The sequence below is a fragment of the Pseudomonas sp. P39-UII1 genome, from assembly GCF_039672635.1.
Taxonomy (GTDB): domain Bacteria; phylum Pseudomonadota; class Gammaproteobacteria; order Pseudomonadales; family Pseudomonadaceae; genus Aquipseudomonas.
In genome coordinates this window covers 1-83,472 of the sequence record NZ_JBDFPP010000020.1, presented here as the reverse complement: position 1 = coordinate 83,472, position 83,472 = coordinate 1, and the positions used below count along the sequence as shown (strand labels likewise).

The following is an 83,472-nucleotide window of genomic DNA, read 5'->3' as shown; positions in this document are numbered from 1 at the left end:
GTACGGGCTCGATGCCCTAGGAGCGGCTCCGCTTCAAGACCTTCCCTCGATGATCAGTCGAGAACTTTCGCCTCTTGGGAGGCGAAAGTCGAGATACAAGGAGCGGCTTTAGCCGCGATGCGCCGCGCGGGCGGCGCTCGATCTCATGAACGATGGAGAATCAGCGGCGGGCCCCAGCCACTCAGTTACTGGAAAGCCGATCCCCGCGGGCAAACCGCCAGGTGCGGATAATCTCCAGCCGGTCGTATTCGGCAAGGTCCCCGGTAAACGGCGCAAACGGCGCGGCCAGGCGCACGATGCGCTGCGCGGCCTGGTCCAGCAGCGGCTGGCCGGACGACTCCAGCACCAGTACCTCATACAACGAGCCATCGCGGTTGATCGACACCATCATCCGCAAGTTGCCGTAAATCTGCTGCCGGCGCGCTTCATCGGGGTAGTTGAGGTTGCCCACCCGCTCGACCTTCTTGCGCCACTCTTCCTTGTACCAGGCGCCCTTGTCGCGCATGGTCGACGCCGCGTTCAGCCGGTGGATGCGCGGGCGTTTGGCGTACATCTGCTGTTCGTTGGACAGCTCGGCCTCAAGGCTCGCGATCTGGCTCGACAGCTGCGAGCTGTCGAAATCAGGCGTGGCCGCTGCCGGTTTTGGCTGCGGTTTGCTTGCCTTGGGCTTGGGCTCGACCTTCTGCGCCTTGGGCGCCTGGGTGGCCACGGCAGACTTCTGCGGCGCAGGCGGCGGCACGACTTCGGGCTTGGCCGCGGGCGGTGGTGTGACCTTGTTGATCTTGCTGTCCTGGAACGGCGCGACCTCGGTGGTGGTGGGCACCGCCTTTTTTTCCAGGGTGCCGCTGCCTTGCTGGTTGGCCTGTGCCTGGTAATCGGCCTTCTCGGGTGCCTTCTCGCTTTTGAAGGTGGCCAGCGTGATATCCATGGTCTGGCGGATTTCAGCCGGTTTGACCACGGTGAAACCGACCCCGAGGATCAGCGCCAGGTGCACCAGGGCAGCCAGGAACAGGGTAAAGCCAAGCCGGTCCACCGGGCGAACGCGGGGTGGCAGCAGGTCGGCAGGGATGTCGGCGGGCAGCGTCATCAGGTATCCAGCAACCGCAGGGCGGGGCAGCAGCTCAGTCGAAAAGGACTGGCATCATACCCCACTCCGGGCTTTTGCTTCGCGTCGGCGGTCAGCGCGCCTTCAGCTGGCGATCAATGGCATCCATCAGCTTGCCGCCGATATCGGTGTTGTAGGCGGCATCGATCTCGCGAATGCAGGTCGGGCTGGTGACGTTGATTTCGGTGAGGTAGTCGCCGATCACGTCCAGACCGACGAACAGCAGGCCCTTTTCACGCAGGGTCGGGCCGACCTGGGCGGCGATCCAGCGGTCACGCTCGCTCAGCGGGCGTGCTTCGCCACGGCCACCGGCGGCCAGGTTGCCGCGGGTCTCGCCGCTGGCCGGGATGCGCGCCAGGCAGTAGTCGACCGGCTCGCCGTCGATCATCAGGATGCGCTTGTCGCCGTCCTTGATCGCCGGCAGGTAGGCCTGGGCCATGATCTGCTGGGCGCCGAGTGCGGTGAGGGTTTCGAGGATCACCGACAGGTTGGGGTCGCCAACCCGGTGGCGGAAGATCGACGTGCCGCCCATGCCGTCCAGCGGCTTGAGGATCACGTCGCCGTGCTTGGCCGCAAATTCCCGAATGATGTCCGGGCGGCGGCTGACCAGGGTCGGCGGCGTGCACTGCGGGAACAGCGTGGCGAACAGTTTTTCGTTGCAATCGCGCAGGCTCTGCGGGCGGTTGACCACCAGCACGCCTTCGGCCTCGGCCTGTTCCAGCAGGTAAGTGCTGTAGACGAACTCCATGTCGAACGGCGGGTCCTTGCGCATCAGGATCACGTCCAACTCGGCCAGGGTGCTGTCCTGTTCGTCGCCCAGCTCGAACCAGCGCGCCGGGTCGGCGAACACTTTCAATGGGCGCATCCGCGCGCGGGCCTTGCCTTCGCCCTGGTACAGGTCGCGCTGCTCCATGTAGAACAGGCTCCAGCCGCGGGCCTGGGCGGCCAGCAGCATGGCCAGCGAGCTGTCCTTCTTGTAGGAGATGGACGCGATCGGGTCCATGACAATGCCGAGGCGAACGCTCATGGGGTGGTTCCTCTTGGCGGCCCGTGGCCGCGGTGAATCGAAAGAAAAGTGGCTCAGGGTGGCGCTGTGAGCGCCGCGGGTCAAGGGGGCGGCAGATGGAACGGGCCCCCGGAGTGTGCTAAAAATGCCCTCAGCTTCAAGCTGCAAGCCATCAGTGCCTTGCAGCCCACACTGTGCAGCGATGGTAGCGCGACTTATGGAACAGCCCCTGAAGGTGATGGTGATCGACGATTCCCGCACGATCCGCCGCACCGCGCAGATGTTGCTCGGCGAAGCGGGCTGCGAGGTGATCACCGCCAGCGACGGTTTCGATGCCCTGGCCAAGATCGTCGACCACCAGCCGCAGATCATTTTCGTCGACGTGCTGATGCCCCGCCTGGATGGCTATCAAACCTGTGCGGTGATCAAGCACAACAGTGCCTTCAAGGACATCCCGGTGATTCTCCTGTCGTCACGCGATGGCCTGTTCGACAAAGCCCGCGGGCGGGTGGTCGGCTCTGACCAGTTCCTGACCAAACCATTCAGCAAGGAAGAACTGCTCGACGCGATCAAGGCCCATGTGCCCGGTTTCGTTGCGCACGAACAACACGCACCCTGACCGCGCCCGAGGTGGCACGGCCTTTTTTTCCTGATGGGGAAACAGCATGGCCCGAGTTCTGATTGTCGACGACTCGCCGACAGAGATGTACAGATTGACCGAATGGCTCGAGAAGCATGGCCACCAAGTGCTCAAGGCCAACAACGGCGCCGACGGTGTGGCCCTGGCCCGCCAGGAAAAACCGGATGCGGTGCTGATGGACATCGTCATGCCTGGCATGAACGGCTTCCAGGCCACCCGCCAGCTGAGCAAGGACCCGGAAACCAGCGCCATCCCCGTGGTGGTGGTCACCACCAAGGACCAGGAAACCGACCGGATCTGGGCCACGCGGCAGGGCGCCCGCGACTTCTTGACCAAACCCGTGGAAGAAGACGCGTTGATCGCCAAGCTCAAAGAAGTACTGGGCGCTTGACCACCCGCCCCCAAGGCGCGTCGCTGACCGCCTTCGAGCTGTTGCTGGACATCGACCGGCGCTGCCGCCTGCTGGTGGCCGACCAGCCGCTGCAGGACACCCGCCTGCAACAATGGAGCGGTATCGGTTTTCGCATTGCCGGGCAGTGGTTCGTCGCGCCAATGGGCGAGGTGGCCGAGGTGTCGCGCGAGCCGCGCAGCAGCCGTGTGCCGGGGGTGCAACCGTGGGTCTGCGGGGTGGCCAACCTGCGCGGCCGGTTGCTGCCGGTGATGGACCTGAGCAGTTTTCTCGGCCTCGGCCCGGCGGCCCCGGGCAAGCAGCGGCGGGTGCTGGTGCTGGACCACGAGGACCTGTTCGTCGGCCTGCTGGTCGACGAGGTGCTGGGCCTGCAGCACTTTGCCCTGGATACCCTGGAGCTGGCGCCGCCACAGCCGTTGATTCGCGCCGCCGCAAGGTTCGTCCAGGGGCATTTCCCGCGTGAACGCAACTGGGCGATTTTCAGCCCCTTCGCCCTGTGCCAGGCGCCGGGCTTTCTAGACGTGGCGCTATAGGACTTTCGAACGTGAACAAGCCGGCCACCAATGTCGCCCCCTCCAGCATGACCCCGCGCACGCGCAGCATCGCGCAGATCACCGTGCTGTTCGTGGTGCTGATCCTGTCGATCATCCTGCTGTTCGCCAATTTCGCTTACCTCAATACCCAGTCCAACCACGACAAGCAGTACATCGGCCACGCCGGCGAACTGCGCGTGCTGTCCCAGCGCATTGCCAAGAACGCCACCGAGGCGGCGGCTGGCAAGGCCCTGGCCTTCAAGTTGCTGTCGGATGCACGCAACGATTTCGAGCGGCGTTGGAGCTACCTGCGCGAAGGTGACAAGTCCACCGGCCTGCCGGCGGCGCCGGCCGCCGTGAAGGATGAAATGGAGGCGGTACGCCAAGACTGGGAAAACCTGCGCAAGAACACCGATACCATTCTTGCCAGTGAACAGACTGTATTGTCGCTGCACCAGGTGGCGGCGACCCTGGCCGAAACCGTGCCGCAGCTGCAGGTGGAGTACGAGAAGGTGGTCGAGATCCTGCTGCAGAGCGGTGCTCCGGCCAGCCAGGTGGTTGTGGCACAACGGCAGTTGCTGCTTGCCGAGCGCATTCTGGGGTCGGTCAACACCGTGCTGGCCGGCGACGACACAGCAGCGCAGGCCGCCGACACCTTCGGCCGTGATGCCAGCCGGTTTGGCCAGGTGCTCGAAGGCATGCTGGCGGGCAACCCAGCCATTCAGGTCACCCGCGTCGAGGATGCCGACGCCCGTGCCCGGCTGGCCGAAATCGCCGAGCTGTTCCAGTTCGTCGCAGGCTCGGTCGATGAAATCCTCGAAACCTCGCCGGAGCTGTTCCGTGTGCGCGAAGCGGCCGGCAACATCTTCAGCCTGTCGCAAACCCTGCTCGATGAAGCCTCGCACCTGGCCAATGGCTTCGAGAACCTGGCCGCCGGACGCACGCTGGATACCGTCGGTGGTTATGTGCTGGGCCTGCTGGCGCTGGCCTCGATCATCCTGATCGGCCTGGTGATGGTGCGCGCCACCCACCGGCAGTTGCACGAAACCGCCGAGAAGAACGAGCGCAACCAGCAGGCGATCATGCGCCTGCTCGACGAAATCGAAGAGCTGGCCGACGGCGACCTGACCGTGACGGTGTCGGTGACCGAAGACTTCACCGGGGCCATTGCCGACTCGATCAACTATTCCGTGGACCAGTTGCGCGACCTGGTAGCCACCATCAACCACAGCGCCGAGCAAGTGGCTGCAGCGGTGCAGGACACGCAGAACACCGCCCGTCAGCTGGCCAAGGCCTCGGAGCACCAGGCCGATCAGATCAGCGAGGCGTCGGAGGCGGTGGGCGACATGGTCGAGTCGATCGACCGGGTTTCGGCGCATGCCTACGAGTCGGCCAAAGTGGCCGAGCGTTCGGTGGCGATTGCCAACAAGGGCAATGAGGTGGTGCACAACACCATCAACGGCATGGACAACATCCGCGAGCAGATCCAGGACACCGCCAAGCGGATCAAGCGCCTGGGTGAGTCTTCCCAAGAGATCGGCGACATCGTCAGCTTGATCGACGACATTGCCGACCAGACCAACATTCTTGCCCTCAACGCGGCTATCCAGGCCTCGTTGGCGGGGGAGGCCGGCCGCGGCTTTGCCGTGGTTGCCGATGAAGTCCAGCGCCTGGCGGAGCGCTCATCCTCGGCGACGCGGCAGATCGAAGCGCTGGTGCGGACCATTCAGGCCGACACCAACGAGGCGGTGATTTCCATGGAGCAGACCACTGCCGAAGTGGTGCGTGGCGCACGGCTGGCGCAGGACGCCGGGGTGGCGCTGGCCGAAATCGAAGGGGTTTCGCAAAACCTCGCCGAACTTATCCACAGCATCTCGGATGCCGCCCAGTTGCAGACATCCTCTGCAGGGCAGATTTCCCACACCATGGCGGTCATCCAGCAGATCACCGCGCAAACCTCCGCCGGCTCCGGGGCCACCGCCGACAGCATCCGCCACCTGGCACGGATGGCCAGCGAGATGCGCCGCTCGGTGTCCGGGTTTACTTTGCCAGCACCGGCCGAGCGGCGCTAAGGAATGGTCATGGCTGCAGCCGTAAGCCCCGAACGCCACGATACCGTGGCCCTGGCCTGGACGCGGGCGGCCATCCTCGACTGCCTGGGCCAGGCGCGCCAAGCCCTGGAGCGCTTTGCCGGGGCGACGGACGACTTGTCCTTGCTAGGGTTCGTGGTGGACAACCTGCACCAGGTGCATGGCTGCCTGCGCATGCTGGAACTGCGCGGTGCCACGCGCCTGGCCGAAGAGCTGGAGCTGTTGGCCAGGGCCATTGCCGAAGGCCAGGTCAGCCCGCGCGGTGACTGCCTGGGGCCGCTGTTCCGTGGCCTGGAGCAACTGCCGTCGTACCTGGAGCGGCTGCGCGGGGCGCGGCATGACCTGCCGCTGGTGATGCTGCCGTTGCTCAACCAGTTGCGCGCCTGCCGCGGTGTCGAGCCGTTGGCCCAGGGTAGCTTGATCAGCGGCGCAGCCCAGCGCTTTGCAGGCTCCGACGACCTGGCCAACCTCGACCTGTCGTTGAGCAACTGGCGTGATCAGATTCAGGCAGGGCCCGGGCGTGATGCGTTGCGCTCGGTGATCAGCGCCTTGTGCGATGACCTGATGCGCATCAAGGAGCGCCTGGACCAGTTCGTGCGGGGTGATCGCCAGCACAGCGAGCAGCTGGACAGCCTGCTGTCACCCTTGCGCCATGTTGCCGATACCCTCGCGGTCCTGGGTTTTCAGCAGCCACGGCGGGTGATCGTCGACCAGGTGCTGGCCCTGCAAGCCGTGGCCCAGGGCGAACGCGCGGCAAATGACGCGGTGCTCATGGATGTGGCAGGCGCCTTGCTGTACGTGGAGGCAAGCCTCAATGGCATGGTCGGCCCGCTGGAGGAAGGCGGGCAGGGCGGCCTGCCCGGTTCGGACTTGGCCGAAATTCGCCAGCTGGTGCTGAACGAATCGCTGAATGTGCTGCAGCAGGCCAAGGACCTGATCGGCGATTGCCTTGAGTCCGACTGGCCGCGCCAGCGCCTGCAGCCCTTGCCGGGCCTGCTGCAGCAGGTGCGAGGTGCGCTGGCGATGCTGATGCTGCCAGCGGCTGCCGAAGTGTTCGCCGGCTGTGCGGGCTATGTGCAGCGCTGGCTGCAGCATCTTGACGTGGAGCCGCCAGCGGACGAGCTGAACCACCTGGCTGACGCCCTCAGCGCCAGCGAGTGCTACCTGCAATGGCGGGTTGCCGACCCGCTGGCCGATGGCCAGCCCTTCCTCGACATGGCCCGCGCAAGCTTGTCGGCGCTGGGCGTGCAGTGCTCGCACGGTGATGCCGGCGTTGAGCAGGACGGCAGCACCGACGGCATCGATGATGAACTGCGCGAGGTGTTCCTCGAGGAAGCCGGCGAGTTGCTGCCAGAGATCGAGCGGCACTGGTTGCGCTGGCGTGCCGACAATACCCTGCGCGATGCCTTGCTGGAGGTACGCCGCGACCTGCATACGCTCAAAGGCAGTGGCCGCATGGTCCATGCCCAGGCGGTCGCCGAACTGGCCTGGGGCGGCGAGCATCTGCTCAACCGGGTGCTGGAGGGGCGCATGACGCTGGCCCCGGAAGGCGTGGTGGCCTTGCAGCAGGTAGTCGTGCACCTGCCCGACCTGCTGGCCGACTTTGCTGCCGGCCAGATGCCCCAGGTGACCGAGATCGAGCAATTGGCGAGCCACCTGCATGCACTGGCGGAAAACGATGCACCGGCCAGTGCCGAGATCGATGGCCTCGACCCGCTGTTGCTGGACATCTTTCGCAATGAGGCCCAGGGCCACCTGGCCAGCCTGGACGCATTCCTGCAGGCCGCCGATGGCCAGGGCACCGTTGTCAGCGATGGCCTGCAGCGCGCCCTGCACACGCTCAAAGGCAGCGCGGCGATGGCTGGCGTGTTACCGATCGCCGAGCTGGCGACTGCCTTCGACCGCCTGGTGCGCGAGTACCGGGGCCACCAGTTCCCATTGCAGGTGGCCGAAATCGAATGGCTGGAAGCGGCGCGGGCTTTGTTTGAAGCGGGGTTGGCGCAATTGAGCAGCACGCCGTTGGCCGCCATACCCGGTGCGGCCGAGCTGATCGAGCAGGTCGGCGAGGCGGTGGACGCGCGGCTTGCCAGCGTGCATGACGAGCCGCTGCAGGCGCGCCGGGGCAGGCGCGACCCGCAATTGATCGCAAACTTCCTGGCCCAAGCCATGGACATCCTGTTGGACGCCGAGTCGTTGCTGTCGCGCTGGCAGGAGCAACCCGGGCAGCGCCAGTCGCTGGACACCTTGCTCGATGAACTGACCACCCTCTGCCACGGTGCGCACCTGGCCGACCTGTGGCAAATGGACGATGTCTGCGAAGCGCTGCTGGACCTCTACGGCGCAGTGGAAGAGGGCAGCCTGGCTGCTGATGCGCGTTTCTTCGCCCAGGCCCGGCAGGCCCACGAGGTGCTGCTCGACATGCTTGACGAGGTAGCGGCTGGCCAGGAGCTGACCGCCCGGCCGGACTGCACCGATGGCCTGCGCAATTTGCTCGACGGCGCCTTGGCGCCCGATGCCACAGGCCTGGTGGCACCTGGGTCGGTGACTGTGCTCGATGCCCCCCTGGAGCCGGCCGAAGAGGCCGATAACCCGGGTGACAAGGAACTGCTGGAAGTCTTCCTCGAAGAAAGCTCGGACATCGTCGAAAGCGCCGGCGCGGCCCTGGCGCGCTGGCAGGCCGACCCGCGCAGCAGCGTTGAAGTGGACAACCTGCTGCGTGACCTGCACACGCTCAAGGGCGGCGCACGAATGGTCGAAATCGCCGCCATCGGCGACCTGGCCCACGAGCTGGAATTTCTTTACGAACTGCTGGCCGCTGGGCGTTTGCCGCCGACTGCGCCGTTGTTCGCCCTGTTGCAAAACTGCCATGACCGCCTGGCGCACATGCTCGATGCCGTGCGCCTGGGCCAGCCGCTGCATGCCGCCACCGCGCTGATCGACTACATCCGTAACTTCAGCAGCGCCGCCCTGACCGACAGTGCCGCCGGGCAGGCGCAGGCCGAGGCCGCGCCCGCCGAGGTGGCTGCTGCTGCCCCGGAGCGGGCGCCTGGCGACATGGTCAAGGTGGATGCCGAACTGCTCGACGACCTCGGCAACCTGGCTGGCGAGCACTCCGTCATCCGCGGGCGTATCGAGCAACAAGTCAACGATGCCCAGTTTGCCCTGAACGAGATGGAAACCACGCTGGAGCGCATGCGCGACCAGCTGCTGCGCCTGGACATGGAAACCCAAGGGCGGATCAGCAGCCGCCAGCCGTTCGAGGGTGACGCCTACGAAGACTTCGACCCGCTGGAAATGGACCGCCATTCGCAGCTGCAGCAGTTGTCTCGGGCGCTGTTCGAATCGGCATCCGACCTGCTCGACCTGAAAGAGACATTGGCCCAGCGTGCGCAGGAGGCCCAGAGCCTGCTGCAACAGCAGGCGAGGGTGAACAGCCAGTTGCAGGAAGGCCTGACCGCGACCTTGATGGTGCCGTTCGAGCGCCTGGTGCCGCGCTTGCAGCGGGTGGTGCGCCAGGTGGCCAGCGAGCTGGGCAAGCAGGTCGAGCTGGTGGTCGGCAATGCCGAGGGCGAGCTCGACCGCAGTGTGCTCGAGCGCATGGTGGCGCCGCTCGAGCACATGCTGCGCAATGCCGTCGACCATGGCCTGGAAACACGTGAGGCGCGCCTGGCGGCCGGCAAGCCGGAGTTGGGCACCATTCACCTGAATCTGCTGCATGAGGGCGCCGATATCGTCATCGAGATGACCGACGATGGCGCCGGCGTGCCGCTGGAGGCCGTGCGGCGCAAGGCGATCAAACGTGGCTTGCTGGACCCGCAGGCACACCTGAGCGACCACGAGATCCTGCAATTCATCTTGCGCCCGGGCTTTTCCACGGCCGAGAAGATCACTCAGATTTCCGGGCGTGGCCTTGGCATGGACGTGGTCCACGAAGAGGTCAAGCAACTAGGTGGCTCGATGAGTATCGAGTCGGCCCCAGGCAAGGGCGCACGCTTCCTGATCCGACTGCCTTTCACCGTGTCGATCAACCGCGCGGTGATGGTGCACCTGGGCGAAGAGCAGTACGCCATCCCGCTCAACACCATCGAGGGCATCGTCCGCGTGCCGCCAGCCGAGCTGGCCGCCTGCTATCAGCAAGACGTGCCCCATTACGTTTATGCCGGCCACACGTACGAATTGCGCTACCTGGGTGAGCTGCTGCAAGGCTTGCCACGCCCCAGCCTGCTGGGCCAGAGCGTGCCGTTGCCGGTGCTGCTGGTGCACTCCCAGGAGCAGTCGTTCGCCATTCAGGTCGACAGCCTGTCGCCCAGCCGCGAGATCGTGGTGAAAAGCCTTGGCCCCCAGTTCGCGGCTGTCGCGGGGCTGTCGGGCGCCACCTTGCTCGGTGATGGCCGGGTGGTGCTGATTCTTGATCTGCTCGGCCAGCTGCGCGGCCAGCAACGGCGCCTGGCACGCTTGCCGGCCGGTAGCGGGGTACAGCGCACGCTGTTCGGGCCGGCACCGCGTAGGGCGTTGCTGGTGATGGTGGTGGACGACTCGGTGACCGTGCGCAAAGTCACCAGCCGCCTGCTGGAGCGCCATGGCATGAGCGTGCTGACGGCCAAGGACGGTGTCGACGCCATGGCCTTGCTGGAAGAGCACCGCCCGGACGTGTTGCTGCTGGACATCGAAATGCCGCGTATGGACGGCTTTGAAGTGGCCGCCCGTATTCGCCGTGACCAGCGTCTTAAAGACCTCCCCATCATCATGATCACTTCGCGCACCGGGCAGAAGCACCGTGACCGGGCCATGGCCATCGGTGTCAACGACTACCTGGGCAAACCCTATCAGGAGTCGGTGCTGCTGCAGAGCATCGCCCACTGGAGCCAGACCCATGCTTGAACTGATCTCAGGCCAGCGCAGCAGCCTGACCGGTTTGCTGCTGCCGTTGGGCGACCGCACGCTGGTGCTGCCCAATGTCGCCGTGGCGGAACTGATTGGCCAGCGCAACCTGGTGTGCCAGCGCGGCGAGCCGGCTTGGCACCTGGGGTGGATCGATTGGCGCCAGCAGCACCTGCCGCTGATCGGTTTCGAGGCGGCTTGTGGCACAGAGACACCGTGCGGCGAGCGGGCGCGTATCGTCGTGTTGAACGCGCTCGGCGATACCGGGCTGCGTTACCTGGCGGTGCTGCTGCAGGACATTCCGCGCTCGTGCAAGCTCGACAGCCAGCTCAACTATGTGGATGTGGCGCTGGGTAGCCTGGAGCTGGCGGCGGTGCAGGTGGGCGAGCAGGTGGCACGGGTGCCGGACCTGATCGGGCTGGAGAGGCTGGTGCGTGACGCGCGACTGCAACCTGTGCTTGGGTAGGATGGTGCTGCGGCTGGCCTTTTCGCGGGGCAAGCCCGCTCCCACAGGTACACCACTGTCAGGATGAGGAACCCAGCCCATCCAAGGAGGTCTGTGTTTGCATGTATTACGGTGAACGTTTCAACGCTTGGACCCACCTCGTCGGTGCCATTCTGGCCGGCCTCGGTGCCATCTGGCTGATCGTCGTCGCAGGCCTGCAGGGCGACCCCTGGAAGATCGTCAGTTTCTCCATCTACGGCGGCACACTGCTGCTGCTTTACAGCATTTCGACCCTCTACCACAGCACTCGCGGCCGGGCGAAGGTGATCATGCGCAAGCTCGATCACCTGTCGATCTACCTGCTGATTGCCGGCAGCTACACGCCGTTCTGCCTGGTCAGCCTGCGCGGGCCCTGGGGCTGGAGCCTGTTCGGTGTGGTCTGGGGGCTGGCGGTGCTTGGCATGCTCCAGGAAATCAAGCCGCGCTCCGAGGCACGGGTCCTGTCGATCATCATCTACGCGGTAATGGGCTGGATTGTCCTGGTGGCGGTCAAGCCGCTGCTGCACAGCCTCGGCACCGCTGGCTTCGCCTGGCTGGCGGCCGGTGGGGTGTTCTACACGGTGGGGATCATCTTCTTCGCGTTCGACAGCCGCTTCCGCCATTGGCATGGCATCTGGCACCTGTTCGTGATTGCCGGCAGCCTGATGCACTTCGTGGCGGTGTCACTGTACGTGCGTTAGGGGGTTGAGCGCCGCGCGGGCGGCGCTCGATCTGATAGGCGAAAACAATCCCCTGGCATCCCCTACGAAAAATCACCCCACAATTGCTGCGCCACCGACAGCGCCACCACCGGCGCTGTTTCGGTCCGCAGTACGCGCGGGCCAAGGCGGGCGGCGTGGAAGCCGGCGCCCTTGGCCTGCTCGACCTCGGCATCGCTCAGGCCGCCTTCGGGGCCGATGAGGAAGGCCAGGCGTGCCGGCTTGGCATGGCTGGTCAGTGGCTCGGCAACTGGGTGCAGCACCAGCTTGAGGTCCGCGTCGCTGCTTTTGATCCAATCCGCCAGGCTTACGGGCGGGTGGATCACTGGCAAGGTCGAACGGCCGCACTGCTCACAGGCGCTGATCGCTACCTGGCGCCAGTGGGCCAGGCGTTTGTCGGCACGCTCATCCTTCAGGCGCACTTCGCAGCGCTCGCTGACGATCGGCGTGATTTCGTTGGCGCCCAATTCGGTGGCCTTCTGAATCGCCCAATCCATGCGCTCGCCACGGGACAGGCCCTGACCGAGGTGGATGTGCAGCGACGACTCGGCCTGGCCGGGGAGGGCCTGATCGAGGCTCACGCGCACGGTTTTCTTGCCCACTTCCAGCAGCTGGCCGAGGTATTCCTGGCCACTGCCATCGAACAGCTGCACGGCATCGCCGGCGGCCATGCGCAATACGCGGCCAATGTAGTGGGCCTGGGCCTCGGGCAGGTCGTGCTCGCCAAGGCTCAGGGGGGCGTCGATAAAGAAGCGGGACAGTCTCATGGTTCTGCTCGGAAAGAAGGTTGGACATCGTGCCCCTGTGGGAGCGGCCTTGTGTCGCGAAAGGGCCGCAGAGCGGCCCCGTTAATGTCGCAGCGACGCTGAACCCGCGGCGACACAAGGCCGCTTCTACAAGGCAGTGCGATGGCTGTTTGGTCAGCCCGGATCGCGGAAATCCGGGTGGAAGTTGGCTGGCACGGCGATACTGACGCTGTCCCGGGTCGCGATATCGATGCCCTCAGTGGCGACTTCGGCGAGGAAGTCGATCTGTTCCGGGGTAATCACGTAAGGCGGCAGGAAGTACACCACGCTGCCCAGCGGGCGCAGTAACGCACCGCGGGTCAGGGCATGCTCGAACACCTTCAGGCCACGGCGCTCCTGCCACGGGTAGGCGACCTTGCCGGCCTTGTCCTGGACCATCTCGATCGCCAGGGCCATGCCGGTCTGGCGGATTTCCGCGACATGGGCATGATCGGCCAGGTGCGCCGTGGCGCTGGCCATGCGCGCAGACAACGCCTTGTTGGCCTCGATCACGTTGTCCTGCTCGAAGATATCGAGGGTCGCCAACGCAGCGGCGCACGCCAGCGGGTTACCGGTGTAGCTATGCGAATGGAGGAACGCGCGCAGGGTCGGGTAGTCGTCGTAGAACGCCTGGTACACCGTGTCGGTGGTCACGCAGGCGGCCAGCGGCAGGTAACCGCCGGTCAGCGCCTTGGACAGGCACAGGAAGTCGGGGCGGATGCCGGCCTGCTCACAGGCGAACATCGTGCCGGTGCGGCCGAAACCAACGGCGATTTCATCGTGAATCAGGTGTACGCCATAACGGTCGCAGGCCTCGCGCAGCAGCTTGAGGTAGACCGGGTGGTACATGCGCATGCCGCCGGCGCCCTGGATCAAAGGCTCGATGATCACTGCAGCGATGGTTTCGTGATGCTCGGCCAGGGTCTGTTCCATGGCCTGGAACATGTTGCGCGAATGTTCTTCCCAACCCATGCCCTCGGGGCGCAGGTAGCAGTCCGGGCTAGGCACCTTGATGGTGTCGAGCAGCAACGCCTTGTAGGTTTCGGTGAACAGCGGCACGTCGCCCACCGACATCGCGGCAATGGTCTCGCCGTGGTAGCTGTTGGTCAGGGTGACGAAGCGTTTTTTTGACGGTTTGCCGATGTTCAGCCAGTAGTGGAAGCTCATCTTCAGCGCCACTTCGATGCACGAAGAGCCATTGTCGGCGTAGAACACCCTATCCAGCCCGGCCGGCGTCATGGCCACCAGGCGTTCGGACAGTTCGATCACCGGCTGGTGGCTGAAGCCTGCCAGGATCACATGCTCGAGCTGGTCGACCTGGTCTTTGATGCGCTGGTTGATGCGTGGGTTGGCGTGGCCGAACACATTGACCCACCAGCTGCTGACGGCATCCAGGTAGCGCTTGCCTTCGAAGTCCTCGAGCCACACCCCTTCGCCGCGCTTGATCGGGATCAGCGGCAGCTGCTCGTGGTCTTTCATCTGGGTGCAGGGGTGCCACAGGACCTTGAGGTCACGCTGCATCCACTGATCATTGAGGCCCATCGGCGCTTCTCCTGGCGTTACGGCTTGGTTTGACCGCGTAAGCCTAAGCAATGCCGGGAGGTAGAACAACCGCTGCGGCTCAATGGCGGCAGGTGCGGGTCCATTCGAGCTTGCGAATGTGGACGGTGCCGGCTTGAGAAGTGGAAATGGTCAGGCGCCGAAACGGCCCGGCCAGTAGCTGATGGTACGGTTGGGTGGAGATCGGGCCGGGCATGAACTCGGTAAACCCGCTGCCCGAAAGCGTGAGCCAGTAGAAGTTGCGCGGGGCCGGGGCGAAGGGGCCGGTGTCGTAACCATCGGTGTCCAGCAGCAATTGCACATCTTCGAAGTGCTGATCGCTGACCACGTAGTACTCGAGGCGAAGGCTCTCGACTTCCTGGCTGAAGGTGATCTCCACGTCACTCTGCTCGCCGATCACAAGCTCGGTACCCTCATCGCCCTTGAAGGCTTCATGAAAGCCCGTCCAGGAAGTGCCGTTCGAGCGGATGCTCAAGCCTGATGGCGTGAGCAGCGTCTGTTTGTGCGTAAGGAACTGCCGTTTGACGTGTGCGAAATGCTCCTCATAGATCATTCGCGGCTCCTTTTGTCGGATTTTTGGCCACCTTGCACCAGCATTGCGCAGGCCCGGGAGCCTTGGCTACTGGCAAAAATGCCAGTTGCCAAAGGCACTTGATGTCGCTGTGGTGGCAGGGTGCCCAGACCTGACGTATTCTTAACGCATAGTCTCTCGGGGCATTCCTGCCTCTTCCCATTTCTGTAACGTCAACTCGGAGTTCGCCATCATGGCTGCTGCTTGGGTGCGCCTGTGCGCGTTGGTATTGATCGGTGTGTCCAGCGGCGCCGCGCTGGCGAAGGACAAGACACCTTCGGCAATCGTGGTGGGTGGTGGCCTGGCAGGCCTGACTGCTGCCTACGAACTGCAGGACAAGGGCTGGCAGGTGACTTTGCTGGAAGCCAAGTCGGGCATGGGCGGCCGTTCGGGCCTGGCCACCAGCGAGTGGATCGGCAACAGCAAGGCCCAGCCGGTGCTCAACCAGTACCTCGACCGCTTCAAGCTGGAAACCCTGCCGGCGCCGGAGTTCGTCCGTACGCCGGGCTACCTGATCGACGGTGAGTACTTCAGCGCCAGCGATCTGGCCAGCAAACAGCCGGCCACCGCCGAGGCGCTCAAGCGTTACGAAAAAACCCTCGACGACCTGGCCCGGTCGATCGATGACCCGCTCAAGCCGCAGGCGACCAGCACGCTGTTTGCCCTTGACCAGATGAACGTGTCCACCTGGCTCGACAAGCTGCAGCTGCCGAGCACCGCGCGACAGCTGGTCAACCAGCAGATTCGTAGCCGCTACGATGAACCGTCGCGCCTGTCGCTGCTGTACTTCGCCCAGCAGAACCGCGTCTACCGCGGCGTCAGCGACCGTGACCTGCGTGCATCGCGCCTGCCGGGCGGCAGCCCGGTGCTGGCCCAGGCCTTCGTCAAACAGCTGAAAACGATCAAGACCAGCTCGCCGGTCACCGCCATCGTGCAGGACAAGGACGGTGTCACGGTCAAGGTCGGCAGCACCAGCTACCAGGCCGACTACCTGGTCATGGCCGTGCCTTTGCGGGCGCTGGCCAAGATCCAGATGACCCCGGGCCTGGACACCCAGCACGTTGCGGCACTGAAAGGCACCAACTATGGCTGGCGCGACCAGCTGATGCTCAAGTTCAAGCAGCCAGTGTGGGAAAGCCGCTCGCGCATGTCTGGAGAAATTTTCAGCAACGCAGGCCTGGGCATGCTGTGGATCGAGCCGGCGCTCAAGGGTGGCGCCAACGTGGTGATCAACCTGTCGGGTGACAATGCCCGCCTGTTGCAGGCATTTGGCGACAAGCAGATGGTCGACCAGGTACTGATCCGCCTGCATGCGTTCTATCCACAGGCCCGCGGTGCGTTCACCGGCTATGAGGTCAAGCGCTACAGCACCGACGCCGGCACTGGCGGTGCCTACCTGGCGTACGGCCCGGGGCAGATCAGCAAGTACTGGCGCCTGTGGGAGCGCCCGGTACAACGCATAACCTTTGCCGGCGAACACACCGATGCGCTCTACCCAGGCACCCTGGAAGGCGCCCTGCGCAGCGGCCAACGTGCCGCCAGCCAGGTGCAGGACCTGCTGGCCGGCAAGTCGTTCGACCCCGCCAAGGCTGTGCCGGTCGCGGCGGCAGCGGCAGCGGGTGCGGCGGCGAGCAAAGACAAGGGCGGGTTCTTCTCGATCATGTTTGGCGGCTCGTCCGACAAAGGTGATAAAGCCGACAAGGCCCCTGCCAAGGCTGAACCGATGAAGGCTGAAGACGCCAAGCAGGACAAGCCAGGGTTCTTCTCGCGCATGTTCGGCGGTGCGGACAAGCCAGAGGTGCAGACTGCGCCAATTGCCAAGGCCGAAGAAGTGGCGCCGGCGCCCGCTCCTGTAGCCGCTCCGGCGCCTGTGGTACCGGCACCGGTCGCCAAGCAAGAGCCTGTCAAGCCAGCGCCCAACAAGGCAGCACCGGCCAAGCATGCGCCAGCGCACAAGCCGGCGGCGAAGCAAGCGCACAAGCCTGTGGAGGCCAAGAAGGCTACCGCCAAATCGGAGCCTGCGAAGAAAGCCGTGGCCAACACCCAGGCCAACGCCAACTGATGTGATGCCTGTACTGGCCCTATCGCCGGCTTGCCAACGATAGGGCCGCAGCTGACAACCTAGAATTACCCGCTATCGTTAATGTTTCCTTAATAGCAAACTCGCACACTAACTATCGGATTTGTCGATAATCCAAAGCAATTTTTTCAGCTTTTATTCGATACGTTACGCGTTAGTCTGTGTACAGCTTTCACGGGGAAACACGTCATCATGCAACTGCGCAACTCATCTTCTCGCTACGGCGCGGTCAGCATTGTCCTGCACTGGGGCGTGGCGCTGGCGGTCTTCGGCCTGTTCGGCCTGGGCCTGTGGATGGTCGGGCTCGACTACTACAGCCCTTGGCGCAAATCCGGCCCAGACCTGCACAAGAGCATCGGCTTGGTATTGCTGGCAGTGATGCTGTTGCGTGTGTTGTGGCGCTTCATCAGCCCACCACCACCGGCACCGGCCAACCACGGGGCAGTTACCCGCGTGGCGGCCAAGCTGGGGCACCTGGCGCTGTACCTGGGCCTGTTTGCGGTGATGATTGCCGGTTACCTGATTTCCACCGCCGACGGTGTCGGTATACCGGTGTTCGGCCTGTTCGAGGTGCCGGCGCTGATCAGCGACCTGCCCGACCAGGCGGACCTGGCTGGCGTGGTTCATTTGTGGCTGGCCTGGGGCGTGGTGATTTTCGCCGTGCTGCACGGCCTTGCCGCCCTCAAGCATCATTTCATCGACCGTGACGCGACCCTGAGCCGTATGCTGGGCCGCAAAGCTTGACTCTCAACCTCAATTGCAAGGAATAGAAAGGATGTTGAAAAAGACTTTTGCCGCTCTGGCGCTCGGTACCGCCCTGTTCTCCGCTGGCCAGGCCATGGCAGCCGATTACAAGATCGACAAGGAAGGCCAGCACGCGTTCGTCGACTGGAAGATCAGCCACCTGGGCTACAGCTTCATCCACGGTACCTTCAAGGACTTCGATGGCGCCTTCACCTGGGACAGCGCCAAGCCTGAAGCCAGTAAAATCAATGTCGACCTGAAAACCGCCAGCCTGTGGTCCAACCACGCCGAGCGTGACAAGCACATCGCCAGCGCCGACTTCCTGGACGTGAAGAAGTATCCAAACGCCAAGTTCGTGTCCACCGCTGTGAAATCGACCGGTGACAAGACCGCCGACGTGACCGGTGACCTGACCCTGCACGGCGTGACCAAGCCCGTCACCTTCAAGGCCACCTTCAACGGTGAAGGCAAGGACCCGTGGGGCGGTGAGCGTGCTGGCTTCAACGCCACCACCACCCTCAACCTGAACGACTTCGGCATCAAGGGCCCGGGCGCCACTTCGCAGACCCTGGACCTGGATATCAGTCTCGAAGGTGTGAAGCAGAAGTAAGTGTTGCTTGCGCAATAAAAAACGCCGCCCATTGGGCGGCGTTTTTTTGTGCAGCTCGGTTATGAGCCTTTGCGGGTCAGCAGCGCTGGGCGCTCACCGCGTGGGCGGCTTGGCAGGTCATCCAGCTGCTCAGGCGTCGGGTAACGATCGAGCTTGGACTCCTTGCGGATGATCACCGGCTGGTTTTGCGGCTCGCGCGAGCTGCGCACTGCCGGTTCCTGGCGCGATGCATCATCGCGACCGGCCGAGCGGTTGCGGCCGCCACCGTTGTTGTCGCGGCGTGCACCACCACCATTGTTGTTGCGGGGTGGGCGTTTTTCACCAGAGGCGCTGCGCGGCTGGCTGCCATTACGGCCTTGGCCACCACCGCTGTTGCTGCGTGGCGCGTTGGCCTGGCCGCCGGCACCGGCAGTAGCACCCGGACGACGGTTGCGGCCCTGGTTCTTGGCGTTCTGGTACGGGCTGACGTAGTCGGCACGGTTACCGAAGTTATCCACTTCGTCGTCCAGAAACTCATCCGGGGCACGGTCGGCTGGAGCTTTCGGCGCGCTGTTCTGACCGGCTTGCTGCTGACGCGGTTTCTTGTCACGTGGCTTGCGCGGCTGTTGCTGCCTGTCGGCGGACTTTTCCTTGTCGGCAGGCTTGTCAGCAGCTTGCTGCTTGGCCTTGCCTTTATCCTTGCCTTTGTCCTTGCGGCCACCGTTGGCGTCTTTGCTGCCGTCGCCACGCGCCTGCTGGTTGCGACCACCGCGGCCGTTGCCCTGCGGGCGTTCGCGCACTTCTGGTTTTTCGGCTTCCACCTGGCTTGCGTCGAAGCCCATCAGGTCGCCATCAGCGATCTTCTGGCGAGTAACCCGCTCGATGCTCTTGAGCAGTTTTTCTTCGTCCGGCGCAACCAGCGAAATAGCCTCGCCCGAGCGCCCGGCACGGCCGGTACGGCCGATACGGTGAACGTAATCTTCCTCGACATTCGGCAGCTCGAAATTGACCACATGCGGCAGCTGGTCGATGTCCAGGCCACGGGCGGCAATGTCGGTGGCGACCAGCACGCGCACGCTGTTGGCCTTGAAATCGGCCAGGGCCTTGGTGCGGGCGTTCTGGCTCTTGTTGCCGTGGATCGCAGCGGCGCTCAGGCCGTGTTTTTCCAGATACTCGGCCAGGCGGTTGGCGCCGTGCTTGGTACGGGTGAATACCAGCACCTGTTCCCACGCACCCAGCGTGATCAGGTGCGCCAGCAGCGCGCGCTTGTGGCTGGCTGGCAGGCGGTAGACGCGCTGCTCGATCCGTTCGACCGTGGTGTTGGGGGGGGTGACCTCGATGCGCTCCGGGTTGTGCAGGAGCTTGTCGGCCAGGTCGGTGATGTCTTTGGAGAAGGTCGCGGAGAACAGCAGGTTCTGGCGCTTGGCCGGCAGGCGCGAAAGGACCTTCTTGACGTCATGGATGAAGCCCATGTCGAGCATGCGGTCGGCTTCGTCCAGGACCAGGATTTCAACGTGGGCCAGGTCGACCTTGCCTTGTCCGGCCAAGTCGAGCAGGCGCCCCGGGCAGGCCACCAGGACGTCGACGCCCTTGGCAATGGCCTGGATCTGCGGGTTCATGCCAACCCCGCCGAAGATGCAGGCGCTGACCAGCGGCAGGTCGCGGGCATACACCTTGAAGCTGTCATGCACCTGAGCCGCCAGTTCGCGGGTCGGGGTCAGCACCAGCACGCGCGGTTGGCGTGGGCCATGGCGCTGGGATTTGTCGGGGTGGCCTGCCGGGAACAGACGCTCAAGGATCGGCAAGGCGAAGCCGCCGGTTTTACCAGTACCTGTCTGTGCGGCAACCATCAGGTCGCGGCCTTGCAACACGGCGGGAATCGCCCGCTGTTGCACCGGAGTCGGCTGGGTGTAGCCCGCAGCCTCGATAGCGCGGACAAGAGCCTCGGAGAGACCGAGGGAAGCAAAGGACATGGGCAATCCTGTTCTCGTGTGGGCTGGGCCCGTAGGGATGTTCTGCCTGGCGCGACGGGCATCGGAGGGATGCGATCGCGTCCGGTCCAGCTGGGCTTTCACTGCACATCCGGAAAACGGAGGGTGGACGCCAAGGGGGCGTCGGTGCCGATCGGGATGCCTGTTGCGAGGCCGAGCGTCCGGGCGTGAGCCGGGCGGGAAGGCCCGAGTATAACAGAGCTATCGCGGCGTGCTGCTTTCCTGCTGCTCAACGGCGTCAGGAAGATGGCCGGGGTCGCCGATGTAGCGTTCGATTATCGCCAGGAATGCGGGCTCCTGCTTGAAGCGCCGCAGCTCTTCGGTAAAGGCCTGGGCCAACGCCTCGCGGCCAGGTTTGCGCGCCAGGCCCAGGTATTGCGCCTGCTGGCTGATCAGCAAAGGGAGTTCCTCGACCTGCTGCTCGAGGCCGAGCTGTCGGCGCAAATAGCGCCCGACCAGGCGATCAGTGACAAGCAAATCAATGCGCCCGAGCGCCAGTTTGCCGAAATTGGCTTCGTGGCTGGGTGCTGACTCTCTACGAAAACCGGAGGCTTCGTTGAATTCGGCGCCGTAGGCATAGCCTGGCGAGGTGCCCACGGTCAGGTTGCTGAGGTCGCTGAGCTGGCTGATGACGTGGCGGCGGCGGCTGGATTGGTACAGCACGAACTCGACGTCCGACATGGGTTCCAGCGGGTAGATCAGGTAGGCCTTGCGCGAGTCGACCATGAAGATGTCCATCACGCCGTCGGCCTGGCCCTGCTCGACCATGGCCAGGCATCGCTTCCAGGGCATGAACAGCCATTCCACCTCGACACCCAGGCGTTTGAACACTTCGGTGGTGACTTCGTAGTCGATGCCTTTTGCCTGCCCCGCATCCTGATACACATAAGGCGCCCAGTCGTCGCTGACCAGGCGCAGCCGTTCGCCCTGCGCCAACGGGCTCAGGCAGGCGAGCAGCAGGATGCAGAACAGGTAGGCGATGTGTGGCATGGCGCGAGATTACGCGCTCGGCCAGGGCAAGGCCAGTGAAGCCGCAGGGCTGTGCAGAGCCGAATCAGCGTTGAGATGCTTCAAGCAGATGCGCTTCGATATCCTTGCGCCGGGCACCCAGCGAAAGACGCAGGCCCGGGTGGCGCAGGCATTGGCGCAATTGCTCCGGCTCCATGCGGCCATATCGCGCATTGAGGTTCTCCAGCGCCTTGTCCCACCAGGCCGACGCGCAGGCGCGGTCGAACTCGTTGGGGTAGGGGTAGCTGCCATACAGCAATTCACGGGCGAATTGCCGCTCGCGGCTAGGCATGGTCAAGCTCAAGGCTTTGTAACCCAAGCGTTGCAGGGTAGGGGGGCGGGGCAGTTGATCGTTCACCAGCAGCACATCGGCCAGGGCAGCGGCGCTTAGCGGTTGTTCACCGTGTTTGCGCAGCCAGGCCTGGATCTTGGCGCGGAATTGAGCTTTGCGGCTCCAGTAGTGGTGGATCACGTCGGTGCATTCGGCCAATGCCAGCTTGCGATACGCCGCCACGGCCAGGCAGAACTCTTCCAGTGTGTAGGCCGAGCGGGCCAGCGGATGAAATTCGTCCATCAGGGCGACGGAGTGGTCCAGTACGCCTGCATCTTCGCGGGTGAGGCCAATCACGCCGGAGTTGACCAGCGGCATCTGGCAGTCAGCCAGGCCCCGAGCCTGCAGGATATTCAGCAGGTTCTTGTAAAGCAGGCACTTCTGATTTTCGCCGTAGCGCCCGCCGATCGCATTGCACAGCAGGTTGCCAGGCTTGACGCGCTGGAACAGCTGCAGCGGCGACTTGCGAAAGAAGGTGTCGGTGTCGATCAGCACGGCCAGCGGGTGTTGCTGCAGTACTTGGCGCAACAGCACATGCTTGCTGCGGAAATGGTACCCGTGGGGCTGGTTCCAGGCTGTGCGCGTTGCCTCATCGAGATGATGAACGGTAACTGGCAGCTGGCTGTAGGGTTGCGGGTTGTCGGTATAGACCTGGATATCCAGGGCCTCGCCAGCTGAGGTGCCCAGGTGGGCCAGGGCGCTGACGATACTGAAGCAGGCTTCCTGATGGTAGGTGGCCGGGCCGAAGGCCAGGTAGACCAGCTGGGGGCGCGAGAGCGTGAGAGGCTGCATGGCTGGCTAAACCCATTTGAACCAGAAAAAAATAAGGCCTTAGTCTATGACTAAAGCCTTAAGCATTTCTGAATGGGACTTTGCCAAAAAGTTTCAGCGAGGCAGCTTCAGGTTGTTCCAGATCGCCAGGCTCGCCTCGGCCTGGTTCAAGGTGTAGAAGTGCAGGCCTGGCGCGCCACCTTGCAGCAGTTGTTCGCACATGCGGGTGATCACTTCTTCACCGAAGGCCTGGATGCTGGCGGTGTCGTCGCCATAGGCTTCCAGCTGCTTGCGGATCCAGCGTGGGATCTCGGCGCCGCAGGCGTCGGAGAAACGCGCCAGCTTGCTGTAGTTGGTGATCGGCATGATGCCGGGCACTACAGGAATGTCCACGCCCAGCTTCTGCGCACGCTCGACGAAGTAGAAGTAGCTCTCGGCGTTGAAGAAGTACTGGGTGATGGCGCTGTCGGCACCGGCCTTGACCTTGTGCACGAAATTGCTCAGGTCGGCTTCGAAGTTGCGCGCCTGCGGGTGCATTTCCGGGTAAGCGGCAACCTCCAGGTGGAAGTGGTCACCGCTGTCCTGGCGGATGAACTCGACCAGGTCGCTGGCATAGCGCAGTTCGCCACTGGCCATGCCCATGCCCGACGGCAGGTCGCCACGCAGGGCGACGATGCGCTTGATGCCGGCCGCTTTGTACTGGGCCAGCAGGGCGCGCAACTCATCCTTGGTGTCGCCGACACACGACAGGTGCGGGGCGGCCGGCACCTTCACTTCGCTTTCCAGCTGCAGCACGGTGTTCAGCGTGCGGTCGCGGGTCGAGCCACCGGCACCGTAGGTGCAGGAGAAGAAGTCCGGGTTGCAGGCAGCCAACTGGCGGGCAACGCCCATCAGCTTTTCGTGACCGGCATCGGTCTTGGTTGGGAAGAATTCGAAACTGTAGCGGCGTTCTTGTGACATCTCTGTTTCCTCAGCTGCAAGCCAGGGCCGCAAGCTGCAAGTAAAAGCCAGGGCGGTGTGGGCCGGCCTGGCTTGGGCATCGATCAAGATTCAACGACTACAAGCGCCAGGCGGCATCCCCCTGGCGCTTGCCGCTTAGCTTAGTAGCGGTAAGCGTGCGGCTTGAACGGGCCTTCGACAGTCACGCCGATGTAGTCGGCCTGCTGCTTGGTCAGTTGAGTGACCACGCCGCCGAAGCCGCGGACCATTTCCAGGGCCACTTCTTCGTCGAGCTTCTTCGGCAGCACTTCAACGGTCAGGCGTTCGGCTTTCTTCTCGGCCGACAGGTCAGCGAACTTCTGCTCGAACAGGAAGATCTGCGCCAGTACTTGGTTGGCGAACGAACCGTCCATGATGCGGCTTGGGTGGCCAGTGGCGTTACCCAGGTTCACCAGGCGGCCTTCGGCCAGCAGGATCAGGTAGTCGTCGTTCTGCGGGTCGAAGTCGCCAGCGCCGGTGCGGTGGATCTTGTGCACCTGCGGCTTGACCTCTTCCCACGCCCAGTTCTTGCGCATGAAGGCGGTGTCGATCTCGTTGTCGAAGTGGCCGATGTTGCAGACCACGGCGCGCTTCTTCAGGGCCTTGAGCATGTTGGCGTCGCAGACGTTGACGTTACCGGTGGTGGTGACGATCAGGTCGATCTTGCCCAGCAGGGCCTTGTCGATGCTGGCTTCGGTGCCGTCGTTGATACCGTCGATGAACGGCGAGACCAGCTCGAAGCCGTCCATGCAGGCCTGCATGGCGCAGATCGGGTCAACTTCGGTGACCTTGACGATCATGCCTTCCTGGCGCAGGGACTGGGCCGAACCCTTGCCCACGTCACCGTAGCCGATCACCAGGGCTTGCTTGCCCGACAGCAGGTGGTCGGTGCCGCGCTTGATGGCGTCGTTCAGGCTGTGACGGCAGCCGTACTTGTTGTCGTTCTTGCTCTTGGTGACCGAGTCGTTGACGTTGATCGCCGGGACTTTCAGCTCGCCTTTGGCCAGCATGTCCAGCAGGCGGTGCACGCCAGTGGTGGTTTCTTCGGTGACACCGTGGACGCGGTCCAGCACGGCCGGGTATTTCTTGTGCAGCAGCTCGGTCAGGTCGCCGCCGTCGTCGAGGATCATGTTGGCGTCCCAAGGCTGGCCATCCTTGAGGATGGTCTGCTCCAGGCACCACTCGTACTCTTCCTCGGTTTCACCTTTCCAGGCGAAAACAGGAATGCCGGCGGCAGCGATGGAGGCAGCAGCCTGATCCTGGGTGGAGAAGATGTTGCAGGACGACCAGCGCACTTCGGCACCCAGGGCAACCAGGGTTTCGATCAGCACGGCAGTCTGAATGGTCATGTGGATGCAGCCCAGGATCTTCGCACCCTTGAGCGGCTGCTCAGCGAGGTACTTGCGACGCAGGCCCATCAGGGCAGGCATTTCCGATTCGGCGATGATGGTTTCGCGACGGCCCCAGGCGGCCAGGGAGATGTCGGCGACTTTGAAATCGGTAAAACCTGCAGGCGTGTTTACAGCGCTCATGAGAGCCTCCATTCGTAGTGTGCGAATGGGCGCCGTTGTGCGTTTGAGCGTCCGCGGGAGCGGACAACGCCCCATCCGAGCCTGACAGGGTGACCCTGCTGCAGCGCCCCTCGGGTGGGTGGCGGGCATGGCGCCGCTGTGGGCAGCCATGTGAAACGGCAGCGATTATAGCCTTGGCCGTGTGACACACCCAAGGCTTTCTGTCGATTAATCGCGACGATAGTCGATGTTCAATGGAGCGCCGGCGGCCGCTCTGCCATCATTACTCCACGTTAGCCAAGCAGGTCAGGAGTACAGATGAACTTTCACACCCGCAAATGGGTAAAACCCGAAGACCTCAACCCCAACGGCACCCTGTTCGGTGGCAGCCTGTTGCGCTGGATCGACGAAGAGGCGGCAATCTACGCCATCGTCCAGCTCGGCAACCAGCGCGTGGTCACCAAGTACATGTCGGAGATCAATTTCGTCAGTGCTTCGCGCCAGGGCGACATCATCGAGCTGGGCATCACCGCTACCGAATTCGGCCGCACCTCGATCACCCTCAAGTGCGAAGTGCGTAACAAGATCACCCGCAAGAGCATCCTGACGGTCGACAAGATGGTCTTCGTCAATCTGGGCGAGGATGGCCTGCCGGCGGCCCACGGGCGGACCGAGATCAAGTACGTCCAGGATCAGTTCCCGGACAGCGCGGTGGAGTAGGAAATACCGGGGCCGCCAGGCGGCCCCGGGTTTTCATCAGGGTTGTGCACTGACCTTGCGCACCACCCGGCCGACACTCAGGCCCTGCACCAGGATTGACGACAGCACCACGATGTAGGTGATCGACAGCAGCAGGTCACGCTCCTCGCCCAGCGGCAGCGACAGCGCCAGTGCTACCGACACGCCGCCGCGCAACCCACCCCAGGTCAATACCCGGATGGTGCCCTTGGGCACGCTGCGCCAGCGGCGCAGCAGCAGAATCGCCGGGGCCACGGTCAGCAGCCGCGACAGCAGCACCGCCAGCGCCAGCACACCGCCTGCGGCAAGGTGCAGCCAGTTGAATGGCAGCAGCAACAGTTCCAGGCCAATCAGGGCGAACAGCAGGGCATTGAGCATGTCGTCGATCAGCTCCCAGAAACCGTCCATGTAGCGACGGGTCATGTCGTTCATCGCCAGGTTGCGCCCCAGGTTGCCGATGATCAGGCCGGCCACGACCATCGCGATCGGCGCCGAAACATGCAGCTCATAGCACATCGCCGAACCGCCGATGACCAGCGCCAGGGTCAACATGACCTCGACCTGGTACTGCTCGACGCTTTTGATCATGCGGTAGGTGGCGTAGCCGATCAGGCCACCGAACACCACCCCGCCTATGGCCTCCCGGGCGAACAGAATCGCCGTGTCGGTAATGCTCGGGGTTTCGCCCAGCTGGATGATGCCGAGCAACACGGTGAACACCACAACCGCCGTGCCGTCGTTGAACAGCGACTCACCAACGATAGTGGTTTTCAGTGGTTTGGACGCGTTGGCGGTACGCAGTGCGCCCAGCACGGCGATCGGGTCGGTGGGCGAAATCAGTGCGCCGAACAGCAGGCAGTAGATCAGTGGCACCTGCCAGCCGAACATTGCGAACACCCAGTGCGACAGGTAGCCGATCACCACGGTGGCGATCAGCACCCCGATCGTTGCCAGCAAACCGATCGGCCAGCGGTAACTGCGCAGATCGCTGAGGTTGACGTGCAGCGCGCCGGCGAACAGCAGGAACGCCAGCATCCAGTGCATCAGCAGGTCATTGAAGTCGATCTGATTCATCAGCCCTTCAACGCGTTCTTCCAGGCCAGGGAAGCCGATCAGGCTCAAACCCTGCAGCATCAGCGAGAACAGCAACGCCGTGACCATCACGCCGATGGCGGGGGGCAGGCCGATAAAGCGGTAATTGACGTAAGTGAGGAGGGTGGTCAGGCAGATAAACGCGGCAACTAATTCAAGCATCCCAGGTCCTGTAAAAATGGCTTCCAAGTCGTAACCCGAATGGCTCGGGCAGTTCTTTGATGACCTGGCGCGGGGTTCGGGACACAAGCTTTGACCGGATTCGTTCCAATCGTTCCCATGTAAGGGGGCTGCTGCGCAGCCCAATCGCCGGCAAGCCAGCTCCCACATGTACGGCATCAGCCTTGAAAGCGGCGCGGTCAATGTGGGAGCTGGCTTGCCGGCGATTGGGCCGCACAGCGGCCCCCGAACGCTATATATTCACAGCCATGAAAAGCCATAAGGACAAGAAGGCGTGTTGGCAACATCCCTGGTGCTGGTCGCCGCCCTGCTGCATGCGACCTGGAATACCCTGATCAAATTCAGCGGCGAGCGCTTGCTGGTGATCGCCAGTATGGACACGGTGGCGCTGGTGTTCGCATTGCTGGCTGTGGCCTTCGTCGATGTGCCGCCGGCTGAGATATGGCCTTGGCTGATAGCCTCGGCGCTGGCCGAGCAGCTGTACCGCTACCTGCTGATCAAGGCCTACCGAGTGGGCGACCTGGGGCTGGTCTATCCTCTGATGCGCGGGCTGTCGCCGCTGGTGGTGCTGGGGCTGACGCTGGCGTTTGCCGGTGAGTCGCTCAGCCAGCAGCAGATCATCGGCATCCTGCTGATCCCGTGTGGCATGGCTTGCCTATTGTGGCAGGGCGGCGGCGGTGACCGGCTGCCCTGGTCGATGCTGCCGGTGGTGGCGCTGATCGGCCTGTGCATCGGCTGCTACACCTGGTTCGACGGCCAGGCCGTGCGCTTGTGGGGTAAGCCGTGGGACTACCTGGTATGGCTGACCCTGCTCAGTGCCTGGCAATTCCCGCTGCTGGCCAGCGTGGCGCGGCGGGCACCGTTCGTGCTGTTTTGGCGAACGCAGTGGCGTCTGGGGCTGGCGGTAGGGTTTTGCGTGCTGTTCAGCTATGCGCTGGTGCTGTGGGCCATGCACCTGGGCTCGGTGGCCGAGGCGGCGGCCTTGCGTGAGTTGAGCGTGATCCTGGTGGTGCTGCTGGGTATGCGCTACCTCAAAGAACCTTTTGGCGGGCCAAGACTCCTAGCTTGCGGGCTGGTGCTGGCAGGCATGCTGGTGATGAAGCTCTAACCTGACGATTGATAGGAGTCCTGTCCAATGACCGTTGCCCTGTGGTGCATCCTGTTTGCCCTGCTCCTGCCGCCGCTTTGTGCATTGATCGCCAAGGTGAGCAGTGGCCGTTTCGGCATGAAGGACAATCACGATCCGCGTGCCTTCCTCGACACGCTGTCGGGCTTGCCACGCCGCGCGCATGCCGCGCAGCAGAACAGCTACGAGGCGTTCCCAGCGTTCGCGGCGGCGGTGCTGGTGGCGGATATCGTCGGCAATGCCGAGCAGGTGACGCAGGACGTGCTGGGGGTGATGTACATCACCAGCCGCTTGCTTTACATCATCTGCTACCTGGCCGATTGGGCGGCCTTGCGCTCGCTGGTGTGGTTTGCCGGGTTGGCAATTATCGTGTCGTTCTTCGTGGTTTCCATCTGAAACCGCGCTGCCCGCTTCGCGGGCTCCCACAGGGACAACACAGCCCTTCAGTACTGTGGTGTACCTGTGGGTACGGGCAAGCCCGCGAACAATCCCCCGCTGATCAAGGTACCTTAGGGACCTCAGGTAGTGGCTGGCCTTTAGGCCAGAGCATCCAGATCTGCCCCTGCTGCTTCATGTTCCCCGCCAGCTCGCCGGCTTCCGGCCCGGTGCCCCAGAACAGGTCGGCACGCACTTCACCCGCAATCGCCCCACCAGTGTCCTGCGCACCCACCGGGCGCACCACTGGCGAGCCGTCCGGGCGAGTGGTGGAAAGCCACAACAGGCTGCCCAGCGGAATCACCTTGCGGTCGATCGCCACGCTGTAACCGGCGGTGAGCGGTACGTTCAACGAACCGCGCGGGCCTTCGTTGCTGTCCGGGCGGGTGCTGAAAAACACGTAGCTGGGGTTGCTGGCCAGCAGTTCCGGTACGCGCTGTGGGTTGGCCTGGGCCCAGGCATGAATGGCACCCATGCTCACTTCTTCTTTTTTCAGCTGGCCCTGCTCCACCAGCCAGCGGCCAATCGGCCGGTAGGGGTGGCCGTTCTGATCGGCGTAGCCCAGGCGCAGCTGACGGCCGTCTTCCAGTTGTACCCGGCCCGAACCCTGGATCTGCAGGAATTGCAGGTCCATCGGGTCGGTCAGCCAGGCCAGCACCGGTGCCTTGACGCCGTTACGGTTGATCACTTCGGCAGTGTCGTATGGTTTGAGTACCCGGCCATCGAGGCGACCACGCAGGCGCTTGCCCTTCAGCTCGGGGTACACGCTGGCCAGGTCGACCACGATCATGTCTTCCGGGGGGCCGTAAACCGCCACAGGGTTGGTCGCCGATTGGCTCAGGCTGCCGGGGTAGACCGGCTCGTAGTAACCGGTAATCAGGCCGTTGGCATTGTTCTCGGCGGAGCGCAGACCATAAACCTGCAGATTCTGCTCAAGGAAGGTACGCACCTGGGCAGCGCTCGCCGTATCGCTGCCGGCGGCATTGCAGGTAGCGGCCCACACTGGGTCGCGCTTGAGCTTCTCACAGCCGCTGCGCCAGGCGTAGAAACCGGCCAGCAGGTCTTCGTCGCTGACTGCGGGCAGGTCTTTCCAGGTGGCCGGGGCGTAGGTGGCGATGGCGTGGGGTTCGGGCTTGGCGCTTTCGCCGCCATTGCAGCCGGCCAGCAAGGCCAGGGCTGGCAGCGCCCAGGCGAGATGGCGCAGAGCAGATTTCATGGTTGAATCCTTGGCGGGCAGCAGATGAAACTTGCCCGTAGTGTTCGTATGGGTATTGGTCTTTGTCGGCCAGGCGAGGATACTGTTGGCCCTTCGAGCTGCCAATGTGACCGTGATGTTCAAATGTTTCACCGCCGTGCTGTTGATCAGCCTGTCCCTTGCGGCCTGCGACCGTGTCGATCCTAACTCACCCTTGGGGCAGCGCAAGGCGATCTTCAAGCAGATGCTCAAGACCAGCGAGGACATGGGCGGCATGCTGCGTGGGCGGTTGCCGTTCGATGGCGCCAGGTTCGCGGACGGCGCTGTGAAGCTCGATGGCCTGGCCCATGCGCCTTGGCAGCATTTCCCGCAGGTAAAAGACGATGGCGAGAGCAGTGCGCGGCCCGAAGTCTGGGAGCGTCAGGCGCGTTTCCACGACCTGGCGCAGGCGCTGGAAGGTGTAACGGGCGAATTGCTGGCAGTGACGCGCAAGCAGCCATTGGATGCGGCAATGCTCAAGGCACCGATGGACAAGGTCGAGGCAGCCTGCAAGGCCTGCCATACAGAGTTTCGTAACCACTGATGCTGCCCGCCAGCGGTTTGTGGGCCGCTGGCGGGCGCACGTGCCTGAAGGATCAGGTCACTTGTTCAGTTCGGCCTTGGCGGCTTCAAGTTCTGCCTTGGCCTCGGCCAGTTTATTTTCACGCTTGGTGATCTTGCTGCTATCGCCTTTCGCCTGGGCCTGCTTGAGGTCGGCTTCACGCTCTTTGACTTCCGATTCGGCCCTGCGCACTTTCTGTTCGCGCTCTTCCTTCAAGCCTTCATCGGTGCAGTGCTCGGTGTTTTCCTGCAGGGCTTTTTCCAGGCCGCGGATTTGGCCTGCATTATTGTGTGCCTTGGCGTATTGAAGCTGGTTTTCGATGGCGCTGCGCTTGGCGGCGCAACCGGTCAAACCCGGGGTGGGCTGAGCAGCCTGCACAGCGAAGGTGCTCAGGCCCAGAACTGCGAGCATGACTGCGGAAGAAATTAATTTCACAGGAGCCTCCTTGTAGGGGCAATGGCAGTAAGCGCTGCGATCCTGCCCCTTTCCTACAACTGAGTGAACCCTTAGACGGGTAAGTTCAGAAAAGTCCTACAAGCCAATTTGAGTGGCTGCTCGCTGTCAACGTTCCAGATCGTCGACCGCTTCCTGCAGTTCCTTTTTTGCCTCGGCCAGTTTGTCCTTGCGCTTGTTGATGCGCTCCGGGTCGCCTTTTTTCATGGCCTTGTCCAGGTCCTTGGTGCGCTGGTTGACCTCGTGGCGCGCTTCGAGCACTTTCTGCTCGCGTTCTTTGCGCAGGCCGGCGTCGGTACAGTTCGCATCAACTTCGCCCAACGCTGTTTCCAGGCCAGCTTGCTGCTCGCTGTTGTTGTGAGCCTTGGCTTGCTCGATCTGCTCGCTGATCGCCTGGCGCTTGGCGGCGCAGCCGGTAAGGCCCGGTTGTTCTTCTGCGGCCTGGGCGGTTTGAACCCCAAAAGCAAGTGTTGCCAGCAGGAAAACAGTTGAAATACGTTTCATGAATAGCCTCCTAAACGGGGCGGGGCAGCAAAAAGTGGGGAAATCCTGCCTTGGTTTTGCCGATTTATAAACCCTTGTCGTTTTTTTCAGGCTGAGATTCAGGCATTCCCACGGGCATGCCCTGCCCGTGGGCTATTGCGAACGGGCATCTTGTGTCGCCTGAAAGCCGTCGAGCCCACTGTGCCCCAATCGTGTGGCGATGCCCTGTACATCGGCATTGGCGAAGAACGCCGCAAGTTGTCTGGCGCGTGTTGCGCCGATACCAGGCAAGGTTTGCCAATCGCTGGCAGACCGGGCGGCCAGGGCGGGCCAAGGCTCACCCCGCGGCACATGACCGGGCGCAGGCACGCCAAGCCCCTTCAGCCATTGGGCGAAAGGCCGGCTGCGGGCCATGGCGAAACTGCGTTGCAGTTGCAGGGCGGTGATCTCGCTGATGCCCGGCACTGTGGTCAGCTGCTCGGCATCGAGTGCCAACCAATCCGTAAGCGACGTCACCAGGCCCGCCTGCACCAGCCGCCGCCAGGTGCCCGGGCCGATGCCCGGCATCGCCAGCCCTTGCTTGCCGCCCAGCCATACCAGGCGGGCGATGAACTGCTCTTCGCAACCTTCGCTGGCTCGCCAGCAACTGTGAGGGCCGAAGCGCCCGGCCTCGGGTGCCAACACGGGTTGGCGCTCGACTGCGCGGTGCAGCACCTGTTCGAACCGAGGAATGGTCAGCCCGGCCAGGCTGATGACCACCTGATCGCCCGGGCGAATGTCCAGCGTTTGCCAGCGGGCCAGGGAGCCCAGGCTGACCTGGCTGATACGGCGGTCGTCCAGTGTGACCGGCTGCAGCTTGAGCAGTGGCGTCACCCTGCCGGTGCGGCCGATGACAAAGCGCACCTCGCGCACTTGCGCCAACGCCTGGGCGAAGGGGTATTTCCACGCGGCGATCCAGTAGGGCGCGTTGGCCTGCCAGCGATCGGCAGGGGGCCGGCTGTTCTGGCGCAGGATCAGGCCGTCCGTGGCGAAGGGCAGTGGCGTGCGGTACCAGTGCAAGCGCCACTGCGCGGCCTCTTGCGGGGTAGCGATGGGTGTGCTGTAACGCTCGCTGTCGGCAAACCCCAGGGCCGTGAGCTGTGTCAGGCGCTCGGCCTGAGTGGTCGGCCCTTGCGGCCAGTCCCAGACGAACAGCCCGATGCGTTCGCCCTGTTCGCGACCCAGGCGCTTGCGCGCCAGCAGGCCGGCGACGTTGCCACGGGCATTGGCGCTACCCGCCTGCACTTGTACATGCCCATCCAGGCGCAGGTACAGCTCGCCTTGCAGCACCAGGTCGAGCGCTTGCGGGAGTTGCCGGGTGATGCCTTCAAGGTCCTGGATGTGCCGGCTCCAGTCATGCCCCCGTACCCCATCGCCGCGGCTGAGCAGCCGTACCAGCCGGCCTTGGCGGTAAATCAGCGAGACAGCTACCCCATCGACTTTTGGTTGCACCCATACGCCAGTCTTGCCGGCCATCCAGCGGGCGACTGCCTGGGCGTCCGGCAGTTTTTCGACACCGGTGTGGGGAATGGGATGGGCAAGGGGGCCGCGTGAAGTGGCCAGGGAGTCCAGCCCGCCTTGGTGTGCGAAGCACCGCTGAAGGTGCAGGAGGCGCTGGCGGCTCTGGTCGTAGAGCGTGTCCGGCACCAGGGCTTCGCCCAGGCGATGGTAATGGTCGTCCCATTGGGCAAGGGTTTCACGCAGGTTGGCGAGTTCCACGTCGGCGCGGTCCGCTGACCATTCCGGGCAGTCGGATGCGTGGCTTGCGGGTGCAAGCAACAGCACCAGCATGAGCAGCATAGAGGGCATGGCCAGCATCCTTGCGTGGCGGGGTGGAAGCATCAGCCTAGGCCGGTAAACCTGTCGATGCGCCGCGCAGTTGTCAGCCGATATGTCATGAAAAAGCCCCTGCCGATCACTCGGCAAGGGCTTTCATTTACCGCTGTAGGAAACTTACAGGCCGGCAGCGTCACGCAGCGACTGGGCGCGGTCGGTACGCTCCCAGGTGAAGGTGGTGAAGGTGTCGTCGCCGACAGTCTTCTGCTGCGGGGTACGGCCGAAGTGACCATAGGCAGCGGTTTCCTGATACATCGGGTGGAGCAGGTCGAGCATCTTGGTAATGGCGTACGGACGCAGGTCGAAGCACTCGCGCACCAACTGGATGATCTTGTCGTCGGAAACCTTGCCGGTGCCGAAGGTGTTGATCGAGATGGAGGTCGGCTGGGCGACGCCAATGGCGTAGGACACCTGAATCTCGCAACGCTCGGCCAGGCCTGCAGCGACAATGTTCTTCGCCACGTAGCGGCCGGCGTAGGCAGCGGAACGGTCGACTTTCGATGGGTCCTTGCCGGAGAACGCGCCACCACCGTGACGGGCCATGCCGCCGTAGGAGTCGACGATGATCTTGCGGCCGGTCAGGCCACAGTCACCCACCGGGCCACCGATGATAAAGTTGCCGGTCGGGTTGATGTGGTACTGGGTGCCTTTGTGCAGCAGTTCAGCCGGCAGGGTGTGCTTGACGATCAGCTCCATCACCGCTTCCTGCAGGTCTTTCTGCGAGACCTCAGGGTTGTGCTGGGTGGACAGGACGATGGCGTCGATACCGACGACCTTGCCGTTCTCGTAGCGGCAGGTGACCTGCGACTTGGCGTCCGGGCGCAGCCACGGCAGCAGGCCGGATTTGCGCGCTTCGGCCTGGCGCTCGACCAGGCGGTGCGAGAAGCAGATCGGCGCCGGCATCAGCACGTCGGTTTCGTTGCTGGCATAGCCGAACATCAGGCCCTGGTCGCCAGCACCCTGGTCTTCCGGCTTGGAGCGATCGACGCCCTGGGCGATGTCCACCGACTGCTTGCCGATGATGTTCATCACGGCGCAGGTGGCGCCGTCGAAGCCGACGTCCGAGCTGTTGTAGCCGATGTCGATGATGACTTTACGCACCAGTTCTTCCAGGTCGACCCAGGCCGACGTGGTGACTTCGCCGGCGATGATGGCGACACCGGTCTTGACCAGGGTTTCACACGCCACGCGGGCGTATTTGTCCTGGGTGATGATGGCATCCAGGACCGCGTCCGAAATCTGGTCGGCGATCTTGTCCGGATGCCCTTCGGACACGGACTCGGAGGTGAAAAGGGAGTATTCGCTCATCTCGACGGGTTCCTAAAATTTACCGATGGTGTGTGTCGCCAGCCGTCCGCTGAAAATGGCGGACCTGGATCTGGAAACCGTTACGCAAGCCCACATAGAGGCTGTCCCCCGGGGCCAGCCCGGCAGCATTGGCCCAACGGGCCAGGTCGTCCTGTTCAAAGCCAAGCCAGAGGTCGCCGCAGGCTTCCCGCGCCCAACCCTGGTCATGGCTGCACAGTTCGGTGACCAGCAGGCTGCCGCCCGCTTTCACCCGTTTGGCCAGCAGGCGCAAGGCCTGGGCCGGGTCGCTGAAATGGTGCAGGACCATGTTCAGCACTACGCAGTCGGCTTCCACATCCGTTGCACCCAGTGCATCGGCCAACTGCAGGTTTACATTATCCAGGCGTTCGCGCTCGCACACCTGGCGCGCCAGCTCGAGCATGGTCGGGCTGTTGTCCATGGCTGTGACAGCGGCAAAGCGCCGGGCCAGGTCAGGCAGGAAACCGCCGTCGCCGGGGCCGACTTCCAGCGCGCTGGCGGTCGGCTCGAAATTCAGTGTGTCGAGCAACGCCAGCAGGCTTTCGCGGTATTGCGGCAGGCCTGCGATCAGGTCCTGCTGGGCGCGGAACTTCTCCTCCACGCGCAGGAAGAAGTCCTGGCTGGTGGCGGCGCGGCGTTGCTGTACCTGGGCGATGCGTGCCTGGACGTCCTGCGGCAAGCTCAGGTCATCGACCTCTTCGAGCAACGCCGTGTGCAGTCGCCCGCCCAGGCGGTGGCTGTCGGGCAGGGCGCGACGGTAGAAAATCGCGTTGCCTTCACGGCGCGTGGCCACCAGCTCGGCCTGGGCCAGCACTTTGAGGTGGTGGCTCATGCCCGACTGGCCGATGTCGAAGATCTGCGCCAGCTCCAGCACGCCGAAAGAGTCACTGGCCAGGGCGCGCAAGACATTCAGGCGCAACTCGTCGCCACTGGCCTTGCACAGGGCGGCCAGGGTGTCGCTTTGCTGAGGGATGGTTTGCGCACGCAGGTTCATGACGCGGCAGTCTAGACAGGCATCGCTGCCCTAGCAAGGCCAATATCAAAAAGTTTTGATATTGGCTGATGGGCGGGTGGGTGCACCGGGTTTTCCGCCGCATTGACAGCCAATGACGGGAAAAACGCCCAAGTGTGGCCATCCGTCATTGCCCCCAGCCCCCCAGTGGGCGAAAATAGCCGCCTTTTTCGTAACACCACCTATTCAAGCCCAGGAGATAAGCGATGCCCAGCCGTCGTGAACGTGCCAACGCCATTCGTGCCCTTAGCATGGATGCCGTGCAAAAGGCTAACAGCGGCCACCCAGGTGCCCCTATGGGCATGGCGGATATCGCTGAAGTGCTTTGGCGCGACTACATGAAGCACAACCCGAGCAACCCGAGCTTCGCCGACCGCGACCGCTTCGTGCTGTCCAACGGCCACGGTTCGATGCTGATCTACTCGCTGCTGCACCTGACCGGCTATGACGTCACCATCGATGACCTCAAGTCGTTCCGCCAGCTGCACAGCCGCACCCCGGGCCACCCGGAATTCGGCTACACCCCGGGTGTCGAGACCACTACCGGCCCACTGGGCCAAGGCCTGGCCAACGCCGTGGGCTTTGCCCTGGCTGAAAAAGTACTGGGCGCCCAGTTCAACCGTGACGGCCACAACATCGTCGACCACAACACCTATGTGTTCCTGGGCGACGGCTGCATGATGGAAGGCATCTCCCACGAAGTCGCCTCGCTGGCCGGTACCCTGGGCCTGAACAAGCTGGTCGCCTTCTATGACGACAACGGCATCTCCATCGACGGTGAAGTGGAAGGCTGGTTCACCGACGACACGCCGAAGCGTTTCGAGTCGTACAACTGGCTGGTGATCCGTAACGTCAACGGTCACGACGCCGACGAGATTCGCACCGCCATCGAGACCGCGCGCAAGAGCGACCGTCCGACCCTGATCTGCTGCAAGACCATCATCGGGTTCGGTTCGCCGAACAAGCAGGGCAAGGAAGACTGCCACGGTGCTCCGCTGGGTAACGACGAAATCGCCCTGGCCCGCAAAGAGCTGAACTGGAACCACGGGCCGTTCGAAGTGCCTGCCGACATTTATGCCGAGTGGGATGCCAAGGACGCTGGCGCCAAGGTCGAAGCCGAGTGGAACAAGCGTTTCGACGCCTACGCCGCTGCCTTCCCTGAGCTGGCTGGCGAACTCAAGCGCCGCCTGAGCGGCGAGCTGCCGGCCGACTTCGCTGAAAAGGCCGCGGCCTACATCGCTGAAGTCGCTGCCAAAGGCGAAACCATCGCCAGCCGCAAGGCCAGCCAGAACACCCTGAACGCCTTCGGCCCGCTGCTGCCGGAGTTGCTGGGCGGTTCGGCCGACCTGGCCGGTTCCAACCTGACCCTGTGGAAAGGTTGCAAGGGCGTCAGCCATGAAGATGCCAACGGCAACTACATGTACTACGGCGTGCGCGAGTTCGGCATGACTGCCATCATGAACGGTGTCGCCCTGCACGGCGGCCTGGTGCCTTACGGCGCTACCTTCCTGATGTTCATGGAATACGCCCGCAATGCTGTGCGCATGTCCGCCCTGATGAAGCAGCGCGTGATCCACGTCTATACCCACGACTCCATCGGCCTGGGCGAAGACGGCCCGACTCACCAGCCGATCGAGCAGCTGACCAGCCTGCGCAGCACGCCGAACCTGGACACCTGGCGCCCAGCTGACGCCGTTGAATCCGCGGTTTCCTGGAAGCACGCCCTGGAGCGCAAGGACGGCCCTTCGGCGCTGATCTTCTCGCGTCAGAACCTGCAGCACCAGGACCGCGACGCCCAGCAGATCGCCGACATCGCCCGTGGCGGTTACGTGCTGAAAGACTGCGCTGGCGAGCCTGAGCTGATCCTGATCGCCACCGGCTCCGAAGTGGGCCTTGCCGTTCAGGCGTTCGACAAACTGACCGAGCAGGGCCGCAAGGTTCGCGTCGTGTCGATGCCGAGCACCAGCGTGTTCGACGCCCAGGACGCCGCCTACAAGCAGTCCGTACTGCCGCTGGAAGTCGGTGCGCGCATCGCCATCGAAGCCGCCCACGCTGACTTCTGGTACAAGTACGTCGGCCTGGAAGGTCGTATCATCGGCATGACCACCTACGGTGAATCGGCTCCGGCCAGCGCACTGTTCGAAGAGTTCGGCTTCACCCTGGAAAACATCCTGGGTACCGCCGAAGAGCTGCTGGAAGACTGATAGAGGCAAAGCGAGGGCCCCTGGCCCTCGTTCGCGGCACAAGGCCGCTCCCACAGGATCTGCATACGCCGCAGTACCCTGTGGGAGCGGCCTTGTGCCGCGAATGGGCCGCATGGCGGCCCCTTTCAACCGACGGATTTCACGAGCCACCTATGCCCCACCCGCGTCCCTACAAAGTTGCACTCAACGGTTACGGCCGCATCGGCCGCTGTGTCCTGCGCGCACTGTTCGAGCGTGGGGCAAAAGCCGGCTTCGAGATCGTTGCACTGAACGACCTGGCCGACCAGGCCAGCGTGGAATACCTGACACGTTTCGACTCTACCCACGGCCGTTTTCCCGGCGAAGTGAGGGTCGACGGCGATTGTCTGCATATCAACGGTGACTGCGTGAAAGTCTTGCGCAGCGCCACGCCCGAGGGCGTCGACTGGGCGGCCCTGGACATCGACCTGGTGCTGGAATGCTCCGGCGCCTACAACACCCGTGCCGACGGCCAGCGCTTCCTCGACGCCGGCGCACCGCGCGTGCTGTTCTCGCAGCCCATGGCCAGCGAGGCCGATGTAGATGCCACGGTTGTCTACGGCATCAACCAGGCGTGCCTGACCGGCAACGAGCGTCTTGTCTCCAACGCCTCCTGCACCACCAATTGCGGCGTGCCGCTACTGCGGGTGCTGGACCAGGCGTTCGGCATCGAGTACGTGCAGATCACCACCATCCACTCGGCGATGAACGACCAGCCGGTGATCGACGCCTATCACCACGAAGACCTGCGCCGCACCCGCTCGGCCTTCCAGTCGGTGATCCCGGTGTCCACTGGTCTGGCGCGTGGCATCGAGCGCCTGCTGCCGGAACTTGCCGGGCGAATCCAGGCCAAAGCGGTACGCGTGCCCACCGTCAACGTCTCGTGCCTGGACATCACCCTGCAGACCGCCCGCGATACCAGCGCGGCAGAGGTCAACCGGGTATTGCGCGAGGCGGCGCTGGACGGCCCGCTGAAAGGCTTGCTGGCCTATACCGAGCTGCCCCACGCCAGCTGTGATTTCAACCATGACCCGCATTCGGCCATCGTCGATGCCAGCCAGACCCGCGTCTCAGGCCCACGCCTGGTGAACCTGCTGGCCTGGTTCGACAACGAATGGGGTTTTGCCAACCGTATGCTCGACGTTGCCGAACATTATCTGCACGTCGTTCACCCAACCCGCAGCAAACAGCCCTGAAGGACTGCATTCATGACCGTGTTGAAGATGACCGACCTCGACCTGCAAGGTAAACGCGTACTGATCCGCGAAGACCTCAACGTGCCTGTAAAGGACGGTGTGGTAACCAGCGATGCGCGTATCCTCGCTGCGCTGCCGACCATCAAGCTGGCCCTGGAGAAGGGCGCGGCGGTAATGGTCTGCTCGCACCTGGGCCGCCCGACCGAAGGCGAGTTCTCGGCCGAGAACAGCCTCAAGCCGGTTGCCGACTACCTGAGCAAGGCCCTGGGCCGCGACGTGCCGCTGGTCGCCGATTACCTCGACGGTGTCGAGGTCAAGGCCGGTGACCTGGTGCTGTTCGAGAACGTGCGTTTCAACAAGGGCGAAAAGAAGAACGCCGACGAACTGGCGCAGCAGTACGCCGCCTTGTGCGACGTCTTCGTCATGGACGCGTTCGGTACTGCCCACCGTGCTGAGGGTTCGACCCATGGCGTGGCCAAGTTCGCCAAGATCGCTGCTGCCGGCCCGCTGCTGGCCGCCGAACTGGACGCCCTGGGCAAAGCCCTGAAGGCCCCGGCCAAGCCGATGGCTGCCATCGTTGCCGGCTCCAAGGTTTCCACCAAGCTGGACGTGCTCAACAGCCTGAGCGCGGTGTGCGACCAACTGATCGTCGGTGGCGGCATCGCCAACACCTTCCTGGCGGCCGCTGGCCACCCGGTTGGCAAGTCGCTGTACGAGCCTGACTTGGTCGAGACCGCCAAAGCCATCGCCGCCAAGGTCAGCGTGCCGCTGCCCGTCGACGTGGTGGTCGCCAAGGAATTCGCCGAAAGCGCCGTAGCCACCGTCAAGGCGATCGCCGACGTTGCTGCCGACGACATGATTCTGGACATCGGCCCACAAACCGCAGCCAACTTCGCCGAGCTGCTGAAGTCGTCGAAGACCATCCTGTGGAACGGCCCGGTCGGCGTGTTCGAGTTCGACCAGTTCGGCAACGGCACCCAGGTATTGGCCAAAGCCATTGCTGACAGCGCCGCCTTCTCCATCGCCGGTGGTGGCGATACCCTGGCTGCCATCGATAAGTATGGCGTCAGCAAGGATATCTCCTACATTTCCACCGGTGGCGGTGCGTTCCTCGAGTTCGTCGAAGGCAAGGTACTGCCGGCGGTGGCGATCCTGGAAGAGCGGGCCAAAGCCTGACAATGTCGGCGCCTGGCAAAGGGAGCGACCTGATGGTCAAGCAATTGCCTGTGATGATCCTGGCCGGCCTGCTGAGCGCTTGCTCCGGCAGCCCATCCTCGGCCGATGACCCGGCGCAGCCGCCCAAGGGCGGTTGCTACCAGTCCGAGTGGCAGGCCGAAACCGTGCCGGTCATCAGCAAGCGCGTGGGCCCGGAAGGCCTGGAAAAGTATGACGAAGACCACCAGCGCAAGGCGCCAGGCTGCCCTTGAACCGATGCGCTTCGTCGGAGCAGGCAACCAAGCGACCGTTGTGTGGTCATCTAGAGGATATGCAATGAAAGCGCTGATGGCCTTGATGGCCCTGGCGACACTGGCAGGATGCTCGCTGCTGCAGCCGGCGCAACCCGCCCCGGCAGACAACTGGACCCGTTGGGTCTGCGACAGCCAGGCCGATGTGCTGTGGCGCTACGCTGACGCGCAGCAGGATTCGGTCGACGTTCGCCTCGGCGGCGGCGACCAGGTGTACCGGCTCAAGTCCGAGCCGAGCGCGTCGGGCGCGATGTACAGCGATGGCGTGCTGGCCTTCCACACCAAGGGCGATGAAGGCCTGGTGTACTGGGTGGCAACCAACGACCTGATTGGGCGGGGCTGCAAGGCACCGTGACTGGCCGGGCCGCGCTGGTGGCCCACACTACTTGAACAGCAACCGCCCCTGCGGCAGGCTTGCACGAAACAAAACGACGCTTGTCGGGAGAGAGATACACAATGGCACTCATTAGCATGCGCCAGATGCTGGACCACGCCGCCGAGTTCGGTTACGGCGTTCCGGCTTTCAACGTCAACAACCTCGAGCAGATGCGCGCCATCATGGAAGCGGCTGACAAGACCGACTCCCCAGTGATCGTCCAGGCCTCGGCCGGTGCCCGCAAGTACGCTGGCGCGCCGTTCCTGCGCCACCTGATCCTGGCCGCCATCGAAGAATTCCCGCACATCCCGGTGTGCATGCACCAGGACCACGGCACCAGCCCAGACGTCTGCCAACGCTCCATCCAGCTGGGCTTCAGCTCGGTGATGATGGACGGCTCGCTGGGTGAAGACGGCAAGACCCCGACCGACTACGACTACAACGTCCGTGTTACCCAGCAGACCGTTGCCATGGCGCACGCCTGCGGCGTTTCGGTGGAAGGCGAGCTGGGCTGCCTGGGTTCCCTGGAAACCGGCATGGCCGGTGAAGAAGACGGCATCGGCGCCGAAGGCGTGCTGGACCACAGCCAGATGCTGACCGACCCTGAAGAAGCTGCCGACTTCGTCAAGAAGACCCAGGTCGATGCCCTGGCAATCGCCATCGGTACCAGCCACGGTGCCTACAAGTTCACCAAGCCGCCTACCGGTGACGTGCTGGCGATCGACCGCATCAAGGAAATCCACAAGCGCATCCCCAACACTCACCTGGTGATGCACGGTTCGTCCTCGGTACCGCAAGAATGGCTGGCGATCATCAACCAATACGGCGGCGACATCAAAGAGACCTACGGCGTACCGGTTGAAGAAATCGTTGAAGGCATCAAGCACGGCGTGCGCAAGGTCAACATCGACACCGACCTGCGCCTGGCCTCCACCGGTGCCATGCGTCGCTTGATGGCGCAGAACCCGAGCGAGTTCGACCCGCGCAAGTTCTTCGGTGAAACCGTCAAAGCCATGCGTGACGTGTGCATCGCCCGTTACGAAGCCTTCGGCACCGCCGGCAATGCCTCCAAGATCAAACCGATCTCCCTGGAAGGCATGTTCCAGCGTTACCTGAAAGGTGAGTTGGCCGCCAAGGTCAACTGATCGTCAGGCACTACAAAAAACCCGCAGAAATGCGGGTTTTTTTATGCCTGCCGTTCCGGCAAACGACCATTAGTCGGCTACCCTTCATTTTAATCATTGATAGCGTTCTGATTGCATTGCGTGTTACCCCCTCATGGCTAGAGTGGTAGTCGGATCCAATTGCAAGTTGAAGTCGGTCATACAAGAGAAAGCAGCATGGATGGCGCTTACCCTGAACCGTTGGACGGCAAGTCAGTTCTCCTGGTGGTAGACGATTACCCCGAGAACCTCATAAGCATGCGAGCCCTGTTGGCCCGCACGGATTGGCAGGTGTTGACCGCAAGCTCAGGTACGCAAGCCTTGAGTGCCTTGCTGGAGCACGATGTCGACCTGGTGCTGCTTGACGTGCAGATGCCGGAAATGGACGGCTTCGAGGTCGCCCGGCTCATGCGTGGCAGCCAGCGTACCCGGCTGACCCCGATCATTTTCCTCACCGCCAACGAACAGTCCGATGCCGCCGTGCTCAAGGGCTACGCCAGCGGCGCGGTGGATTACCTGTTCAAGCCGTTCGACCCGCAAATCCTCAAACCCAAGGTGCAGGCGCAACTGGACCAGCAGCGCAACCGGCGCATGCTGCAGCAGCTGACGCGCGAGCTGGAGGCTGCCAGGGCGTTCAATGCTTCGATCCTGGAAAACGCCGCTGAGGGCATTCTGGTAGTCGATGCCTTCGGTACCATCAGCTTCGCCAACCCGGCTATTTCGCGGCTGCTCGAAGCACCGGTCGAGCAATTGCAGGGTGCTCATCTGCTCGACTTGGTCCAGTTGCCCAATGCCACCCTGTGGAGCGAATCCGACTTTCACCAGGCCTACCAGGCACGGCGAATATCCCGCGTGCATGATGCCCATTTACGCACGGTAGCCGGCCATCTGATGCCAGTAGCGCTTTCCTGCGCCCCGCTGCCTGCCGATCAACAGGCGATGGTGGTGACGGTGCTGGACATGTCGGTGGAGCGCAACCTGCACCAGCAACTCGAGTACCAGGCAGTGACCGACCCGCTCACTGGGCTGTTCAATCGGCGAGGCTTCTATCAGGCCGCGGAAGGCGTACTGCTGCGCAACGAGCGCTCGGACAAGACCCAGGCGCTGATGTACATGGACCTTGATGGTTTCAAGCGGATCAATGACACCCTCGGCCACGAGGCGGGGGACCGGGTATTGCGCTGGGTGGCCGAGCAGCTCAAGGACTGCCTGGGCAGTGAGGCTCTGCTGGCACGCATGGGCGGCGATGAATTCACGGCGTTGTTCGATAACCTGCCGTATCCGGAACAAGCTGGGCGCCATGCCGAGCAGTTGCTCGAGCGCGTGTCGGTGCAGCAGCAGGTAGATGGCATGGACGTCTGCCTGGGCGTGAGTATCGGCATTGCCACCTACCCGGACTGCGGCGCCAATGTCGAAGGCTTGCTGCGTGCTGCCGATGCGGCAATGTATGCGGCCAAACAGGCCGGGCGCCACCAGTACCGCTTTTACGATCAGGAGCTCAATGGCCGGGCACGCTCGCGGCTGATGCTTGAAGACAGCGTGCGCAACGCCGTCGAGGCCCGTGACTTCAGCATGGTGTACCAACCTCAGGTCGCTTTTGCCGACGGCCGTCTGCGTGGCTTCGAGGCCTTGCTGCGCTGGCAGCACCCCAGCGTCGGCGATGTGCCGCCGGGGCTGTTCATCCCGCTGCTGGAAGAGGCCCGGCTGATAAACCGCCTGGCCGGCTGGATCTACCGTCAGGGCGCGGCGCAGCGCCAGGCCTGGTGCGAGCGGTTCGCCCCGGACCTGGTGTTGGGGATCAGCCTGAGCCGCGCGCAGTTCACCATGCCCGGCCTGGTCGATGAGTTGCAGCGGGTGATCCAGGAGTACCAGCTCAACCCCGCGCAATTGGAAGTCGAAGTTGCCGAAACGTCGTTGATGTACAACATCGACACAGCGATCAAGCAGATCCACCGCCTGCGCGAATTGGGCGTGCGCGTGGCGCTGGACGACTTTGGTGCGGGTGACTGCTCGCTGCGTATGCTGCGGGACCTGCCAATCGATACCTTGAAAATCGACCGGCATCTGGTAGCGCGCCTGCCCGATTCGGCGGCAGACGCTGCCTTGGTACGCTCCGTCATCGGCCTATGCGCCGACTACAACGTCACGGTCATCGCCGAGGGCGTTGAAACCGCGTCCCAGGCTGCGTGGCTGAAAGCAAACGGTTGCGCCTACGTGCAGGGTTTTTTGGTCGCCTACCCGATGACGGCTGCGGATGCCAGCGGCTTCCCGGCGATTTTTCCCTGGCCGCGGCGTTGATTGGCTAGAATCGCCGTTCGTTACGCCGAATGCAGTGCCATGACCGTATTACGCTATTTGCAAGCCTACCCGCCGCACCTGCAGGAGCAGGTGCAGCAGATGATCGACAGCGACCGCCTGGGTGACTACCTGCAGCGCCGCTACCCTGGCCGCCATGACGTGCAGAGCGACAAGGCGCTGTACGGCTACGCCCAGGAGCTGCGCCAGCAATACCTGCGCAGTGCGCCAAGCCTGGACAAGGTGCTGTTCGACAACCGCCTGGACCTGACCCACCGTGCCCTGGGCCTCAACACTGCGGTGTCGCGGGTGCAGGGCGGCAAGCTCAAGGCGAAGAAGGAAATCCGTATCGCCTCGCTGTTCAAGGACGCGGCACCGCAGTTTTTGCGCATGATCGTGGTGCACGAACTGGCGCACCTGCGCGAGCGCGACCACAGCAAAGCGTTCTACCAGCTCTGTCAGCACATGGAGCCGGATTACCATCAACTGGAATTCGACCTGCGCGTCTACCTGACCTATCGGGAGCTGCCGGGTAACCTGTAAGGATCACGCAGCATGGATGTGAGCAAGACCAAGAGCAGTTTCTATCGCCGCTTGTATGTGGCCTGGTTGATCGACAGCCAGACCGCCACCAGCGTGCCGGCGCTGATGGAAGCCACCGGCATGCCGCGCCGCACGGCCCAGGACACCATTGCTGCATTGGCCGACCTGGACATCGTCTGCGAGTTCGAGCAGCAGGAGGGTGCGCGCAACCATGCCGGGCATTATCGCATTCATGACTGGGGGGCGATCGACAAGCAGTGGATCATCCGGCATCTGCGGCAGATCAGGGACGTGCTCGGTTACCCGTGAGCTTCAGCGGATCGTCGAGCGCCACGAACGGGCCAATGCCGCGAAGCTGCCGGGCCAGGCACTAAAACCCTCAGGCCGGCGCACCCTCCTTGATCAGATGCGCCGCCAATGTCCGCAACGGCCCCAGCTGTCGGCAGATCAACGCCAGCTGGGTCTGCACCAGCCGCTGATGTTCATCCAGCTCCTCTGGCATCTGTTCCAGCGCATTGGCCAAGTGCTCTTCGGCGTCACTGTGAATCGCCACCGGCAAGCGCGCCGCCAGGCCATTGGCGATTTCATCCAGGCTGTTGGCCAGGCTCTGCCCTGCGCCATCGATCAATTGCTCCTGAACTTCGGCCGGCAGCGCGGTATCACGGTGCGCGCCAAGCCCCGAGAGGTAGCTGAGCAAGGTGTGTGACAGCACCAGGAAGCGGAAGCCTACATCTGCCTCCTTACGGAAATGCCCAGGCTCCATGAGCATGTTGGCCAATGTGGTAGACAGCGCGGCGTCGGCGTTGTGGGCGTTGCGCCGGGCCAGGCGGTAGGCGAGGTCGTCGCGCTTGCCGTGGGCGTACTGCTGCATGATCTGGCGCAGGTACACGCTGGCGCAGGCCAGGGTATTGGCCAATGCCTTGTTCAGGCGCCGGCCCTGCCAGTCGGGGAGGAACAGGAACACCGCGAGGATGGCGATCAGGCTGCCCACCAGGGTATCGAACAGCCTCGGCAGGAACAGGCCATAGCCATCGCCGATCTGGTTGAAGCAGAACAGTACCATCAGCGTGATCGCCGCCGTGGCCAGGGTATAGCGGGTGGTGCGGTTGACGAAGAACACCACTCCGGCGACCACGGCGAACAGCGACTGGATGACCGGGTTGGGGAACAGGTCGAACAGCGCCCAGCCCACCGTCAGGCCGATCGCCGTGCCGAACACGCGCTGCACCAGCTTGCGCCGGGTGGCGCCATAGTTCGGCTGGCACACGAAAAGCGTAGTGAGGATGATCCAGTAGCCTTGTGTCGGGTGGATCAGGTGCACCATGCCGTAGCCGATCGACAGCGCCAACGGCAGGCGCAGGGCGTGGCGGAACAGCAGCGAAGTGGGCGTCAACTGTGTGCGCAGGCGGGTCCAGACGTCCTTGAAGTTTCGCGGTGAGCGGTCGAGCAGGCTGCTGTCGCTGGCATCGGCCAGGCTGTCCGGGTTGCTGGCGGCCCCCAGCAGGCGGTCGAGCGTGGCCAGGTTGGCCGCCAGTGCGCGCAGCGAGCGCAGCAGCCCGCGCCACGCCGGGTTGTTCTGGGTGCGCAGGTGCTCCAGCGAGGCGTTGAGGTCTTCGAGGGTGTCGGCGAACCGGCTGTCGAGAACAAAGGGCTGGCGCAGGCGGATCGAGCGCGCCAGGTCCTGGCACGCCGAGCCTTGATGGCGCAGCAGGCGCTGGCAGCGGAACATCACATCGCTGTGGAAGAACGCATCGGCCAAGGCATTGTAGGGGTAATGCGAGGCACTGACGCGCTCGTGGATATCCTGGGCCAGGAAGTACAGCTTGAGGTAGCGGCTGACCTTGGAGTTGGGCTGGCTGTTACCGACCCGGTGCAAGATGATTTCCTTGGCCGCATTGAGCGCTGCGACCACCTTGCCGTTCTGCTGGGCCAGCTCCAGGCGCCGGGCCTCCAGATCATGGTGGCGAATCGGCTCGAACAGGTTGGCTTTGAGCTTGAGGTAGCGCCCCAGTTCGAAGAACAGCTTGGCCAGGCTCTGCTGCACCGGCTGGTTGGAAAACAGCGCCTGCCACAGCACCGAGAGCAAGCCATACCAGGCTGCACCCGCCACCAGCAGCAGCGGTTCGTGCCAGAAGTCGGTGACCTGGCCGCCGCGTTGGTCCACGCCGATCATGGTGTATACCGCGGTGATCAGCGTGGCCGAGGCGATGGCCCCATAGCGTTCGCCCAGCGCACCCAGCATGGTCAGGCCAAACGCCGCCAACGCCAGTGCGATGGCGAAGACCCACGGGTAGGGGAACAGCAGCTCGACGGCCAGCGCGGCAATGGCGAAGCAGACCAGCGTAACGGCCAGGGCACTGAGGCGCCCTTGCCAGCTGTCGTCGGTCTCGGCCAATGCGCTGGCAATGATGCCCAGGAACAGCGGAATCAGCAGGGCCATCTCGTTCTGGTACCAGCACAGGGCCAGGCTGCCGGTGAGGGCGATGGTCACCCGGATGCTGTAGCTGAACTTGTCTTGGCCCCACAGGCGACGCAGTGACTGACGGAACGAACTCGATGACATGATGGCCTGCTGGCAGTGATCGAATGAATGCATTGCGGCACGGACCAGCAAGAAGCGTTCCGTGCTGCTGAATGGATTCTACTCTACACGAACTGCGCTGCAGCGTTGGCCGATGCCCAGGCCCACTGGAAGTTGAAACCGCCCAGGTGGCCGGTCACGTCCAGTACTTCGCCGATGAAGTACAGCCCGGGGCTCTTCAGCGATTCCATGGTCTTGGATGACACCTCGCGGGTATCCACGCCACCCAGGGTCACCTCGGCGGTGCGATAGCCCTCGGTACCGGCCGGTACCAATTGCCAGGCCGACAGTTTGTCGGCGATCTGTGCCAGTTCCGCCGGCGTGTACTGCTTCATGGGTTTGGACTCGAACCACTGCTCGGCCAGCAGGGTGGCCAGCTTGCGGGTGAACACCTCGCCCAGCACGGTCTTCAACTCCGCGTTGGCGCGTTCGAGCTGTTGCTGTTGCAGCCAGGTCAGCGCATCGCGGTCGGGCAGCAGGTTGATCTCGACGGTGTCGCCTGCCTGCCAGAACGATGAGATCTGCAGGATCGCCGGGCCGCTCAGGCCGCGGTGGGTGAACAGCAGGTTCTCGCGGAAGCTGGTGCCGTTGCAGCTGGCAGTGCAGTCCAGCGAGGTGCCCGACAGTTCGGTGCACAGTGCCTTGAGTTGGGGCTCGGTGATGGTGAACGGCACCAGGCCGGCGCGGGTCGGCAGCAGGGTGTGGCCGAACTGGCGCGCCACCTGGTAGCCGAAACCGGTCGCGCCCAGGGTCGGGATCGACAGGCCACCGGTGGCTATCACCAGTGACTGGCAGGCGAACTGGCCGGCGCTGGTTTGCAGCAGGTAACCGGTTTCGGTCTTCTCGATGTGTTCGATGCTGGTCTGCATGCGCAGTTCGGCGCCCGCGTCGTCGCACTCGGCCAGCAGCATGTCGAGGATGTCGCTGGCCTTGTTGTCGCAGAACAGCTGGCCGAGCTTCTTCTCGTGATACGGCACGCCATGCTTGGCCACCAGTTCGATGAAGTCCCACTGGGTGTAGCGGGCCAGGGCCGATTTGCAGAAGTGGGCGTTGTGCGAGAGGAAGTTGGCCGGCTCGGTGTACATGTTGGTGAAGTTGCAGCGCCCGCCGCCGGACATGAGGATCTTCTTGCCCGGCTTGTTGGCGTGGTCGAGCAGCAGCACCCGGCGGCCACGGCGGGCGCTGAGCTGGGCGCACATCAGGCCGGCGGCGCCGGCGCCGAGGATGATCACGTCGGTGGAGTGCACGGTGTTACCTCATTGCGAGTTTGGGGCCGCTGTACGGCCCATCGCCGGCAAGCCAGCTCCCACGGGCACTGCATAACGCCTGAGGCCTTGGGTGACCCTGTGGGAGCTGGCTTGCCGGCGATGGGCTGCACAGCAGCCCCAAAGAATGTCAGAGAATACGGACTTTCAGGGCGCGGCCCTTGATCTTGCCGCTGTTCAGCCGCTGCATGGCCTGCTTGGCCAGTGCGCGCTCCACGGCAACGAACGCCTGGAAGTCGAAGATCGCGATCTTGCCCACCTGCTTGCCCGGGATGCCGGCATCACCGGTCAGCGCGCCAAGAATGTCGCCAGGGCGCAGCTTGTCCTTGCGGCCAGCGGCAATGCACAGGGTAGTCATGACCGGCAGCAGGGGCTCGCCGCCCTTGTTCTTCAGGCTGTCCAGTTGGTCCCAGCGCAGCGGGCTCTTCTGCAGTGCTTCGATGGCCTGGGCGCGGTGGCCTTCGGCCGGGGCCACCAGGCTGACGGCGATACCCTTTTCGCCGGCGCGGCCGGTACGGCCAACACGGTGCACATGGATTTCGGCATCACGGGCCAGCTCGACGTTGATGACCATGTCCAGGCCGTCGATGTCCAGGCCACGGGCGGCCACGTCAGTGGCCACCAGCACCGAGCTGCTGCGGTTGGCGAACATGGTCAGCACCTGGTCGCGGTCACGCTGCTCCAGGTCGCCATGCAGGGCCTGGGCAACGATGCCCTTGGCCGTCAGGTGAGCGACCACGTCTTCGCACTGCTGCTTGGTGAAGCAGAACGCCACGCACGACTGCGGGCGGTAGTGGCCGAGCACGCGGGTGACGGCCTCCAGGCGGTTCTGCGGGTCGATCTCGATGAAGCGTTGTTCGATCTGGTTGTCGGTGTGCAGGCTCTCGACCTTGACCTGCTGCGGCTTGCGCATGAAGTCGGCGGCCAGTTGCTCGATACCGGATGGATAGGTGGCCGAGAACAGCAGGGTCTGGCGGCGCGACGGGGTCTTGCCGATGATGCTGGCAATGGCGTCGAAGAAGCCCATGTCGAGCATGCGGTCGGCTTCGTCCAGCACCAGGGTGTTGAGCCCGTCGAGTACCAGGGTGCCTTTGTCCAGGTGCTGCTGGATGCGCCCGGGGGTGCCGACGATGATGTGCGCGCCGTGCTCCAGCGAGGCGATCTGCGGCCCGAGCGAGACGCCGCCGCACAGGGTCAGGATCTTGATGTTGTCCTCGGCACGTGCCAGGCGGCGCAACTCTTTGGCGACCTGGTCGGCGAGCTCGCGGGTAGGGCACAGCACCAGTGCCTGGCAGCCGAAGTAGCGCGGGTTGATCGGGTTTAGCAGGCCGATGCCGAAAGCGGCGGTCTTGCCGCTGCCGGTCTTGGCCTGGGCAATCAGGTCCTGGCCCCTGAGGATGACGGGCAGGCTCTGGGCCTGGATCGGCGTCATCGCGGCATAGCCGAGGGCGTCCAGGTTGGCCAGCATGGCGGCGGACAGCGGCAAGGTGGCAAAAGCGGTGGTTTCGGTGGTCACGAGGCGGGCCTGCGTTGCGAAGCGAAAAATGCCGCACAGTCTACCAGCCTCATGGCCATTCGCCCTACGACTCCATGTGTTGTTCCGGACGACGGGCACGCCTTCCGTCCGTCGGCGCCAGCTGCAGGAAGATCGCTGCCGCCAGCATGGCCATGACGCCGATGGTCACAAAAGTCAGCTGGAAGGCCCCCAGGGTGGTTTCCACACCGTCGGCGCTGCCGGCTGCGGTAAAGCCGCCGAGCAGTGCGCCGGCGCAGGCCACGCCCAGGCTCAGCGACAGTTGCGCGACCACCGACAGCAGGCTGTTGCCGCTGCTGGCGCTGGCGTCGTCGAGGTCGATCAGGGTCACCGTGTTCATCGCGGTGAACTGCATGGAGTTCACTGCGCCCAGCAGGGCCAGTTGCACCAGCAGCACGGCGTACGGCGTCTGCTCGTCGACCAGGCCGAGGCTGGCCAGCAGCAGGCCCAGCAGCAAGGTGTTGCCGGTCAGCACGATGCGGTAACCAAGCCGCTCGATCAGTGGCCGGGCAATGGATTTTGCCACCATCGCCGCCGCCGCCAGCGGGATCATGCTCATGCCAGCCTGTGCCGGCGAATAGCCCAAGGCGACCTGCAGCAGCAACGGCACCAGGAACGGCAGGGCGCCACTGCCCAGGCGCGCGAACAGGTTACCGAGGATACCGATGGCAAAGGTGCGCACGCGGAACAGGCTGGGCGAGAACAGCGGTTCCGGGTCACGCCCGGCACGCAGCCAGTAGGCGGCCAGGCAGGCCATGCCGGCGAACAGCAGCAGCATCACCCGCAGGTGCGGCAGGTGCAATTCGCCCAGGCCCTCCATGGCGATGGTGATCAGCACCATCGCTGCGCCAAACAGCAGGAAACCCGGGCCATCGAAGGTGGTGCGCTCGGCCCCGCGCAGGTCGGGGATGAACTTCCACACGGCGTAACAGCCGATGGCACCGACCGGCAGGTTGAGCAGGAAGATCCAGTGCCAGGTCAGGATTTCGACCAGCCAGCCGCCCAAGGTCGGGCCAAGCAGCGGGCCCAGCAGGCCGGGGATGGTGATGAAACTCATGATTCGCACCAGCTCGGTCCGCGGATAGGCGCGCAATACCACCAGCCGCCCGACCGGCAGCATCAGCGCACCGCCCAGCCCCTGCACGATGCGGGCGAGTATCAGAAAGCCCAGGCTGTTGGCCATGGCACACAGCAAGGAGCCGAAGCTGAACAGCAGGATGGCGCTGAAGAAGATGCGCTTGGTGCCGAAGCGGTCGGCGATCCACCCAGAGGCAGGGATCAGCAAGGCCACGGTGAGCATGTAGGCGATGATCACGCCCTGCATGCGCAGCGGGTCTTCTTCCAGCGAGCGAGCCATGGCCGGCAGGGCAGTGTTGAGGATGGTGCCGTCCAGGGACTGCATGAAAAAAGCGATGGCCACCACCCACGGGATCCAGCGGGCGGTGACGGGGTCGAGCGGGGTGCGTTCGGGCATGACGTCCTCGTTTGTCAGTACCGGCCGCTTCGCGGGGCAAGCTCGCAGCTATGCGCGAATCCGAACTTGCCCGCGAAGAGGCCTGCAATTCCAATCACAATGTCAGGGTAAGCCCTTTGACCAGAGCTCCCGGCAAATGACTCGACCCGGTACTGCGCTGTCCATACGTACTGGTTGAAAGGATCATCTCGCGTTCGCGGGTCAGGTCTTCGAGTTGGCTGCCCAGCAAGCTGTACAGGCTGTCATCGAAGCGCATGGTGCTCACCGGCCCCTTGATTTCACCGTCCTCTACCCAGAAGGTGGCAAAGCGCGTCAGCCCGGTCATCCGTGCGGCCGGCAGGTCGGAGTAGTTCAGGTACCACAGGTTGCTGATGTACAGGCCTGTGCCCAGCCGTTGCAGGATCTCTTCAGGCGCCAGGGTGCCCGGTGCAAGGCTCAATGCACAGGGTGATTCATGGCTGTCTGCGCCATTGGCAAGCAACTCGAACTCGACGGCGCTGCGCGCGCTGACCAGCCTGTCCACAGCCTGCCCGTGCTGGATCAGCGGTACGTCCAGGCGTGGCGAACCTTCATCGGAAAATGCCGGGCTCAGCGAGCCGCTGACTTGCTCAGCGAAGCTGACCAATGAGCTCAGCCGTGCATCGCCGCTGTACAGCCGCTGCAGTGCGCTGTTGCCGGTGGCCAGCGCCTGTGCCGAGAAGCCGCCCCAGCAGAGCATGCCGGCGATTTCGTCCATGGCGGCAGGTGCCAGGTAGGCGCGGTAGCTGCCGGGCTTGAGCGTAACCGCCGGGCGGCCGAGGAAGCCCAGTTGCTCACGCGCCTGGCGCAGCCGTGCGGTGAAGTCCGTGGCGTTCCACAGTTGGCCGGCATAGTTGGCCTTCACGGCCTGGCCATTGCTGTGGAACAGGCTCCAGTCGAAGTTGAAACTGTTGGCCTGGTGCCAGCCGAAGGCGCCATAGGAACTGGCGAAGCCCCGGCAGACCGGGCCTGCGGCATAGATACCGACCAGGTCCAGGTCGCCGGCTTCGCGGTCGAGCAGTTCCAGCACTTCACTCAGCTCTGGCAGCGCCTGTTGCTGCAGGCTGTTGCTGCGCCATGGGTTTTCGTCCAGGCGTAGGTAAGGGTCAACGGCCAACAGCGGCAGGGTTTGACGCAGCTGTTCCAGCGCCTCGCGCAGGCGCTGATGGTCCAGTCCGGCATCGCCGCTCAACGTGACCAGCTGTTCTGCCTGGCGCCCATCGCGGATCAGCCGCAGTTGCGCGCTGGCCTGGCTGACCTCGCCGGCCTGGCGTACCTTGGCGTGGTTGAATCGCACGAACTGCGACTGTTCGGCGCTGTAGCCGAGGGTGAATTGCTCTTCGGCTTGCCGTGCATCGTGCAGGGCGCTGACCAATTGCTCGAAAGACTGCTGTGCTGTGGCGCTCATCAGGCGTCCCCTCCGAATACGTCGATCTGGCGGAACACGCAGGCCGGTGCGGCGTGGCCGACCCGTACCACCTGGTTGGGCTCGCCTTTGCCGCAGTTGGGGGTGCCCAGTACCTGGAAGGTGCTGCGGTCGCCGACCGCCGCAAGGTTGCGCCAGAACTGCGCGGAGATACCGCGGTAATTGGGGTTCTTGACGATGCCCTTGAGCTTGCCGTCCTCGATCAGTTGGCCCCACTCGCAGCCGAACTGGAACTTGTTGCGCGCATCGTCGATGGACCACGAACGGTTGGTGCGCATCAGGATGCCGTGCTCGATGCCCTCGATCAGTTGCTCAAGGGTTTGCTCGCCCGGCTCGATGTTGAGGTTGGCCATGCGGTCGATCGGGGCGCGGTTCCAGCCACAGGCCCGGCTGTTGGCCACACCGTCGAGGCCCGAACGGTATTGCGACAACGCGCCGCCCAGCGGCCGCAGCAGCAGGCCCTCACGGATCAGGAACTGCTTGCTGGCCTGGCTGCCGTCATCGTCGTAGCTGTAGCTGGCAAGCTCTTCGGCGATGGTCGGGTCGAAGGTGACGTTGAGCAGTGGCGAGCCGTACTGCAAATGGCCGAAGTCGCTGGCTTTGACGAAGCTGGTGCCGGCGTAGTTGCGCTCGTCGCCGAGGATGCGGTCCATCTCCAGCGGGTGGCCGATGGATTCGTGGATCTGCAGCATCATCTGGTCGGGCATCAGCAGCAGGTCACGCTGGCCACTGGGTGTATTGGGTGCCATCAGTAGTTGCAGCGCTTCGTCGGCGACCCGGCGAGCGGCACCGACCAGGCCGCAGCGTTCGATGATCTCGAAGCCACCCTGCTGGCCGAAGTTGTCACGGCCCAGGCTGCGGCTCTGGCTGTCCTGGCCGTCGCTGGCGGTTACGCCCAGGCCCGGGAACAGGAAGCGCTGCGCGTGGCGTAGTTCGGCGCCGGCGGAGTTCAGGTAGGTCTGTTCGACCAGGCTCTGGCTCAGGCTGGCCTGCCAGTCCACCAAGCGGCTGTCCCTGGGCACGCTGGCCGACTCGGCAGCGAGCAGGCCGAGGCAGTCGGCGAGGGTGGGTAACGGCCGGTCGAAGTTCGGCGAGACATGGTCGTGGCGGGCGTTGGTCACGGGTTGGTCGCGCAGGTCGAGCAAGCTGTGCCTGGCAATCTGCCGGGCCAGTGCCTCGGCGTGTTCCAGCGCACGTTGCAGGCCTTGCTGGGACAGGTCGGCCGTGGCGGCGTAAGCCTCCACGCCCTGCACCCGCACTGTCAGCATGGCGCCTTCATCCTGGCTGAAGAAGGGCGGCTCGGCCACATTGCGCCTTACCGAAAGCGCTTGGTGCGACTGTTTGACATGGCGCAGGGAAAACAACTCGGCCGTGCTGCGCAGCGCGGCAAAGCGCTGGCGCAGCAGGGCGCTGGAATCGAACATGGGAAAACCTCCGCGTGCACGGTGGCTCCCCCTAGAACCACCCGTCTTGCATGGCCAGGCAGGTATCGTCGCGTGCCTCGAGCAATGCCAGGTCATTATGGCAGCCCGGTACTTCCCAGGTCAGGAAATAACGTGCGGCCTGCAACTTGCCCCGGTAGAAGTCGCGATCTGCGGCATTGCCTTTGAGCAGGCCGAGTTCGGCGTGTATCGCTTGTTCCAGCCAGCGCCAGCCGATCACGCAGTGGCCGAAGGCCTTGAGGTACAGGGCTGAATTGGCAAGGGCGCCGGCGACTTTGCCTTCTGCCAGGTCGCCCAGCAGGGCCAGGGTCACGCCCTGCAGGCGGTTTACCAGATGCTCCAGCGGCTGGCGCATGGCATCCAGGCCCGGGTGATGGGTGGCGCGTTCGGCGGTATTGGCGATCAGGCGGATCAGTTGCTTCAGGCCTGCGCCGTTGTTGTGCGCCAGTTTGCGGCCCAGCAGGTCGAGTGACTGGATGCCCTCTGTGCCTTCGTGGATCGGGTTCAGGCGGTTGTCGCGGTAGTGCTGCTCCACCGGGTATTCCCGCGTGTAGCCGTGGCCACCGAGGATCTGGATTGCCAGTTCGTTGGCCTTGAGGCAGAAGGTGGATGGCCAGGATTTGACGATGGGCGTCAGCAGGTCGAGCAGTTCCTGGGCCTGCTGGCGGGCGGATTCGCTGGCTGCCGTGTGGGTGTCGTCGAATAGCCGTGCGGCGTACAAGCCCAGGTCGAAAGCGCCTTCTACGTAGGCCTTCTGGGCGAGCAGCATGCGCCTGACGTCGGTGTGGCTGATGATTGGCACCGCAGGGCTGTGCGGGTCCTTGTTCTCCGCCAGCCGGCCCTGCGGCCGCTGGCGGGCGTACTCCAACGAATACAGGTAGCCGGCGTACCCCAGCATCACTGCGCCCATGCCGACGCCGATGCGTGCCTCGTTCATCATCTGGAACATGCAGGCCAGGCCCTGGTGCGGCCGGCCGACCAGATAGCCGACGCACGGGCCGTTGTCGCCGAAGTTCAGTGCCGTTGAGGTGGTGCCGCGCCAGCCCATCTTGTGGAACAGCCCGGCCAACAGCACGTCGTTGCGATCGCCGCGGCTGCCGTCCGGGTTGACCCGGTACTTGGGCACGATGAACAGCGAAATACCCTTCACCCCAGGTGGTGCATCCGGCAACTTGGCCAGGACCATGTGCACGATGTTTTCCGACAGTTCGTGGTCGCCGCCGGAGATGAAAATCTTGTTGCCCTTGATCCGGTAGCTGCCATCCGCCGCAGGCTCGGCACGGGTGCGGATATCGGCCAGCGACGAGCCGGCATGGGGTTCGGTCAGCGCCATGGTGCCGAAATAGCGGCCGTCGATCATCGGTTGCAGGAACAAACGCTTCTGTTCGTCGCTGCCGAAACTTTCGATCAGGTTGGCCGCGCCCATGGTCAGGAACGGGTAGGCCGTAGTGCCGGCGTTGGCGGCCTGAAAGTGGGCAAAGCAGGCTTGCGAGACCAGGCTGGGCAACTGCATGCCGCCGACCTCGAAGTCGCGGTTGGCGTTGAGGAAGCCCGCCTCGAGGAAGGCATCGACCGCAGGTTTCACCTCGGCGATCAGCTCGGCGCGGCCGTCCACGTAGCGCGGCTCGTTTTCGTCGGCCTTGCGGTTGTGCGGGGCGAAGTACTTTTCGGCGATGGTGCGGGCGGTGGTCAGCGCGGCATCGAACGTTTCGCGGCTGTGCTCGGCGAAGCGCGGGCGCTGGGTCAGGGCCTCGGCGTCGAGCACCTCATAGAGTTCGAAGGCGAGGTTGCGGGGGCTGAGCAGGGTCTCGGGCATGGCGGCGGTCCTTGAACGGGCTTGGGGCGAGTCTAGGGCCGCACTTAGGGCGTGGGACAGTTTTATAGGTTTGGGTGATATGGGTTTAGAAGGTGGCGGGGCTGGTAGGTGCTCGCCATGGCGTATTTGGTGTTCATGAGATCGAGCGCCGCCCGCGCGGCGCATCGCGGGCAAGTCGGATCGCCGCACCGCCGCTCCTACATTTGTTGCAACGTGCCATGGCCTGATAGGCCATAGTCGTCAGCCTTGTTGGCACGGCGCGATATTTCGGCTGGCGCTACCGCCGCTTTGCAAGTCTTTAGCCATGCGCCAAGGCTGACAACCATGGCCTAACTGGAACGGCACGTTGCAACAAATGTAGGAGCGGGCTTGCCCGCGATGCGCCGCGCGGGCGGCGCTGGATTTGCGCCGCGCTGCAACACCCAAGACAGGCACCTGGCCACCCAGACTCAATTTCGAGACAGGCACAAAAAAAGGAGAGCCTAAGCTCTCCTTCTTCTTCAACAACCCTCAGCTATCAGCCAATGGTCATCAAGCTGGCATTACCCCCAGCCGCAGCGGTATTCACACTCACCGCCCGCTCGATCACCAGCCGCTCCAGGGCAATCTGATGGTCGCCGCTGGACAGCCCGTGCACGCCAACGATCGCACCGGCCCGCTTGGCCACCTGTTGGCAAACGCCGCGCAGCTGGTCCGAGTCGCCATGGTGGATCACGGCGTCGAATGCCACCTCATCCTTGTTCCAGTCAGCCACCAGCTTGACCTTGGCCTGCAGCTCCTTCGGCAGGCGGCCGCGCAGCGACTTGCCTGGCTCGCCGTCCACCCACACTGCCGAGCTACCGACCGCCACTACAGCGGCAAACTGTGCCAGCAGGTCAGCCTCGTTGTCCGCCAGGCACAGCACGTGCTCGCGCGGCAGGATGGTGTAGCTGTTGCGCTCGCCGGTCGGCCCTGGCAGCAGGCGGGCGATGCCGCTTTGCGACTGGCTGGCGAACTGGGTGCACAATGCGGCCAGATCGGCCTGTTGATTGCTCTCGGCCCAGGCCTTGAGGCTATGCAGCGGCTTGATCAGCTGTTCGTGCAGGGTGCGGTCCGGCTTGCCGTCGCCATCCTGCTGCTGGAAGTGACGGCCAATGGCGTCGGCCGGGCGGGTCGACAACAGGCGGTACAGGTAGAGCGGGCCGCCCGCTTTCGGGCCAGTGCCGGACAAGCCTTCACCGCCGAAAGGCTGCACGCCCACCACAGCGCCAACGATGTTGCGGTTGACGTACATATTGCCGGCGTTGGCATTCTCCACCACTTTGGCGATGGTCTCGTCGATGCGGGTGTGCACGCCGAGGGTCAGACCGTAGCCGGAGTTGTTGATCTGCTCGATCAGCTGGTCAAGGTTGCGGCGGTTGTAGCGCACCACGTGCAGTACCGGGCCGAAAATCTCGCGCTTGAGCTCGTCAAAGCTGTCCAGCTCGATCAGGGTCGGCATGACGAAGGTGCCGCGCTTGACCTCGGCCGTATCGGCGATGGCGACCTGATAGACCGCGCGGCCTTTCTCGCGCATGGCCTGAATGTGCTTGTCGATGCCCGCCTTGGCTTCGGCATCGATCACCGGGCCGATATCCACGGCAAGGCGGTCCGGGTTGCCCAAGCGGCTTTCGGCCATGGCACCCTTGAGCATCTCGATCACGCGGTCGGCGGAATCTTCCTGCAGGCACAGCACACGCAGCGCCGAGCAGCGTTGGCCAGCGCTGTCGAAGGCCGAAGACACCACATCGATCACCACCTGTTCGGTCAGTGCCGAGGAGTCGACGATCATCGCGTTCTGGCCGCCGGTTTCGGCGATCAGCGGGATCGGGCGGCCCTGGTTGTCCAGGCGGCCGGCGACGTTGCGTTGCAGCAGGCGGGCGACTTCGGTGGAACCCGTGAACATCACGCCCTTGACCCGCTCGTCACCGACAAGGCCGGCGCCGACAGTTTCGCCGCGGCCTGGCAGCAGTTGCAGCACACCTTCTGGGATGCCGGCTTCGAGCAGCAGGCGCACGGCCTGGGCAGCGATCAGTGGGGTCTGTTCAGCAGGTTTGGCCAGCACCGGGTTGCCGGCAGCCAGGGCTGCGGCCACCTGGCCGGTGAAGATTGCCAGCGGGAAGTTCCACGGGCTGATGCACACTACCGGGCCCAATGGACGGTGGGCGTCGTTGCTGAAGTCGTTGCGTGCCTGCACCGCGTAGTAGCGCAGGAAGTCCACGGCCTCGCGCACTTCGGCGATGGCGTTGGCGAACGTCTTGCCCGCTTCGCGGATCAGCAGGCCCATCAGCGGTTGGATCTCGGCCTCCATCAGGTCGGCGGTGCGCTCGAGAATCGCGGCACGCTCGGCTGGCGGGGTGGCCTGCCAGATCGGTGCGGCGTTGAGCGCGCACTGGATGGCGTTGTCGACGTCGGCAACGGTGGCTTCTTGAACATGGCCGACCACATCGCGGTGGTCTGATGGGTTCAGCACCGGCGCTGCTGCGGCTTCGCTGGCGGCGCAGGCCAGCAACGGGGTGGCCTTCCAGTCGTTGTGCGCGGTGGCCAGCATGGCGCAGGACAGCGAGGCCAGGCGGTGTTCGTTGGCCATGTCGATGCCGGCCGAGTTGGCCCGCTCGCTGCCATACAGCTCGCGCGGCAACGGGATGCGTGGGTGTGGCAGGCCGAGGTTGCCTTCCTGGGTGCCCATGCGCTCGATGCTTGCTACCGGGTCGGCGACCAGTTCCTGGATGGAAATGGAGTGGTCGGCAATGCGGTTGACGAACGAGGTGTTGGCGCCGTTCTCCAGCAGGCGGCGGACCAGGTAGGCCAGCAGGGTTTCATGGGTGCCGACCGGCGCATACACGCGGCACGGGCGGTTCAGCTTGCCCTCGGAGATCTTGCCGACCACTTGTTCGTACAGCGGCTCGCCCATGCCGTGCAGGCACTGGAACTCGTACTGCCCTGGGTAATAGTTCTGACCCGCGATGTGGTAGATGGCCGACAGGGTGTGGGCGTTGTGCGTGGCGAACTGCGGGTAGATGGCTTCGGGTACGGCCAGCAGCTTGCGTGCACAGGCAACATAGGAAACGTCGGTGTACACCTTGCGGGTATAGACCGGGTAGCCTTCCAGGCCTTCGACCTGGGCGCGCTTGATCTCGCTGTCCCAGTAGGCGCCTTTCACCAGGCGGATCATCAGGCGGTGGCGGCTGCGCTTGGCCAGGTCGATAACGTAGTCGATCACGTACGGGCAGCGCTTCTGGTAGGCCTGGATCACGAAACCGATGCCGTTCCAGCCTGCCAGCGAAGGTTCGAAGCACAGGCGCTCGAGCAGGTCGAGCGACAGCTCCAGGCGGTCAGCTTCTTCAGCGTCGATGTTCAGGCCGATGTCGTATTGCTTGGCCAGCAGGGTCAGCGACAACAGGCGCGGGTACAGTTCTTCCATGACGCGCTCGTACTGCGCGCGGCTGTAGCGGGGGTGCAGTGCCGACAGCTTGATCGAGATACCCGGGCCCTCATAGATGCCGCGGCCATGCGACGCTTTGCCGATCGAGTGAATCGCCTGCTCGTAGGAGGCCAGGTACTTCTGAGCGTCGTGCTCGGTCAGTGCGGCTTCGCCGAGCATGTCGTAGGAATAGCGGAAGCCCTTGGATTCGAAACGGCTGGCATTGGCCAGTGCTTCGGCAATCGTTTCACCGGTAACGAACTGCTCGCCCATCAGGCGCATGGCCATGTCGACGCCCTTGCGGATCATCGGCTCGCCGCTCTTGCCGATGATGCGGGTAAGCGAAGAGGTAAGGCCGGATTCGTTGTGGGTAGAGACCAGCTTGCCGGTCAGCAGTAGGCCCCAGGTGGCAGCGTTGACGAACAGCGACGGGCTGTTGCCCAGGTGCGGCTGCCAGTTGCCGGTGCTGATCTTGTCGCGGATCAGCGCGTCGCGGGTGCCTTTGTCGGGGATGCGCAGCAGGGCTTCGGCCAGGCACATCAGCGCCACGCCTTCCTGGGACGACAGCGAGAATTCCTGCAGCAGGCCCTGAACGATGCCAGCGCGGCCGCCAGCGCTCTTCTGGTTGCGCAGCTTTTCAGCAATGCTGGCGGCCATCTTGTTGGTCGCCTCGGCCAGTGGTGCGCTCAGGCGCGCCTGCTCCAGCAGCATCGGAACCACCTCCTGCTCGGGGCGGCGGTAGGCGGCGGTGATGGCTGAGCGCAGCACGGACTGCGGCAGGATGCTCTCGGCGAACTCCAGGAAGCACTGGTGAGCGTGGTCGGGCGTTACTTCACCCGCATCATCGCCCAGGCTGCTGGCATGACCGTTGAGTTCGGTCAGGGTAGCACCACCCTCGAGCTTCTCCAGGTAATTGAAGATCGCTTGCTTGATCAACCAGTGAGGTGTGCGGTCAATGGACTGCGCAGCTGCTTTGAGTCGCTCACGGGTTGGGTCATCGAGTTTGACCCCAAGGGTGGTCGTCGCCATTTCTTATCCTCTTTATTGCCACGGCTGTGGCCTTAGCTGGCGCCAAGAGTAGCTGTAGGACAATTCAGGTGCAACCAGGTGCAACCCGTTTTTTTCGTCGAAAAGGTGCAACTCGTCTGGCGAAAATTCCTACATCAAATAAAGGATTGTTTACGGTGCATTTTCGTCTGAAAAAAGCGTTTTTTGCTCCAAAAAGGAGCAAGAGCAAGGCATTAGCTGAAATTGCACGAGCGGGTGCAACTTGCAAATGAAAAATGGTTGCACCCAGTTTGCGTTGTTGCATAGGATTCGCCGCCTGGGTGCAACCGCCTCATTGCGGTTGTGCATGAGATAAAAACAAACGCCAGGGCACACGCATGGGCAATCCACTGACGATCACTTTCGTGATCTACATCGCGGCAATGGTGCTGATCGGCTTCGCCGCCTATCGCTCCACCAAAAACCTTTCTGACTACATCCTCGGCGGGCGCAGCCTGGGCAGCGTGGTGACCGCGCTTTCTGCCGGTGCTTCCGACATGAGCGGTTGGCTGCTGATGGGCCTGCCGGGCGCCATCTACTTCTCCGGCCTTTCCGAAGCCTGGATCGCCATCGGCCTCACCGTCGGCGCTTACCTGAACTGGCTGTTCGTCGCTGGCCGGCTGCGCGTGCAGACCGAACACAACGGCGATGCACTGACCCTGCCGGACTACTTTGCCAGCCGTTTTGAAGACAAGAGCGGCCTGCTGCGGATCATCTCGGCCGTCGTCATCCTGGTGTTTTTCACCATTTACTGTGCTTCGGGCATCGTTGCCGGTGCGCGCCTGTTCGAAAGCACCTTCGACATGCCGTATGAGACCGCACTGTGGGCCGGCGCCGCCGCGACCATCGCCTACACCTTCGTGGGTGGCTTCCTGGCCGTGAGCTGGACCGACACCGTGCAAGCCTCGCTGATGATCTTCGCGCTGATCCTGACGCCGATCATCGTGCTGATCTCCACGGGTGGCTTCGACACGACCTTCCTGGCCATCGAGGCGCAGAACCCTGCCAACTTCGACATGCTCAAGGGTGCAACCTTCATCGGCATCATCTCGCTGATGGGCTGGGGCCTCGGTTACTTCGGCCAGCCGCACATCCTGGCGCGCTTCATGGCCGCCGATTCGGTCAAGTCGATCGCCAAGGCTCGTCGCATCTCCATGACCTGGATGATCCTGTGCCTGGCCGGCACCTGCGCCGTGGGCTTCTTCGGCATCGCCTACTTCTCCGCGCACCCTGACCAGGCGGGCCCTGTTACCGAGAACCATGAGCGTGTGTTCATCGAACTGGCGAAAATCCTGTTCAACCCGTGGATTGCCGGTGTGCTGCTGTCGGCCATTCTGGCGGCGGTGATGAGTACGCTGAGCTGCCAGCTGCTGGTCTGCTCCAGTGCGCTGACCGAAGACTTCTACAAGGCTTTCCTGCGCAAGAATGCTTCGCAGGGCGAACTGGTATGGGTCGGCCGTCTGATGGTGTTGGCCGTGGCGCTGATCGCCATTGCCATGGCTGCCAACCCTGAAAACCGCGTGCTGGGCCTGGTGGCCTACGCCTGGGCTGGTTTCGGTGCTGCCTTTGGCCCAGTGGTGTTGATTTCGGTGCTGTGGAAGGGCATGACCCGTAACGGCGCGCTGGCGGGTATCGTGGTTGGCGCCCTGACCGTCATCCTGTGGAAGCAGATCGACACCTGGGGCCTGTACGAAATCATCCCGGGCTTCCTGCTTGCCAGCATCGCCATTCTTGTGGTCAGCAAGCTGGGCAGCCCGTCGCAAGCGATGGTGCAGCGCTTCGAGACTGCTGATGCGGCGTATCACGCTGACAAGTAGTGCCGATTGATTTGCGGTAACCGATACCGCTGACAGCACAAAGCCCGAACGGGTTACCGTTCGGGCTTTGCGTAGAGCTGTTACAGCGTGAAGTGAAGCCGAGACGCTTCGAATGCGTTGTCTACCCTAGGTTTGATCAATGCTTCGTACTCTCCGGCTTTGCAGTTGTCTAGCGTGAGCACCCACGTGTCATTGCCAGTGCCCGGGACCACCATGTTATCGACGCTGCCATCTGGCCTCTTCAATTCGAGGTAGGCGGTATATTCCGCGTTGGTGATGCCCAGTGTGCCGGTGAGCTTGGGTACAGACGTGGTTCTATCGAGTTTTATAGAGGCCTTCATGCTATGTACTCCTGGTGTGTGAAGGCATGAGTGTCAGGCCTGGTAGTTTGCGGAAGTAGCTGGAACTCGTTCCATTTTTGCCTTCAGGCCTGTCTTCGGGTGGCTCGCCGAGCTGCTGTCGACCGCCGCACCTGACTCCGTCTGCGTGACAAGGTAAACTTGCGGCACCCGCAGGAGTTGCCATGAACTATCGTCACGCCTTCCACGCCGGCAATCACGCCGACGTTCTCAAACACATCGTGCTGACCCGCCTCATCGCCCTGATGTCGCGCAAGGAGCAGCCGTTCGCCTATATAGATACCCACGCCGGCCTTGGTCTGTACGACCTGCAGGGCGACCAGGCGACCCGTACCGGTGAATACCTCGAAGGTGTTGCACGCTTGTGGAATCGCGATGATGTCCCGGCGATGGCTGCCGACTACCTGCGTGTCATCAAGCGCCTGAATGCCGATGGCGAATTGCGCTACTACCCTGGGTCGCCAGAACTGGCTCGCCGCCTGATGCGTCAGCAGGACCGGGCGTTGCTCAACGAGAAGCACCCTGAAGACGGGCCGCTGCTTAAAGAAAACATGAAAAAAGACCCGCGCGTGGTGGTGCACCTGGGTGAGGGTTGGCATGTACCCCGGGCGTTGCTGCCGGTGCAGGAAAAACGCGCAATCATGCTGATCGACCCGCCATTCGAACAGGCTGACGAGCTCAAGCGCTGCACCAGTTCGTTGAAAGAGGCGATTGGCCGCATGCGTCAGACCGTTGCTGCCATCTGGTACCCGATCAAGGACCAGCGCTCGCTCACCCGTTTCTACCAAGACCTCACCAGCACCGGCGCGCCGAAGCTGCTGCGGGTGGAGTTGTACGTGCACCACCAGGACAGCCCGCAGGGGCTGAACGGCTCTGGCCTGGCCATTGCCAACCCGCCGTGGGGCCTGGAAGAGGAGCTCAAGGAGCTGCTGCCTTGGCTGGCCAAGGAGCTGGCGCAGACCGCTGGCAGCTACCGGATGGACTGGCTGATCGCCGAATAAGCCACTGCCGCACCCCTGCAGATTTGCCGCACCGCCGCCCCCACAAGGGGCGGTGTGTCTTTCTCGTTTGCGTTATAATCCCGCCTTTTAGCCGCCACCCGCCCATGAGGCCGCTGGCGCATCTCTACCGAATGAAGAGGCTAATCCCTTGGCATTGACGATTCTTGGCCTGTCCGGCGCCCTTAGCCATGACCCTTCCGCGGCCCTGTACATCGACGGCAAGCTGATTGCCGCCGCCGAAGAAGAACGCTTCGTGCGTGACAAACATGCGAAGAACCGCATGCCCTACGAGTCGGCGAAGTTCTGCCTGGAACAGGCGGGCATCAAGCCGTCCGACGTGGACGTGGTTGCCATCCCGTTCGCCCCGATCAGCCTGTTCGGCAAAGCTCGCTGGCACTATGCCAAGCGCTACTGGTACGCACCGGACCGCGCCCTCGACGCCATCCTGATGGGCAACCGTCGCTACAAGCGCTACCGCAAGAAGATCGTCTGGTGCCTGGAGCAGCTGGGCTTCGATCCGAAAAAAGTCAAGATCGAGCCGGTCGAGCACCACTTGGCCCACGCCTCCAGCGCCTACCATTGCTCGGGCTTCAAAGAGAAGACCGCGATTCTCGGCATCGACGGCAAGGGCGAGTACGCCACTACCTTCTTCGGCTATGGCGAAAACGGCAAGATCCACAAGATCAAGGAATTCTTCGACCCGGACTCTCTGGGTGGCCTGTACGGTGCAATCACCGAGTTCCTGGGTTTCGAAATGCTCGACGGCGAGTTCAAGGTCATGGGCATGGCGCCGTATGGCGACGCCAGCAAATATGACTTCTCGCGCCTGGCCAGCTTCGAAAACGGCGAACTGGTGATCAACACCGAGTACGCCAACGTTATCGGCCTGCGCCGGTATAAAGAGAAGGGCAAAGGTTTCTACTTCTCGCCGAAACTGATCGAATGGCTGGGCCCCAAGCGCGAAGGCGACATCGCCGACGAGCCGTACATCCATTACGCGGCCAGCATGCAGGCGCTGTTCGAGAAGTTGGCGTTGCAGATGATCGACCACTACCTGGGCGACACCCTGCGTGAAACCGGCAAGCTGGCCTTCGCCGGCGGCTGCGCGCTGAACGTCAAGCTCAACCAGAAGATCATTGCCCGCCCGGACGTGAAAGAGCTGTTCGTCCAGCCGGCCTCCGGCGACGCCGGCACCGCAGTCGGTGCGGCCGCCTATGTTTCCCACGCCCGTGGCGTGCCGGTCGAGAAGATGGAACACGTCTACCTCGGCCCGTCGTACTCCAACGAAGACGTGATCGCTGCCTGCGCCCGTCATCCGGACCAACCGAAGTGGCGCAAGCTCGACAACATGCCGCAGCAGATCGCCCAGATCATGGTCGACGGCAACCCAGTGGCCTGGTTCCAAGGCCGCATGGAGTTTGGCCCGCGCGCACTGGGTGGTCGTTCGATCATCGGCTGCCCGAGTGTCGAAGGCGTGGCTGACCGTATCAACCACCAGATCAAGTTCCGCGAGCGCTGGAGACCGTTCTGCCCGTCGATGCTCGACACCGTTGCCCCGCAGATGATCAAGGTCGATCACCCGGCGCCGTTCATGACCTTCACCTTCGAAGTGGCTGAAGAGTGGAAGACCCGCGTACCAGAAGTGGTTCACGAGGACGGCACGTCGCGTGCCCAGGTGCTCAAGCGCGAGTACAACCCGCGCTACTACGACATGATGAAAGCGCTGGAAGACCTGACCGGCAACGGCGTGTCGCTGAACACCTCGCTGAACCGCCGTGGTGAACCGATGATCTGCTCGCCGACCGATGCCTTGAACATGTTCTTCGGCTCGGACCTGCAGTACCTGATCATGGAAGACATCCTGGTCGTCAAGGACGGCGCAGCCGCGTATGACCAGCCGCTCTGAACCGCGCATCCTGCAGTTCTGCCATGGCTATGACGGGCCGTTTCTCGACTGCGCCCGTCAATACGCCAGCCTGTTCCAGGGCAGCGGCTACAAGGTCACCACGGTGTTCCTCACCGGCGCCACCGACCCGCAGGTCGCGGCCGGCTGCGCGTCGGACGAGGTGCTGTTTCTCGAATTCAGCTCCAAGGCTGTTCGCGGCCTGAAGCTCGGTGCCATCCGGGCGCTGCGCCGGGTCGCGGCCGAGCGCAACTTCAGCTTCTGCATCGCCCACCGCTTCAAGCCGATTTACGTGGCCTTGTTGGCCACGGGCTTGCCGGTGATCGGCGTGCACCATGCGTTCGGCGACTATCAGCGCAAGGGGCGGCGGCTGTTCGCCAACCTGTTCAGCAAACGTTTGAGCCTGCTCGGCGTATCGGATGCGGTGCGTGACGACATGCGTCGTTGCCTGCCGCAGTGGCCGGCCGAGCGTATTCAGACCTTGTACAACCGCATCGATATCGGCGCGCTCGACGCAGCGCTGGTGCCGCGTGCCGAGGCACGTCAGGCCCTGGGGCTGGATGCCCAGGCTTGGATCGTCGGGAACGTCGGCCGTCTGCATCCGGACAAGGACCAGGCCACCTTGTTGCGCGGGTTTGCCGAGGCACGCCCAGCGCTGCCTGCGGGGGCTCGCCTGGCGATCCTGGGCAAGGGGCGCCTGGAAGGCAAACTCAAGGCCTTGGCCGCTGAGCTGGGTATCGCCGGGCATGTCGACTTCCTGGGGCAGGTGCCGGATGCCCGCCACTACTTCCAGGCGTTCGATGTCTTTGCGCTGAGTTCTGACCATGAGCCGTTCGGCATGGTCCTGCTCGAAGCCATGGTGGCCGGCGTGCCCGTGCTGGCGACCGCCTGCGGTGGTGCGCGCGAGGTGGTTGAAGGCGTGGGCGTGTTGTTCCCGCTGGGCGATGCCACGCAGCTGGCCCAGGGCCTCACGCATATGGCCAAGCTGGACGCACAGCAGCGCCAGGCGTGTGCCGCGCACATGCTGCAGCGCCTGCACGAGCGGTTCTCCGACGCGGCTGTGCGCGAGGCCTTCTGGCAGCTGCCGCAAGTGCGTGCGCTGGTGGGGCAGGCATGATGCTCAATCATATTCAGGCCTTCCGTGAGCGGGGTTGGCAGGTTATCGACGCGGCAACCTACGCCCAGGCGTGGGCGCGATTCGGTGGCAGTGTCGCCACGCACCCGCTGGTGATCGAACAACTGGCTGACCTGGCGCAGATACCCGTGCGCTACCTGGGTTGGCATCAGGCGGGTGAGCTGAAGGCCGCCGTGCCGACCTGGGGGCGCCATCTGGCGCTGTCCAAGGACGTGCTCAAGCGCGCCGGCAAGAAAGGCCTGTTCGACCTTGGCAATGCCGAGATCATTCTGCCGGCCGCCGCTGACGCTGCCGCGCCGTTGCGCCATGCCGTGCGCTACCTGTCCGAGCTGAACCAGGGGCGCTTTACCGGCCTGAAGGCGCAGAAAGAACAGTTGGCCATGGCCCGGGCGCCTGAAGACCTGTCGAAGAAATTCCGCTACAACCAGCGCCGCGAGTTGCGCCTGCTGGAAGAGGCGGGTGGCGTGGTGCGCCCGATCACTGATTTCAGCTCCCGCGAAATCGCCGCCATGTACTGCGACCTGTTCCAGCGCCGCTGGGGCTTCCCGGCCACCGGCGCCGAGCGTATGGCGGACGTGCTGCAGCGCCTGCGCGAGCTGCTGATTGGGTCGGTGCTGTTGCTCGACGACAAGCCCATCGCCATCCAGCTGGTGTACCGCGTCGAAGCGCCGGGCTGGGTCAGTGTCGAATACGTCAACGGCGGCGTAGACCCTGAAACCAAGGCCTTCAGCCCCGGCAGCGTACTGAGCTTTCTCAACACCCAGGCTGCCTGGGAAGACGCCCGCACGCGCAACAAGCCCCTGCGCTTCTCGTTCGGCCGTGCCGACCGCGAGTACAAGGACCGCTGGTGCAACCCTGTACCGGTGTACCAGGCGTGAGCCGCAAGCAGCAGTTGCTCAAGCGCCACCGGCGCAACAAGCGCCTGGGGCTGCTGGCCGGCCTGGTGGCGTTGGTTGCCCTGGGCATATTCGCCTGGTGGTGGCTGCCGCTGTTGCTGTTGCCGTTGCTCTGGGCTGCCCACGAGGCGTGGTTTGCCGACCATCTGTTCTATGCGCCAGGCGAGGACTACGCTTACAACTTCGGCGAGCAGGCCCGGCAAGCGCCTGTCACCTTGCGTGACGGGGTGATCAAGGTGGGCGCGGCATTGCAGGGCGATGAAACGCTAATCCTCGAAGTTCGGGTGAAGAGCGGTTGGTTGGGGCGTTTTCTGGATCCGCGTGTCGAGTTGCTGGCAGATGAGATCAGCGATCGGCAGGCTTTCGAGCGCGGTGTCGCTGGGGTTCGCTTCCTCAACCTGACCGGGCTGGCTGCACCGCTTCAAGCGGGTACGTTGCGTTTGCGTGGTCGCCACTGCCGCCTGCAGGGCGAGCCTCGGCTGTGGATAACCCCCTGCGTCGAGTTGCAGCGCCGTCGAGTGATGGTGATTGCGCCGCATGCCGATGATGCCGAGCTGGCCGCTTATGGCTTGTACAGCCAGGCCGACGAAACCTGGGTGGTCACGTTGACCGCTGGCGAAATCGAGGCCGAGCACTATCAGCAGATGGGCCTGGGCAAGGCCGAGGCGGCACGCCTCAAGGGCCGTCTGCGCGCCTGGGACAGCATTGCCGTGCCGCGTTGGGCCGGGGTGCCGGAGTCGCGTTGCGTGCAGTTGGGCTACTTCTGCCTGCAACTGCCCACCATGCAAGCTGCGCCCGATGTGCCGGCGGCTTCACGTGAAGCCGACATGGCCGATATTCGCCCGTTCCGCCGCTTCAACCCGTTCCCGCTGCCGGCAGATGGCGATGGTGCGCCAACCTGGCGAAACCTGCTGGCTGACCTGCGTGCACTGCTGATGCTGGCCAAGCCTGACGTGCTGGTCATGCCGCACCCGCAACTCGACCCGCATCCGGACCACATCTGTGCCCAGGCGGCCGTGCTGGAGGCGTTGCAGGGCCTGGAATGGCAGCCGCAAACGCTGCTGTGCTACGCCAACCACCTGCATGACAACGACCGCTGGCCAATGGGCGACAGCGGCGACGGTGTGGCCTTGCCGCCGCAATTGAGTGCCGAGCAGCCATGGGCGCCGTGCTCTCTGGTGCTGGACCTGGCAACGCAACGCGACAAGGCAATGGCCTTGGGCATGATGCACGACCTGCAGCCGCGCGCACCGTTCAAGCGCCGGCTGCGCCGGCTGTTGCAGCGCTGGCTGGCCGGGCGCCGCCCGTCGCCTTACGGGGAGAACGAATTCTTCCGCAAGGCCGTGCGCCGGCATGAACTGTTCTGGCGCCGTGAGCTGTAGACAACGCCCATGGTTGACCGCGATGGCGCAGAGCGCCCAAGGAAAGCAATGAAAGTCCTATTTCTGGTGCAGAAGGAACAGCGGGCCATCCTCGATCGCCTGTACGACGGCGTCGCGGCCAACTGTGAGTGCGACCTGCGCTGGCTGACCAGTGAAGACCAGCGCAACCTGCGCCGTTACTTCAAACGCGAAGTGCAGGTCGAGCGCTATGACCGCATCGTCTTCTTCCTGCGTTTCAAGCAGGAGATCCGTCAGGTGGCGTTCATTCAGACAGTGCCGAACCTGGTCATCCTCGAACACGATGCCTACCAGAACTACATCCCCTGCAAGTACACCGGCAAGTTCAGCGCGCACTACCGCAAGTTGCCCTGGGCGCGGGTGATCAGCTCTGGATACATGGTCAGCGAGCGCTTGCGCCAGGAAGGTTTCGATGCGGTGTTCGTGCCCAAGGGCTACGACGAGCACCTGTTGACCGACCAGGGCCGTGACCGCGACATCGAGCTGGCGTTCGTCGGCAGCACCAACAGCGTCGCCTACAGCGGTCGCAAGGCACTGCTGGATGAGCTGGGGCGGGTGGAGAACCTGGTGGTGACGCGCACCAAGTCTGGCGAAGACTATTGCAACACGCTCAACCGTATTCGTTTCTTCGTCAGTGCCGATGTCGGCATGGGCGAGTACATGATCAAGAACTTCGAGGCCATGGCCTGCGGCTGCGTGCTGCTGGCCTTTGACCAGGGCGCGGAAGAAAACCGCGCCCTGGGCCTTCAGGACATGCACAACGTGGTGTTCTACGACAGCATCCCGATGCTGCAGGCGAAGCTGCACACGTTGCGGGCAGACCCTGCCCTGGCCCAACAAATTGCCGAGAATGGGCGCCATCTGGCGGTTTCCCGTTTCAGCTTCGGTGAAGTTGGTCGTAGCATCGTCGACCACATGCGCCCGGCACTCAGGCCGCATCCGCCCTTGTCTGCATGGCAGCGGTTGCGGTTGAAGCTGGGCTTTTAATTAAAAGAACTTTCGCTTTCAGGGAATGCAGGCGAAAGTCGATTGTCGCAACGCGGAGGGAGTCCGGTGCGCTTTTCTGAAGAGAGTGATGTCACCCTGGTGGTGACCAGCTGCGGTCGGTTCGATCTGCTCAAGGAAACCCTTGCGAGTTTCGATCGCTATAACACTGCGCCCATACGCGAGGTTTTCATCACCGAAGACTCCGGGGACGATGCGGTGCATGGCGCCGTGCCGGAACACTGGAAGCCGTACTGCACGGTGTTCGTGAATCGGCCCAAACTTGGCCAGTTGCCTTCGATCGACCTGGCCTACAGCCACGTCAAGACGCCCTACATCTTCCATTGCGAAGACGACTGGCAATTCTATCGTCAGGCGTTCGTCGAAGATTCCAGGTCGATACTGCAGGCCAGCGCCGAGGTGTTGCAGGTGTGGCTGCGCAGTTATGCCCATGACCTGGCGATCCACAGCCCCTACATTCACTTGGGCGATCGCCAAGTGATCGCAGGTGTGCCTTGCTACCCTCTGCTTTCCGAGAAAGCCGAGTGGCAGGCCTTTTCGCTCAACCCCGGCCTGCGTCGCCTGAGCGATTATCAGCGCTGTGCGCCATTTGCCGCCTATGCTGGTGAGAAGGCGCTTTCCCGTCGCTACGCAGAGATGAATCTGACAGCAGTCACGCTGGAAGGTGATGCAGTATTGCACACCGGCTTTGGCAGCCACGTAACCTTGCCTGAAGAAGTCCAGCGCAAGGCCAAGCGCCGCCAACGCGATCGGGTAAAGCTGGCATTGACGCTGATTATGGGTGCCTTGGTAGGCATGGGAATTTCTATTTTTGTTCACTGAAATCGCAGTCCCACCTGGCTTGAACGGGAGAGGGGCGCTATCCCCATGAACATCGTCAACATGATGTGGGCGGGCGGGTCACCGTACATGTCCATTCACAAGGTTCACCGGCAGGTGCTGTCGCACGCGGGTGCGGATGCCCGTATCAGCAACTGGCTGCTGCTGGGCAGCGGCCTTTGTTGCGGGCTCGGCTCCACCCGCGAATGGCACATGCCGCAACGTGCGCTCAAGGGGCGGCATCTGTGGCGCCTGCTGCGGCCATGGCTGCGCTTGAAGCTGCGCAGGGCGTTGGCCGAAGCCAAGGCCGATGTGTTGCTGCTCGATGGCGTGGGCGTCGCGCGCCTGGTGCTGCCATTACTGTTGCAGCTGCCTGGTATGCGGGCCAAGGTCCTGTTCCACGGCAAGACCCGTCTCACCGCCAGCGATGTTCGCCTGCTGTCCAGGTTCCCCGCCGACCGGCTGAGTATCGCTGCGGTTTCGCAGACCCTCGCCCAGGCGCTGGAGCGCGACCTGGGGCGGCCAGTGCAGACGTTGCGCATGGCGCTCGAACCGCACGCGTTTATCGAGTCGCTGATGACCCGCGAACGGGCACGGCAGGTTTTGGCGCTGCCACAAACCAGCGGGCAAGTACTGGGCGCCGTGGGGCGGCTGGTAGAGAGCAAAAGCTTCGAGATGCTGATCGACGCATTCGCTCAGGGCACTGCGGCGCAGCCTGATGCACAGTTGGCAATCATCGGTGACGGCCCTCAGCGAGCGGCCCTGCAGTCACGAATCGACGCACTCGGCCTGCATGGCCGCGTCCATCTCTGTGGGCACCATGATGACTTGCAGCAACTTTACCGGGCGTTTGACTGGCTCATGGTGCCCTCGCGCGCCGAAGGCTTGGGGTTGGTCGTACAAGAAGCGGTAATGGCCGATGTGCCGGTGATCTGCAGCGACCTCCCGGTGTTCCGGGAGCAATTGGGGGACACCGGCTGCTACCTGCCGGTGGGTGATGTACAGGTCTGGGCCCAGGCGATCGAGCGCTGTGATGCCCGTAGCGCGGCGGCGCTGGCCGCCCGGCAGCGTCAGGCGCTGGCGCCGGAAGCGGCCTGGCAGGCTTTCAGCAGTGGCTCGGCCAGCCTGCTGCGCGGCTGAGGCTCAGCGCGCCAGCAGGGCCGCCTCGAAATCGGCGAGCGGGAAGCGGTCGCCAAGCTTCTCGCGTTCGATGTAACTCACCATGTGTTGCACATTGCGACGAACCATCCGGGCAGACAGTGGCGGGCGCAGGAAACGCATGTCTGCCACGTCGATCAGGCCCAGGCGCTGGTCGGGGGTGACCACCACATTGCCCAGATGCAGCGAGCGAAAGTACACACCGCTGCGGTGCAACTGGCGGATCAGGTCGATCAGGCGGGGCAGGTAGATGTCCCAGCTGAAGCCGTCGTCACGCGACATCTGCAGCAGCGTGCGCCCCGGCAGCGGGCGATACAGCACCGCCGTTCTGCCGGGCAGATCGAGCTTGTGCTGGCTGATGACCTCGAGCGTGGGGATGCCCAGTTGGGCAAGGCGCGTGGCGTTTTCAACAAAGCGCTGGGAATAGGGGCGCAGCAGCGCAGATGAAATCAGGCGCTTACGACGAAAAACCTTGAGGAAATTTCCATCTTCAAGGAGGTAGACTTTGGCGCCATGGCTGTCAGCCTCTAGAACCTGGGCGCCAAGTGTCAGCTGATCGAAGTCGACCTGGGTGAGCCGAGAGCATTGCATGAATTGAGCCTTGTCGTCTGGCGAGCAAAATGACCGGCAATAATGCCGAAAATAATGCTGTAGCACCATGATGGTGTCTTTGATTCACCGGGGGAGCTGATGTTGCATGAGAAAAACTGGGCGCGGGCCTGGTTGGGGTTCGGTCTGGTCTGGTTTGTAGCTGCGATCGCTCTGGCGCCCAGCAACAAGGTATATCAGCAGGGCCTGGTAGCGTTTCTGTGGTTGCCTACCTTGATACTGGCATGGCCCGCGCGCACGGTGCTGGTCGAAGCCTGGCGACGTCAGCCGGCGTTGTGGGGGGCGGTGCTGCTGCTGATTGTGTGGGGTGCCATCAGCCTGGTCTGGTCGGCCGCCGAGGAACCTGGCCGCGAAGCCAAGCGCTTGATTTACATCCTGGTGTTTCTGTTGGCGTTTCCCTTGGTGGCCCAGGGCGGGCCTGCACGCATTCGCCACTTGCTGCAAATCGGTAGCGGTTTGCTTGCCATTGCGGCGTTGATATCGATCGTCCAGTTCTATTTCGTGTTGGGCAATCCGCTGATCGGTAGGCTTGGGGGCATCGGCGAAATCTCCCACCCGATTCTTGGCGCCTACGTCATAGGTACGGCGGTCCTGCTGCTGCTCTATCAGTTGCCGCACCAGCGGGTTGTTCAGCTTGGCTGGTTGTTGGCACTGGCATGCCTGGGTGCATTCGTCATGCTCAGCCAGAGCCGCGGCGCGGTGCTGGCGTTGCTGTCCACCGTGGTACTTGCGCCGTTGTGGTTCCGCGACCGCCATAGCCGGCTGATCGCAGTTGCGGCCTTGATTGCCACTGGCGTGGCGTTTTATGTGGTGTATGACGTGATCACCGCGCGAGGCTCCTCGTTCCGCCCAGAGATTTTCCAGGCCGTGATTCAGATGATCGGCGAACATCCATGGACCGGGCTGGGCCTGGGTGCGTCCTACAAGGTGAGTGCGGTCGGTATGGAATTCGACCATACCCACAACATGTTCACCCACGTTGCGGTGGAGCTCGGGCTACCTGGCATGTTGCTGTGGATCGCGGTATGGCTGTTCACGCTGGCTGAAATCGTGCGCGCGCGCCACACATTGCTGGGCAAGATCCTGCTCGGGCTGTGGATTTTCTCCACCATGGCCATGCAGTTCGATGCCGCCAGCCTCACCGCAACACCGCGTGCCGAGTGGTTCGTGAGCTGGCTGATCGTCGGCCTGGCGATGTTGTTACCCTGGGGGAGTGCCGAAAATGACGCCTGTGGTAAAATTTCCGGTTCAACCTGAACAGCGAGCTCGATGATGGCCGAAACACCGCTACCGGCGGAGCACACCTCCAGCGTGAAGATCTACTTCCGGCTGCTGAGCTACGTGAAACCCTATGTCGGCATTTTTCTGCTGAGCATTATCGGTTTCGTGATCTTTGCCTCGACCCAGCCGATGCTGGCCGGGATCCTCAAGTATTTCGTCGATGGCCTCAGCAACCCCGAAGCGGTGCTGTTCCCCAACGTCCCCTACCTGCGCGACCTGCAGTTGCTGCAGGCCGTGCCGCTGCTGATCATCCTGATCGCCGCATGGCAGGGGCTCGGCTCTTTCCTTGGCAACTACTTCCTGGCCAAGGTCTCCCTTTCCCTGGTGCATGACCTGCGTGTCGAGTTGTTCAACAAGCTGCTGGTGTTGCCCAACCGCTATTTCGACAACCACAACTCCGGCCACCTGATTTCGCGCATCACCTTCAACGTGACCATGGTCACGGGGGCCGCCACCGATGCCATCAAGGTGGTGATCCGTGAAGGCCTGACGGTGGTGTTCCTGTTTGCCTACCTGCTGTGGATGAACTGGCACCTGACGCTGGTGATGGTTGCCATCTTGCCGGTCATCGCGGTGATGGTCAGCGTCGCCAGCAAGAAATTCCGCAAGCAGAGCAAGAAGATCCAGGTGGCCATGGGCGACGTCACGCATGTCGCGTCCGAAACCATCCAGGGTTATCGCGTGGTGCGCAGCTTCGGCGGCGAGGCTTACGAGCAGCAACGTTTTGGCCGTGCCAGCCAGAGCAACACCGACAAACAGCTGCGCATGACCAAAACCGGTGCACTGTATACGCCGATGCTGCAGCTGGTGATCTACAGCGCCATGGCTGCGTTGATGTTCCTGGTGCTGTTCCTGCGTGGCGACTCCACTGCCGGTGACCTGGTGGCCTACATCACTGCCGCAGGCCTGCTGCCCAAGCCGATCCGCCAGTTGTCGGAAGTCAGTTCGACCATCCAGAAAGGCCTGGCCGGCGCTGAAAGCATCTTCGAGCAGTTGGACGAGCAACCCGAAGTCGACAGCGGTACCGTCGAGAAGGACCGGGTACAAGGGCGCCTGGAAGTGCGCAACTTGAGCTTTACCTACCCAGGTACCGATCGCGAAGTGCTGAGCGACATCAGCTTTACCGCCGAGCCTGGGCAGATGATTGCCCTGGTAGGGCGTTCCGGCAGCGGCAAGTCGACCCTGGCGGCGCTGATTCCACGCTTCTACCACCACGACCAGGGGCAGATCCTGCTCGATGGCGTCGAGATCGAAGACTACCGCCTGCGCAACCTGCGCCGTCACGTTTCGCAGGTTACCCAGCACGTCACCCTGTTCAACGACACAGTGGCCAACAACATCGCCTACGGCGACCTGGCCGGCGCACCGCGCGCGGACATCGAAGCCGCGGCGGCCGATGCCTACGCCAAGGAGTTCGTCGACCAGTTGCCCAAGGGCTTCGATACCGATGTGGGTGAAAACGGCGTACTGCTGTCTGGTGGCCAGCGCCAGCGCCTGGCAATTGCCCGGGCACTGTTGAAAAATGCCCCGTTGCTGATCCTCGACGAAGCGACATCGGCACTGGACACCGAGTCCGAGCGGCACATCCAGGCTGCGCTGGACCATGTCATGAAGGGCCGCACCACGCTGGTGATCGCCCACCGCCTGTCGACCATCGAGAAGGCCGACCAGATCCTGGTCATGGACCAGGGCCGCCTGGTAGAGCGCGGTACGCATGCCGAGCTGTTGGCAGCAAATGGCTATTATGCCCGCTTGCACGCCATGGGCCTGGAAGAGCCGGCAAAGGCCGATATCACCTGAGTCCTCCCTGAACGGGGCCGTATGGCCCCGATTGTCACCGGAATTTTCCAGGGCCCGATCTGGCCGTAAAGCCGTCGCCTGCCCTGTGCTAATATCCTGCCCCTGTTCATTATTTCCATATGGGTTGCCCATGAAGTTGTCCATGCCGCGTTTCGATCAAGCCCCGGTATTGGTGGTCGGCGATGTCATGCTGGACCGCTACTGGCATGGCGGTACTTCGCGTATTTCGCCAGAAGCGCCAGTGCCGGTGGTCAAGGTCGATCAGATCGAGGATCGCCCCGGCGGCGCGGCCAACGTTGCCTTGAACATTGCCGCCCTCGGCGCACCGGCAGCGCTGATCGGCGTGACCGGCCAGGATGAAGCTGCCGACAGCCTGGCCAACAGCCTGCAGGCTGCTGGCGTGCGTTCGGTGTTCCAGCGCATCGCGCACCAGCCGACCATCGTCAAGCTGCGGGTCATGAGCCGTCACCAGCAGTTGTTGCGCATAGATTTCGAAGAGCCGTTCGCCACCGACCCGTTGTCGTTGGGCGCTGAGGTCGAAAGCCTGCTCGAGGGCGTCAAGGTGCTGGTGCTGTCCGATTACGGCAAGGGCGCGCTGAAGAACCACCAGAGCCTGATCCAGGCCGCACGAGCCAAGGGCATCCCGGTGCTGGCCGATCCCAAGGGCAAGGATTTCTCCATTTACCGGGGTGCCAGCCTGATCACCCCGAACCTCAGCGAGTTCGAGACCATTGTCGGCCGTTGCACCGATGAGGCCGAGCTGGTCGCCAAGGGCCTGCAGCTGCTGCTGGACCTGGACCTGGGCGCGCTGCTGGTCACCCGTGGCGAGCATGGCATGACCCTGCTGCGCACCGGCCAGCCGGCCCTGCACCTGCCTGCGCGTGCCCGCGAAGTGTTCGATGTGACCGGTGCCGGCGATACCGTTATCTCCACGCTGGCGGCCGCCATCGCAGCGGGTGAAGACCTGCCCCACGCCGTTGCCTTGGCCAACCTGGCTGCAGGCATCGTGGTCGGCAAGCTGGGTACCGCGGCAATCAGCGCACCTGAGTTGCGCCGTGCGATCCAGCGTGAAGAGGGTTCGGAGCGTGGTGTGCTGGGCCTGGAGCAACTGCTGCTGGCCATCGACGATGCGCGCGCGCATAACGAGAAGATCGTCTTCACCAACGGGTGCTTCGACATCCTGCATGCCGGGCATGTGACTTACCTGGAGCAAGCACGGGCCCAGGGCGATCGGTTGATCGTCGCGGTCAACGACGACGCTTCGGTAAGCCGCCTGAAAGGCCCCGGTCGGCCGATCAACAGTGTCGACCGGCGCATGGCGGTACTGGCCGGCCTTGGCGCGGTGGACTGGGTGATCAGCTTCCCAGAAGGCACGCCGGAAAACCTGTTGAGCCAAGTGAAACCGGATGTACTGGTCAAAGGTGGTGACTATGGCATCGACCAGGTGGTCGGCGCCGACATCGTCAAAGCCTATGGCGGTACCGTGAAGGTGCTGGGGCTTGTCGAGAACAGCTCGACCACGGCGATTGTCGAGAAGATCCGCAAGAACTGATGGCGCTGGGGCCGCTTCGCGGCCCAATCGCCGGCAAGCCGGCTCCTACAGAGAAGCCAGTGCCCTTGAGGCCAGCGCTGTACATGGGGGAGCCGGCAAGCCGGCTCCTGCAGAGAAGCCAGTGCCCTTGAAGCCAGCGCTGTACATGTGGGAGCCGGCTTGCCGGCGATGGGCTGCAAAGCAGCCCCCACTTCATTTATGCAGTGTGGTACGCGCCCGCTGCAGCAGCGCCCGCGCTTTGTCTCCAAAGCGCTGCAAATGTGAAACCCTGGCCGTTTTGCGCTCCACCAAACCCTGCTGCTTCACCCACTCTTTCCAACGTATCCGCTCATCCGTCACCACCCAGCCGTCCTGGCGCGCGAAGCTTTCGGCCAGGTACAACCCGCGGGTGCTCGCCGGTACCAGTTCGTCTTTCTTCAACGTATACAGCTCAGCCAGTGGCTTGCCGTCCTGCAAGGGCATCAAGTACAGGTCTGGCCGTTTACGGTTTAGCCGCGCCACCAACTGATCGCCCTCAAGGCGTTCATCCACATGGAACAGGCTCAGCTTCTTGGCCTCACGGGGCACCTGCAGGCGCATGTCGTAGATCAGTTGCAACGAGGCGGTGGGCAAATGCACATATGCCCGCGGCCGTTCCAGCAGCATCAGGTTGCCGCAATGCACCGGCCGTGCGGCGCCAGACTCTGGCGTCAGCACGAACGGCAGCGACTCACGGTAGTGCAGGGCAGCGTCATAGGGCGCCGGAAGCCAGGTTTCGTTGAAGCGCCCGCCCAGCCAGCCTTCCGGGGTTTCCAGCAGGCATTCTTCAGCCACTTCCTGAACGGCGGTGTGCAACGGCAGGTTCAACTCCTGGGCCGGGACATAACCTGAAATCAATTTCAGTACTACATCGCCGCGGTCCTGGCGCCGCTGGCGCACCAGCACCCAATAGTCACGGTGCTGCCAGTGCAAGGTCAGGCGCACCGAGACACCCAGGTTGGCCAGTTCGACCACGAAGCACTGGTTGTCTGGCAACTGGATGGCGCGCCGCCGCTGCTGGGTCTGGGCAAAGTTCAGCGGCATGCCGATGCTCTGATAGACCAGGCCTTCCGGGGTGGCTTCGACATGCAGCGGCAGTGTCTTGAAGTTGCTCGGGTTCTTGCGGATCAGCGTACGCGGCACGAGGCTCCTCCTTGCGTCAGGGCTGTCTTCAGGCCCTAGGGTAGGGACAACTCAATGCTGGCCCAGGATACGGGCGACGGTGGCCACGTTGTGGGCCAGGTGCAGCGGATTGATAGTGCCGACGATAGCACTGCTGACGCCCGGGTGGGCAAACAGCAGTTCGAAGCTGGCCTGCACCGGATCGGTGCCGGGCGCCAGGCAGACATGCCCGCTGGCTAGAGCCTTCTTGACCAGAATGGCCTTGCCGTGTTCGGCAGCGTAGTCCAGCACCGGGCGTTCCGCCTGCTCGTTGAGGTTGTAGGTGACCATGGCGCAGTCGCCTTGCTCGAGGGCCTTCAGGCCACCGGCGACGGTCTTGCCCGAGAGGCCATAGCCGAGGATCTTGCCTTCCTGCTTCAGCGCTGCAAGGGTCTGGTAGACCTCCTGCTGCTCGAGAATCTCCAAGTCATTGCCATCGGAGTGCACCAGCACCAGCTCGATGCGGTCGGTCTCCAGGCGGCGCAGGCTGCGTTCGACCGAAAGGCGGGTGTGGGCGGCGCTGAAGTCGAAGCGCGACTGGCCGTCTTCGAACTCTTCACCGACCTTGCTGACGATCACCCACTCATCACGCTGGCCACGCAGCAACGGCCCCAAGCGCTCTTCGCTGCGGCCATAGGCCGGTGCGGTGTCTATCAGGTTGATGCCCAGCTGGCGCGCTTGTGCCAGCAGCATGCGTGCTTCGTCATCACCGGGGATGGTGAAACCGGTGGGGTATTTCACGCCCTGGTCGCGGCCTAGCTTGACCGTGCCCAGGCCCAGGGGCGACACCTTGAAACCGGTGCTGCCCAATGGGCGGTGGAAGTCGTGGAGGGTTGGCAGGGTCATGGCAGCAGTTGCTCCCAGGCTGGTACGCCGAGGGGCGGGCGCGGCAGCGCAGAGAGATCGGCCGGGGCGCCTGGGCGAACACCGTCGCGCTCGAGGCTGGCCAGCACGCGGTCACTGAAGTCTGGCGCCAAAGCCAGCTTCGTCGGCCACCCCACCAGCAGGCGCTGCTGATCGGCGAGGAAGGCGTTGTCCGGGCGCACCAAGCCAGATTGCGCCGGCTCTGCGCGGTCGACGCGCAGTGTGGCCCAGCGGACCAGGCTCTGGTCGACCCATGGCAACAAGTTGGCGATTTCCTTCTGCGCTGTAGCGATCTGCGCCGCAGGCTCGCGCGCTACTCCATCGGCTTCGGCAAGGTCGCCGCCGAGGTACCAGACCCATTGCCCATCGGCTGCTGGGTGGGTAGTCACGGTGACGCGCGGCTTGGGCCCACCACCCAGGCAGTGGGCATACAACGGCTTGAGGTTCGGGCCTTTGGCCATGACCATGTGCAGCGGCCGGGTTTGCATGGCTGGCTGGCTAAGGCCCAGCGCGTGCAGCAAACCTTCGGTGCCGGCTCCGGCACTGAGCACGATGCGCTGGGCACGGATTTCACGGTCGTCCACGCGCAGGCCGACCAGCTCATCACCTTCGCGCAAGGGTTCGATGTGCTCACCTGCCAGCAAGCTGTCGCCAGCCAGCTCGGCCAGGTTGGCCAGCAGGCTGGGCACGTCGATGACCAGCTCTGCCAGGCGATACACCTTGCCCTTGAAGGCACGGTCCTGCAGCGCAGGTGGCAGCTGGTCGCCCTTCACTTGATCGACCCGGCCGCGCACGGCCTTGCTGGCGAAGAAGCTGGTGAGGTTGCCGGCCAGCGTGCCTGGGGACCACAGGTAGTGCGCGTCGGACAGCAGTCGAGTACGCCCGAGGTCCAGCTCGCCATTGCCGGCCAGGGCCTCGCGCCAGCGTCGCGGCATGTCGGCAATGGCTTCCGAGGCACCGGTCAAGGCACCATGCAGGGCGTATTTGGTACCGCCATGGATAATGCCCTGGGACTTGATGGTCTGCTCGCCGCCAAGGCTGGCGCGCTCCACCAGCACTGTCGAATAACCCAGGCGACGCAGGCGGGCATTCAGCCACAGGCCTGCGACCCCGGCGCCGACGATCAGCACGTCAGTGGAAATGGCGGTTGGCATGGCGGTACCTCGAAGACTGGGACAGCTGGCAAGTATACAGGCTCAGGCCAGGGTGGGCTTTGTGATCCTGGGGCTGCGCAGCAGCCCCAGGATCCATCTGGCAGCATCAATGCCCGGCTGTCTTGGAGAACAGCTGAATCACCACCACCCCACCCACAATCATGGCCATGCCCAGCATCGCCGGCACATCCAGCTTCTGGCCATAGATCACCAGCGCCGCCACGCTGATCAGCACAATGCCCAGCCCCGACCAGATCGCGTAAGCAATGCCCACCGGAATGCTGCGCACCACAAGGGTCAGCATCCAGAAGGCGATCCCGTAACCGACCACCATCAACAGCAACGGCAGCGGCGTGCTCAGGCCCTTGACCGCTTTCATTGAAGCGGTGGCGATGACTTCGGCGCAGATCGCGATGGCGAGGTAGGTATAGGCATTCATGGCGATATTCTCCGGTTGCTGGTCGGGCATTCTAGACGCTGCCTGGATGGGGTAAAGTCATTACCTATCACCCCTGGAGATAGGTTGATGCCGCAACAGTGGAACCTTGAGCAACTGCGTCTCTTCGTGCGTGTGGTCGAGCTGCGTTCTTTTTCTGCCGTCGCCCGCGAGCAGCGCAAGGCACAGTCGGCAGTCAGCAATGCCATTGCCTTGCTTGAGGCGGACCTGGGCGTAACCCTGTTTGACCGCAGCAGCGGCCGTCAGCCGAAACTGACCGAAAACGGCACCGCACTGCTGGAGGATGCCCGCGAGCTGCTGCGCCAGTGTGAACGCCTGGACGGTCGGGCCCTGGCGCTGATGCGTGGGCAAGAAGCCTTGCTGCGGGTCGCCCAGGACGAGGCCATGCCTTATCAGCCGGTAATCGACAGCCTCGACGAACTGGCCAGCCGTTACTCCTTCCTTGAAGTGCAGCTGGCCAGTGCCGCCCAGGGTGATGTGGCGCGCAAGTTGGTGGAGCGTCGCGCCGACCTGGGTTTGTTCTTTCACCACGAAAGCATGCCGGCATCGCTGGAGCGGCGGACCCTGGGCAGCGTGGAAATGGTCACTGTGTGCGCCGTGGACCACCCGCTGGCGCGCGAAGGGCGGGTGACGCGCCAGCAGCTGGCACGTCATCGCCAACTACTCATTACCCCGCAGCAAAGCGGCTACCCGGGTGGCGAGGCGATCAGCCCGCAGGTATGGCGTGCCGACAGCTTCTACGCCATGGCTGAACTGTTGATGCGCGGCCTTGGCTGGGCCTGGCTGCCGCGCCACGTGGTGCAATACCCGACCTACCAGGCGCAGATGGTCGAGCTGGCCAGCGAATGGCGGCCACCGGCCTTGGTGGTCGAACTGGCCTGGCGCCGTGACGAGCCGCTGGGGCCGGCCGCGCAATGGCTGGCCGAGCGCTTTGCAGTACACCTGCGTGCTATCGGGTAAACTTCGCCGCCATGAACAGAACTCTCTATACCCTGCTGTTTCACCTGGGCCTGCCACTGGTTGCGCTGCGCCTATACCTGCGGGCACGCAAAGCGCCGGCCTACGGCCAGCGTATCGGCGAGCGCTTCGCCCGCCACCTGCCAGCCATGCGCCAAGGCGGTATCTGGGTGCACGCCGTGTCGGTGGGCGAAAGTATCGCCGCCGCTCCCATGGTGCGTGCGCTGCTAAAGGCCTACCCGGACCTGCCGATCACGCTCACCTGCATGACCCCGACCGGTTCAGAGCGCATTCGCGCCCTGTTCGCCGATGAACCGCGCATCCAGCATTGCTACCTGCCTTACGATCTACCGTGGGCGGCGGGGCGCTTTCTCGACCATGTGCGCCCGTGCCTGGGTGTCATCATGGAAACCGAGCTGTGGCCCAACCATATCCATCAGTGCGCCAAGCGGGGCATCCCTGTGGCGCTGGCCAATGCGCGGTTATCCGAGCGCTCGGCCCGTGGTTATGCGCGCTTCGCCAAGCTGACCCGACCCATGCTGGCCGAGATGAACCTGATTGCGGTACAGACCGAGACCGAGGCGCAGCGCTTTCGCAAACTGGGCGCACGGCCCGAGTGCGTGCAGGTGACCGGTTCGATCAAGTTCGACCTGAAGATTGACCCACAACTGCTGCCGCGCGCCAAGGCGCTGCGCGAGCAGTGGGGTGCAGGCCAGCGCCCGGTGTGGATTGCCGCCAGTACTCATGAAGGCGAGGATACGTTGATCCTGCAGGCCCATCGGCAGTTGCTGCAGGTGCATGGCGATGCGCTTCTGATACTGGTGCCGCGCCACCCGGAAAGGTTCGATGCGGTGCACGCCTTGTGCAGCGAGCAGTTCGCCACGGTTCGTCGTTCAGCGGGTACGGCAGTGGGTGCCGAGACTCGCGTGTTGCTTGGCGACACCATGGGCGAGTTGCTGTTCCTCTATGCCTTGGCCGACATCGCCTTCGTCGGCGGCAGCCTGGTCGCTACGGGAGGGCACAACCCGCTGGAGCCGGCGGCGCTGGCATTGCCGGTGATCATGGGGCCGCATGTGTTCAACTTCCTCGAGATCAGCGCAATGTTGCGCGAGGCGGGGGCGTTGCAGCAGGTGGATGATGCTGAAGGTTTGGCCGAGGCGGTGCGCCGGCTGGTCGAGCTGCCTCAGGATGCACAGCGCATGGGCGAGGCGGGCAGGGCGGTGATGCAGGCCAATCAGGGCGCCTTGCAGCGGTTGCTGGATGGGCTTGGGCTGTTGATCCGCTGAGTCATGTGGAATTCGCTTCGCGGGTAACTCCCTCCCACCAGAGACCAAAGCCCGCGAGCGCGCCGCATACCCTGTGGGAGCGGCTTCAGCCGCGAAGCAGGCGCCGCGGTGGATGGCACCGGCTTCGCCGGTGTTCGCGGCTGAAGCCGCTCCTTGTATCTCGACTTTCGCCTCCCAAGAGGCGAAAGTTCTCGACTGATCATCGAGGGAAGGTCTTGAAGCGGAGCCGCTC

69 protein-coding genes and 1 riboswitch are annotated in these 83,472 nt (G+C 63.6%); of the genes, 38 read left to right on the top strand and 31 right to left on the bottom strand.

Annotated features, from left to right (window positions below; translation table 11 throughout):
• Positions 1-181 precede the first annotated feature (181 nt).
• Together ABEH27_RS21115 and gshB are read right to left on the bottom strand one after the other, a co-directional pair.
• Positions 182-1,087 carry an energy transducer TonB gene (locus tag ABEH27_RS21115; RefSeq protein ID WP_346615419.1) on the bottom strand — a complete coding sequence of 302 codons (906 nt, stop codon included), beginning with the start codon at positions 1,085-1,087 and terminating at the stop codon, positions 182-184.
• Positions 1,088-1,178: 91 nt separating this feature from the next.
• Complete coding sequence (gshB, locus tag ABEH27_RS21110; protein WP_346615418.1) at positions 1,179-2,132, bottom strand: glutathione synthase; 954 nt, start codon at positions 2,130-2,132, stop codon at positions 1,179-1,181.
• Positions 2,133-2,328: 196 nt separating this feature from the next.
• Here gshB and ABEH27_RS21105 point away from each other — a divergent pair, with 196 nt between their 5' ends.
• The 7 genes from ABEH27_RS21105 to ABEH27_RS21075 all read left to right on the top strand — a co-directional run bounded on the left by ABEH27_RS21105 (position 2,329) and on the right by ABEH27_RS21075 (position 11,849).
• The gene (locus ABEH27_RS21105; RefSeq protein ID WP_346615417.1) at positions 2,329-2,730 is read left to right on the top strand and encodes a response regulator; all 402 of its coding nucleotides are present in this window, start codon (positions 2,329-2,331) and stop codon (positions 2,728-2,730) included.
• A 46-nt stretch (positions 2,731-2,776) separates the two neighbouring features.
• Positions 2,777-3,142 (top strand): twitching motility response regulator PilH, encoded by a 366-nt coding sequence (gene pilH / locus ABEH27_RS21100; protein ID WP_060509717.1) that lies wholly within the window; start codon positions 2,777-2,779, stop codon positions 3,140-3,142.
• Positions 3,139-3,693, top strand: coding sequence for a chemotaxis protein CheW (locus ABEH27_RS21095; RefSeq protein WP_346615416.1), 555 nt, complete (start codon positions 3,139-3,141; stop codon positions 3,691-3,693). The genes pilH and ABEH27_RS21095 overlap by 4 nt, the downstream gene beginning before the upstream one ends.
• 47 nt (positions 3,694-3,740) lie before the next feature.
• The gene (locus ABEH27_RS21090) at positions 3,741-5,765 is read left to right on the top strand and encodes a methyl-accepting chemotaxis protein (RefSeq protein ID WP_346615424.1); all 2,025 of its coding nucleotides are present in this window, start codon (positions 3,741-3,743) and stop codon (positions 5,763-5,765) included.
• A 9-nt stretch (positions 5,766-5,774) separates the two neighbouring features.
• Entirely contained in the window at positions 5,775-10,664 is a 4,890-nt protein-coding gene (locus ABEH27_RS21085; RefSeq protein WP_346615415.1) for an Hpt domain-containing protein, read from the top strand.
• Positions 10,657-11,130 carry a chemotaxis protein CheW gene (locus ABEH27_RS21080; protein ID WP_346615414.1) on the top strand — a complete coding sequence of 158 codons (474 nt, stop codon included), beginning with the start codon at positions 10,657-10,659 and terminating at the stop codon, positions 11,128-11,130. The genes ABEH27_RS21085 and ABEH27_RS21080 overlap by 8 nt, the downstream gene beginning before the upstream one ends.
• A gap of 101 nt (positions 11,131-11,231) precedes the next feature.
• Positions 11,232-11,849 carry a hemolysin III family protein gene (locus ABEH27_RS21075; protein ID WP_346615413.1) on the top strand — a complete coding sequence of 206 codons (618 nt, stop codon included), beginning with the start codon at positions 11,232-11,234 and terminating at the stop codon, positions 11,847-11,849.
• Between the two features lie 62 nt (positions 11,850-11,911).
• Here the strand turns inward: ABEH27_RS21075 and ABEH27_RS21070 are convergent, their stop codons facing one another.
• The 3 genes from ABEH27_RS21070 to ABEH27_RS21060 all read right to left on the bottom strand — a co-directional run bounded on the left by ABEH27_RS21070 (position 11,912) and on the right by ABEH27_RS21060 (position 14,765).
• Positions 11,912-12,634 (bottom strand): 16S rRNA (uracil(1498)-N(3))-methyltransferase, encoded by a 723-nt coding sequence (locus tag ABEH27_RS21070; RefSeq protein ID WP_346615412.1) that lies wholly within the window; start codon positions 12,632-12,634, stop codon positions 11,912-11,914.
• Between the two features lie 153 nt (positions 12,635-12,787).
• On the bottom strand, positions 12,788-14,194 hold the full coding sequence (locus ABEH27_RS21065; RefSeq protein WP_346615411.1) for an adenosylmethionine--8-amino-7-oxononanoate transaminase: 1,407 nt from the start codon (positions 14,192-14,194) through the stop codon (positions 12,788-12,790).
• 79 nt (positions 14,195-14,273) lie between these two features.
• Positions 14,274-14,765: a hypothetical protein gene (locus ABEH27_RS21060; protein ID WP_346615410.1), complete on the bottom strand. Its 492-nt coding sequence runs from the start codon at positions 14,763-14,765 to the stop codon at positions 14,274-14,276.
• Between the two features lie 211 nt (positions 14,766-14,976).
• Between ABEH27_RS21060 and ABEH27_RS21055 the strand changes: the two genes are divergently transcribed.
• The 3 genes from ABEH27_RS21055 (at position 14,977) to ABEH27_RS21045 (ending at position 18,217) form a co-directional block, all read left to right on the top strand.
• Positions 14,977-16,845, top strand: a complete 1,869-nt coding sequence (locus ABEH27_RS21055) for an FAD-dependent oxidoreductase (RefSeq protein WP_346615409.1) — start codon at positions 14,977-14,979, stop codon at positions 16,843-16,845.
• Between the two features lie 210 nt (positions 16,846-17,055).
• On the top strand, positions 17,056-17,607 hold the full coding sequence (locus ABEH27_RS21050) for a cytochrome b (RefSeq protein WP_346615408.1): 552 nt from the start codon (positions 17,056-17,058) through the stop codon (positions 17,605-17,607).
• A gap of 31 nt (positions 17,608-17,638) precedes the next feature.
• Complete coding sequence (locus ABEH27_RS21045; protein WP_346615407.1) at positions 17,639-18,217, top strand: YceI family protein; 579 nt, start codon at positions 17,639-17,641, stop codon at positions 18,215-18,217.
• 59 nt (positions 18,218-18,276) lie between these two features.
• Here the strand turns inward: ABEH27_RS21045 and ABEH27_RS21040 are convergent, their stop codons facing one another.
• The 5 genes from ABEH27_RS21040 to ahcY all read right to left on the bottom strand — a co-directional run bounded on the left by ABEH27_RS21040 (position 18,277) and on the right by ahcY (position 24,807).
• A complete protein-coding gene (locus ABEH27_RS21040) occupies positions 18,277-20,169 on the bottom strand; it encodes a DEAD/DEAH box helicase (RefSeq protein ID WP_346615406.1) in 1,893 nt (630 codons plus the stop codon).
• A gap of 219 nt (positions 20,170-20,388) precedes the next feature.
• The gene (locus ABEH27_RS21035; RefSeq protein WP_346615405.1) at positions 20,389-21,177 is read right to left on the bottom strand and encodes a transporter substrate-binding domain-containing protein; all 789 of its coding nucleotides are present in this window, start codon (positions 21,175-21,177) and stop codon (positions 20,389-20,391) included.
• Positions 21,178-21,241: 64 nt separating this feature from the next.
• Positions 21,242-22,318: a hypothetical protein gene (locus ABEH27_RS21030; RefSeq protein WP_346615404.1), complete on the bottom strand. Its 1,077-nt coding sequence runs from the start codon at positions 22,316-22,318 to the stop codon at positions 21,242-21,244.
• 93 nt (positions 22,319-22,411) lie between these two features.
• Complete coding sequence (gene metF / locus ABEH27_RS21025; RefSeq protein WP_346615403.1) at positions 22,412-23,257, bottom strand: methylenetetrahydrofolate reductase [NAD(P)H]; 846 nt, start codon at positions 23,255-23,257, stop codon at positions 22,412-22,414.
• A gap of 140 nt (positions 23,258-23,397) precedes the next feature.
• Positions 23,398-24,807 carry an adenosylhomocysteinase gene (gene ahcY / locus ABEH27_RS21020; RefSeq protein WP_346615402.1) on the bottom strand — a complete coding sequence of 470 codons (1,410 nt, stop codon included), beginning with the start codon at positions 24,805-24,807 and terminating at the stop codon, positions 23,398-23,400.
• Between the two features lie 20 nt (positions 24,808-24,827).
• Positions 24,828-24,925, bottom strand: a riboswitch (S-adenosyl-L-homocysteine riboswitch).
• A 179-nt stretch (positions 24,926-25,104) separates the two neighbouring features.
• Here ahcY and ABEH27_RS21015 point away from each other — a divergent pair.
• Positions 25,105-25,506, top strand: coding sequence for a hotdog domain-containing protein (locus tag ABEH27_RS21015; protein WP_012274534.1), 402 nt, complete (start codon positions 25,105-25,107; stop codon positions 25,504-25,506).
• A 36-nt stretch (positions 25,507-25,542) separates the two neighbouring features.
• Here ABEH27_RS21015 and ABEH27_RS21010 read toward each other — a convergent pair whose 3' ends face one another.
• The gene (locus ABEH27_RS21010; protein WP_346615401.1) at positions 25,543-26,778 is read right to left on the bottom strand and encodes a sodium:proton antiporter; all 1,236 of its coding nucleotides are present in this window, start codon (positions 26,776-26,778) and stop codon (positions 25,543-25,545) included.
• Between the two features lie 292 nt (positions 26,779-27,070).
• Here ABEH27_RS21010 and ABEH27_RS21005 point away from each other — a divergent pair, with 292 nt between their 5' ends.
• Positions 27,071-27,904, top strand: a complete 834-nt coding sequence (locus ABEH27_RS21005; RefSeq protein ID WP_346615400.1) for a DMT family transporter — start codon at positions 27,071-27,073, stop codon at positions 27,902-27,904.
• A 27-nt stretch (positions 27,905-27,931) separates the two neighbouring features.
• Positions 27,932-28,318: an MAPEG family protein gene (locus ABEH27_RS21000; protein WP_346615399.1), complete on the top strand. Its 387-nt coding sequence runs from the start codon at positions 27,932-27,934 to the stop codon at positions 28,316-28,318.
• Between the two features lie 103 nt (positions 28,319-28,421).
• Here the strand turns inward: ABEH27_RS21000 and ABEH27_RS20995 are convergent, their stop codons facing one another.
• Positions 28,422-29,573 (bottom strand): MltA domain-containing protein, encoded by a 1,152-nt coding sequence (locus ABEH27_RS20995; RefSeq protein ID WP_346615398.1) that lies wholly within the window; start codon positions 29,571-29,573, stop codon positions 28,422-28,424.
• Between the two features lie 115 nt (positions 29,574-29,688).
• Between ABEH27_RS20995 and ABEH27_RS20990 the strand changes: the two genes are divergently transcribed.
• Positions 29,689-30,135 carry a cytochrome c gene (locus ABEH27_RS20990; RefSeq protein WP_346615397.1) on the top strand — a complete coding sequence of 149 codons (447 nt, stop codon included), beginning with the start codon at positions 29,689-29,691 and terminating at the stop codon, positions 30,133-30,135.
• Between the two features lie 57 nt (positions 30,136-30,192).
• Here the strand turns inward: ABEH27_RS20990 and ABEH27_RS20985 are convergent, their stop codons facing one another.
• The 5 genes from ABEH27_RS20985 to ABEH27_RS20965 all read right to left on the bottom strand — a co-directional run bounded on the left by ABEH27_RS20985 (position 30,193) and on the right by ABEH27_RS20965 (position 35,284).
• Positions 30,193-30,588, bottom strand: coding sequence for a DUF1090 domain-containing protein (locus ABEH27_RS20985; protein ID WP_346615396.1), 396 nt, complete (start codon positions 30,586-30,588; stop codon positions 30,193-30,195).
• A gap of 126 nt (positions 30,589-30,714) precedes the next feature.
• Positions 30,715-31,110, bottom strand: a complete 396-nt coding sequence (locus tag ABEH27_RS20980; RefSeq protein ID WP_346615395.1) for a DUF1090 domain-containing protein — start codon at positions 31,108-31,110, stop codon at positions 30,715-30,717.
• Between the two features lie 132 nt (positions 31,111-31,242).
• Positions 31,243-32,937 (bottom strand): NAD-dependent DNA ligase LigB, encoded by a 1,695-nt coding sequence (gene ligB / locus ABEH27_RS20975; protein ID WP_346615394.1) that lies wholly within the window; start codon positions 32,935-32,937, stop codon positions 31,243-31,245.
• Between the two features lie 144 nt (positions 32,938-33,081).
• Entirely contained in the window at positions 33,082-34,272 is a 1,191-nt protein-coding gene (gene metK, locus ABEH27_RS20970; protein ID WP_346615393.1) for a methionine adenosyltransferase, read from the bottom strand.
• A gap of 19 nt (positions 34,273-34,291) precedes the next feature.
• Positions 34,292-35,284, bottom strand: coding sequence for a metalloregulator ArsR/SmtB family transcription factor (locus ABEH27_RS20965; RefSeq protein ID WP_346615392.1), 993 nt, complete (start codon positions 35,282-35,284; stop codon positions 34,292-34,294).
• 224 nt (positions 35,285-35,508) lie between these two features.
• Between ABEH27_RS20965 and tkt the strand changes: the two genes are divergently transcribed.
• The 9 genes from tkt (at position 35,509) to ABEH27_RS20920 (ending at position 44,872) form a co-directional block, all read left to right on the top strand.
• Positions 35,509-37,506, top strand: a complete 1,998-nt coding sequence (gene tkt / locus ABEH27_RS20960) for a transketolase (RefSeq protein ID WP_346615391.1) — start codon at positions 35,509-35,511, stop codon at positions 37,504-37,506.
• Between the two features lie 152 nt (positions 37,507-37,658).
• Complete coding sequence (gene epd / locus ABEH27_RS20955; RefSeq protein WP_346615390.1) at positions 37,659-38,720, top strand: erythrose-4-phosphate dehydrogenase; 1,062 nt, start codon at positions 37,659-37,661, stop codon at positions 38,718-38,720.
• 12 nt (positions 38,721-38,732) lie between these two features.
• Positions 38,733-39,896 (top strand): phosphoglycerate kinase, encoded by a 1,164-nt coding sequence (locus tag ABEH27_RS20950; RefSeq protein ID WP_346615389.1) that lies wholly within the window; start codon positions 38,733-38,735, stop codon positions 39,894-39,896.
• 32 nt (positions 39,897-39,928) lie between these two features.
• Positions 39,929-40,147 (top strand): hypothetical protein, encoded by a 219-nt coding sequence (locus tag ABEH27_RS20945; RefSeq protein ID WP_346615388.1) that lies wholly within the window; start codon positions 39,929-39,931, stop codon positions 40,145-40,147.
• A 64-nt stretch (positions 40,148-40,211) separates the two neighbouring features.
• Positions 40,212-40,541, top strand: coding sequence for an MliC family protein (locus ABEH27_RS20940; RefSeq protein WP_346615387.1), 330 nt, complete (start codon positions 40,212-40,214; stop codon positions 40,539-40,541).
• A 101-nt stretch (positions 40,542-40,642) separates the two neighbouring features.
• On the top strand, positions 40,643-41,707 hold the full coding sequence (gene fba / locus ABEH27_RS20935) for a class II fructose-bisphosphate aldolase (protein WP_346615386.1): 1,065 nt from the start codon (positions 40,643-40,645) through the stop codon (positions 41,705-41,707).
• Between the two features lie 195 nt (positions 41,708-41,902).
• Complete coding sequence (locus tag ABEH27_RS20930; protein ID WP_346615385.1) at positions 41,903-44,023, top strand: EAL domain-containing protein; 2,121 nt, start codon at positions 41,903-41,905, stop codon at positions 44,021-44,023.
• Between the two features lie 39 nt (positions 44,024-44,062).
• Positions 44,063-44,563 (top strand): M48 family metallopeptidase, encoded by a 501-nt coding sequence (locus ABEH27_RS20925; protein ID WP_346615384.1) that lies wholly within the window; start codon positions 44,063-44,065, stop codon positions 44,561-44,563.
• Between the two features lie 12 nt (positions 44,564-44,575).
• Positions 44,576-44,872 (top strand): winged helix-turn-helix domain-containing protein, encoded by a 297-nt coding sequence (locus ABEH27_RS20920; protein WP_346615383.1) that lies wholly within the window; start codon positions 44,576-44,578, stop codon positions 44,870-44,872.
• 70 nt (positions 44,873-44,942) lie between these two features.
• Here the strand turns inward: ABEH27_RS20920 and yccS are convergent, their stop codons facing one another.
• The 8 genes from yccS to putA all read right to left on the bottom strand — a co-directional run bounded on the left by yccS (position 44,943) and on the right by putA (position 60,590).
• The gene (gene yccS / locus ABEH27_RS20915) at positions 44,943-47,126 is read right to left on the bottom strand and encodes a YccS family putative transporter (RefSeq protein ID WP_346615423.1); all 2,184 of its coding nucleotides are present in this window, start codon (positions 47,124-47,126) and stop codon (positions 44,943-44,945) included.
• Between the two features lie 83 nt (positions 47,127-47,209).
• Positions 47,210-48,391 (bottom strand): NAD(P)/FAD-dependent oxidoreductase, encoded by a 1,182-nt coding sequence (locus ABEH27_RS20910; RefSeq protein WP_346615382.1) that lies wholly within the window; start codon positions 48,389-48,391, stop codon positions 47,210-47,212.
• A 148-nt stretch (positions 48,392-48,539) separates the two neighbouring features.
• Positions 48,540-49,877, bottom strand: a complete 1,338-nt coding sequence (gene dbpA / locus ABEH27_RS20905) for an ATP-dependent RNA helicase DbpA (RefSeq protein ID WP_346615422.1) — start codon at positions 49,875-49,877, stop codon at positions 48,540-48,542.
• 112 nt (positions 49,878-49,989) lie between these two features.
• On the bottom strand, positions 49,990-51,417 hold the full coding sequence (gene mdtD / locus ABEH27_RS20900; RefSeq protein ID WP_346615381.1) for a multidrug transporter subunit MdtD: 1,428 nt from the start codon (positions 51,415-51,417) through the stop codon (positions 49,990-49,992).
• Between the two features lie 94 nt (positions 51,418-51,511).
• Positions 51,512-52,843: a TldD/PmbA family protein gene (locus ABEH27_RS20895; RefSeq protein ID WP_346615380.1), complete on the bottom strand. Its 1,332-nt coding sequence runs from the start codon at positions 52,841-52,843 to the stop codon at positions 51,512-51,514.
• Positions 52,843-54,285, bottom strand: a complete 1,443-nt coding sequence (locus ABEH27_RS20890; protein WP_346615379.1) for a TldD/PmbA family protein — start codon at positions 54,283-54,285, stop codon at positions 52,843-52,845. The genes ABEH27_RS20895 and ABEH27_RS20890 overlap by 1 nt, the downstream gene beginning before the upstream one ends.
• 31 nt (positions 54,286-54,316) lie before the next feature.
• Positions 54,317-56,119 (bottom strand): acyl-CoA dehydrogenase, encoded by a 1,803-nt coding sequence (locus ABEH27_RS20885; RefSeq protein WP_346615378.1) that lies wholly within the window; start codon positions 56,117-56,119, stop codon positions 54,317-54,319.
• A 517-nt stretch (positions 56,120-56,636) separates the two neighbouring features.
• Positions 56,637-60,590: a trifunctional transcriptional regulator/proline dehydrogenase/L-glutamate gamma-semialdehyde dehydrogenase gene (gene putA, locus ABEH27_RS20880; protein WP_346615377.1), complete on the bottom strand. Its 3,954-nt coding sequence runs from the start codon at positions 60,588-60,590 to the stop codon at positions 56,637-56,639.
• 68 nt (positions 60,591-60,658) lie between these two features.
• Between putA and ABEH27_RS20875 the strand changes: the two genes are divergently transcribed.
• Together ABEH27_RS20875 and putP are read left to right on the top strand one after the other, a co-directional pair.
• Positions 60,659-60,841: a hypothetical protein gene (locus tag ABEH27_RS20875; RefSeq protein WP_346615376.1), complete on the top strand. Its 183-nt coding sequence runs from the start codon at positions 60,659-60,661 to the stop codon at positions 60,839-60,841.
• Positions 60,842-60,946: 105 nt separating this feature from the next.
• On the top strand, positions 60,947-62,425 hold the full coding sequence (gene putP / locus ABEH27_RS20870) for a sodium/proline symporter PutP (protein ID WP_346615375.1): 1,479 nt from the start codon (positions 60,947-60,949) through the stop codon (positions 62,423-62,425).
• Positions 62,426-62,505: 80 nt separating this feature from the next.
• Here the strand turns inward: putP and ABEH27_RS20865 are convergent, their stop codons facing one another.
• A complete protein-coding gene (locus tag ABEH27_RS20865; RefSeq protein WP_346615374.1) occupies positions 62,506-62,766 on the bottom strand; it encodes a hypothetical protein in 261 nt (86 codons plus the stop codon).
• A gap of 182 nt (positions 62,767-62,948) precedes the next feature.
• Between ABEH27_RS20865 and rlmJ the strand changes: the two genes are divergently transcribed.
• The 8 genes from rlmJ (at position 62,949) to ABEH27_RS20825 (ending at position 72,083) form a co-directional block, all read left to right on the top strand.
• A complete protein-coding gene (gene rlmJ, locus ABEH27_RS20860; protein WP_274097535.1) occupies positions 62,949-63,785 on the top strand; it encodes a 23S rRNA (adenine(2030)-N(6))-methyltransferase RlmJ in 837 nt (278 codons plus the stop codon).
• Positions 63,786-63,933: 148 nt separating this feature from the next.
• Positions 63,934-65,691, top strand: a complete 1,758-nt coding sequence (locus ABEH27_RS20855) for a carbamoyltransferase (RefSeq protein ID WP_016501928.1) — start codon at positions 63,934-63,936, stop codon at positions 65,689-65,691.
• Positions 65,675-66,805 carry a glycosyltransferase gene (locus tag ABEH27_RS20850; RefSeq protein WP_346615373.1) on the top strand — a complete coding sequence of 377 codons (1,131 nt, stop codon included), beginning with the start codon at positions 65,675-65,677 and terminating at the stop codon, positions 66,803-66,805. The genes ABEH27_RS20855 and ABEH27_RS20850 overlap by 17 nt, the downstream gene beginning before the upstream one ends.
• Entirely contained in the window at positions 66,805-67,701 is an 897-nt protein-coding gene (locus ABEH27_RS20845) for an antimicrobial resistance protein Mig-14 (protein ID WP_346615421.1), read from the top strand. Before ABEH27_RS20850 ends, ABEH27_RS20845 begins: the two co-directional genes overlap by 1 nt.
• Entirely contained in the window at positions 67,698-69,101 is a 1,404-nt protein-coding gene (locus ABEH27_RS20840; RefSeq protein ID WP_346615372.1) for a PIG-L family deacetylase, read from the top strand. The genes ABEH27_RS20845 and ABEH27_RS20840 overlap by 4 nt, the downstream gene beginning before the upstream one ends.
• Positions 69,102-69,149: 48 nt before the next feature.
• Complete coding sequence (locus ABEH27_RS20835) at positions 69,150-70,106, top strand: glycosyltransferase (RefSeq protein ID WP_346615371.1); 957 nt, start codon at positions 69,150-69,152, stop codon at positions 70,104-70,106.
• A 66-nt stretch (positions 70,107-70,172) separates the two neighbouring features.
• Positions 70,173-70,946, top strand: coding sequence for a glycosyltransferase family 2 protein (locus ABEH27_RS20830; RefSeq protein ID WP_346615420.1), 774 nt, complete (start codon positions 70,173-70,175; stop codon positions 70,944-70,946).
• 45 nt (positions 70,947-70,991) lie between these two features.
• Positions 70,992-72,083, top strand: a complete 1,092-nt coding sequence (locus tag ABEH27_RS20825) for a glycosyltransferase (protein ID WP_346615370.1) — start codon at positions 70,992-70,994, stop codon at positions 72,081-72,083.
• Between the two features lie 3 nt (positions 72,084-72,086).
• Here ABEH27_RS20825 and ABEH27_RS20820 read toward each other — a convergent pair whose 3' ends face one another.
• Positions 72,087-72,692 carry a toluene tolerance protein gene (locus ABEH27_RS20820; RefSeq protein ID WP_346615369.1) on the bottom strand — a complete coding sequence of 202 codons (606 nt, stop codon included), beginning with the start codon at positions 72,690-72,692 and terminating at the stop codon, positions 72,087-72,089.
• 99 nt (positions 72,693-72,791) lie between these two features.
• Here ABEH27_RS20820 and ABEH27_RS20815 point away from each other — a divergent pair, with 99 nt between their 5' ends.
• The 3 genes from ABEH27_RS20815 (at position 72,792) to hldE (ending at position 77,343) form a co-directional block, all read left to right on the top strand.
• On the top strand, positions 72,792-73,967 hold the full coding sequence (locus tag ABEH27_RS20815; protein WP_346615368.1) for an O-antigen ligase family protein: 1,176 nt from the start codon (positions 72,792-72,794) through the stop codon (positions 73,965-73,967).
• A 15-nt stretch (positions 73,968-73,982) separates the two neighbouring features.
• Positions 73,983-75,791: a lipid A export permease/ATP-binding protein MsbA gene (msbA, locus tag ABEH27_RS20810; RefSeq protein WP_346615367.1), complete on the top strand. Its 1,809-nt coding sequence runs from the start codon at positions 73,983-73,985 to the stop codon at positions 75,789-75,791.
• A gap of 130 nt (positions 75,792-75,921) precedes the next feature.
• Positions 75,922-77,343, top strand: a complete 1,422-nt coding sequence (gene hldE / locus ABEH27_RS20805; RefSeq protein WP_346615366.1) for a bifunctional D-glycero-beta-D-manno-heptose-7-phosphate kinase/D-glycero-beta-D-manno-heptose 1-phosphate adenylyltransferase HldE — start codon at positions 75,922-75,924, stop codon at positions 77,341-77,343.
• A 192-nt stretch (positions 77,344-77,535) separates the two neighbouring features.
• On the opposite strand, the gene ABEH27_RS20800 is transcribed toward hldE, so the two are convergent.
• The 4 genes from ABEH27_RS20800 to ABEH27_RS20785 form a co-directional block, all read right to left on the bottom strand.
• Positions 77,536-78,504 carry a metal ABC transporter ATPase gene (locus ABEH27_RS20800; RefSeq protein ID WP_346615365.1) on the bottom strand — a complete coding sequence of 323 codons (969 nt, stop codon included), beginning with the start codon at positions 78,502-78,504 and terminating at the stop codon, positions 77,536-77,538.
• A 51-nt stretch (positions 78,505-78,555) separates the two neighbouring features.
• Entirely contained in the window at positions 78,556-79,368 is an 813-nt protein-coding gene (locus ABEH27_RS20795; RefSeq protein WP_346615364.1) for an aldo/keto reductase, read from the bottom strand.
• On the bottom strand, positions 79,365-80,540 hold the full coding sequence (locus ABEH27_RS20790; protein ID WP_346615363.1) for an FAD-dependent oxidoreductase: 1,176 nt from the start codon (positions 80,538-80,540) through the stop codon (positions 79,365-79,367). Before ABEH27_RS20790 ends, ABEH27_RS20795 begins: the two co-directional genes overlap by 4 nt.
• 106 nt (positions 80,541-80,646) lie before the next feature.
• Positions 80,647-80,979: a multidrug efflux SMR transporter gene (locus ABEH27_RS20785; RefSeq protein ID WP_008095055.1), complete on the bottom strand. Its 333-nt coding sequence runs from the start codon at positions 80,977-80,979 to the stop codon at positions 80,647-80,649.
• An 87-nt stretch (positions 80,980-81,066) separates the two neighbouring features.
• Between ABEH27_RS20785 and ABEH27_RS20780 the strand changes: the two genes are divergently transcribed.
• A complete protein-coding gene (locus tag ABEH27_RS20780) occupies positions 81,067-81,957 on the top strand; it encodes a LysR family transcriptional regulator (protein WP_346615362.1) in 891 nt (296 codons plus the stop codon).
• 11 nt (positions 81,958-81,968) lie between these two features.
• Positions 81,969-83,240, top strand: coding sequence for a lipid IV(A) 3-deoxy-D-manno-octulosonic acid transferase (waaA, locus tag ABEH27_RS20775; RefSeq protein WP_346615361.1), 1,272 nt, complete (start codon positions 81,969-81,971; stop codon positions 83,238-83,240).
• Positions 83,241-83,472: the final 232 nt, after the last annotated feature.

What these genes read in the sequence shown, in the direction of transcription:
- ABEH27_RS20845 (WP_346615421.1), top strand. Translation starts at nt 66,805, where the DNA reads ATGCTCAATCATATTCAGGCCTTCCGTGAGCGGGGTTGGCAGGTTATC.
- metK (WP_346615393.1), bottom strand. Translation starts at nt 34,272, where the DNA reads ATGAGCGAATACTCCCTTTTCACCTCCGAGTCCGTGTCCGAAGGGCAT.
- waaA (WP_346615361.1), top strand. Translation starts at nt 81,969, where the DNA reads ATGAACAGAACTCTCTATACCCTGCTGTTTCACCTGGGCCTGCCACTG.
- ABEH27_RS20965 (WP_346615392.1), bottom strand. Translation starts at nt 35,284, where the DNA reads ATGAACCTGCGTGCGCAAACCATCCCTCAGCAAAGCGACACCCTGGCC.
- ABEH27_RS21080 (WP_346615414.1), top strand. Translation starts at nt 10,657, where the DNA reads ATGCTTGAACTGATCTCAGGCCAGCGCAGCAGCCTGACCGGTTTGCTG.
- ABEH27_RS20815 (WP_346615368.1), top strand. Translation starts at nt 72,792, where the DNA reads ATGTTGCATGAGAAAAACTGGGCGCGGGCCTGGTTGGGGTTCGGTCTG.
- ABEH27_RS20885 (WP_346615378.1), bottom strand. Translation starts at nt 56,119, where the DNA reads ATGCCCGAGACCCTGCTCAGCCCCCGCAACCTCGCCTTCGAACTCTAT.
- ABEH27_RS20925 (WP_346615384.1), top strand. Translation starts at nt 44,063, where the DNA reads ATGACCGTATTACGCTATTTGCAAGCCTACCCGCCGCACCTGCAGGAG.
- putA (WP_346615377.1), bottom strand. Translation starts at nt 60,590, where the DNA reads ATGGCGACGACCACCCTTGGGGTCAAACTCGATGACCCAACCCGTGAG.
- ABEH27_RS21085 (WP_346615415.1), top strand. Translation starts at nt 5,775, where the DNA reads ATGGCTGCAGCCGTAAGCCCCGAACGCCACGATACCGTGGCCCTGGCC.
- ABEH27_RS20980 (WP_346615395.1), bottom strand. Translation starts at nt 31,110, where the DNA reads ATGAAACGTATTTCAACTGTTTTCCTGCTGGCAACACTTGCTTTTGGG.
- ABEH27_RS21000 (WP_346615399.1), top strand. Translation starts at nt 27,932, where the DNA reads ATGACCGTTGCCCTGTGGTGCATCCTGTTTGCCCTGCTCCTGCCGCCG.
- mdtD (WP_346615381.1), bottom strand. Translation starts at nt 51,417, where the DNA reads ATGCCCGAACGCACCCCGCTCGACCCCGTCACCGCCCGCTGGATCCCG.
- rlmJ (WP_274097535.1), top strand. Translation starts at nt 62,949, where the DNA reads ATGAACTATCGTCACGCCTTCCACGCCGGCAATCACGCCGACGTTCTC.
- ABEH27_RS20850 (WP_346615373.1), top strand. Translation starts at nt 65,675, where the DNA reads ATGACCAGCCGCTCTGAACCGCGCATCCTGCAGTTCTGCCATGGCTAT.
- ABEH27_RS20835 (WP_346615371.1), top strand. Translation starts at nt 69,150, where the DNA reads ATGAAAGTCCTATTTCTGGTGCAGAAGGAACAGCGGGCCATCCTCGAT.
- ABEH27_RS20895 (WP_346615380.1), bottom strand. Translation starts at nt 52,843, where the DNA reads ATGAGCGCCACAGCACAGCAGTCTTTCGAGCAATTGGTCAGCGCCCTG.
- hldE (WP_346615366.1), top strand. Translation starts at nt 75,922, where the DNA reads ATGAAGTTGTCCATGCCGCGTTTCGATCAAGCCCCGGTATTGGTGGTC.
- putP (WP_346615375.1), top strand. Translation starts at nt 60,947, where the DNA reads ATGGGCAATCCACTGACGATCACTTTCGTGATCTACATCGCGGCAATG.
- ABEH27_RS20890 (WP_346615379.1), bottom strand. Translation starts at nt 54,285, where the DNA reads ATGTTCGATTCCAGCGCCCTGCTGCGCCAGCGCTTTGCCGCGCTGCGC.
- epd (WP_346615390.1), top strand. Translation starts at nt 37,659, where the DNA reads ATGCCCCACCCGCGTCCCTACAAAGTTGCACTCAACGGTTACGGCCGC.
- ABEH27_RS21065 (WP_346615411.1), bottom strand. Translation starts at nt 14,194, where the DNA reads ATGGGCCTCAATGATCAGTGGATGCAGCGTGACCTCAAGGTCCTGTGG.
- ABEH27_RS20940 (WP_346615387.1), top strand. Translation starts at nt 40,212, where the DNA reads ATGAAAGCGCTGATGGCCTTGATGGCCCTGGCGACACTGGCAGGATGC.
- ABEH27_RS20790 (WP_346615363.1), bottom strand. Translation starts at nt 80,540, where the DNA reads ATGCCAACCGCCATTTCCACTGACGTGCTGATCGTCGGCGCCGGGGTC.
- ABEH27_RS21030 (WP_346615404.1), bottom strand. Translation starts at nt 22,318, where the DNA reads ATGCAGCCTCTCACGCTCTCGCGCCCCCAGCTGGTCTACCTGGCCTTC.
- metF (WP_346615403.1), bottom strand. Translation starts at nt 23,257, where the DNA reads ATGTCACAAGAACGCCGCTACAGTTTCGAATTCTTCCCAACCAAGACC.
- ABEH27_RS20945 (WP_346615388.1), top strand. Translation starts at nt 39,929, where the DNA reads ATGGTCAAGCAATTGCCTGTGATGATCCTGGCCGGCCTGCTGAGCGCT.
- ABEH27_RS21015 (WP_012274534.1), top strand. Translation starts at nt 25,105, where the DNA reads ATGAACTTTCACACCCGCAAATGGGTAAAACCCGAAGACCTCAACCCC.
- ABEH27_RS21050 (WP_346615408.1), top strand. Translation starts at nt 17,056, where the DNA reads ATGCAACTGCGCAACTCATCTTCTCGCTACGGCGCGGTCAGCATTGTC.
- ABEH27_RS21055 (WP_346615409.1), top strand. Translation starts at nt 14,977, where the DNA reads ATGGCTGCTGCTTGGGTGCGCCTGTGCGCGTTGGTATTGATCGGTGTG.
- ABEH27_RS21075 (WP_346615413.1), top strand. Translation starts at nt 11,232, where the DNA reads ATGTATTACGGTGAACGTTTCAACGCTTGGACCCACCTCGTCGGTGCC.
- ABEH27_RS20820 (WP_346615369.1), bottom strand. Translation starts at nt 72,692, where the DNA reads ATGCAATGCTCTCGGCTCACCCAGGTCGACTTCGATCAGCTGACACTT.
- ABEH27_RS21045 (WP_346615407.1), top strand. Translation starts at nt 17,639, where the DNA reads ATGTTGAAAAAGACTTTTGCCGCTCTGGCGCTCGGTACCGCCCTGTTC.
- ahcY (WP_346615402.1), bottom strand. Translation starts at nt 24,807, where the DNA reads ATGAGCGCTGTAAACACGCCTGCAGGTTTTACCGATTTCAAAGTCGCC.
- ABEH27_RS20990 (WP_346615397.1), top strand. Translation starts at nt 29,689, where the DNA reads ATGTTCAAATGTTTCACCGCCGTGCTGTTGATCAGCCTGTCCCTTGCG.
- dbpA (WP_346615422.1), bottom strand. Translation starts at nt 49,877, where the DNA reads ATGCTGGCCAACCTGGACGCCCTCGGCTATGCCGCGATGACGCCGATC.
- ABEH27_RS21115 (WP_346615419.1), bottom strand. Translation starts at nt 1,087, where the DNA reads ATGACGCTGCCCGCCGACATCCCTGCCGACCTGCTGCCACCCCGCGTT.
- ABEH27_RS20785 (WP_008095055.1), bottom strand. Translation starts at nt 80,979, where the DNA reads ATGAATGCCTATACCTACCTCGCCATCGCGATCTGCGCCGAAGTCATC.
- ABEH27_RS20865 (WP_346615374.1), bottom strand. Translation starts at nt 62,766, where the DNA reads ATGAAGGCCTCTATAAAACTCGATAGAACCACGTCTGTACCCAAGCTC.
- ABEH27_RS20795 (WP_346615364.1), bottom strand. Translation starts at nt 79,368, where the DNA reads ATGACCCTGCCAACCCTCCACGACTTCCACCGCCCATTGGGCAGCACC.
- ABEH27_RS20825 (WP_346615370.1), top strand. Translation starts at nt 70,992, where the DNA reads ATGAACATCGTCAACATGATGTGGGCGGGCGGGTCACCGTACATGTCC.
- yccS (WP_346615423.1), bottom strand. Translation starts at nt 47,126, where the DNA reads ATGTCATCGAGTTCGTTCCGTCAGTCACTGCGTCGCCTGTGGGGCCAA.
- gshB (WP_346615418.1), bottom strand. Translation starts at nt 2,132, where the DNA reads ATGAGCGTTCGCCTCGGCATTGTCATGGACCCGATCGCGTCCATCTCC.
- ABEH27_RS21010 (WP_346615401.1), bottom strand. Translation starts at nt 26,778, where the DNA reads ATGCTTGAATTAGTTGCCGCGTTTATCTGCCTGACCACCCTCCTCACT.
- ABEH27_RS21035 (WP_346615405.1), bottom strand. Translation starts at nt 21,177, where the DNA reads ATGCCACACATCGCCTACCTGTTCTGCATCCTGCTGCTCGCCTGCCTG.
- ligB (WP_346615394.1), bottom strand. Translation starts at nt 32,937, where the DNA reads ATGCCCTCTATGCTGCTCATGCTGGTGCTGTTGCTTGCACCCGCAAGC.
- pilH (WP_060509717.1), top strand. Translation starts at nt 2,777, where the DNA reads ATGGCCCGAGTTCTGATTGTCGACGACTCGCCGACAGAGATGTACAGA.
- ABEH27_RS20995 (WP_346615398.1), bottom strand. Translation starts at nt 29,573, where the DNA reads ATGAAATCTGCTCTGCGCCATCTCGCCTGGGCGCTGCCAGCCCTGGCC.
- ABEH27_RS21060 (WP_346615410.1), bottom strand. Translation starts at nt 14,765, where the DNA reads ATGATCTATGAGGAGCATTTCGCACACGTCAAACGGCAGTTCCTTACG.
- ABEH27_RS20930 (WP_346615385.1), top strand. Translation starts at nt 41,903, where the DNA reads ATGGATGGCGCTTACCCTGAACCGTTGGACGGCAAGTCAGTTCTCCTG.
- ABEH27_RS21070 (WP_346615412.1), bottom strand. Translation starts at nt 12,634, where the DNA reads ATGAGACTGTCCCGCTTCTTTATCGACGCCCCCCTGAGCCTTGGCGAG.
- ABEH27_RS20780 (WP_346615362.1), top strand. Translation starts at nt 81,067, where the DNA reads ATGCCGCAACAGTGGAACCTTGAGCAACTGCGTCTCTTCGTGCGTGTG.
- msbA (WP_346615367.1), top strand. Translation starts at nt 73,983, where the DNA reads ATGGCCGAAACACCGCTACCGGCGGAGCACACCTCCAGCGTGAAGATC.
- ABEH27_RS21105 (WP_346615417.1), top strand. Translation starts at nt 2,329, where the DNA reads ATGGAACAGCCCCTGAAGGTGATGGTGATCGACGATTCCCGCACGATC.
- fba (WP_346615386.1), top strand. Translation starts at nt 40,643, where the DNA reads ATGGCACTCATTAGCATGCGCCAGATGCTGGACCACGCCGCCGAGTTC.
- ABEH27_RS20950 (WP_346615389.1), top strand. Translation starts at nt 38,733, where the DNA reads ATGACCGTGTTGAAGATGACCGACCTCGACCTGCAAGGTAAACGCGTA.
- tkt (WP_346615391.1), top strand. Translation starts at nt 35,509, where the DNA reads ATGCCCAGCCGTCGTGAACGTGCCAACGCCATTCGTGCCCTTAGCATG.
- ABEH27_RS20920 (WP_346615383.1), top strand. Translation starts at nt 44,576, where the DNA reads ATGGATGTGAGCAAGACCAAGAGCAGTTTCTATCGCCGCTTGTATGTG.
- ABEH27_RS21040 (WP_346615406.1), bottom strand. Translation starts at nt 20,169, where the DNA reads ATGTCCTTTGCTTCCCTCGGTCTCTCCGAGGCTCTTGTCCGCGCTATC.
- ABEH27_RS21090 (WP_346615424.1), top strand. Translation starts at nt 3,741, where the DNA reads ATGACCCCGCGCACGCGCAGCATCGCGCAGATCACCGTGCTGTTCGTG.